This is a genomic window from Bradyrhizobium sp. CCBAU 53351 (genome assembly GCF_015291745.1).
GTDB lineage: Bacteria > Pseudomonadota > Alphaproteobacteria > Rhizobiales > Xanthobacteraceae > Bradyrhizobium.
In genome coordinates this window covers 3,293,219-3,405,329 of the sequence record NZ_CP030059.1, presented here as the reverse complement: position 1 = coordinate 3,405,329, position 112,111 = coordinate 3,293,219, and the positions used below count along the sequence as shown (strand labels likewise).

107 protein-coding genes and 3 tRNA genes (2 of these 110 cut by a window edge) are annotated in these 112,111 nt (G+C 64.7%); 40 read left to right on the top strand and 70 right to left on the bottom strand.

The features are described from left to right. The 10 genes from XH83_RS15945 to XH83_RS15900 all read right to left on the bottom strand — a co-directional run. Window positions 1–305, bottom strand: partial view of an ABC transporter ATP-binding protein gene (locus XH83_RS15945; RefSeq protein ID WP_194407873.1) — the 5' end (the start) only. It extends 409 nt beyond the left edge of the window; the window shows 305 of its 714 coding nt (coding positions 1–305); it begins with the start codon at window positions 303–305; the stop codon falls past the left edge of the window. Window positions 306–312: 7 nt separating this feature from the next. Beyond that, window positions 313–1,593, bottom strand: a complete 1,281-nt coding sequence (locus tag XH83_RS15940) for a lipoprotein-releasing ABC transporter permease subunit (RefSeq protein WP_194407872.1) — start codon at window positions 1,591–1,593, stop codon at window positions 313–315. A gap of 81 nt (window positions 1,594–1,674) precedes the next feature. Beyond that, complete coding sequence (gene proS / locus XH83_RS15935; RefSeq protein WP_194407871.1) at window positions 1,675–2,994, bottom strand: proline--tRNA ligase; 1,320 nt, start codon at window positions 2,992–2,994, stop codon at window positions 1,675–1,677. Window positions 2,995–3,137: 143 nt separating this feature from the next. After that, entirely contained in the window at window positions 3,138–4,700 is a 1,563-nt protein-coding gene (locus XH83_RS15930) for a CopD family protein (RefSeq protein WP_194407870.1), read from the bottom strand. Beyond that, window positions 4,700–5,239, bottom strand: coding sequence for a YcnI family protein (locus XH83_RS15925; protein WP_194407869.1), 540 nt, complete (start codon window positions 5,237–5,239; stop codon window positions 4,700–4,702). The genes XH83_RS15930 and XH83_RS15925 overlap by 1 nt, the downstream gene beginning before the upstream one ends. A gap of 29 nt (window positions 5,240–5,268) precedes the next feature. Then, the gene (locus tag XH83_RS15920) at window positions 5,269–5,805 is read right to left on the bottom strand and encodes a copper chaperone PCu(A)C (RefSeq protein WP_194407868.1); all 537 of its coding nucleotides are present in this window, start codon (window positions 5,803–5,805) and stop codon (window positions 5,269–5,271) included. Window positions 5,806–5,832: 27 nt separating this feature from the next. After that, window positions 5,833–6,330, bottom strand: a complete 498-nt coding sequence (locus XH83_RS15915) for a TlpA disulfide reductase family protein (RefSeq protein WP_194407867.1) — start codon at window positions 6,328–6,330, stop codon at window positions 5,833–5,835. Further along, complete coding sequence (locus XH83_RS15910) at window positions 6,327–7,538, bottom strand: sialidase family protein (RefSeq protein ID WP_194407866.1); 1,212 nt, start codon at window positions 7,536–7,538, stop codon at window positions 6,327–6,329. Before XH83_RS15910 ends, XH83_RS15915 begins: the two co-directional genes overlap by 4 nt. Before the next feature lie 26 nt (window positions 7,539–7,564). Next, complete coding sequence (locus XH83_RS15905; protein ID WP_194407865.1) at window positions 7,565–9,973, bottom strand: TonB-dependent receptor; 2,409 nt, start codon at window positions 9,971–9,973, stop codon at window positions 7,565–7,567. Window positions 9,974–10,067: 94 nt separating this feature from the next. Then, complete coding sequence (locus XH83_RS15900) at window positions 10,068–10,439, bottom strand: DUF2946 family protein (protein ID WP_194407864.1); 372 nt, start codon at window positions 10,437–10,439, stop codon at window positions 10,068–10,070. A gap of 498 nt (window positions 10,440–10,937) precedes the next feature. Between XH83_RS15900 and XH83_RS15895 the strand changes: the two genes are divergently transcribed. The 5 genes from XH83_RS15895 (at window position 10,938) to XH83_RS15875 (ending at window position 16,384) form a co-directional block, all read left to right on the top strand. Continuing rightward, window positions 10,938–11,342, top strand: coding sequence for a globin (locus XH83_RS15895; RefSeq protein WP_194407863.1), 405 nt, complete (start codon window positions 10,938–10,940; stop codon window positions 11,340–11,342). A 140-nt stretch (window positions 11,343–11,482) separates the two neighbouring features. Beyond that, a complete protein-coding gene (locus XH83_RS15890) occupies window positions 11,483–12,505 on the top strand; it encodes a sugar ABC transporter substrate-binding protein (protein ID WP_194407862.1) in 1,023 nt (340 codons plus the stop codon). A gap of 21 nt (window positions 12,506–12,526) precedes the next feature. Beyond that, a complete protein-coding gene (locus XH83_RS15885; protein ID WP_194407861.1) occupies window positions 12,527–14,029 on the top strand; it encodes a sugar ABC transporter ATP-binding protein in 1,503 nt (500 codons plus the stop codon). Window positions 14,030–14,040: 11 nt separating this feature from the next. Beyond that, window positions 14,041–15,066, top strand: a complete 1,026-nt coding sequence (locus XH83_RS15880; RefSeq protein ID WP_194407860.1) for an ABC transporter permease — start codon at window positions 14,041–14,043, stop codon at window positions 15,064–15,066. A 148-nt stretch (window positions 15,067–15,214) separates the two neighbouring features. Beyond that, window positions 15,215–16,384 carry a serine hydrolase gene (locus XH83_RS15875; protein WP_210347003.1) on the top strand — a complete coding sequence of 390 codons (1,170 nt, stop codon included), beginning with the start codon at window positions 15,215–15,217 and terminating at the stop codon, window positions 16,382–16,384. A 28-nt stretch (window positions 16,385–16,412) separates the two neighbouring features. Here the strand turns inward: XH83_RS15875 and XH83_RS15870 are convergent, their stop codons facing one another. The 29 genes from XH83_RS15870 to XH83_RS15730 form a co-directional block, all read right to left on the bottom strand. Then, complete coding sequence (locus tag XH83_RS15870; protein WP_194407859.1) at window positions 16,413–17,462, bottom strand: ABC transporter ATP-binding protein; 1,050 nt, start codon at window positions 17,460–17,462, stop codon at window positions 16,413–16,415. Next, window positions 17,455–18,435 carry an ABC transporter ATP-binding protein gene (locus XH83_RS15865; RefSeq protein WP_194407858.1) on the bottom strand — a complete coding sequence of 327 codons (981 nt, stop codon included), beginning with the start codon at window positions 18,433–18,435 and terminating at the stop codon, window positions 17,455–17,457. Before XH83_RS15865 ends, XH83_RS15870 begins: the two co-directional genes overlap by 8 nt. Continuing rightward, a complete protein-coding gene (locus tag XH83_RS15860) occupies window positions 18,432–19,253 on the bottom strand; it encodes an ABC transporter permease (protein ID WP_194407857.1) in 822 nt (273 codons plus the stop codon). Before XH83_RS15860 ends, XH83_RS15865 begins: the two co-directional genes overlap by 4 nt. Beyond that, the gene (locus tag XH83_RS15855) at window positions 19,250–20,173 is read right to left on the bottom strand and encodes an ABC transporter permease (RefSeq protein ID WP_194408284.1); all 924 of its coding nucleotides are present in this window, start codon (window positions 20,171–20,173) and stop codon (window positions 19,250–19,252) included. Before XH83_RS15855 ends, XH83_RS15860 begins: the two co-directional genes overlap by 4 nt. A gap of 60 nt (window positions 20,174–20,233) precedes the next feature. After that, window positions 20,234–21,823 carry an ABC transporter substrate-binding protein gene (locus XH83_RS15850; protein ID WP_194407856.1) on the bottom strand — a complete coding sequence of 530 codons (1,590 nt, stop codon included), beginning with the start codon at window positions 21,821–21,823 and terminating at the stop codon, window positions 20,234–20,236. A gap of 284 nt (window positions 21,824–22,107) precedes the next feature. After that, window positions 22,108–23,394 (bottom strand): S-methyl-5-thioribose kinase, encoded by a 1,287-nt coding sequence (mtnK, locus tag XH83_RS15845; protein WP_194407855.1) that lies wholly within the window; start codon window positions 23,392–23,394, stop codon window positions 22,108–22,110. Between the two features lie 88 nt (window positions 23,395–23,482). Further along, a complete protein-coding gene (locus XH83_RS15840; protein ID WP_194407854.1) occupies window positions 23,483–23,830 on the bottom strand; it encodes a hypothetical protein in 348 nt (115 codons plus the stop codon). A 33-nt stretch (window positions 23,831–23,863) separates the two neighbouring features. Beyond that, window positions 23,864–24,139 carry a DUF1467 family protein gene (locus XH83_RS15835; RefSeq protein WP_194407853.1) on the bottom strand — a complete coding sequence of 92 codons (276 nt, stop codon included), beginning with the start codon at window positions 24,137–24,139 and terminating at the stop codon, window positions 23,864–23,866. Window positions 24,140–24,148: 9 nt separating this feature from the next. Then, window positions 24,149–24,553, bottom strand: coding sequence for a methylmalonyl-CoA epimerase (gene mce / locus XH83_RS15830; protein ID WP_135164390.1), 405 nt, complete (start codon window positions 24,551–24,553; stop codon window positions 24,149–24,151). Window positions 24,554–24,565: 12 nt separating this feature from the next. Further along, complete coding sequence (locus XH83_RS15825; protein WP_194407852.1) at window positions 24,566–26,236, bottom strand: ribonuclease J; 1,671 nt, start codon at window positions 26,234–26,236, stop codon at window positions 24,566–24,568. After that, on the bottom strand, window positions 26,236–27,042 hold the full coding sequence (locus tag XH83_RS15820; protein WP_194407851.1) for a biotin--[acetyl-CoA-carboxylase] ligase: 807 nt from the start codon (window positions 27,040–27,042) through the stop codon (window positions 26,236–26,238). Before XH83_RS15820 ends, XH83_RS15825 begins: the two co-directional genes overlap by 1 nt. A 1-nt stretch (window position 27,043) precedes the next feature. Continuing rightward, on the bottom strand, window positions 27,044–28,480 hold the full coding sequence (nuoN, locus tag XH83_RS15815) for an NADH-quinone oxidoreductase subunit NuoN (protein ID WP_194407850.1): 1,437 nt from the start codon (window positions 28,478–28,480) through the stop codon (window positions 27,044–27,046). A 22-nt stretch (window positions 28,481–28,502) separates the two neighbouring features. After that, window positions 28,503–30,011 (bottom strand): NADH-quinone oxidoreductase subunit M, encoded by a 1,509-nt coding sequence (locus tag XH83_RS15810; protein ID WP_194407849.1) that lies wholly within the window; start codon window positions 30,009–30,011, stop codon window positions 28,503–28,505. Next, a complete protein-coding gene (gene nuoL, locus XH83_RS15805; protein ID WP_194407848.1) occupies window positions 30,012–32,096 on the bottom strand; it encodes an NADH-quinone oxidoreductase subunit L in 2,085 nt (694 codons plus the stop codon). A gap of 8 nt (window positions 32,097–32,104) precedes the next feature. Next, window positions 32,105–32,413 carry an NADH-quinone oxidoreductase subunit NuoK gene (gene nuoK / locus XH83_RS15800; protein WP_008547737.1) on the bottom strand — a complete coding sequence of 103 codons (309 nt, stop codon included), beginning with the start codon at window positions 32,411–32,413 and terminating at the stop codon, window positions 32,105–32,107. Then, complete coding sequence (locus tag XH83_RS15795; RefSeq protein WP_194407847.1) at window positions 32,410–33,048, bottom strand: NADH-quinone oxidoreductase subunit J; 639 nt, start codon at window positions 33,046–33,048, stop codon at window positions 32,410–32,412. The genes nuoK and XH83_RS15795 overlap by 4 nt, the downstream gene beginning before the upstream one ends. 9 nt (window positions 33,049–33,057) lie before the next feature. After that, window positions 33,058–33,552, bottom strand: coding sequence for an NADH-quinone oxidoreductase subunit NuoI (nuoI, locus tag XH83_RS15790; protein ID WP_014494864.1), 495 nt, complete (start codon window positions 33,550–33,552; stop codon window positions 33,058–33,060). Window positions 33,553–33,560: 8 nt separating this feature from the next. Further along, complete coding sequence (gene nuoH, locus XH83_RS15785; RefSeq protein ID WP_194407846.1) at window positions 33,561–34,628, bottom strand: NADH-quinone oxidoreductase subunit NuoH; 1,068 nt, start codon at window positions 34,626–34,628, stop codon at window positions 33,561–33,563. A gap of 10 nt (window positions 34,629–34,638) precedes the next feature. Further along, window positions 34,639–36,714, bottom strand: coding sequence for an NADH-quinone oxidoreductase subunit NuoG (gene nuoG / locus XH83_RS15780; protein WP_194407845.1), 2,076 nt, complete (start codon window positions 36,712–36,714; stop codon window positions 34,639–34,641). Between the two features lie 5 nt (window positions 36,715–36,719). Continuing rightward, the gene (nuoF, locus tag XH83_RS15775; protein WP_028141460.1) at window positions 36,720–38,045 is read right to left on the bottom strand and encodes an NADH-quinone oxidoreductase subunit NuoF; all 1,326 of its coding nucleotides are present in this window, start codon (window positions 38,043–38,045) and stop codon (window positions 36,720–36,722) included. Window positions 38,046–38,060: 15 nt separating this feature from the next. Further along, window positions 38,061–38,267 carry a hypothetical protein gene (locus tag XH83_RS15770; protein ID WP_194407844.1) on the bottom strand — a complete coding sequence of 69 codons (207 nt, stop codon included), beginning with the start codon at window positions 38,265–38,267 and terminating at the stop codon, window positions 38,061–38,063. Further along, window positions 38,267–38,878, bottom strand: coding sequence for an NADH-quinone oxidoreductase subunit NuoE (gene nuoE, locus XH83_RS15765; RefSeq protein WP_011087680.1), 612 nt, complete (start codon window positions 38,876–38,878; stop codon window positions 38,267–38,269). The genes XH83_RS15770 and nuoE overlap by 1 nt, the downstream gene beginning before the upstream one ends. Before the next feature lie 12 nt (window positions 38,879–38,890). Continuing rightward, complete coding sequence (locus tag XH83_RS15760; protein WP_194408283.1) at window positions 38,891–39,856, bottom strand: FkbM family methyltransferase; 966 nt, start codon at window positions 39,854–39,856, stop codon at window positions 38,891–38,893. Further along, complete coding sequence (locus tag XH83_RS15755) at window positions 39,856–41,052, bottom strand: NADH-quinone oxidoreductase subunit D (RefSeq protein ID WP_194407843.1); 1,197 nt, start codon at window positions 41,050–41,052, stop codon at window positions 39,856–39,858. Before XH83_RS15755 ends, XH83_RS15760 begins: the two co-directional genes overlap by 1 nt. A gap of 2 nt (window positions 41,053–41,054) precedes the next feature. Then, the gene (locus tag XH83_RS15750) at window positions 41,055–41,669 is read right to left on the bottom strand and encodes an NADH-quinone oxidoreductase subunit C (protein WP_194407842.1); all 615 of its coding nucleotides are present in this window, start codon (window positions 41,667–41,669) and stop codon (window positions 41,055–41,057) included. 11 nt (window positions 41,670–41,680) lie between these two features. Next, window positions 41,681–42,268 (bottom strand): NADH-quinone oxidoreductase subunit B family protein, encoded by a 588-nt coding sequence (locus XH83_RS15745; protein WP_194407841.1) that lies wholly within the window; start codon window positions 42,266–42,268, stop codon window positions 41,681–41,683. Next, a complete protein-coding gene (locus XH83_RS15740; protein WP_008136158.1) occupies window positions 42,259–42,624 on the bottom strand; it encodes an NADH-quinone oxidoreductase subunit A in 366 nt (121 codons plus the stop codon). Before XH83_RS15740 ends, XH83_RS15745 begins: the two co-directional genes overlap by 10 nt. Before the next feature lie 734 nt (window positions 42,625–43,358). Then, on the bottom strand, window positions 43,359–45,611 hold the full coding sequence (locus tag XH83_RS15735) for a TonB-dependent siderophore receptor (RefSeq protein ID WP_194407840.1): 2,253 nt from the start codon (window positions 45,609–45,611) through the stop codon (window positions 43,359–43,361). A gap of 177 nt (window positions 45,612–45,788) precedes the next feature. Continuing rightward, the gene (locus XH83_RS15730) at window positions 45,789–46,304 is read right to left on the bottom strand and encodes a MarR family winged helix-turn-helix transcriptional regulator (RefSeq protein ID WP_194407839.1); all 516 of its coding nucleotides are present in this window, start codon (window positions 46,302–46,304) and stop codon (window positions 45,789–45,791) included. Window positions 46,305–46,470: 166 nt separating this feature from the next. Here XH83_RS15730 and XH83_RS15725 point away from each other — a divergent pair, with 166 nt between their 5' ends. The 6 genes from XH83_RS15725 to pepT all read left to right on the top strand — a co-directional run bounded on the left by XH83_RS15725 (window position 46,471) and on the right by pepT (window position 51,475). Continuing rightward, the gene (locus XH83_RS15725) at window positions 46,471–47,661 is read left to right on the top strand and encodes an aromatic ring-hydroxylating dioxygenase subunit alpha (RefSeq protein ID WP_194407838.1); all 1,191 of its coding nucleotides are present in this window, start codon (window positions 46,471–46,473) and stop codon (window positions 47,659–47,661) included. Between the two features lie 61 nt (window positions 47,662–47,722). Continuing rightward, entirely contained in the window at window positions 47,723–49,018 is a 1,296-nt protein-coding gene (locus XH83_RS15720) for an MFS transporter (RefSeq protein ID WP_194408282.1), read from the top strand. A 130-nt stretch (window positions 49,019–49,148) separates the two neighbouring features. Beyond that, window positions 49,149–49,352 (top strand): hypothetical protein, encoded by a 204-nt coding sequence (locus XH83_RS15715; RefSeq protein ID WP_063194782.1) that lies wholly within the window; start codon window positions 49,149–49,151, stop codon window positions 49,350–49,352. A gap of 161 nt (window positions 49,353–49,513) precedes the next feature. Then, window positions 49,514–49,590, top strand: a tRNA-Asp gene (locus XH83_RS15710). Between the two features lie 187 nt (window positions 49,591–49,777). Next, the gene (locus XH83_RS15705) at window positions 49,778–50,122 is read left to right on the top strand and encodes an HU family DNA-binding protein (protein WP_194407837.1); all 345 of its coding nucleotides are present in this window, start codon (window positions 49,778–49,780) and stop codon (window positions 50,120–50,122) included. Window positions 50,123–50,224: 102 nt separating this feature from the next. Beyond that, window positions 50,225–51,475: a peptidase T gene (pepT, locus tag XH83_RS15700; protein WP_194407836.1), complete on the top strand. Its 1,251-nt coding sequence runs from the start codon at window positions 50,225–50,227 to the stop codon at window positions 51,473–51,475. 55 nt (window positions 51,476–51,530) lie between these two features. On the opposite strand, the gene XH83_RS15695 is transcribed toward pepT, so the two are convergent. Beyond that, entirely contained in the window at window positions 51,531–52,394 is an 864-nt protein-coding gene (locus tag XH83_RS15695; RefSeq protein ID WP_246776478.1) for a hypothetical protein, read from the bottom strand. On the opposite strand from XH83_RS15695, the gene XH83_RS39725 reads away from it, so the two are divergent. Next, complete coding sequence (locus XH83_RS39725; protein WP_246776477.1) at window positions 52,393–52,866, top strand: hypothetical protein; 474 nt, start codon at window positions 52,393–52,395, stop codon at window positions 52,864–52,866. The genes XH83_RS15695 and XH83_RS39725 overlap by 2 nt on opposite strands. On the opposite strand, the gene XH83_RS15690 is transcribed toward XH83_RS39725, so the two are convergent. Beyond that, window positions 52,765–53,064, bottom strand: coding sequence for a hypothetical protein (locus XH83_RS15690; RefSeq protein ID WP_194408516.1), 300 nt, complete (start codon window positions 53,062–53,064; stop codon window positions 52,765–52,767). The two genes, XH83_RS39725 and XH83_RS15690, sit on opposite strands and share 102 nt — an antisense overlap. On the opposite strand from XH83_RS15690, the gene XH83_RS15685 reads away from it, so the two are divergent. Genes XH83_RS15685 through XH83_RS15665 form a run of 5 tightly spaced genes read left to right on the top strand, consistent with a single transcriptional unit; the run spans window position 52,985 to window position 59,845 of the window. Continuing rightward, a complete protein-coding gene (locus XH83_RS15685) occupies window positions 52,985–53,347 on the top strand; it encodes a hypothetical protein (RefSeq protein ID WP_194408281.1) in 363 nt (120 codons plus the stop codon). The two genes, XH83_RS15690 and XH83_RS15685, sit on opposite strands and share 80 nt — an antisense overlap. 55 nt (window positions 53,348–53,402) lie before the next feature. Next, window positions 53,403–54,677, top strand: coding sequence for a divalent metal ion exporter subunit IhpA (ihpA, locus tag XH83_RS15680; protein ID WP_194407834.1), 1,275 nt, complete (start codon window positions 53,403–53,405; stop codon window positions 54,675–54,677). Beyond that, on the top strand, window positions 54,674–55,651 hold the full coding sequence (gene ihpB, locus XH83_RS15675) for a divalent metal ion exporter adaptor subunit IhpB (RefSeq protein ID WP_194407833.1): 978 nt from the start codon (window positions 54,674–54,676) through the stop codon (window positions 55,649–55,651). The genes ihpA and ihpB overlap by 4 nt, the downstream gene beginning before the upstream one ends. Continuing rightward, window positions 55,644–58,862, top strand: a complete 3,219-nt coding sequence (locus XH83_RS15670) for an efflux RND transporter permease subunit (protein WP_194407832.1) — start codon at window positions 55,644–55,646, stop codon at window positions 58,860–58,862. Before ihpB ends, XH83_RS15670 begins: the two co-directional genes overlap by 8 nt. Before the next feature lie 2 nt (window positions 58,863–58,864). Beyond that, window positions 58,865–59,845: a cation diffusion facilitator family transporter gene (locus XH83_RS15665; RefSeq protein WP_194407831.1), complete on the top strand. Its 981-nt coding sequence runs from the start codon at window positions 58,865–58,867 to the stop codon at window positions 59,843–59,845. 34 nt (window positions 59,846–59,879) lie between these two features. Here the strand turns inward: XH83_RS15665 and XH83_RS15660 are convergent, their stop codons facing one another. Next, window positions 59,880–60,740 carry a class I SAM-dependent methyltransferase gene (locus tag XH83_RS15660; RefSeq protein ID WP_194407830.1) on the bottom strand — a complete coding sequence of 287 codons (861 nt, stop codon included), beginning with the start codon at window positions 60,738–60,740 and terminating at the stop codon, window positions 59,880–59,882. Window positions 60,741–60,908: 168 nt separating this feature from the next. Here XH83_RS15660 and XH83_RS15655 point away from each other — a divergent pair, with 168 nt between their 5' ends. The 3 genes from XH83_RS15655 (at window position 60,909) to XH83_RS15645 (ending at window position 62,799) form a co-directional block, all read left to right on the top strand. Next, window positions 60,909–61,997, top strand: coding sequence for an acyltransferase (locus XH83_RS15655; protein WP_194407829.1), 1,089 nt, complete (start codon window positions 60,909–60,911; stop codon window positions 61,995–61,997). Between the two features lie 142 nt (window positions 61,998–62,139). Continuing rightward, window positions 62,140–62,502 (top strand): hypothetical protein, encoded by a 363-nt coding sequence (locus tag XH83_RS15650; protein ID WP_194407828.1) that lies wholly within the window; start codon window positions 62,140–62,142, stop codon window positions 62,500–62,502. A gap of 220 nt (window positions 62,503–62,722) precedes the next feature. Then, window positions 62,723–62,799, top strand: a tRNA-Val gene (locus tag XH83_RS15645). 51 nt (window positions 62,800–62,850) lie between these two features. Here XH83_RS15645 and XH83_RS15640 read toward each other — a convergent pair. The 6 genes from XH83_RS15640 to XH83_RS15615 all read right to left on the bottom strand — a co-directional run bounded on the left by XH83_RS15640 (window position 62,851) and on the right by XH83_RS15615 (window position 70,370). Then, window positions 62,851–63,255, bottom strand: coding sequence for a GFA family protein (locus tag XH83_RS15640; protein ID WP_194407827.1), 405 nt, complete (start codon window positions 63,253–63,255; stop codon window positions 62,851–62,853). A 101-nt stretch (window positions 63,256–63,356) separates the two neighbouring features. Continuing rightward, the gene (gene lon, locus XH83_RS15635) at window positions 63,357–65,780 is read right to left on the bottom strand and encodes an endopeptidase La (protein WP_194407826.1); all 2,424 of its coding nucleotides are present in this window, start codon (window positions 65,778–65,780) and stop codon (window positions 63,357–63,359) included. Window positions 65,781–66,103: 323 nt separating this feature from the next. Continuing rightward, window positions 66,104–67,375 (bottom strand): ATP-dependent Clp protease ATP-binding subunit ClpX, encoded by a 1,272-nt coding sequence (gene clpX / locus XH83_RS15630; protein ID WP_018320118.1) that lies wholly within the window; start codon window positions 67,373–67,375, stop codon window positions 66,104–66,106. A gap of 457 nt (window positions 67,376–67,832) precedes the next feature. Then, on the bottom strand, window positions 67,833–68,468 hold the full coding sequence (locus tag XH83_RS15625; protein ID WP_063194797.1) for an ATP-dependent Clp protease proteolytic subunit: 636 nt from the start codon (window positions 68,466–68,468) through the stop codon (window positions 67,833–67,835). Window positions 68,469–68,748: 280 nt separating this feature from the next. Next, window positions 68,749–70,110, bottom strand: a complete 1,362-nt coding sequence (gene tig, locus XH83_RS15620) for a trigger factor (protein WP_194407825.1) — start codon at window positions 70,108–70,110, stop codon at window positions 68,749–68,751. A 175-nt stretch (window positions 70,111–70,285) separates the two neighbouring features. Further along, window positions 70,286–70,370 (bottom strand) — tRNA-Leu (locus XH83_RS15615). Between the two features lie 154 nt (window positions 70,371–70,524). Here XH83_RS15615 and XH83_RS15610 point away from each other — a divergent pair. Continuing rightward, entirely contained in the window at window positions 70,525–71,841 is a 1,317-nt protein-coding gene (locus tag XH83_RS15610) for a multicopper oxidase domain-containing protein (protein ID WP_194407824.1), read from the top strand. A 4-nt stretch (window positions 71,842–71,845) separates the two neighbouring features. Here the strand turns inward: XH83_RS15610 and XH83_RS15605 are convergent, their stop codons facing one another. Then, on the bottom strand, window positions 71,846–73,345 hold the full coding sequence (locus tag XH83_RS15605; protein ID WP_194407823.1) for an NAD(P)H-hydrate dehydratase: 1,500 nt from the start codon (window positions 73,343–73,345) through the stop codon (window positions 71,846–71,848). 381 nt (window positions 73,346–73,726) lie between these two features. Between XH83_RS15605 and XH83_RS15600 the strand changes: the two genes are divergently transcribed. Next, window positions 73,727–74,065: a P-II family nitrogen regulator gene (locus XH83_RS15600; RefSeq protein ID WP_007603495.1), complete on the top strand. Its 339-nt coding sequence runs from the start codon at window positions 73,727–73,729 to the stop codon at window positions 74,063–74,065. Window positions 74,066–74,216: 151 nt separating this feature from the next. Continuing rightward, on the top strand, window positions 74,217–75,626 hold the full coding sequence (gene glnA / locus XH83_RS15595) for a type I glutamate--ammonia ligase (protein ID WP_100179304.1): 1,410 nt from the start codon (window positions 74,217–74,219) through the stop codon (window positions 75,624–75,626). Between the two features lie 137 nt (window positions 75,627–75,763). Here the strand turns inward: glnA and XH83_RS15590 are convergent, their stop codons facing one another. Continuing rightward, complete coding sequence (locus XH83_RS15590; protein ID WP_194407822.1) at window positions 75,764–76,903, bottom strand: asparaginase; 1,140 nt, start codon at window positions 76,901–76,903, stop codon at window positions 75,764–75,766. A gap of 152 nt (window positions 76,904–77,055) precedes the next feature. Continuing rightward, on the bottom strand, window positions 77,056–77,319 hold the full coding sequence (locus XH83_RS15585) for a tautomerase family protein (RefSeq protein ID WP_063194804.1): 264 nt from the start codon (window positions 77,317–77,319) through the stop codon (window positions 77,056–77,058). A 151-nt stretch (window positions 77,320–77,470) separates the two neighbouring features. Between XH83_RS15585 and XH83_RS15580 the strand changes: the two genes are divergently transcribed. Further along, the gene (locus XH83_RS15580; protein ID WP_194407821.1) at window positions 77,471–78,448 is read left to right on the top strand and encodes a GlxA family transcriptional regulator; all 978 of its coding nucleotides are present in this window, start codon (window positions 77,471–77,473) and stop codon (window positions 78,446–78,448) included. Between the two features lie 190 nt (window positions 78,449–78,638). On the opposite strand, the gene XH83_RS15575 is transcribed toward XH83_RS15580, so the two are convergent. Next, entirely contained in the window at window positions 78,639–79,250 is a 612-nt protein-coding gene (locus XH83_RS15575) for a hypothetical protein (protein ID WP_194407820.1), read from the bottom strand. 206 nt (window positions 79,251–79,456) lie between these two features. On the opposite strand from XH83_RS15575, the gene XH83_RS15570 reads away from it, so the two are divergent. Beyond that, window positions 79,457–80,260 (top strand): adenylate/guanylate cyclase domain-containing protein, encoded by an 804-nt coding sequence (locus XH83_RS15570; RefSeq protein ID WP_194407819.1) that lies wholly within the window; start codon window positions 79,457–79,459, stop codon window positions 80,258–80,260. Window positions 80,261–80,775: 515 nt separating this feature from the next. On the opposite strand, the gene XH83_RS15565 is transcribed toward XH83_RS15570, so the two are convergent. Both XH83_RS15565 and XH83_RS15560 read right to left on the bottom strand, forming a co-directional pair. Beyond that, window positions 80,776–81,549, bottom strand: coding sequence for a gamma-glutamyl-gamma-aminobutyrate hydrolase family protein (locus tag XH83_RS15565; protein ID WP_194407818.1), 774 nt, complete (start codon window positions 81,547–81,549; stop codon window positions 80,776–80,778). 90 nt (window positions 81,550–81,639) lie between these two features. Continuing rightward, window positions 81,640–82,455, bottom strand: a complete 816-nt coding sequence (locus tag XH83_RS15560; RefSeq protein ID WP_246776476.1) for a hypothetical protein — start codon at window positions 82,453–82,455, stop codon at window positions 81,640–81,642. A 20-nt stretch (window positions 82,456–82,475) separates the two neighbouring features. Between XH83_RS15560 and XH83_RS15555 the strand changes: the two genes are divergently transcribed. After that, window positions 82,476–83,621: an AI-2E family transporter gene (locus XH83_RS15555; RefSeq protein WP_194407817.1), complete on the top strand. Its 1,146-nt coding sequence runs from the start codon at window positions 82,476–82,478 to the stop codon at window positions 83,619–83,621. 65 nt (window positions 83,622–83,686) lie between these two features. On the opposite strand, the gene XH83_RS15550 is transcribed toward XH83_RS15555, so the two are convergent. From XH83_RS15550 to XH83_RS15525, 6 genes are all read right to left on the bottom strand, one after another. Then, window positions 83,687–83,983, bottom strand: a complete 297-nt coding sequence (locus XH83_RS15550; RefSeq protein ID WP_025036647.1) for an antibiotic biosynthesis monooxygenase — start codon at window positions 83,981–83,983, stop codon at window positions 83,687–83,689. Between the two features lie 102 nt (window positions 83,984–84,085). Further along, complete coding sequence (locus XH83_RS15545) at window positions 84,086–84,325, bottom strand: hypothetical protein (RefSeq protein WP_194407816.1); 240 nt, start codon at window positions 84,323–84,325, stop codon at window positions 84,086–84,088. 61 nt (window positions 84,326–84,386) lie between these two features. Continuing rightward, window positions 84,387–85,607 (bottom strand): GGDEF domain-containing protein, encoded by a 1,221-nt coding sequence (locus tag XH83_RS15540; protein WP_194407815.1) that lies wholly within the window; start codon window positions 85,605–85,607, stop codon window positions 84,387–84,389. A 229-nt stretch (window positions 85,608–85,836) separates the two neighbouring features. After that, window positions 85,837–86,316, bottom strand: coding sequence for a 30S ribosomal protein S9 (gene rpsI, locus XH83_RS15535; protein ID WP_018320095.1), 480 nt, complete (start codon window positions 86,314–86,316; stop codon window positions 85,837–85,839). A gap of 1 nt (window position 86,317) precedes the next feature. Beyond that, entirely contained in the window at window positions 86,318–86,782 is a 465-nt protein-coding gene (rplM, locus tag XH83_RS15530) for a 50S ribosomal protein L13 (RefSeq protein WP_011087726.1), read from the bottom strand. 158 nt (window positions 86,783–86,940) lie between these two features. Continuing rightward, window positions 86,941–87,369 (bottom strand): PaaI family thioesterase, encoded by a 429-nt coding sequence (locus XH83_RS15525; RefSeq protein ID WP_194407814.1) that lies wholly within the window; start codon window positions 87,367–87,369, stop codon window positions 86,941–86,943. A gap of 86 nt (window positions 87,370–87,455) precedes the next feature. On the opposite strand from XH83_RS15525, the gene XH83_RS15520 reads away from it, so the two are divergent. From XH83_RS15520 to XH83_RS15505, 4 genes are all read left to right on the top strand, one after another. Continuing rightward, window positions 87,456–88,280, top strand: a complete 825-nt coding sequence (locus XH83_RS15520) for an enoyl-CoA hydratase (RefSeq protein ID WP_194407813.1) — start codon at window positions 87,456–87,458, stop codon at window positions 88,278–88,280. A 19-nt stretch (window positions 88,281–88,299) separates the two neighbouring features. Next, window positions 88,300–88,884: a CoA-binding protein gene (locus tag XH83_RS15515; protein WP_194407812.1), complete on the top strand. Its 585-nt coding sequence runs from the start codon at window positions 88,300–88,302 to the stop codon at window positions 88,882–88,884. A 139-nt stretch (window positions 88,885–89,023) separates the two neighbouring features. Continuing rightward, complete coding sequence (locus XH83_RS15510; protein ID WP_194407811.1) at window positions 89,024–90,304, top strand: O-acetylhomoserine aminocarboxypropyltransferase; 1,281 nt, start codon at window positions 89,024–89,026, stop codon at window positions 90,302–90,304. A gap of 161 nt (window positions 90,305–90,465) precedes the next feature. Further along, window positions 90,466–90,807, top strand: coding sequence for a hypothetical protein (locus tag XH83_RS15505; protein ID WP_194407810.1), 342 nt, complete (start codon window positions 90,466–90,468; stop codon window positions 90,805–90,807). A 5-nt stretch (window positions 90,808–90,812) separates the two neighbouring features. On the opposite strand, the gene XH83_RS15500 is transcribed toward XH83_RS15505, so the two are convergent. Beyond that, window positions 90,813–91,895, bottom strand: a complete 1,083-nt coding sequence (locus tag XH83_RS15500; protein WP_194407809.1) for a COX15/CtaA family protein — start codon at window positions 91,893–91,895, stop codon at window positions 90,813–90,815. Window positions 91,896–92,006: 111 nt separating this feature from the next. On the opposite strand from XH83_RS15500, the gene XH83_RS15495 reads away from it, so the two are divergent. Beyond that, window positions 92,007–92,228: a DUF2842 domain-containing protein gene (locus tag XH83_RS15495; protein WP_063194821.1), complete on the top strand. Its 222-nt coding sequence runs from the start codon at window positions 92,007–92,009 to the stop codon at window positions 92,226–92,228. On the opposite strand, the gene XH83_RS15490 is transcribed toward XH83_RS15495, so the two are convergent. Then, the gene (locus tag XH83_RS15490) at window positions 92,212–93,261 is read right to left on the bottom strand and encodes a polysaccharide deacetylase family protein (protein ID WP_194407808.1); all 1,050 of its coding nucleotides are present in this window, start codon (window positions 93,259–93,261) and stop codon (window positions 92,212–92,214) included. The genes XH83_RS15495 and XH83_RS15490 overlap by 17 nt on opposite strands. A 130-nt stretch (window positions 93,262–93,391) precedes the next feature. On the opposite strand from XH83_RS15490, the gene XH83_RS15485 reads away from it, so the two are divergent. After that, entirely contained in the window at window positions 93,392–94,573 is a 1,182-nt protein-coding gene (locus tag XH83_RS15485) for a GNAT family N-acetyltransferase (protein WP_194407807.1), read from the top strand. Window positions 94,574–94,627: 54 nt separating this feature from the next. On the opposite strand, the gene XH83_RS15480 is transcribed toward XH83_RS15485, so the two are convergent. Next, window positions 94,628–96,916 carry an exopolysaccharide transport family protein gene (locus XH83_RS15480; protein WP_194407806.1) on the bottom strand — a complete coding sequence of 763 codons (2,289 nt, stop codon included), beginning with the start codon at window positions 96,914–96,916 and terminating at the stop codon, window positions 94,628–94,630. 205 nt (window positions 96,917–97,121) lie between these two features. Here XH83_RS15480 and XH83_RS15475 point away from each other — a divergent pair, with 205 nt between their 5' ends. From XH83_RS15475 to XH83_RS15465, 3 genes are all read left to right on the top strand, one after another. After that, complete coding sequence (locus XH83_RS15475) at window positions 97,122–98,255, top strand: glycosyltransferase family 4 protein (protein WP_194407805.1); 1,134 nt, start codon at window positions 97,122–97,124, stop codon at window positions 98,253–98,255. Between the two features lie 117 nt (window positions 98,256–98,372). After that, a complete protein-coding gene (locus tag XH83_RS15470; protein ID WP_194407804.1) occupies window positions 98,373–99,920 on the top strand; it encodes an undecaprenyl-phosphate glucose phosphotransferase in 1,548 nt (515 codons plus the stop codon). A gap of 84 nt (window positions 99,921–100,004) precedes the next feature. Then, on the top strand, window positions 100,005–101,261 hold the full coding sequence (locus tag XH83_RS15465; protein WP_194407803.1) for an O-antigen ligase: 1,257 nt from the start codon (window positions 100,005–100,007) through the stop codon (window positions 101,259–101,261). On the opposite strand, the gene XH83_RS15460 is transcribed toward XH83_RS15465, so the two are convergent. Next, a complete protein-coding gene (locus XH83_RS15460) occupies window positions 101,230–101,706 on the bottom strand; it encodes a MarR family transcriptional regulator (RefSeq protein ID WP_194407802.1) in 477 nt (158 codons plus the stop codon). The two genes, XH83_RS15465 and XH83_RS15460, sit on opposite strands and share 32 nt — an antisense overlap. Window positions 101,707–101,853: 147 nt before the next feature. Between XH83_RS15460 and XH83_RS15455 the strand changes: the two genes are divergently transcribed. Beyond that, window positions 101,854–103,050 carry an FAD-dependent monooxygenase gene (locus XH83_RS15455; RefSeq protein WP_194407801.1) on the top strand — a complete coding sequence of 399 codons (1,197 nt, stop codon included), beginning with the start codon at window positions 101,854–101,856 and terminating at the stop codon, window positions 103,048–103,050. A 105-nt stretch (window positions 103,051–103,155) separates the two neighbouring features. Here XH83_RS15455 and XH83_RS15450 read toward each other — a convergent pair whose 3' ends face one another. The 4 genes from XH83_RS15450 to XH83_RS15435 are packed head-to-tail and all read right to left on the bottom strand — an operon-like array spanning window position 103,156 to window position 107,112. Continuing rightward, complete coding sequence (locus tag XH83_RS15450) at window positions 103,156–104,337, bottom strand: trans-acting enoyl reductase family protein (protein ID WP_194407800.1); 1,182 nt, start codon at window positions 104,335–104,337, stop codon at window positions 103,156–103,158. 30 nt (window positions 104,338–104,367) lie between these two features. After that, window positions 104,368–105,546, bottom strand: a complete 1,179-nt coding sequence (locus XH83_RS15445; protein WP_194407799.1) for a trans-acting enoyl reductase family protein — start codon at window positions 105,544–105,546, stop codon at window positions 104,368–104,370. A gap of 9 nt (window positions 105,547–105,555) precedes the next feature. Continuing rightward, a complete protein-coding gene (locus XH83_RS15440) occupies window positions 105,556–106,338 on the bottom strand; it encodes a DUF169 domain-containing protein (protein WP_194407798.1) in 783 nt (260 codons plus the stop codon). Window positions 106,339–106,395: 57 nt separating this feature from the next. Then, entirely contained in the window at window positions 106,396–107,112 is a 717-nt protein-coding gene (locus tag XH83_RS15435) for a YdcF family protein (protein ID WP_246776475.1), read from the bottom strand. 218 nt (window positions 107,113–107,330) lie between these two features. Between XH83_RS15435 and XH83_RS15430 the strand changes: the two genes are divergently transcribed. From XH83_RS15430 to XH83_RS15420, 3 genes are all read left to right on the top strand, one after another. Next, entirely contained in the window at window positions 107,331–108,272 is a 942-nt protein-coding gene (locus XH83_RS15430) for an acetamidase/formamidase family protein (protein ID WP_194407797.1), read from the top strand. Between the two features lie 199 nt (window positions 108,273–108,471). Next, on the top strand, window positions 108,472–108,669 hold the full coding sequence (locus tag XH83_RS15425; RefSeq protein ID WP_007603456.1) for a hypothetical protein: 198 nt from the start codon (window positions 108,472–108,474) through the stop codon (window positions 108,667–108,669). Window positions 108,670–108,741: 72 nt separating this feature from the next. Next, window positions 108,742–109,212, top strand: coding sequence for a GcrA family cell cycle regulator (locus XH83_RS15420; protein WP_194407796.1), 471 nt, complete (start codon window positions 108,742–108,744; stop codon window positions 109,210–109,212). A 263-nt stretch (window positions 109,213–109,475) separates the two neighbouring features. Here XH83_RS15420 and XH83_RS15415 read toward each other — a convergent pair whose 3' ends face one another. Next, window positions 109,476–111,032 (bottom strand): porin, encoded by a 1,557-nt coding sequence (locus XH83_RS15415; protein WP_194407795.1) that lies wholly within the window; start codon window positions 111,030–111,032, stop codon window positions 109,476–109,478. Window positions 111,033–111,432: 400 nt separating this feature from the next. On the opposite strand from XH83_RS15415, the gene XH83_RS15410 reads away from it, so the two are divergent. Next, window positions 111,433–111,939, top strand: a complete 507-nt coding sequence (locus tag XH83_RS15410; RefSeq protein WP_194407794.1) for a MarR family winged helix-turn-helix transcriptional regulator — start codon at window positions 111,433–111,435, stop codon at window positions 111,937–111,939. Between the two features lie 65 nt (window positions 111,940–112,004). On the opposite strand, the gene XH83_RS15405 is transcribed toward XH83_RS15410, so the two are convergent. After that, on the bottom strand, window positions 112,005–112,111 hold the 3' end of the coding sequence (locus XH83_RS15405; protein WP_194407793.1) for an alpha/beta hydrolase. The gene runs 1,009 nt beyond the window's last position; 107 of the gene's 1,116 nt are visible here — the last part of the coding sequence; its start codon lies off the right edge, out of view; it ends in the stop codon at window positions 112,005–112,007.

The following is a 112,111-nucleotide window of genomic DNA, read 5'->3' as shown; positions in this document are numbered from 1 at the left end:
ACGAAACCGATATCGGTGCGGCGCAGCTGGGTGCGCTCGATGTCAGGCAGCTGCGAGGTCGGCGCGCCGTTGACATAGACCTCGCCGGAATCGGGCGCCTCGAGCAGCCCCGCGATGTGCAGCAGCGTCGACTTGCCGGAGCCTGATGGTGCGACCAGCGCGACCGACTGGCCGGCCCACAGCGCCAGCTTGGCGCCGTCCAAAATCGTCAGCGGCACCTCACCCTGCAAGTACTGCCGCTTTATCTCGTGGAGATAAATGACCGGTACATCGTCAGCCCCCTGCTCAGCCCCTTGGCTCTCCATCAGCCCCTCACTCGTACCGGAGCGCTTCGACGGGATCGAGGCGCGCGGCGCGCCACGACGGATACAACGTCGCCAGGAACGACAGTGTCAGCGCCATGACGACGACCGCCGTGGTCTCGCCGATGTCGATCTCGGCGGGCAGCTTCGACAGGAAGTAAAGCTCCGGCGAGAACAGCTCGGTCGAGGTCAGCCAGGACAGGAATTGCCGGATCGATTCGATGTTGAGGCAGATCACGAGGCCGACGAAGAAGCCGACCATCGTCCCGACCACACCGATCGAGGCGCCCGTGATCAGGAAGACCCGCATGATCGATCCCTGCGAGGCGCCCATGGTGCGCAGAATCGCGATGTCGCTACCCTTGTCCTTCACCAGCATGATCAGGCCGGACACGATGTTCAGCGCCGCGACCAGCACGATCATGGTCAGGATCAGGAACATCACATTGCGCTCGACCTGGAGCGCATTGAAGAAGGTCGAGTTGCGCTGCCGCCAGTCGACCAGGAACACCGGACGTCCCGCGGCCTCCGTCACCGCCTTGCGGAAGGCATCGATCTTGTCGGGATTGGTGGTGAACACCTCGATCGAGGTGACGTCGTTGCTGCGGTTGAAATAGGCTTGCGCTTCGGCGAGCGGCATGAACACGAAGCCGAGATCGTATTCGGACATGCCGATCTCGAACACCGCGACGATCTTGTACGGCTTGATGCGCGGCGTCGTGCCCATCGGGGTCACCGCCCCCTTCGGCGCCACCAGCGTGATGCTGTCGCCGGCATGCAGCGAGAGCTGGTCGGCGAGGCGCCGGCCAATCGCGACGCCCTGCCCCTCGTCAAACCCTTCGAGCGAGCCCTGCTTGATGTTCTTGGCGATCGAGGTGAGGTTGTTGAGGTCGTCGGAGCGGATGCCGCGCACCAGGACGCCCGAGGCGTTCCATGGCGATGACGCCAGCGCCTGGCCGTCCACCACGGGCGCGGCGAGCCGGATGCCCCCGACCTGGCTGAGGCGGTCGGCGACGTCCTTCCAGTCGGTCAGCGGCGATTCCAGCGGCTGCACCAGGATGTGGCCGTTGAGGCCGAGGATCTTGTCGAGCAGCTCTTTGCGGAAGCCGTTCATCACGGCCATGACGATGATCAGCGTCGCCACACCCAGCATGATGCCGAGAAAGGAGAACCCGGCGATGACCGAGATGAATCCCTCCTTGCGGCGCGCCCGCAGGTAGCGCGCCGACAGCATCCATTCGAATGGCGCAAAAGGCGCGGTTTGCACGGTTTCGGTCATGGTCTCATCCATCGCTCGATAATCCCATGATTCGGGGTCAATTGTGGCCGGATTGGCGGCCGCGATATCGCGCGATGAACAATATTCAGCCGATCAGCCCACAAGCCTTGCGACCGCGTCCGCAGGCGACATGGTCTCGCGGGAGCCGTCACTTCGGCGCTTGATCTCGACCTTGCCGTCGGCGAGCCCCTTCGGGCCGATCATGATCTGCCAGGGAATACCGATCAGGTCGGCCGCGGCGAATTTGGCGCCGGCGCGCTGGTCGGTGTCGTCATAGAGCACATCGACGCCCTTGGCCGCCAGCTCGGTATAGAGCTTCTCGCAGGCGGCATCGACGGCCGCATCGCCCTGCTTGAGGTTCAGGATTGACACGCGGAACGGCGCCACCGCCTCCGGCCATTTGATGCCGGCATCGTCATGGCAGGCCTCGATGATGGCCCCCAACAGGCGCGAGACGCCGACGCCGTAGGAACCGCCATGGATCGGCACGTCGACGCCATCGGGCCCTGCCACCAGCGCACTCATCGCGTCGGAATATTTGGTGCCGAAATAGAAGATTTGCCCGACCTCGATGCCGCGGGTGTTGACCCGCTTCTCCGCGGGCACTTCCTGCTCGAAGCGCGCGGCATCGTGGACGTCCTCTGTCGCGGCGTAGAGCGAGGTCCACTGCTTGATGATCGGCGTCAGGTCGCTCTCATAATTCACGTCCTCGCCAGGCACCGGCAGGTCCAGCACGTCGCGATTGATGAAGACGCCGGATTCGCCGGTTTCGGCCAGCACGATGAACTCATGGCTGAGGTCGCCGCCGATCGGGCCGGTCTCGGCACGCATCGGGATCGCCTTCAGCCCCATCCGCGCGAAGGTGCGCAAATAGGCCACGAACATCTTGTTGTAGGCGACGCGCGCCGCGGCCTCGTTGAGGTCGAAGGAATAGGCGTCCTTCATCAGGAACTCGCGGCCGCGCATCACGCCAAAACGCGGGCGCTGCTCGTCGCGGAATTTCCATTGGATATGATAGAGATTCAGCGGCAGGTTCTTGTAGGACTTCACATAGGCGCGGAAGATCTCGGTGATCATTTCCTCGTTGGTCGGCCCGTACAGGAGCTCGCGCTTGTGGCGATCGGCGATGCGCAGCATCTCCGGGCCATAGGCGTCATAACGGCCGCTCTCGCGCCAGAGGTCGGCGAGCTGCAGCGTCGGCATCAACAGTTCCAGCGCGCCGGAGCGGTCCTGCTCCTCGCGCACGATCTGCTCGATCTTCTTCAGCACGCGGAAGCCGAGCGGCAGCCAGGCATAGATGCCGGCCGCCTCCTGCCGGATCATGCCGGCGCGCAGCATCAGCCGATGCGAGACGATCTCCGCCTCTTTCGGATTTTCCTTCAGGATGGGCAGAAAGAACCGCGACAACCGCATGGCAATACTCGTGGAATCAGTGACCGGGTGCAGTGAAACCGGATTGGGAGCGAAAATACAAGACCGGGAATGAGGAAAAGCCGCTAAGCAGCGGAATTCCTGTCATTTTTCCTTCGGACTTCAGGTTCAGCTTGAGCTGCAGGTTACGGCGGCGTGACGTCGAGTTCATCTTCGAGCGTGATTTGCTCGAAGTCGGTCACCAGCGCATCGATCCGCACGTGCCAGAGGCCGGCGAAGGGAAGCTCGACCTTGCGCAAATGCCAGTAGCCGTCTGGCCCCAGCGAGGCCTTGCGCTCCATCGGCTCGATGCCGCGTTCCGGCAGGCTCAACGCCAACATTGCCTCCTTGGCGGCCAGCGGCGTGCCCTCGCCGGTCATGAGCTGCAGCACGACATCGTTGGCCCCGGGCCTGCCGGGCGACACCAGGACCTGGAACATCGCCTTGTCGCTGTGGATGTGGATCGCCAATGGCGTCTCGGGACCGATGGTCCGCGGCGGCGGCGTGAAGCGCCAGCCGGCGACCACGGCGAGGATCGCGAGTGCGATCGCACCTTCCAGCAGGATCGAGCGCTTGAGCGCGGGCGTCCCCGTCTCGCTCCGGGCCAGAGCCGGGGTCAGCCGGAACCGATTGAGCGCGGCCAGCGCCAGCAAGCCCGTGACCAAGACAAGCTTGATCGAGAGGATCAGCCCGTAGCGGGTCTCGATCAGCGCTCCCGGCTTTTCGAGCTGCACGATCGCAAGTGCAAGGCCGGTCAAGGCCAACACGCCGACGGCGAGCGCAGCGATACGGGAAAAGCGGTTCACGATCGGCAGCGTCGCAATCGTCGGCCGCGACAGCAGCGCGACGAGCGGCGCGAGAGCGCCGATCCAGATGGTGACCCCGACGCCATGGAGGAAGATCGCCGGACGCGTCAGCGCCTCCGGCGGCGCCGTTGCAGCGTGCCCGGTCATGGCGAGCGACAGACCGACGCCGACCAACGCGATGACCGCGAGAGCGCGCGCGTACCACGCGCTACGCAGCGCCATCCATGCGAACAGCATTGCTGCGGAGGCAACCAGCAACGCAGGGCCGGTACTCGTCGCAAATGCGACTTTCCAGGGATCAGACGTCGCAAGAGCAGCCGGGGCCAGCCCGAGCAGATCGAGGCCCAAGACACCAACGGACGCCACTGCGCTCGGAAGGCCGAGGGCGAGCGCCATGCGCGGGACGGCCATGCCGATCGTCGACCACGCAATCCAGCGCGCGAAGAACACGCCGCCGACGCCCACGAACAGCCCGATATAGAGGCCGATCCGCGCCAGCCAGATCAACGCGGTCAACCCGCGGTCCACGGCGGCCGGAGCCTTCGTCGCCGTCGGCGCGCCGATCGAGAAGACCACAGATCCCGTGACGGGATGACCGTCTTGCGAGATCACGCGATAGCTGATGACCGCGGTTCCCTCCGGCAGATCCATCGGCATCGCGACAGAGATCGTCTCCCCGGATGAACTGATGCGTGCATCGTCCCGCGCCCTGCCCGCACCGTCGATCAGCCGGATCGCGCCCGGCGTCACCGGCTCGTTGAAGCGCAGTTGCACCGCCCTGGGCGCAGCCGCGAGCAGGCTCCCGCTCGCCGGCTCGACCGACATCAGCGCGGCGTGCGCCCATGCCGCGCTCGCGAAGCCGATCGCGAAGAGCAGCGTCGCGAGCGCAGCGAAGAGGCGCATCAGGGTTTTGGCAACAACTTCACACCCGGCGCTGGCGAATTGCCCTCAGACTTGCCTCCAGATTTGCCGCCATGCGAATGCCCTGCCCCCTCGGCGGGAATTTCGATCCAGCGGCTGACGCCGGTCTCGCATTCCTGAACGACCGGGAAGTACAGCATGGTGTTGGGCTTGAGGTTGTCGGTCAGGACCGTCTGCATGACGAACTCGTCATAGTTCTTGTCCGGCAGCTTGCCGCCGGACCACGCCACCTCCTTGACGCCGGAGGAGAGCTTGTTGCCGTGATAGTCGTATTCCCCGGCATATTTGCCCTCGACGACATCGACAGTCCAGCCCGCTTTCGGCATCGGCTTCACCGCGATCACCCCTTCCGGGACCTGAACGCGGATCTTCACCGTCGGCGAGCCCGCGCAGCCATGCGGCACGGTGAACACGGCCTTGTAGGACGCCCCGACTGTGGCTTGCTTGGTCTCGAGCGAGACATGCGCCGCGGCCGGCGAGGCCGCGAGCGCGGCAATCAGGAACAGACAGGATCGTTTCATGTGCGGTCTCCCGAAAGCCCGGATCGGACTCATTTCATCTTCATTCCCGAATGGTCCGGCATCTTCTTCACGTCCATGTGACCGGAATGCCCGGCATCGCCGGGGGCCTGCGCGCCGACGCCCTGGACGTCGAGGGAGACGGCGACCTTGCCGGCCTTCTCGAATTGCAGCGTCACCGGAACCTTGTCGCCCTGCTTGAACGGGCCCTTCAGCTCCTGCAGCATCAGATGATTGCCGCCGGGCGCGAGCTTCACCGTCTTGCCGGGATCGACGGCGAGCCCCTTGTCGAGCGGACGCATCTTCATGACGCCATTGTCCATCGCCATCTCGTGAATCTCGGTCTTACCGGCGATATCGGCGGACGCACCGACCAGCCTGTCCGGCACTGTTCCCTTGTTCTCGATGACGAGGTAGCCGCCGGCAACCTTTGCGCCGCCCGGTGTCGCACGGCTCCACGCCTGCGAGATGACGAGATCGCCGGCCTTGATATCGTCGGCGAGCGCCGGCGCCGCGCAGACCGCAAGAGCGAACGCAGCCAGCAGCACGTTTTTCGAGATGGTCTTCATATCGGTATTCCCTTTGCAGACTGAACTTCAGTGTTTGGAGCGCTGTTGCTCCGACCATTTTTCGAGATCGGCCATTTCGGCCGAGCCTTCGATCGTCGTGACGGTCCCTTCCCGGGAAATGAGCATGGTCCTCGGGATGTCGCCCTGCCAAGCCGGGTCGATCTCGAACCGCAAACGCTCGACGAAGCCGTCGTTGAAGATGAAGTTCTCGGTCGACGACAGGCCCGCCTTGTCGAGCATCGCTTGCGTCGCCCCCGGCAGGTTCGGCACGAGATCGGCGCTGACCGTGACGATGTCGACGTCGGGATGATCCTTGGCAAACTGTCCGAGCAACGGCAGCTCGACCTTGCAGGGTCCGCAGGTCACGCCCCAGAAATGCACGAGCACGGGGCGGCCGGCGTGCCCTTTGAGGACGCCTTGCCAGGTGCCGCGTTCAAATGGCTTCAGCGCGGGAGACGCGCCGAGCGCAGCCACCGAAGCGATCAGAACGATGAGAGCGGCGATGCCGGCAAATCGAAATCTCATGGCTGGTCCTCGATAGGTGTGAGCCGATAGCCGTCCGCCTTAGTCATCCACGACAAATAGATCCGCTTGCCGTTGGAGACCAGCAATGGGTGATCGGAGGTGTCGCTCGTGCTCGATATGGTCTTCGGCGGCGACCAGGTTTCGCCATCATCACGGGAGATCGCCATCTGGACCGAGGTCTTCTCGCCGTCGAACTCCTTCCAGACCATCACGGTCCCCGCGGAGCCGGCAAGCACGAAGGGGCGCGTCGGGTTACGGCCCGGCTGCCCCAGCGCCAGGGGTGCGGAGAAGGTGCGGCCTTCGTCGCGGGAGTGCGCGTAGAACAATCCCTTTCGCGCCTTCCCGTTCGTGTACCAGGCGACGTGATAGGTCCCGTTCGGCGCAACGGTGATGCTCGGGCCGTGATGCGGACACGCATTGATCTGCCAGTCATCATTGCTGACCCGGCGGACCTCACCCGGCGTCGCGACATCAGTGAACGTCATGACCGCATGGTCGCGCACGCCGCCCGCAAATATGTTCCTGAAGATCGCGACGGGCCGCCCGGGCGCAGCGAAGGCCAGCCCCAACCGGCAGCATTCGCAGGTGCCCTCGCGCGCCAGCTTCGCTTCTGCGTAGGTGGCCCCACCGTCGCTGGACGAGGTGAAAAACAGCCCGGCTCCCTCGTACTTCTGTCCCGCCTCCTTCGCAAAAATGCGATTGCGCTTGTCCAGCCACGCCGCAAAGACAGTTCCATCCTGATCAAGCGCCAGCGCCTCGAAGCGTTGGCTCTCGTTGCTGGCGGTGATCGGCTTCAGCTCGGCAAAGCTCTTCCCGCCGTCGGCCGAGCGCGTAGTGAGCACCTGGCCATTGAAGGCCTCGTCCCTGAAGGTCGAGAACGCGAGCGCGATGCCGCCCTTGCGGTCGACCACGATCTTCGGCCGCGCATCGGGCCCCCAATCGAGGTTGAGCTTCTTCGTCGTGACCTCTGTGGGCGCCGAAAAATGGCGCCCCTCATCCTGCGAATTGGCGACCGAGACCTGCCCTCCCGCCATCCAGACCAGCCACAGCGTCCCGTCCGGACCGAACGCAGGCGTCGCCTTGGTCGCGCAGCGCAGCGTCGGCTCGTCGCAGGCTGCTTCAGATGCAGGTGGGGCGCGCATCTGCGCGAGCGCCGGACCATGCGCGAATGCGAGCGCGACGATCGCGAGCACGCCAGTTCGGATCATGGTCCCGCTCCCTTCGAGAGTCCGGATCATTTGAATGCCACCTTCATACCCGCAACGAATGTGCGTGGCGACCCAGCGTAGATCGACCCTGTCGTGTTTGCGAGCGTGCTCGCAGCATCTGGAGTGCCAGTCGCCGAAACCGAATTTCCGACGTTGTTTGCCGACGCGACGTAGGTGCGATCGAACACGTTTCTCACCTCGAGGAACAGGTTCAGGGATCTGAAGGTGTCGGACACGAGGTCAGTCTTGTAGTGAACGTTGACGTTGACCAGCTCGTAGCCCGGCGCCTTCAGCAGATTGGCATTGTCCATGTAGAAGGAATCCTTCCATTGGACCTCGACGAAGCCTCCCAGGCCCGCCAGCGGCCCAGCGAACTCGTCGTAACCAATTCGGGCTGTCAGCTCATTGGGCGAGATACCGGGAATTTTGTTGCCGGCACGGTTGAAACTGAACACAGCCCCCTTGGTGATGTTCTCGACATATTCGGTATAGACCTCGTCGAGATAGGTATAGGCGATCATGAACCGCCAGCCCGGATAGAACTTCCAGTCCGCGGCAAGCTCAATGCCACGATGCTCCGACCGCGGCGCGTTGAACATATAGGTCGCATTGCTCGCGTTCGGATTGCTCGCGGCCTGACTGACAAGCTCATTCCGGAAGAACTCATAGAACGCGGTGGCACTCAACTTGACCGCATTGCTCGGCGTCCAATCGAACCCGAGATCGTAACCGACATTGGTCTGCGTCTGGAGCTGGGTGTTGTTGCCGAAATCGCCGTTCGGAAGAACGAACAGGTTCGACACCTGCGGCGTTCCGTATCCGGTCGCAACCCGTCCGCGAAACTGCCATTCTTGATTGAGCCTGTAGAGCAGCGCCAATTCGGGAGCCGTGTTCTCGATCCTGCGGTTGACGGTGGTCGGCGCAGGTATCGTGGCGACCGGAACGTTGATCGTATTGTAAGTGTAGCGGGTATTGACGCCCTTCAGAATGGTGGTTTCCCACCCAATTCCGGCGATCGCGGTCAGGTCAGGCGTGAGCTTCAGCTCCTCCCTTGCCCGTATCCCGTAATTGGACGTATCGCTGTAAGTGTTGGCCGAGATCAATCCCAGCGTCGCGTTGCCGCCCGGCATGACGTTGCGCGTATCGCTCGACGCCGCCAGCGTATTGTACCAGGCGCCGACAAACGTGGTCGACTCCATGCCGAAGATTTCGCCGCGCTTGGTGATGTCGCTCATATAGTTGTACGAGGGGAAATCGCCGATCGCGCTGGTCGCACCGGTCGGCTGGCTGATGTTTCTGTCGTCGAAGACGAATTGGTTTCGCCAAGTCATCGTGTTGTCGAAGTCGTGCTCCCATCGTCCTCCGACAATGGTTCGCCGATCGGTTCGCCCAAGACCTGCTTGCGTCGCCGTCTCGGTGTCCTTGCCACCGTTAAAGCCGTTCTTGAAAAGCGACACAGTGGGACATCCGGCAGCCAGCGCCGCGCCCGTCGTGCAGCCCTGCTGGAAGGGATTGGTGTAGAACTGGTTCAGCGACTGCCGGAGCGGCAGCCGCGCGCTGAGATCGTTGTTGATAATCTTGACCGTGAAGCGATCGTCCGGCGTCGCCTGGAGCGTACCGAGGAAGTTGACGGTCTGGGTGTTGAACCAGCTGTTGCCGATATAGCCGTCGCCCCTCGTGTCGCTGGCGAACAGCGAGGCCTCGAAATTCCCGACCTTCTTGCCGGCCGCCAGGTAATTGTTGACATAGCCGTAACTGCCGCCGTCGACGCCATATTCGACACCGTCGATCGTTCCGCCGGGCCGTGTCCGGAAATTGAGCGCGCCGCCGGTCGCGTAGTTCCCGTACAGCGCCGACGAGGGACCGCGGATCACCTCGATCGCCCCATAGGCGTGGGGATCGATCAGGTCGCTGCGCGACAGGCCGTCCGGCTGCGTCACCGGGAAGCCGTCCTCGAAGATCACGAGATTGCGGATGGCGAAGCCGTTCCTCGCGTTGGAGCCACGAATCGAGATGCCGAAATCCCGGGGACCATTGCCCTGCTTGATCGAAATGCCCGGGCTGTCGCGCAGGACGTCGCTGACCGAGAACGACGGGCGATTGTCGAACTGGCTGCGATCGATGGTGGTGGCGGTCTGGCCGGCCGGCGACTGGTTGAGGCCGGCCCGCACTTCGCCGGCGCTTCTCGTGTTGTTTTGTCCCCCAGCGCCGTCGGTCGCGTTCGGCGCGACCGGCCGCGCCGCGCTGGCCGTCGAGGCGGCGCGCAGTCGCGAGGACCGTGTGACGGGTTTGGGACGGGACCTCTGCGGCGCTTCGACCGTGACCGCGGGGATCGCTTCCGAGGCAGTCTGGGCGAGCGCGTCTGAACCGATCGGGGACACCAGTCCGAGGAGCACGGGCAAGCCCGCGCGCCCCATCGCACGAATGCATGACATTTCCTAGATTCCTGACATCCGGCACGTCGGCCGGTCATTGAGCACGCCGTCAGCACGACAACAGCGCGCGCCGACGGTTCGGTTCGTCGTGACGTCAGGAAAATTGAGGCGGGGCGCGCGCCCGGGCGCTCGAGCCCGTGTGAACGGCAATGGCGGCGTCATCCGCCGGATGCCAGACGACCCGCTCGGCATGGCGGAAGGGACTCGGGAGTGCCGCGGGCGTCGGCGAATCGAGCGACGCGTTGGCCTGGGCCAGGCAGCACATCGCGCAAGCGCCCGCATGCGCGATCGGCACGCCAGTCTGGTCGTTGCCGCCCGGCTCGCTGGGACTGTGGCAGATGACGCCGGCAGACAGCGGATCGGCAACTGCAAGGCCCGTCCCCCAGCAGGCGGCAATCGGCGCCAGCACCTGCATCGCCAAAGCGAGCAGGACCAGAGGCAGGAATTTTTGTAGCCGTGCGCGCATCCACCGAACCCGTTCGTTCGTCCACTAACTAAACACCGTGCCTCGCCCCAAGTCGAGATCAGTTCCGCCGCCTTCTTGGCCCAGCGCAAATTTGACGAAAACCGTGGCGACGGTAACTCAGCACGGGACCGGGATGGGGCATTTGAGGCATCTCAAACGGCCCAGCCATCCGAAAATTTCTTATATTTGTCATATACTTGCGGGACACGCCGCCCGATCATTTCGTCTACTGATCGAATTTTGAACATTCGTTGCTGAAAATGATGACAAGTGAGAAAAGTTGATCTAGCATCCGCCTCGCTCAGACTGGCCGCGAGGTCGAAGTCTGGTGGTCCAAGTCTCGGGAGGAGCCCCTGACGCGCAAAATGCAGCGTCGCCCCGCCAATCAAGAGCAAATCTTAGAATCGGGGATAATAGGGTCGACACAATTTTTGAGCGGGGCCAGGGCCCCGCTCTTTTTTTGTCTGCAAGTTTCGTCGGCAGGGGGCTGAAGCACCGATGAATGCTTCGTCCAATCCCATCGAAATCAGCTTCGAGCTCGCCGCCTCACGTTGCGCGGATCTGACACCCCTCGTCTACCAACGCCTGTTCGATGCGCATCCCGAAACGCAAGCGATGTTCCGCTCGGATGGCCGCGACCTCGTGAAGGGCTCGATGCTCGCGCTCGCGATCGAGGCCATCCTCGATTTCGCCAGTCAGCGCCGCGGACATTTCCGGCTGATCGCTTGCGAAGTCGTCTCGCACGATGGCTACGGCACTCCGCGCGAGCTGTTCATCGCGTTCTTCGCCATCATCAGGGATTGCCTGCGCGACCTGCTCGGCGATCAATGGTCAATCGAGATCACAAGCGCCTGGGACCAGTTGCTCGTCGAAATCGACGCATTCGCCGGCGCAGCGGTCTGACACTTTGCGCTGCACCAACGCGACCTGTCCTGATTGCGCGAGTGATTGCAGATTGAGTGGCGCCAACTCTTGTGAGACACTTTCGCCATCGGTCGCGCAACCAATGACGCGCCGACGATAAAATTTTATGGGAGCGAGCGATGTCCGGGACGAAAGATTTCTCGACGACGAGGCGCGATCTTCTTCAGGCGGCCGCGACCGCCGGCGCCGGAGCTGCCCTGCTCGGCAGCATGGGGATAAACCCCGCATTGGCCGCCGAGGTCGGGCGCAGCGAGAAGCCGCTGAAGGCGGCATTCTCCAATGCGGGCCTGCAGGCCACCTGGTGCGCGCAAGGAAAGCAGGCCGCCGAATTCTGGGGCAAGCTGTTCAACGTCGAGGTCACCTGGTTCGACGGCCAGCTCGACGCCGTCAAGCAGCGCGCCGCGATCGATAACATGGCCTCGCAGAAATGGGACTTCGTCGCGATCCAGGCTTTCGGCATCGGCACCCTCACCCAGCCCGTACAGAAGATGATCGACGCCGGCACGCCCGTGATCGACATGGACACGCTGATCGCGCCGCTCGACCAGATCAACGTGCACTCCTTCCTCGCTCCCGACAACGAGTTCATGGGCGCCTCGGTGACGCAGGCGCTGTGCAACGCGATGGGCGGCAAGGGCAAGATCATCATGACGCAGGGCGCGCTCGGCCACACCGGCGCGCAAGGACGGGCCAAGGGCTTCACCAACACGGTGAAGCAATTCCCGGGGATCGAGGTGCTCGACACCCAGCCCGCCGACTGGGACGTGTCGAAGACCGCCCGGCTCTGGGAGACCTACCTCACGAAGTATCCCCAGATCGACGCGGCCTTCTTCCACAATGACGACATGGCGCTCGCCGCCGCCAACATCATGAAGGCCCGCGGCCGCACCAACATCCTGATCGGCGGCGTCGATGCCATGCCGCCGGCGATCCAGGCGGTGAGCGAAGGCCGCATGTTCGCAACCGTCCGCAATCCCTCCTGCCGCATCCATGGCGGCGCCGTCATCGCCGGCGTCTCGGCCGTGGTCGGCGGCGAGAAGAGCGGACAGGGCATTCCCAAGAACGTCGTCACCGACGGTCCGGTCGTGACCAAGGCCAACGCCGCCGGGATGCAATGGATGCAGGATCACTTCCTGATCTGAGCCTCCAAGACCTGAACTTTCATGTCAGAGGGTCGTTCGCCCATCCTTGAACTGCAGGGCATCACGAAGAGCTTCGGCGGCGTCGAAGCCCTTCGTGGTGTCGATTTTGCGCTCCATCCCGGCGAGATCCACGGTCTCGTCGGCGAGAACGGCGCTGGAAAAAGCACGCTGATGAAGATCATCGCCGGCGTGCATACCGAGTTCTCCGGCCGCTTCTTGATCGACGGGGCGGAGACGCATTTCCGCTCGGCGCGCGATGCGCACGCCGCCGGCATCGCCATGGTGCACCAGGAGCTCAGCGTCGCGCCCGATCTCACGGTCGCCGAGAACGTCTTCCTGGGCAACCAGCCGACCAATGCGCTCGGCCTCGTGCAATGGCGGCGGATGGCCCGCGAGGCCGGCGAGCAGCTCGCCCGCTTCGGCATCGACGTCGATCCGATGTCGCGGCTGGGCGATCTGCCCATCGGGCTGCAGCAGCTGATCGAGATCGCGCGCGTGCTGTTCTCCGGTGCCCGCATCGTCATCCTGGACGAGCCGACCTCCGCGCTTTCCCCGCCCGAGGTCGAGCGTCTCTTCGCGACGCTCCGTCGGCTGCGCGAGCAAGGCACCAGCATCGTTTTCATCTCGCATTTCATCGAGGACATCCTGCTGGTCTCCGATACGGTCACCGTGTTCCGGAACGGGCGGAAGGTCGCGGAGACCGCCAGCGCCGCGACCAGCAAGGGCGCGTTGATCGAGGCCATGATCGGCCGCGGCGGCGAGGCGCTCGAGCACAGCTACACCGACGATCTGATGCTGCCGCAGCCGCGTGACAGCCAGATCGTTCTCAAGGTCGATCAGCTCTCGCTGTCCCGCAGTCTGAAGGACATCTCCTTCGAGGCGCGCGCCGGCGAGGTGCTCGGCATCTACGGCTTCATGGGCTGCGGCCAGCAGGAGCTGTCGCGCATCCTGTTCGGCAAGCTGAAGCCGGACAGCGGCACGCTTCTTGTCGAGGGTCAGCCCAAGACCTTCGCCAGCACGGCTGCGGCGCGGCGCGCCGGCGTGGCGTTGGTGCCGGAGAGCCGGCGCGACATGCTGTTTCACCAGGAGCCGGTCTACAAGAACATCTCGATCAGCATCCTCGATCGCATCTCGTCGCTGCTGCTCAAGCCCGCGCAGGAGCGCGACATCGCGCAGCGTCAGGTCGAGCAGCTCCAAATCAGGCCGCCCGTGGTCGGCCTCGATCTCGGCATGCTCTCCGGCGGCAACCAGCAGAAGGTTGCGCTGGCGAAATGGCTGACCTATCCGCCCAAGCTTCTGGTGCTATGCGAGCCGACCCGCGGCATGGATGTCGGCGCCAAGAACGACGTCATCAACATCGTCCGCGACCTCCGCACCAAGGGGCTTGCGATCATCGTGCTGTCGACCGAGCCGGAAACGGTGCTGTCGCTGGCCGACCGCATCCTCGTGCTCAAGCGCGGCGCGTTGGTGCGGGAATTCAAGAACGAGCCGGTCAGCAAGGACCGCCTGCTGGAAGCGGCGTGACGGAGAAGCACATGAGCAGTGACACGGCTTTGGCGGCGGGGCAGCGAGCGCGGGGCCTTGCGCCCTTCCTGCGCTCGCAGATGCGCAACATCGCCCCGTTCCTCACCCTGATCTTCCTGTCCGCCTTCTTCGCCTTCGCCAGCCCCTCTTTCGCGACGCTCGACAATCTCGGCAACATCCTGACCCAGGTGTCGGTGACCGGCATCATCGCGGTCGGCCTCACCTTCGTGATCCTCTGCGCCGAGATCGACCTGTCGATCGCCAGCATCGCCAACGTCACCGGCATCGCGGTCGCCTATTTCACGCTGCAGGAATCCTACGTCAACATCGCCAACATCCCGCTGCCCGGCGCCGTTGCGATCATCCTGTCGATCCTGCTCTGCGCCCTGCTCGGTCTCGTCAATGCGCTGGGGCTGACCGTGATCGGCATCCCCTCCTTCATCATGACGCTGGCGATGATGCAGATCGCCGCCGGCATCTCGGCGCTGCTGGTGCGCGGCCAGATCGCCTACAAGGTGCCGAGCCTGATCACGACGCTCGGCTCCGGTTCGGTCGGCGGCATTCCCTGGATCGTCATCGTCGCCGCCATAATGCTGCTCGGCGGCCACCTGGTGCTGACCTACACGCGCTTCGGCCGCTACGTCTACATGGTCGGCGGCAACCGCGAGGCCGCCGAATATTCCGGCCTCAACGTCAAGCTCATCCTCGGCGCCGTCATGGTGATCTCGGCGGTGTGCTCCGGCATCGGCGGCATGCTCGGCGTCGCCCATTTCGGCAGCGCGCAGCAGAACGAGTTCGACACTTACCTCCTCGACTCCATCGCCGCCGTCGTCGTCGGCGGCACCAGCCTGTTCGGCGGCCGCGGCGGCATCGGCAACACGATCGTCGGGCTGTTCGTGCTCGGTGTCCTCAACAACGGCCTCGACCACGTCAACATCGACAGCTTCCTGAAGATCCTGATCCGCGGCCTGATCCTGCTGGCGGCGCTGGTCATCAACGTCTATGCGCAGCGCTTGAGGGAAAAAACGGCGGAGTAGACGGCCGCCAAAACAAAAACCGCGAAAACAACCCCATGCACAGTACAAATCATTAAGGAATTTGGCGCGGGGTGGCGCGAGGCGGCGCCACAGGGGCGTTTGGCACGTCGGGCAAAACAGGAGCACGCTGTCGTCGTGGCGGCTGTCCGTGACGCATCGTCGGCCATCCAATCGATTTGAGAAATTCGCGATGTCTATAATCAATCGCCGTGCCGCGCTCCTTGGTGGAGGTGCGCTTCTCACGACGGCCAGCCCGCTTCTCTCCGCTCCGTTCCAATGGCAATCGACAACGCCGCCCGATGCGGGCTTCGCCTCCGACCTCGATGAGCGGCTCGACAGATTGATCGCGGACAAGCGGGCCTGGGGCCTGCACGGCGTCGTGGTCACGCGCGAGGGCAAGCTCGTGCTCGAACGCTATTTTGCCGGCGAGGACGAAGCCTGGGGCACTCCTCTCGGCCACGTCGCGTTCGGCCCCGACACGCTGCACGATTTGCGCTCGGTCACCAAGAGCATCCTCGGCCTGCTCTACGGGATCGCGCTCGATCTCGGCAAGGTACCCGCGCCCAACCAGAAGCTGATCGCGCAATTCCCCGACTATGCCGACGCCTCGACCGATCCCCGCCTGCAGCGCCTGACCGTCGCGCATGCGCTCACCATGACGCTGGGGTTCGACTGGAACGAGGACATTCCCTACCAAGACCCCAACAACAGCGAAATCCGGATGGAGCGCGCGCCCGATCGTCTGCGCTACATCTTCAGCCGGCCTTTCATTTCAGATCCCGGCACCCGCTGGATCTACGGCGCCGCCGGCACCGAGCTGATCGGGCAATTGCTGGTGAAAAGCGTCGGCCAGTCGCTGCCGGATTTTGCCCGCGCGCACCTGTTCGATCCCCTCGGGATCGGCCCGACCGAATGGACCAAGGGCTTCAACGGAAAGCCGGCGCCCGCCTCCGGCCTGCGCATGACGCCGCGCGACCTTGCACGCATCGGGCAATTGATCCTCAACCGCGGGCAATGGGACGGACGTCAGATCGTCTCAGCGGACTGGCTCGCGAAATCGTTCCAGCCCTACGTCCCTTGCGACGAGCAGCGCCGATACGGCTATTTCTGGTACAGCGGCGATTTGCAATACGGCCAACCGCCGAACCGCCCGATCACGCACTGGATCGGCGGCTTCGGCTATGGCGGCCAGCGGCTGTTCGCGATGCCCGATCTCGGCGTGGTGGTCGCCATCATCTGCGGAAATTACGCCGACAAGACGCAATGGATGCCGCCGATCCGGGTGATCCGTGACGTGGTGTTGGCCGGGTTGAAATGAGCACGCGCTTTGAATATCCCAAGTCATGTCAGAGTGACGGGGCTGGCGCAGCGTTCGCTGCTTTGCTCGCAATCTCTTCAGCCCGCCAGCACCGCACCGCGTGCCCGTCGGGGCGCGTCTCCAGCACCGGCCCCGGCTCGTGCCGGCACACTGCTTCCGCGTGACGACAGCGCGGGCTGAAGGCGCAGCCGTTGGGTGGATTGAGCGGGTTGGGAAGGTCGCCGCCGGTCGTCGCCAGCGGGGCGTGGTGCAAGGGATCGGGGATCGCGGCGATCAGGGCCTGCGTGTAGGGGTGCGCGGGCCGTTCGAAGATCTCGCGCCAGTGGCCGTTCTCGACGATACGGCCGAGATACATCACGGCGACACGGTCGCTCATGTGCTCGACCACGCCGAGGTCGTGGCTGATCATGATGTAGGAGAGCCCAAGCGTCTCCTTCAATTCCAGCAGCAGATTGATGATCTGGGCGCGGATCGAAACGTCGAGCGCAGAGACCGGCTCGTCGCAGATGACGATCTTGGGATTGAGGATCAGGGCCCGGGCAATGCCGATGCGCTGGCGCTGGCCGCCGGAGAATTCGTGCGGATAGCGGCCCGCCTGTTCAGGCCGCAGGCCGACGTGCCGCAGCATGGCGGCGACGCGGTCCTCGATCTCGCTCTTCGCCGTGACCCCGTGCACCCGCAGGGGATCCTCCAACGTGCGGCGAACCGTTTGGCGGGGATTGAGCGAGGCGTAGGGGTCCTGAAACACCATTTGCACGGTGCGCGCCAACGCCTTGCGGTCGCCGGATTGCCTGGTCTTCACGACCTCCCCGTCCAGCACGATACGGCCGCGCGTCGGCGTCAGCAGGCCAAGGATCGACAAGGCGACCGTCGACTTGCCCGAGCCGGATTCGCCGACGAGGCCGAGGCATTCGCCTCGCTTCAGCTTGAGGTCAACGCCATCCACGGCACGCAACAGCCGCCGGCCGCGGCCCAGCAGGCCGCCGCCCAGTGGGAAATGAACCGCGAGATCCTCGACGCTGACAATGAGATCGTCGTCGGCCCTGCGCTCACCCGGCATGTTTTGCGGCTCATGCATGGTGATGACACCTCACCAGACCGCCCGCCTCCAGCACATCGGTCTCCGGTACGACCGTCCGGCAAATCTCCGTCGCCTGCGTGCAGCGCGGATTGAACCGGCAGCCATCGGGGAAATTCGTGATGGCGGGCACGACGCCCGCGATCTCCCGGAGCCTGGCCCGCCCGAGCGCGGCGCGGCTGCCGAGCCGCGGCAGCGAGGCCACCAGGCCTTGGGTATAGGGATGCGAAGGCGCGCGGAAAATATCGGCCGAACCGCGCTCCTCGACGATGCGGCCGGCATACATCACCGCGACGCGGCGGCAGACATTGGCGACGAGGCCGAGATCGTGGCTGATCATCAGGATCGCCGTTCCGCGCTCGGCGCAGAGATTGCGCATCAGCTCGATGATCTCCGCCTGCACGGTCACGTCGAGCGCGGTGGTCGGCTCGTCGGCGATCAACAGATCCGGGCCGCAGGCCAGCGCGATGGCGATCATCACGCGCTGGCGCATGCCGCCGGACAATTGGTGCGGATAGTCCTTCACCCGCCGCTCCGGCGCGGGCACGCGGACGCTTGCCAGTGCCTCGACCGCCAGCCGGTTGGCTTCCCGCCAGCTCTTGCCCTTGTGCAGCACGAACATCTCGGCGATCTGGCGGCCCACGGGCGAGACCGGGTTCAGCGCCGTCATCGGCTCCTGGAAAATCATCGAGATCCGGTTGCCGCGCAACTCGCGCTGTCTGGCTGCCGAAAGATGCTGGATCTCTTTCCCGTCGAACCGGATCACACCGCCACCGATCGACAGGGGATGCCGCAGCAGGCCGATCAAAGCGAGCGCCGTGATGCTCTTGCCGCAGCCGGATTCGCCGACGAGGCCGAAGGTCTCGCCGCGGTCGATGCGGAACGAGACGCCCTCCGCCGCGGGCATCCTCCTCGATCCGTCATCGAGATCGATACGCAGGTCCTCGACTTCGATCAGCGGCGTGCCGGTCATGTGCGCCGGCTCCGCGATTGCGGATCGAGAATGTCACGCAGGCCGTCACCGAGCAAATTGAGGCCGAGCACCGTCAGGAAGATGGCAAGGCCGGGAAATACCGAGAGCCACGGCGCCGTCGTGATCTGGTCACGGGCGTCCGACAGCATGCTGCCCCAGCTTGGAAAGGGGGGCCGGACGCCGAGGCCTAGGAACGACAATGCGGCTTCGGACAACACCGCGCTGCCCATGCCGAGCGTGCCGATCACGATGAGCGGTCCGAGCATGTTCGGCAGGAGCTGGGTGATCATGATGCGCAGATCGCCATAGCCAAGCACGGTCGCCGCCTGCACATAGCCTTGGCTCCGCAGCGACAGCGCCGAGGCCCGCGCGATCCGGCAGGTGAAGGACCAGTTGGTCAGCCCGAGCGCGATCAACAGGCTGGTCAGGCCGGGGCCGAGCACCGCCATGATGGCCAGCGCGAAGATCAGCGACGGGATCGCGAGCATGAGGTTGGTCAGGGCGTTGACGACATCGTCCCACCAGCCGCCGAAATAGCCGGCGCTGAGCCCCAAGGCCACGCCGATCACGCTGTTGATGAGCTGCGAGATGATGCCGACCGTCAGCGAGACCCGCGCGCCGTACACGACGCGGGAATAGATGTCGCGGCCCTGATCGTCAGTGCCGAACCACCAGGTCCAGCTCGGCGGCTCTTCCGCATTCATCAGGTTGGCGTCCATGACGGGATCGGTGTGCGCGATCCACGGCGCCAGCAGGCCGACCACGATCGCCAGCGCGAACAAGACGCCACCGATGACGAGATTGGCGCGGAGCTTCATGCGTATCTGATCCTGGGATCGATCACGCCGTAGAGCACGTCGATCAGCAGATTGATCGCGAGAAAGGCCAGTACCACCACGAGAATGGAGCCCTGGACAGCCGGAATGTCGCGCTGCAGGACACTGTCGACCAGCAGCGAGCCGATGCCGGGCCAGGAGAACAGTTTCTCGACGACGACCGCCTGCCCCATCAACCCGCCGAATTGCAGGCCGACGGTCGTGAGGATGATGACGAGTGCATTGCGCATCACATGCCACTTCACGACCCTGATTTCGCTCATGCCCTTGGAGCGCGCCGTGCGGACGAAATCAGCCGTCATGATCTCTAGGACCGCGGCCCGCGTCGTCCGGGCAAACAGCGCCATCGGCGAGACGCCGAGGGTGATGGCCGGCAGCAGCAGATATTTCAATCCGCCGTCGCCATAGCCGAAGCTCGGCAGCCAGCCGAGCTTCAACGCGAACAGATACATCAGGACGAGGCCAAGCCAGAATTTGGCGATGGACAGGCCCGACACCGCCACGACCATCGCCACCGTATCGACGATGCCGCCGGGCTTCAGCGCCGCGATGAACCCCAGGGGGACGCCGATCACAATCGCAAACGCCATGGCCGCGAAGATCAGCTGCAGCGTCGGCCATGCCCGCTTGGCGATCATGGTCGTGACTTGTTCCCGCGTCCGGAACGAGGTGCCGAAATCGCCGATCGCGAGCTGGGCGATGTAGGTTCCGAAACGCACATAGACGGGCTGGTCAAGACCGAGCTGCTTCTTCATGCGCAGCTCGACCTGCGGATCGCTGTCGTCGCTCATGGAGGAAACGATGCTGCCGGGAACGACGCTGAACAGCACGAAGACCAGCAACACGACGGCCAGCACGGTCGGGATGGTCTGCAGCAAGCGACGGATCAGGAAGGAGAGCATCGGCACCGTTCCTCTCTCCCTCCATCGTTCGAGGCGATGGAGGGAGCGCGAGAGCGCAGGTCACTTCGCGGGCGAGGTCTCGTCGACCCAGAGGTCTTCGACGTTCTGATGGGTCAGCTCCGTCGCGTTCAGCTGAATCCCCTTGAGCCACGGCTGCACCGCCATGACCGCCTTGTTGTAGTTGAAGAACCAGACCGGGGCCTCTTCATAGAGCAGCGCGTTGGCCTTCTGCAGCAATTGGGTGCGCTTGGCGGGATCGTCGGCCTGCCCGGCTTCGTCGATGATCTTGTCGAAATCAGCGTTCTTGAAGGTCATGTAGTTGCACGCCGGCTGCGGCGTCGACGAGTGGAAGCATTTGAGGGCAGCCAGCGGGTCCGGGCCGCTCGCCTGGGAATAGATGAAGGCCTGGTAGTCGCCGGTGCGAACCACCTCCGCCAGCACCGCGGTCTCGACCTGCTTGACCTTCGCCTTGATGCCGACCTTGTCCAGCATCGGGATGACGGCCGAGACGATCGGCAGGCCCCAGCTCTCGTTCTGGCTGGTGGTCCATTCGAATTCGAAGCCTTGGGGATAGCCGGCTTCAGTGAGCAGCTGCTTGGCCTTGGCGGGATCGTAGGGGTACGGCTTCATGGCCTTGTCGTAGGCCGGAGCGGTCAGCGGCAGCCAGCTGGTGGCGCGATAGGCTTTGCCCTTGACCAGCTTGTTGATGATCAAATCGGTATCGATCGCGTAGTTGATCGCTTGCCGGACGCGCTTGTCGGCAAACGGCTTGAACGTTGGATTCATGCCCATATAGCGCGTGAAGACCTCGGCGACCTCGACGATGGTGCCCTTGAGGGCGGCATCGGACTGATAGGCGACATATTGCGCAGGTCCCAGCACCGAGGTGTCGATCTCCTTGTTGCGGAAAGCGACGTCGCGGGCCGCGGCCTCGCCCATGACCGCCACGATGATCTTGTCGGCGTAGGGCTTGCCGGGCTTGTAGAACCGGTCCCACCGCTCCAGCACGATGCGCGATCCCGGCACATGCTCGACGAACTTGAACGGTCCGAGCCCGATCGGCTTCTGGATGAAGCTCTCCTTGGCGCCCTCGTCGGCCGGATAGATCGAGGTCAGCGCGGTGAAGAAATAGAAGCCCGGATCGACCTTCTCGGTCAGCTTCATCTCGATGGTGAAATCGTCGATCTTCTTCAGGCCGGAGATCTCCTTGGCCTGGCCCTTTTCGACCGCGGCCGCGCCCTCGATCACGCGGACGTATCGCGCGCCGGGAAACGCCTTGGTGCCGTCCATGATGCGGTTGTAGGACCAGATGATATCGTCGGCCGTCATCTTGCGGCCGTTGTGGAAATAGGCGTCGTCGCGCAGCTTGAAGGTGTGAACGAGGCCGCCGCCGGAGACCACGTCCTCCTTGGCGAGTTCCAGGACCGGTTTGCCTTCCGCGGAATTCCAGATGTAGAGCGAGCGATGCAGCGCTTTGGCGTAGATCTCGTCCTGGGCGCGCTGCGTGGTGTGAATGTCGAGGCTGGTGAAGCTCGATCCGTAGGGCGCCGTCATGCGGATGGTTCCGCCCTTGCGCGGCGTCTGGGCCTCCGCCGCGCCGGCGAGCGCCAGCCCCAACCCCGCGACGATCGCAATCATCCTGAACATCATGTGTCCCCCAACAACGCAGGTGCATGTCGATCAGAGATTTGATCATTCGCAGCCCATCGAATGCAAGCTTCGTTTTTGCTGGAGACCAATGTCTGTTCCGGGAGGCCGGCCCTTCGAGAGAACTCCGGAGGGGCAGGTTGCATCCACCCAGCGATGCAAGCCGCTGATTGACGCGGTGCGTCATCGGACGAGCGCCGATGGACCCCCTTCCCCCCCAGCGATTCCGAATTGCTTCGCTGCGTTCGCAATGACGGAGCGTGGAGCGCGCTCCTCGCGCGACGTCTTCAGCCGGACAATTCCGGCTGCCAGTCCCTCAGCTTTCGCGCAGCACCCGTAACATCGGCGATCGTCCGAAACGCCGCGGCCTCCACCATCATCCCGCGCGCGAGCCGCACGGCGCGCGCCTCGCTCTCCGCCCGCTTCTTCGCATCCTCGATCAGCTCGAAGTCGATATTGTGGGCGAGGCCGAAGATGCGGCGGATGATCTTCGCCGCGGCGAAGCCGATGGTGTCAGCGAACAGGCGCTGCATGTAGGATTGCCGCTCGGCCTCCAGCCGCGCGGCGCCCTTCTCGCCGGCGAAGAGCGAGGCGGGATAGGCATCGCCTGCGGCGCCGGCGCGCCAGAGCTCGAGGAATGTGCGCGCAAACTCGCTCCACACCGCTTCCACGGTCTTCAGAACCCAGGCCTCGAACGCGGCCCGCTCGCCCGGCGTGCGCTCGTGGCCGGCGGAGGCGAAATAGGCCATCAGGAGGTTGGCGAGCACGGCGCCGACGTCGAACCCCATCGGGCCGTAGAACGCGAATTCGGGATCGATCACCCGCGTCTGGCTCTCCGTGACCATGATCGACCCGGTGTGGAGATCGCCGTGCAGCAGCGCCTCGGGGCTTGCCATGAACTTCAGCTTGAGCCGGGAGATCGCGACGTGCAGCTCCATGTCCTCGCGCAGGCTTGCCGCGTGCGCATCGAGATACGGCGCGGTCCAGCGGTTTTGTTCGGCGATACGGTACGGATCGGTGAAGATCAGATCCTCGGTGATCTTGCAGAGCGCGTGGTTGCCGGCGAAAGCCGCGATGCCCTCTTTCTTTTCGGCTGCGGACAGCGCGAGGTCGGAGGTGAAGAACAGCGTCCGCGCCATGAACGTGGTGATGTCGCCGACGAAGCCGGGATACTGCGTTCCCGCAACCAGCCCCTTGCGCATGATGATGTGGGGCTCGAGCAGCTCCATCACCGTCAGCGCCAGATTCTCGTTGTGATGCAGCAAAGCCGGCACGAGGCCGGGTGCGAGCTGGGCCTGCTTCGACAGCGCCAGATATTCGTAATGAGCCCGCGACAGCGGCAGCGGCCAGCTTTCGCCGACGAGGCGGACGTAAGGAAGCGCCTGCTTCACGGCGACGCCGCCCCGCGCGCCCTTGACGATGAAGACGAGGTTGAGATTGCCGTCGCCGACCTCGGTGATTGTCCAGCCGGCGGGATCGCCGCCGAGGAGCGCCTCGAGGTCCGGCAGGCCCGCGAGATAGTCCCGCAAGGCCGCCTCATGCAGAATCCGGTAGTCCCCCTGCCCCTGCGCCATGACGATCCCACCCCATTCCTATTTGAGCATGATCTTCTCGGAAAAAGCGCGTCACACCTTTCCGGATCATGCTCCATGGGCCGGACCGTTACTCCCGCTCCAGGAAGCTCGAGCCGATCTCGGCCTTTCTTTTGATGGGATCGTAATCACAATAAACGAGATCCGCCACCAGCGTGTAGCTGGCGCTGACATTGTATTTGTCTGTTTTGACCGAGTTCAGCCCGATCACCGAGGTGCTCTTGCCGCCGTTCCATTTGAACGGCGTCGAGCTCTTGGCCTGCTCGCAGGCCATCACGGCTTCGTTGAAGACATAGCCCTCGACGAACGCCTTCAGCGTTCGCACCTGCACCGCCATCTTCCACTCGACATAGCCGATGGCGCCGAGGCCGGCGACGATCAGCACCAGAAGCGCGATGACGATCCGCTGAAAAGTCATTCGTTCCCCCCGAAACAATATAGATGGAAAAATCTAGAACGGCATGCCCATCAGCTTCGACAGGCGCTCGATCGAGAGATAGCCCGCGTGATAGGCGACCATGGCGATCCCGTAGATGATGGCCGAGATGATCGTGGTCCAGATCAGCTTGCCGCCCATCCGGGTCAGGATCGGGGCACCGGGGTCGGTGCCGGGCGCGCCGACGCCGTCCTCGTGCTGGCTGCGCACGCCGAACGGCAGCGTCACGAACAACGCGACCCACCAGATGACGAAGTAGATCGCGATCGCGGTTGATATCTGGATCGCCATGGGACGGCCTTACGCCTGCTCGATTTCGACCAGCGCGCCGGAAAAGTCCTTCGGGTGCAGGAACAGCACCGGCTTGCCATGGGCGCCGATCTTCGGCACGCCGTCGCCGAGCACCCGCGCGCCCTCCTTCACCAGCGTATCGCGCGAGGCAATGATGTCGACGACCTCGTAGCAGACATGGTGGATGCCGCCGTCCGGGTTGCGCTCGACGAATTTTGCGATCGGCGAGGCCTCGCCAAGCGGCTCGATGAACTCGATCTTGGTGTTGGGGAGCGTGGCGAACACCGTGATGACGCCGTGCTCGGGCAGCGGCACGGCGTCGGAGATCTGCGCGCCGAACGCGGCGCCGTAGATCTTCGCGGCCTTGACGGCATCCTTGGTCGCGATCGCGACATGATTGAGCCGGCCCAGCATGGTTCTCTCCCGTTAGACTGTCAGTACGTGTACCAGACAGGGGGGCTTTTTGCCCCAATGTTCGTTGATGACGGCCCGGACAGCGCGTCGCACCGATTCAGCCAGCGCATCCGCATCGCGGCGGCGCGCCTTCGGCAGGCCCTCGACGGTCGAGACCACGGCATCGAAGACGATGTCGTCGAAGGGCTCGCCGGCCCGGTTCTTCTCGGGGATGCCGACCAGATCGACCTCGGGATCGTCGGCGAGCTCGCCCTGCTCGGTCATGGCGATGGCGACGAAGGCGCAGCCGGAAAACGCCATGCGGCGCCGCTCGACCACGGCGCGGGACTTGGAATCCTCCAAAATCGTGCCGTCCTTGTAGAGACGGCCCGACGGGACCTCGCCGACGATACCGGGATCGCCGGGGCCGAGCTTGACGAGGTCGCCGTTGCGGCAGACCAGCACACGCGGCACGCCGGCGGCGCGCGCGAGCTTGGCGTGCTCGTGCAGATGCAGGGCCTCGCCATGGACGGGGATCAGCAGCTGCGGCCGGGTCCAGGCGATCAGGTCGCGCAATTCGTCGCGGCGGGGATGGCCGGAAACGTGGACCAGCGCGTCGCGGTCGGTGATGATCTCGACGCCCTGCAGCACGAGGTTGTTGATGATCGAGCCGACGGCCTTCTCGTTGCCGGGAATGGTGCGCGAGGAGAAGATCACGCTGTCGCCGCGGTTGAGCGTGATCTCGGGATGGTCGTCATTGGCGATGCGCGCGAGCGCGGCGCGCGGCTCGCCCTGGCTGCCGGTGCACAGCGCCAGCACCTTGTCCTGCGGCAGGTGGCCGTAGACCTCGGGCGAGCGGAAATTCTGCACGCCGTCGAGATAGCCGGTCTCGCGCGCGACCTGCACCACGCGCTCCATGGCGCGGCCGACCACGACGACCTCGCGGTCGGCGGCTTTCGCGGCGGCGGCGACAGCCTTGATGCGCGCGACGTTGGAGGCGAAGGTCGTGACAGCGACGCGGCCCTTGGCCGATTTCACAAGGTCGATGATGGTGCGGGCGACCTCGGCTTCCGAGGGCGAGCGGCCGTCGCGCACCGCGTTGGTGGAATCGCCGATCAGGGCGAGCAGCCCCTCGTCGCCGAGCTCGCGCAGCCGCTTCTCGTCGGTCGGACGCCCCAAGGTCGGGGTCGGGTCGATCTTCCAGTCGCCGGTGTGCAGCACCGTGCCGGCCGAGGTGTGGATCGCCAGCGCGTGCGCTTCCGGAATGGAATGCGCGACGGGGATGAACTCGACGTCGAACGGGCCGACGTCGATGCGCCCACCCGACGGCACCACCGTCACCGGGATCTTCGGCGCGTTGCGCTCGGCGGCGCATTTGGCCTCGAACAAGGCGGCGCTGAACTGCGTCGCGTAGATCGGGCATTTCAGCTTCGGCCAGAGATCGATGATGGCGCCGAAATGGTCCTCATGGGCGTGGGTCAGCACGAGGCCCATCAGGTTCTTGCGCTCCTTCTCCAGGAAGGAGATGTCGGGCATGATCAGGTCGATGCCCGGCAGATGCTCCTCGTCGCCAAAGGAGACGCCGAGATCGACCGCCATCCACGCGCGCTGCTGGCGGTTGCCCAGGCCGTAGATCGACAGGTTCATGCCGATCTCGCCGACGCCGCCGAGCGGCGCAAATACCAGTTCCTCGGGCTTCGCCATCACGCAGCTCCCACCGAGCGGACCGGACCGAAGAACACCTCGCCTGCGGCCACTGGCACGCGGCGGCCCTCCGGGGTGCGGACGATCAGGCAGCCGGTGTCATCGATGGTGTCAAAAATGCCTTCCAGCGTCATCGTCCCCGTATGAATTGCGACCTTCTCGCCGAGGCCGGCGGCGCGCGCCAGCCACAGCTTGCGTATCTCGGCAAAGCCGCGGCCGTTGTCCCAGATGCCGCGGAACTCGACCCAGGCGTCGGACAGCGCCGCGAACAGCTCTTCCGCGCTGATCTGGACGCCGAGCGCGGCGAGCGACACCGCCGGCGTCGGGGTACCCTCGGGCGCGGCGACGACATTGGTGCCGATGCCGACGACGATGGCAAGGCGATCGCCGATGGCCTCCGCCTCCAGGCCGATGCCAACCAGCTTTTTGCCGTTGGCCAGGACGTCATTGGGCCATTTCAGGGCGTAGCGGGGACGGCCCTCGCCGAGGCGGAGCGCAGCCTCGAGGCTGACCTTCTCGAGCGCGGCTTCTTCGGCGAGACCGGCGGCAAAGCCGATGGTGGCGGCAATTGCCGGCGCCACGTCCAGGACTTCGAGAACGCTGGCGGCGAGATTGCCACGCGGCGCGATCCAGGGACGCTGACGGCGGCCGCGGCCGGCGGTCTGCTCCGACGTGACGAACCACATCGGGCCGCGCTCCCCGGCCCTGGCGCGCTCGATCGCCTCGGTATTGGTCGAGCCGGTCCGCTCGAAAGCTGCGAGCCTGTAGCCCGCCGACAATGCGCGAGGACCGAGCGCGAAAGCCATCCTAAAACAGCGACTTTGCCGCGGCGGAGGCGACGCTCACCACGGGACCTGCGAACAGCGCGAACAGGATGTTGAACAGGCCGAAAACCGCCAGCACCGTCTTCACCTCGACGCGCACCGGATCGACCTGGCCGGCCGGCTCGTCGAAATACATCGTCTTGACGATGGCGAGATAGTAGTAGGCGCCGACCACGCTGGTGAGCACGCCGACGACGGCGAGCGTGAACAAATTCGCCTTGATGGCCGCGACGAACACGTACCATTTGGCGAAGAAGCCGGCGAGCGGCGGAATGCCGGCGAGCGAGAACAGCAGCATCGCGAACATGAAGGCGAGCAGCGGATTGGTTCGCGACAGACCTGCGAAATCGCGGATCTCTTCGACAGCCTGGCCGTTGCGGCGCATGGCGAGGATGATCGAGAACGAGCCCAGCGTCATCGCGACGTAGATCACGATGTACATCAGGACGCCCTGCGCGCCCTCGACCGTGCCCGAAGCGAGGCCGACCAAGGCAAAACCCATGTGGCCGATCGAGGAATAGGCCATCAGGCGCTTGATGTTGGTCTGGCCGATCGCGGCGAAGGAGCCGAGCGCCATCGAGGCGATCGACACGAACACCAGGATCTGCTGCCACTGCGAGACGATGCCCGGGAATGCGGTCAGCGTGACGCGGGTGAACACGGCGAGCGCGGCGACCTTCGGCGCCGAGGCGAAGAAGGCGGTGACCGGGGTCGGCGCGCCCTCGTAGACGTCGGGCGTCCACATGTGGAACGGCACCGCGGAGACCTTGAAGCAGAGGCCGACGAGCAGGAAGACCAAGCCAAACACCAGGCCGACATTCGAGACCGTCGCCGCCGCGGCGATGCCGGTGAAGCTGACCGTGCCGGTGAAGCCGTAGATCAGCGAGGCGCCGTAGAGCAGCATGCCCGAGGACAGCGCGCCGAGGACGAAATACTTCAAGCCGGCTTCGGTGGACTTGGCGTTGTCGCGGTTGGAGGCGGCGACGACGTAGAGCGCCAGCGACATCAGCTCGAGGCCGAGATAGAGCGAGATCAGATCGCCGGCCGAGATCAGCACCATCATGCCGAGCGTCGAAAGCAGCACCAGGATGGAATATTCGAAGATGCGGCGCGACGGATCCGACAGGAACTCGGTCGACAGCACCAGCGTCACCGCCGAGCCGATCAGGGCCAGGATCTTCATGAAGCGCGCGAAATCGTCGACGATGAAGCTGCCGCCGAAGGTCACCTGCTTGCCCGCGGGCAGCATGTATTCGAGCACGCCGACCACGACCAGGAGCACCACGGCCAGCGAGGTGATCGCGCCGGTCGTCCCCTGCCCGCGATAGGCGCCCAGCATCAGCAGAGCCATGGCGCCGATCGCCAGCACGATCTCGGGCAGCACCGGCGCCAGTTGATAACCTGCAGTCTCAAAGCTCATGGCGATATCCTGACCTGCCCGATCACTGGAGCAGTGCGGCGGCCTTCACGGCCGTCACAGCGGTGTTGTAATTGTTGACGAGTTGCTGGACCGAGGCGGCCGACATGTCGAGCACCGGCTTGGGATAGACGCCGAACAGGATCGTCAGCGCGATCATCGGGAACAGGATCACGCACTCCCGCAAGGTGAGATCCTTCATGCTCGCCAGCGACGGCTTGACCATCGCGCCGAACACGACCTTGCGATAGAGCCACAGCGCATAGGCCGCCGAAAGGATCACGCCGAAGCTGGCGAAGAACGCCGTCGGGATCGAGACCTTGAAGGTGCCGAGCAGCGTCATGAACTCGCCGACGAAGCCGCTCGTGCCGGGCAGACCTACATTGGCCATGGTGAAGACCATGAAGGTCATCGCGTAGAGCGGCATCCGGTTGACGAGGCCGCCATAGGCCGCGATCTCGCGGGTGTGCAGACGGTCGTAGACGACGCCGACGCAGAGGAACAGCGCGCCGGAGACGATGCCGTGCGAGATCATCTGGAACACGCCGCCGGCGACGCCCTGCATGGTGCCGGCGAAGATGCCCATGGTGACGAAGCCCATATGCGCGACCGAGGAGTACGCGATCAGCTTCTTCATGTCCTCCTGCATCAACGCCACCAGCGAGGTGTAGATGATGGCGATGGCCGAGAGCGTGAACACGAACGGCGCGAAATCGTGCGAGGCCAGCGGGAACATCGGCAGCGAGAAGCGCAGGAAGCCGTAGCCGCCCATCTTCAGGAGGATCGCGGCCAGGACCACCGAGCCCGCCGTCGGCGCTTCGACGTGCGCGTCCGGCAGCCAGGTGTGCACCGGCCACATCGGCATCTTCACCGCGAAGGAGGCGAAGAACGCCAGCCAAGCCCAGGTCTGCAACGACCGCGGCACGGCGGTGTGCATCAGGGTCGGGATATCAGTGGTGCCGCCGTTCCAGTACAGCGCCATGATGGCGAGCAGCATCAGGACCGAGCCGAGCAGCGTGTAGAGGAAGAACTTGAACGATGCATAGACCCGGCGCGGGCCGCCCCAGACGCCGATGATCAGGAACATCGGGATCAGGCCGCCTTCGAAGAACAAATAGAACAGCACGAGATCGAGCGCCGAGAAGGTGCCGATCATCAGCGTTTCCAGAATCAGGAACGCCATCATGTATTCGCGGACGCGGATGCTGATCGCCTTCCAGCTCGCGATGATGCAGAACGGCATCACGGCGGTGGTGAGGATCACCAGCGGCAGCGAGATGCCGTCGACGCCCATGTGGTAGGTGATCCCGGTCGCGAGCCAGTTCGCCTTCTCGACGAACTGGAAGTCGGGATTGCTGGGGTCGAAGCGCATGACCAGGATCACCGACACCGCGAAGGTGATCAGCGTGGTCCAGAGCGCGATCCAGCGCGAGTTGCGCTTGGCCGCCTCGTCATCGCCGCGGCTCAAGTAGACGATCAGCGCGCCGACCAGCGGCAGGAACGTGGTGACCGATAGGATGGGCCAGGTCGTCATTTACTGGCCTCCAAAGCCGAACATGAACCAGGTGATCAGGCCGGCGGCACCGATCAGCATGGCGAATGCGTAGTGATAGAGATAACCGGTCTGGATCTTCACGACGTTGCGGGTGACGTCCAGCACGCGGGCCGAGACGCCGTCGGGGCCGAGGCCGTCGATGATGAAGCCGTCGCCCTTCTTCCAGAGCTGATAGCCGATCCACTTCGCCGGACGGACGAAGATGATGTCGTAGAGCTCGTCGAAGTACCATTTGTTGAGCAGGAACTGGTACAGCATCGGCTGCGTGTTCGCGAGCTCGACCGGCAGATAGGGCCGCCGGATGTAGAACAGGTACGAGACGAGGAAGCCCAGCACCATCATCACCGTCGGCAGGAACGCGATGGTCTCGGGGATGTGGTGCATCTCCTCGATGATATGCGGGTTCATCTTCACGGACTCGCGGAAGAATTCCTCGACGCCGTGACCGGCGAACAGCTCCTTGAACGGCAAGCCGGCAACGAACGAGCCGACCGCGAGCACGCCGATCGGGATCAGGATCCAGAGCGGGGCCTCATGCGCGGCCTCGTAGTGATGCTCGTCATGCGGTTCACCGTGGAATGTCTTGAAGATCAGGCGCCAGGAGTAGAACGAGGTCAGGCCGGCGGCGACGATCGTCATCAGGAAGCCGTACACCCCGAACGGATTATGCGAGGCGTAGGCCGCTTCGATGATGGCGTCCTTGGAGAAATAGCCGGCCGTGAGCGGGAAGCCGGTCAGCGCAAGGGTGCCGACCACCATCACCGCATAGGTGTAGGGGATCTTCTTCCAGAGGCCGCCCATGTTGCGGATGTCCTGCTCGTGGTGCATCGCGTAGATCACCGAGCCGGAACCCAGGAAGAGCAGCGCCTTGAAGAAGGCGTGCGTGAACAGATGGAACATGCCGACCGAATAGGCCCCTGCTCCCATCGCCACGAACATGTAGCCGAGCTGCGAACAGGTCGAGTAGGCGACGATGCGCTTGATGTCGTTCTGGACGAGGCCGATGGTCGCGGCGAAGAACGCCGTGGTCGCGCCGAAGAACATCACCACGGCCTGGGCTGTCGGGGCGAGCTCGAACAGCGGCGACAGGCGCGCCACCATGAAGACGCCCGCGGTGACCATGGTCGCGGCGTGGATCAGCGCCGACACAGGGGTCGGGCCTTCCATCGCGTCCGGCAACCAGGTGTGCAGCAGGAACTGCGCCGACTTGCCCATCGCGCCCATGAACAGCAGGAGGCAGGTCAGGGTCAGCGCGTCAACGTGCCAGCCGAGGAAGTCGATGGTCTTGCCGGTGAGGCCGGGCGCGGCATGGAAGATCGTCTCGAAATCGGTCGAGCCGACCAGCATGAAGACCGCGAAGATGCCGAGCGCAAAACCGAAGTCGCCGACGCGGTTGACGACGAAAGCCTTGATCGCCGCGGCATTCGCCGACGGCTTCTGGTACCAGAAGCCGATCAGGAGGTAGCTGGCGAGACCCACGCCTTCCCAGCCGAAGAACAGCTGCACGAGGTTGTCCGCGGTCACCAGCATCAGCATGGCGAAGGTGAACAGGCTGAGATAGCCGAAGAAGCGCGGCCGGTTCGGATCCTCGTCCATGTAGCCGATGGAATAGAGGTGCACGAGCGAGGACACGGTCGTGACCACCACCAGCATCACGGCGGTGAGCGTGTCGACCCGTAGCGTCCACCAGACCTGGAGGTCGCCGGAGAAGATCCAGGGCAGCAGCTGGATGCGGGCGTCGTGGTGCATGAAGCCGACATCGACCAGCGTCATCCATGACAGCGCGGCCGAGACGAACAGCAGCCCGGTGGTGATCAGCTCGGCAGCGCGCGAGCCGGCCGCGGCCGGCTCGGCCGGGCCGTGGCCGTGGCCGTGGCCGTCATGGCCGTGATCGTCGTGTCCGTGTGAATCATGGGCGGCCGAAGCGTGCGCATCGCCGTGACCATGGTCGCCATGATGATCGAGCTCGTCGCCCGAGGGGTTGCGGGCATGCGCGCCGGCCAGGGCGATGAGCCCTGCCAGAATGGCGCCCAGCAGAGGCAGGAAAACGATTGCCTGAACCATTTGAGAGCTCAGCCCTTCATCAGATTGACGTCCTCAACCGCGATCGAGCCGCGGTTGCGGAAATAGACCACCAGGATGGCGAGACCGATCGCGGCTTCAGCGGCTGCGACGGTGAGCACCAGCAGCGCGAAGACCTGGCCGACGATGTCGCCGAGGAAGGTCGAGAATGCCACGAGGTTGATGTTGACCGAGAGCAGGATCAGCTCGATCGACATCAGGATGACGATGATGTTCTTGCGGTTCAGGAAGATGCCTAGGATCCCGAGCGTGAACAGGATCGCGCCGACCGCCAGGTAATGTCCGAGCCCGATCGTCATTTTACCCACTCCGCCGCATCGGCATCCGAGAGCCCCTGCCCCGGCGCCACCTTGCGCATCGCCATCGCCATCTCGGGCGTGCGCGCGTTCTGAACGTTGATGTCCTGCCGCTTCACGCTCGCCTTGTGGCGCAGCGTCAGCACGATGGCGCCGATCATGGCGACCAGCAGCACCATGCCCGAAAGCTGGAAGTAGTGGATGTACTTCGTATAGAGGACCAAGCCCAGCGCCTCGGTGTTGGAGACGTTGGTCGGGATCGGCGCCGTAATCGTCTTGCTCAGGGTCGGGTTGATGATCCAGGCACCGACGGTCAGCAGCAATTCGAACAGGAAGATGCCGCCGATCACGAGGCCCACCGGCAGATACTGGATGAAACCTTCGCGCAGCTCGACGAAATCCACGTCGAGCATCATGATCACGAACAGGAACAGCACTGCGACCGCGCCGACATAGACGACGATCAGCATCATGCCGAGGAACTCGGCGCCCATCAGCACGAACAGGCCCGATGCGTTGACGAAGGCCAGGATCAGGTACAGCACGGAGTGCACGGGATTGCGCGAGACAATCACCATCACCGCCGAGGCGACGCAGACGCCGGCGAAGAGATAGAAGAACAGCGCGGGAAGGATCATGCCCTCACCTCACCGGTACGGCGCGTCGAGTTCGATCGCTTTCGCGATCTCGCGTTCCCAGCGGTCGCCGTTGGCGAGCAGCTTGGCCTTGTCATAGAACAGTTCCTCGCGGGTCTCGGTCGCGAACTCGAAGTTCGGGCCTTCGACGATGGCGTCCACAGGACATGCCTCCTGGCAGAGGCCGCAATAGATGCACTTCACCATGTCGATGTCGTAGCGCACGGTGCGGCGGGTGCCGTCGTTGCGGCGCGGGCCGGCCTCGATGGTGATGGCCTGCGCCGGGCAGATCGCCTCGCACAGCTTGCAGGCGATGCAGCGCTCTTCGCCGTTCGGATAGCGGCGCAGCGCATGCTCGCCGCGGAAGCGCGGCGAGATCGGGCCTTTCTCGAACGGATAGTTCAGTGTCGGCTTCGGCTGGAAGAAATAGCGCATGGCGAGGAAGAACGCCGAGACGAATTCCGACAGCAGAAGCGAGCGTGCAGTGGCGTTGACGTTGATACCCATGACGGCCCTCACTTCGGCGCGATGCCGGCGAACTGCAACACGCCCGCCACTATGACCACCATCGCCAGCGACAGCGGCAGGAACACCTTCCAGCCGAGGCGCATCAGTTGGTCGTAGCGGTAGCGCGGCACGATCGCCTTTGCCATCGCGAACAGGAAGAACATGAAGAACAGTTTCAGCGAGAACCAGATGATGCCCGGCACCCAGTTGAAGGGCGGCAGATCCACCGGCGGCAGCCAGCCCCCGAGGAACAGGATCGTCGCCATCGCGCACATCGTGACGATCGCGACGTATTCGCCGAGCATGAACAGCAGATACGGGGTCGAGCCGTATTCGACCATGAAGCCGGCGACCAGCTCGGATTCCGCTTCGACGAGGTCGAAAGGCGGACGGTTGGTTTCCGCCAGCGCCGAGACGTAGAACACCACGAACATCGGGAACAGCGGCCAGACGTACCAGTTCAGGATGGTGAGCTGCGGCAGCCCGATCAGGCTGGCAAGGCCGCGGACGTGCTGGGCCTCGACGACGGCCGACAGGTTCAGCGTGCCGGCGCAGAGCAGCACCGTGATGATGACGAAGCCGATCGAGACTTCGTAGGACACCATCTGCGCCGCCGAGCGCAGCGCGGCCAGGAACGGATACTTCGAGTTCGACGACCAGCCGGCCATGATGATGCCGTAGATCGACAGCGACGAGATCGCGAAGATGAAGAGGATGCCGACATTGATGTCGGAGATCACCCAGCCGAGATTGGTCGGGATCACCGCCCAGGCCGCGAGCGCCAGCACGCACGACACCAGCGGCGCCAGCAGGAAGACGCCCTTGTTGGCGCCGGCCGGGATGATCGGTTCCTTCAGCACGAACTTCAGAAGGTCAGCGAAGGACTGGAACAGGCCCCAGGGGCCGACCACGTTCGGGCCGCGCCGGATCTGCACCGCCGCCCAGATCTTGCGGTCGGCCAGCAGGATGTAGGCGATCGCCACCAGAAGGACGACGAGCACCAAGACGCTCTCCGCGATCATGATGATCAGCGGCCAGAGGAAACCGGTCCAGAATGCGCTTTCGAAGAATTCCATCAGATCACGCTCACTCCGCTGCGGTCAGCATGTGCCCGGAGGCGAGGCGCGAGCATTCCGCCATCACGGCGGACGCACGCGCGATTGGGTTGGTCAAATAGAAGTCCTCGACCAGCGGCTTGAACGGCGCCTTCTCCGGCGAGCCGCCCTTCCCCGCCAGCTTCTTGATCTGGTCGGCCGAGCCAGCCTCGATCTGGTCGAGACGGATCAAATGCGGCACGGCCTTGAAGATCGCCTGGCGCAGCTGCGCCAGCGAGTCGTAGCCGAGCTTCTTGCCGAGCGCCTCGGACAGCGCGCGGACGATCGCCCAGTCCTCGCGGGCTTCGCCCGGCGGGAACGCGGCGCGGCCCGTCATCTGCACGCGACCTTCGGTGTTGACGTAGATCGCGGACTTCTCGGTATAGGCGGCCGCCGGCAGGATCACGTCGGCGCGGTGCGCGCCGCGGTCACCATGGGTGCCGATATAGACGACGAAGGTGCCATCCGGCGCGTTGATCTCGTCGGCCCCCAGCAGGAACAAGAGGTCGAGCGTGCCGAACGTCGTCATCTGCGCGGCATTGAGGCCGCCGCCCGTTGCGGAGAAGCCGATGTCGAGCGCACCGACGCGGGAGGCGCTCTCGTGCAGCACGCCAAAGCCGTTCCAGCCGTCCTTGAGCGCGCCGACATCGAGCGCGAGCTTGGCGCTAGCTGCGAGGATGGCCGCGCCGTCGTGACGGGCGGCCGCGCCCGCGCCGACCAGGATGATCGGATTCTTGGCGTTCTTCAGCACGTCCATGAAGGAGTGCTTGCCGGCCGCGAGCTCACCGAGCGTCTCGGTGCCCGCGCCGAGGTGATCGTAATCGTAGGTCAGATCGGGCTTGGCACCGATCACGCCGACCTTGAAGCCGCCGGCACGCCAGCGCTTGCGGATGCGCGCGTTGAACACGGCCGCTTCTTTCCGCGGGTTCGCGCCGATGATGAGCAGCGCATCCGCCTGCTCGACGCCCGCCAGCGTCGGGTTGAAGATGTAGGAGCCGCGGCCGAGCGCGGGGTCGAAGGCGTCGCCGCCCTGCACCGCCAGATTGCCAGAACCGAACTTGGCGAGCAGATCCTTCAGCGCGAACATTTCCTCGACACCGGCGAGATCGCCGGCGATCGCGCCGATGCGCTTGCCGTCGGTACGCGCCGCCTTGGCGGCGATCGCGGCAAAGGCCTCCGTCCAGCTCGCCGCGCGCAGCTTGCCGGCCTCACGGACATAGGGCCGGTCGAGCCGCTGGGTGCGCAGGCCGTCGACGACGTGGCGGGTCTTGTCCGAGATCCATTCCTCGTTCACGGCCTCGTTGATGCGCGGCAGCACGCGCATCACCTCACGGCCGCGGGTGTCGACGCGGATCGCCGAGCCCACGCCGTCCATGACGTCGATCGACTGCGTCTTGCCGAGCTCCCAGGGGCGTGCCGCGAAAGCATAGGGCTTCGAGGTCAGCGCGCCGACCGGGCAGATGTCGACGAGATTGCCCTGCAATTCCGAGGTCAGCGCGTGCTCGAGATAGGTCGTGATCTCCATGTCCTCGCCGCGCCCCGTGGCGCCCATCTCCGGGGCGCCTGCGACTTCCGCCGAGAAGCGGACGCAGCGCGTGCACTGGATGCAGCGGTTCATCGAGGTCTTGACCAGCGCGCCGAGATATTTGTCCTCGACGGCGCGCTTGTTCTCGGCGAAGCGGCTGGTGTCGACACCATAGCCCATCGCCTGGTCCTGCAGATCGCACTCACCGCCCTGGTCGCAGATCGGGCAGTCCAGCGGATGGTTGATCAGAAGGAATTCCATCACGCCTTCGCGCGCCTTCTTCACCATCGGCGAACGCGTGGAGATTTCCGGCGGCTCACCCTTGGGCCCCGGACGGCAGTCGCGCACGCCCCAGGCGCAGCTCGCGACCGGCTTCGGGCCGCCCTTCACCTCGACGAGGCACATCCGGCAATTGCCGGCGATCGACAGCCGCTCGTGATAGCAGAAGCGCGGAATCTCGGCGCCGGCCGCCTCGCACGCCTGAAGCAGCGTGTATTCGGCGGGGACATCGATCTCTTTGCCGTCGATGATGAGCTTGGTCATGTCTCTTACTCCGCCGCGACCATGTTCACGGGATCGCGGACGCCGATATCGTCAATGTCTGCCCTGTGCGAATACTGGTCGATGCGCGCTTCGATCTCGTGACGGAAATGCGCGATCAGGCCCTGGATCGGCCATGCGGCTGCGTCGCCGAGCGCGCAGATGGTGTGGCCTTCGACCTGTTTGGTGACTTCGAGCAGCATGTCGATCTCGCGCTTGTGGGCGCGGCCCTCGGCCATGCGGGTGAGCACGCGCCACATCCAGCCCGTGCCCTCGCGGCACGGCGTGCACTGGCCGCAGCTCTCATGCTTGTAGAAATAGGAGATACGGGCGATGGCGCGGATCAGGTCGGTCGACTTGTCCATCACGATCACGGCCGCAGTGCCGAGACCCGAGCGCAGCTTGCTCAAGGAGTCGAAATCCATGGGCGTGTCGATGATCTGCTCGGCCGGCACCATGCGCACCGACGAGCCGCCGGGGATCACGGCCTTGAGATTGTCCCAGCCGCCGCGGATGCCGCCGCAATGCTTGTCGATCAGCTCGCGGAACGGGATGCCCATGGCCTCTTCGACGTTGCAGGGCCGCTCGACATGGCCGGAGATGCAGAACAGCTTGGTGCCGACATTGTTCGGACGGCCGATGCCGGCGAACCAGGCGGCGCCACGGCGCAGGATGTCGGGCGCAACCGCGATGGACTCGACGTTGTTGACGGTGGTCGGGCAGCCGAACAGGCCGACATTGGCCGGGAACGGCGGCTTCAGCCGCGGCTGGCCCTTCTTGCCTTCGAGGCTTTCGAGCAGCGCGGTTTCCTCGCCGCAGATATAGGCGCCGGCGCCGTGCGCCACGTAGATGTCGAACGGCCAGCCGTTGACGTTGTCCTTGCCGACCAGCTTGGCCTCATAGGCCTGGTCGATCGCGGCCTGCAGATGCTCGCGCTCCCGGATGAACTCGCCGCGGACATAGATGTAGCAGGCATGCGCGTTCATCGCGCAGCTCGCGATCAGGCAGCCTTCGATCAGGAGATGCGGATCGTGCCGCATGATCTCGCGATCCTTGCAGGTGCCGGGCTCGGATTCGTCGGCATTGACGACGAGATAGCTCGGACGGCCGTCGGTCGATTCCTTCGGCATGAAGGACCATTTCAGACCGGTCGGGAAGCCGGCGCCGCCGCGGCCGCGCAGGCCCGACGCCTTCATCTCGTTGATGATCCAGTCGCGGCCCTTGTCGATGATGTTCTTCGTGCCATCCCAGGCACCGCGGCGCCGCGCACCCTCGAGCCCCCAGTCGTGGAGGCCGTAGAGGTTCTTGAAGATGCGGTCCTTGTCCTCGAGCATATCAGTGCTTTCCGATCAACGAATGGTCTGCTTGTAGGCAAGTCCGGCGGCGCAGACGGCAAAGGTCAGCGCCCAGAGCAGACTGGATTCCAGCGACGCGTTCAGGCTGAAACGCTGCAGCAGGAAAATGAAGGCGGCCGCAACCGCCGCATGCATCGCGATGAAGCCCCACTTCTTCACGGCACCGCTCCCCTGCATGGCCTGCGACGAGAGATCACGCATCAGGTGATCTCCTTCAGCGTGGTCGGCCCGGTGATCGGCGCCGAGAACTGGCGGCCGTTCTGCGGACCGGGCTTGGGCGGATTGCCCGAAGCGAAGCCGTCGAGCACCTTGCCGAAGCTTTCCTTGGTCAGGTCCTCATAGGTGTCCTTGCCGATCAGCACCATCGGCGCGTTCACGCAGGCGCCCAGGCACTCCACCTCTTCCCAGCTGAAATTGCCGTCCTTGGACAGATGGAAGGGCTCGTGATGGATGCGGTGCTCGCAGACGTGGATCAGATCCTCGGCGCCGCGCAGCCGGCACGGCGTGGTGCCGCAGACCTGGACGTGCGCCTTCTTGCCGACCGGGGCGAGCTGGAACATCGTGTAGAAGGTCGCAACCTCCAGCACGCGGATATAGGGCATGTCGAGCATGTCGGCGATGACGCGGATCGCGGCTTCCGAGACCCAGCCGTCGTGCTGCTCCTGCGCACGCCAGAGAATGGCGATGACCGCGGAGGCCTGACGTCCCGCCGGATATTTCGCGATCTGCTGCTTGGCGAACGCGAGGTTCTCCTCCGTGAACGCGAAGCTCGCGGGCTGGACTTCCTTCGGTGCTAATCGACGAACGGACATCTCTTCAATCTCTCACTGCATGCGGCGCGCGGTTTTGGCATTCAGGGCTTCGATCCTGTCCTGCCAGAATGCGCTTGCGGTGCCGAAAACGTTGTAGCCGACGTGGGTCGAGACCTTGATGCGGTCGAGGATCGACAGTTCGGTCACGGTCTCCATCCGGTTGCTGCGCGGATCGAACACGATCAGCTTCAGCGGGGTCTGTTCGAGGATGAAGCGCGACACGGAGTGATTGCGGTCGCTGCCGTGCTCCTCGCACATGATGACGCTGTCGGCCTGGAGCAGCCGTGCGCCGCCCTTGATCGCCTCGATCTCGACGCCCTCGACGTCGAGCTTGATCAGGTACTTGCCGCTGGCAGGAACCTTGCCGTCGTCGATGAGGTTGTCGAGCGAGATGACCGGCACCTCCTCGCCGCCCGCCGACGGATTGCCCGCGATGCTGAAGGCCTCGTGCTTTGTGCCCGACAGCCGCGCGGTGCCACGGACGGCGCCGATCGCGCATTTCATGGTGTCGAAGCGATTGCCGTTGACGCGCGCGTTGTTGACGAGCTTCGGGTAGTTCTGCCCCGACGGCTCGATCGCGATCGCCTTGTGCGAGCCGAACGGCTTGCTCGAGACCAGCACCGACCAGTAGCCGTAGTTCGCGCCGCAATCGAGCAAGGTGTAGTCGACGTCGATGGAGTCGGCGAACAAGAGCTCGAGTTCGTCCTCGTAATTGTAGGAACGGTTGAGCAGCTTGCTCCAATAGCCGTCGCCATAGGGGAATTCGAACACGGCGTCGGGATTGAGCCTGATCGCGATGTTGCGCTCGGGCAGCGTCTTCCGCAGCAGATTCGCGCAGGCGATGTAGCCCATATGCGAGAAGTGCGAGGAGATCTTCGATCCCGTCACCAGCGCCAAGGCAGCCGTCCGCTCCCACAGGTTGGCCCCTTCCAGGGCCCCCGAGGCGCGGTCAAACTGGATTGGCGCCTGCTGCCCCATCACCGATCGACCTCTCCGAACACGATGTCGAGCGAGCCGAGGATCGCCGAGACGTCGGCGAGCAGATGGCCGCGGCAGATGTGGTCCATGGCCTGCAGATGCGCAAAGCCCGGCGCGCGGATCTTGCACTTGTACGGCTTGTTGGTGCCGTCGGAGATCAGATAGACGCCGAACTCGCCCTTCGGCGCCTCGACCGCGGCGTAGACCTCGCCGGCCGGCACGTGGACGCCTTCAGTGTAGAGCTTGAAGTGGTGGATCAGCGCTTCCATCGAGCGCTTCATCTCGCCACGGCGCGGCGGCGCGACCTTGTTGTCTTCGACGACAACCGGCCCCTTGCCTTCAGGCGCGTTCAGCTTCTGGATGCACTGCTTCATGATGCGCACGGACTGGCGCATCTCTTCCATGCGGATCAGATAGCGGTCGTAGCAGTCGCCGTTCTTGCCGATCGGAATGTCGAAATCCATCTCGGCGTAGCACTCGTAGGGCTGCGACTTGCGCAAATCCCAGGCTGCGCCCGAGCCGCGCACCATCACGCCCGAGAAGCCCCACTCCCAGGCCTCCTTCAGCGGCACCACGCCGATGTCGACGTTGCGCTGCTTGAAGATGCGGTTGGCGGTGAGCAGCCGGTCGAGATCGTCCACGACTTTCAGGAACGGATCGCACCAGGCCTCGATGTCGTCGACCAGCTTCTGCGGCAGATCCTGATGCACGCCGCCGACGCGGAAGTAAGCCGCGTGCATACGGCTGCCCGAGGCGCGCTCGTAGAACACCATCAGCTTCTCGCGCTCTTCGAAGCCCCACAGCGGCGGGGTCAGCGCGCCGACGTCCATCGCCTGCGTGGTGACGTTGAGAAGATGAGACAGGATGCGGCCGATCTCGCAATAGAGCACGCGGATCAGCTGGCCGCGGCGCGGCACCTCGATGCCGAGCAGCTTCTCGGCGGCGAGGCAGAAGGCGTGCTCCTGGTTCATCGGCGCGACGTAGTCGAGCCGGTCGAAATACGGGATCGCCTGCAGATAGGTCTTCTGCTCGATCAGCTTCTCGGTGCCGCGATGCAAGAGACCGATGTGCGGATCGACGCGCGCGACGACTTCGCCGTCAAGCTCCAGCACCAGGCGCAACACGCCGTGCGCCGCCGGATGCTGCGGTCCGAAATTGATGGTGAAATTGCGAAGCTGTTCGGGTTGCTCGTTCATGATCAGACCTTCGGCCCCGCTTTTTCATCCCCCGGGAGGACCGGATAGTCCGCGCCTTCCCATGGCGAGAGGAAATCGAACTTGCGGAATTCCTGGTTCAGACGCACGGGCTCGTACACCACCCGCTTCTCCTGGTCGTCGTAGCGGACCTCGACGAAACCGGTGGTCGGAAAGTCCTTGCGCAGCGGATGACCCTCGAAGCCGTAATCGGTGAGGATGCGGCGCATGTCGGGATGGCCGACGAAGAACACGCCGTAGAGGTCGTAGGCCTCGCGCTCGAACCAGTCGGCGCCGGGGAAGATTTCGATCAGCGACGGCACCTGCGTGGTCTCGTCGGCCTGGGCCTTGAGGCGGATGCGCGCGTTCAAGGTCGGTGACAGGAAGTGATAGATCACGTCGAAGCGCTTTTCGCGCGACGGATAGTCGGCGGCCGTGATGTCGGTGAAGTTGACGAAGCGGCAGTTCGGATCGTCGCGGAGGTACTTGACCACCTCGACGATCTTGCTGGCCTCGACATCAACCGTCAGCTGGTTGAAGGCCACCGAATGACCGGTGGCGGCGCCCGGAAGCGCGCTAACGATCGTCTGCCCCAGGGCGTCGAGCTTGGCGTCGTCCATGACGTAAAACCTTAGCGTTCGATGGTGCCGGTGCGCCGGATCTTCTTCTGCAGCAGCAGCACGCCGTAGAGCAGCGCTTCCGCCGTGGGCGGGCAGCCCGGCACGTAGATGTCGATCGGAACGATGCGGTCGCAGCCGCGCACGACCGAGTAGGAATAGTGATAATAGCCGCCGCCATTGGCGCAGGAGCCCATCGAGATGACGTAGCGCGGCTCGGGCATCTGGTCGTAGACCTTGCGCAGCGCCGGCGCCATCTTGTTGGTCAGCGTACCCGCGACGATCATCACGTCGGACTGGCGCGGCGAGGCACGCGGCGCGAAACCGAAGCGCTCGACGTCGTAGCGCGGCATCGACACCTGCATCATCTCGACCGCGCAGCAGGCGAGACCGAAGGTCATCCACATCAGCGAGCCGGTGCGAGCCCAGGTGATGAGGTCGTCGGTCGCGGCTACGAAGAAGCCCTTGTCGGACAGCTCGGAGTTGACCTCGAGGAAGAACGGATCATTGGCCCCGACCGGCCTGCCGGTCGAGGGATCCAGGATGCCCTTGGCGGCCGGCGCGACGACCGGACCCGCGGACGATGCAGGGTTCAATCCCATTCGAGTGCTCCCTTCTTCCATTCATAGGCGAACCCGACCGTCAGCACGGCGAGAAACACCACCATGGACCAGAAGCCGGTCGCGCCAAGCTTGCCGAACGCCACCGCCCACGGAAACAGGAACGCCACCTCGAGGTCGAAGATGATGAAGAGGATGGCGACCAGGTAGAAGCGGACGTCGAACTTCATGCGCGCGTCGTCGAAGGCGTTGAAACCGCATTCATACGCCGACAGCTTTTCCGGATCCGGCTGCTGGAACGCCACGATGAAGGGCGCGATCAGCAGCACGAGGCCGATAAGGCCCGCGACACCTATGAAGACGACGAGTGGAAGATAGTTCTGCAGAATGCCGCTCATTGGCGAGCCCTTTTTCCCGCAGCCTCGGGACAGCCACGGATTCGTCCGATTTGGAATTGTTCTGAGCCTTAGCGCAGTGCACCAATGGGCGCAAGACACGCTCTTTTCAGGCCCTTTGCCGCCCCCAGCACGGTGAAAATCCCGGAATCACCCCGCGCTGGTATGGAGCAGATCGGCAGGGCCAGCAAGGGCGGCCGCCGGTTTTCAAAGGACAGCGGTCCGGAGATTGCGGCGCACGGGCTGCGGCAGCGATTTGCCATGGATCGCCCGAGAAAAACGCCGGGTTTTCGGGTGCGGCGGCGCACCCAACCGGGGATAAGGCCGACCTCAGGAACCCCGACTGTCACCCCGTCGACATAGTGGCTGGCCGTCTGCGGCAGCAACGACGCCCGGGAGCCGGTGATTGTCGCAGCCGTGAGCCACGTTGGGTTGCAGCAAGTCACCTATCCACAGGCGCAAGTGATCAGACGAGCCATGCATCAGGGCAGGATCGGTCCTGCCTCCGGCGAGAACCACATCGTCTGCGTTATAGTGCAGTACGGCCGACCGCGAGCGCGGCGGCGACTTGCTGGGTCGTTGCACGCGCCGCGCTCGCATGAGCTTCCGGCCGGGGGGCATTGCCTGGAGCTCATCGATCTCCCCAACGGAAGATCCGCGGTCGTCCGGTCGGCAGGGCAGGAGGAGGACGCGATCAGGCAGGCACGAGACTGCCCTTCCCTGTCCTCACCCTCCCTTCACCATTTGTAGGAAACGCTGGCGGTGACCCGCCGGCGGTCGCCGTAGAAGCAGGACGTGGCCGACGCGCAGCTCGCGACGTAGATCTTGTCGGTCAGGTTGATGACGTTGAAGGCGGTACGCCAGTTCTGCCATTCGTAGTGGAGCGCGAGGTCGCCGAGCACCACTGCAGGGACCTCGAGGGTGTTGGCCGTATCGGCCCACGACGAGCCGATGTAGCGGACGCCGCCGCCGAAGCCGAAGCCCTCGAGCGGTCCGTCCTTGAAGGTGTAGTCCGCCCAGCCGGAGACCAGCAGCTCGGGCGTGTTGGTCGGTGTCTTGCCGACCAGGGACGGATCGAGATCCCGGCTGTTGAACAGATGATAGGCCGTGAAGGCGCCGACCAGCTTCAGCTCCTTCGTGGGGTTCGCAACAGCCTCGAGCTCGATGCCCCGCGACGTGACCTCACCGGTCTGGTTCTGCAGGACAGGAACACTGCCCGGCAGCGTCGTCGCGACATTCTGACGGACCAGGTCGAAGGCCGAGACCGTGAAATAGCCGTCGAACCCCTTTGGTGCGACCTTCACACCGATCTCGGCCTGTTTGCCCGCCTCCGGCAGGAACAATTTGTTCTGCGCGTTGAGTCCGATGATCGGATTGTAGCTGGTCGAGTAGGAGACGTAGGGCGCAATGCCGTTGTCGAAATTGTAGATCAGTCCCGCGCGACCGCTGAACCTGCTGTCGTTGCGGCTGTCGACACTGGCGCCCGTGTCGCGGGCGTCCTGCGTCGTCTCGACCCAATCATTCCGCCCGCTCAGGACCAGCGTGAAATCGCCGAGCTTCATCTGGTCCTGGAGATAGGTGCCGGCCTGCTTCTGCGTAATCAGGAAGTTGCGGAACGGCGTGGTCGGCAGCGGCGTTTCGGCTCCGCCGTAGACGGGATTGAAGATGCTGATCGAGGGCACGCCGAACCCGAAGGCCTGGTAATCGTCGATCTGATAGCCCTTCAGATCGACACCGAAAAGCATGGTGTGCCTCACCGGGCCGGTGTTGAAGCGATATTCGAGCTGGTTGTCGAGATCGGCCTGATTGGCCGTGTTCTTCGCATACCAATTGTAGCGATTGAATGTGGCGGTCGCCTGATTGGCATCGTTGCCGACATAGCCGCGATAGGTCAGGTCGATATGCGCAAACCGCGCGTTCTGCCGGAACGTGAGGTCATCGGTGAGATGGCGCTCGAACTGGTAGCCGAGCATCTCCTGCTCGCGCGTGAACTTGTCGACGCTGGGATCGCCGCCGAAGAAGCTGGTCGGAATCCTGCCATAGGAGGCATTCGTCACCGTACCGACATAGGGCAGGAAGTTGATGCCGCGGGTGTCCTGCTTCGAAGCCGAGGCCAGCACCGTGAACGTTGTGTCGGCATCCGGCTTCCAGGTCACAGACGGTGCGATGAAGTAGTTGTTGTCGGCCGTGAAGTTGACCTGCGTCGGGCCGTTCTGCACCTGGCCGACGACGCGGTAGAACAGCTTGCCATCCTGAGGCTGCGTCGCGACCGGCCCACCGAAATCGAACCCGACATAGGCATTGCCGAAATTGTTGACGCCGGTCTCGACGTAGCGGATCGGATCGGCCGGCGGCATCTTGCTGATGACGTTGACGATGCCGCTCGGGCTCGATCCGCCATAGAGCACCGCCGACGGACCGCGCAGCACCTCGACGCGCTCCATGTTGGACGGCTGGAGCTTCCAGCTCGCATAAGACGTGTAGAACAGCTGCATGCCGTCAAGGAACAGCCCGACATCGTCGGACTTGAAGCCACGGATCAGCCACCAGTCGTTGCGCGTATCCGCGCCAAAGGTCCCGGCCCGCACACCGGCGGTGTAGCGCAGCACCTCGTCGAGCTTGTTCGGCTTCTGGTCGCGGATCTGCTCCGCGCCGATGACCGACACCGATTGCGGTGTCTCGATGATCGGCGTGTTGGTCTTGGTGCCGGACGAGCTGCGGCCGGCGGCGTAGCCGTTCACCGGACCGCGCGGCGTCTCGACGAAGCCGACATCGCGCTGCGGCTGGGGCTTGTTCCTGTTGGCGGCCTGCACCGAGGAGCGCGGCACGCGGCGCTGGGGAGTTGCGGCCGCGCGGCGGCGGGCCTCCGGCGCGGTGACGGTCACCGCCGGCAGGCTCGTTGCGCCACTCTGCGCGGAAGATTGTGCAAGCGATGCCTGCGGCATCAAAACCAAAGCGGACGCGGTCGCCAACACGGCCGACCGCAGCATTCCCAGACTGTTCAACGCGCCACCCCAAACTGCATGTTCGATGCGTGATGCCGCCTGTCCCCGGACGGCATGCGCTTCGACGTGACGCTTATGGGAGCGCGCGAAAATCCCCTAATTGAAAAGGTCTTAGAAGGACTCTTAGAAGCGATCCAGGAAGTCCGGAGATGGCCGCGAAAATCAGCGCGCGCTCTTCTCGCTCTCGAGCATCTCGGCGGCGATCGCCGTGAGCTGGTCGACCTGCGCCAGCAGCGTGTTGAACTCGGCTTCGCTCAGTTGCTCGAGCAAGCGGCGGTTACGTTCCTGCGCGCCTTCGACGATCGCATCATGCGCGGCGAGACCCGCAGGGGTGAGCGAGATCAGCACCTCGCGGCTGTCTTTTGGATTTGCGGTCTTCGCGATCAGCTTGCGCGAGAGCAGATTGGCGAGCGCACGGCTGATCTGTCCCTTGTCCTGGCCGACGGCCTCGGCGAGCCGCGCCACGCTCATCGGCGGCCGGCGGCCGAGCGAGGCGACGAGACCGAACTCGACCGAGGACAATCCGGTGAGGCGCTTGTAGCGCAGGATCGCGCCGCGCTTGAGCAGATTGGCAAGCACCATCAGTCGCGACGACAGCATCACGGTGATCGGGGCCGACGGTTCGCTCTCGTCCAATGCGGGCGACGTCGCCCCGCCCCTGCCTTCGGTCTGACTCATGACCCACCTCTGCCAAGAAAGCCGAGACCTGCCAAGCGCCGGTCGGCTCATCAAATGCCTCTAAGAGGCATTTAGAAGATCGTTGACATTGTCATCGAACTATTTTTCACTCCAGGCAGGGCGCAAGAATGCGCACGGCCCCATGGGCCGGAGCGGGAGGACCAGCATGACCATCACTCAGCGGGATCGCGATCTCGGCACGGCCTATGCGATGAAGCCGGCGCACAGCCGCACCGAGCTGACCTCGGTCGTGCGCGGCACGCCGATGGGCGAGCTGCTGCGCCGCTACTGGCACCCGGTCGGACTGATCAGCGATGCCACCGACACGCCGAAAAAGGTGCGCACGCTGGGCGAGGATCTGGTGCTGTTTCGCGACAAGCACGGGCGCGCCGGGCTCTTGCACGCCCGCTGCTGTCACCGCGGCACCACGCTCTATTACGGCAAGGTCGAGGAGGACGGCATCCGCTGCTGCTATCACGGCTGGAAATTCGATACCGAAGGCCATTGCCTGGAGCAGCCCTGCGAGCCCGATGGCGCTCCGTACAAGGACAAGGTACGCCAGCCCTGGTATCCGGTCGAGGAGCGCTACGGCCTGATCTTCGCCTATATGGGGCCGGCCGAGAAACGTCCCGTGCTGCCGGCTTACGAATGTCTCGAGCAGATGGACGATGGCGAGTTCGTCGAGGCCGACGATTCCTCGATCGGCGGCGGCGGCCCCGCCATCATCCCCTGCAACTGGCTGCAGCATTTCGAGAACGTGGTCGATCCCTATCATGTCCCGGTGCTGCACGGCTCGTTCTCGGGGCCGCAATTCACCAACATGATGGCCTCGATCCCGGAGGTGAAGTTCGACAAGACGCCGCGCGGCATCGCCGTGCGCTCGATCCGCAAGCAGGACGACGGCAAGGTTTTCTATCGCGTCACCGAAGCCGCGCTGCCGACCTTGCGCGTGGTGCCGAACCCGCGCGTCGCGCAGTTCGCCCGCGTCGAATCGATCGGCTGGGTGCTTCCGATCGATGACACCTCGTTCCGGATCTATGTCGCCGGCCGCGTCAAGAACTCCGGCGACATCAGCCGCATGCGCTCGAAGTTCAACGGCAAGTTCTGGTGGGACATGACCGAGCAAGAGCACCAGCAATTTCCGGGCGACTACGAGGCCCAGGTCGGCCAGGGCGAGGTCACCGTTCATTCGGAAGAGCATTTCGGCCAGAGCGACCGCGGCATCCTCATGATCCGGCGCATGCTGTGCGACCAGCTCGAAGCGATGGAAGCCGGCCGCGATCCGATCGGCGTCTCGTTCGATCAAAGCGCGCCGCCGGTCGCATTCGAAGCGGGGAACTACATCCGCGAAGGCTGAGCAACCGGCTCAAGACAAGAGCTGGATCGACAACGATAACAAAGACAAATTGGTGGACGCGATGGTCGATGTGACATCACAGATGTCGGTGCAAACGGCTGCTGCGGCCACGCCCTCGCCGCGGCGCTATTACGTGCTGGGCCTGCTCACCATCATCTATGCGCTGAACTTCCTCGACCGCACGATCTTCAACGTCCTGATCGAGCCGATCAAGAAGGAGTTCCAGCTCAGCGACACCATGATGGGCCTGCTCGCCGGCTTCGGCTTCGCGCTGTTCTATTCCCTGCTCGGCATTCCCATCGCGCGCGTCGCCGACCGGCTCAACCGGCGCAACATCGTGGCTGTCGCCTTTGCGTTCTGGAGCGCGATGACGGCGCTGTGCGGCGCGGCCACCAGCCTGACGTCGCTGGCGCTGGCGCGCATCGGCGTCGGCATCGGCGAGTCCGCCGGCTCCCCCGCCTCGCAGTCGATCGTCGCCGATCTCTTTGCCAAGAACGAGCGTCCGCGCGCGCTCGGCATCTACGCCATCGGCACCTATCTCGGTGTCTTCCTCGGCTATTTCGTCGGCGGCTACGTCAACCAGCACTATGGCTGGCGGATGGCGTTCTATGTCGCCGGCCTGCCCGGCATCCTGCTCGCATTGGTCCTGTGGCTGACGATCTCCGAGCCGAAGCGCGGGGCGATGCAGGAAAGCTTCGTGCCCGAGCCGCTGGGGCCGACGCTGCGCTTCCTCGCCTCGCAGCGCAGCTTCATCATCGTGTTGATCGGCTTCTGCCTGACCACCTACACGAACTATGCGACCGCGGCCTGGATCCCGCCATTCCTCGCACGCGTGCACCATCTGTCGAGCGCCGAGATCGGCACCTATGCCGGCACCTTCAAGGGGCTCGCCGGCATGGCCGGCACCCTGCTCGGCGGCTTCGTGGTCGCCCAAATCAGCCGGCGCGACGATCGCTGGAAGCTGTGGGCGCCCGCGGTCACCTCCGGCCTGGCCGGCCCGGTGTTCGCGCTGAGCATGCTGACGCAGAACTTTGCGATGATGGTGGCCATGCTGGCGCTGACCTCGTTCCTGGTCGGCTTCCATCTCGGGCCGATCTTCGCGATCGCGCAGACCGTGGCCAAGCCCAGCATGCGGGCACTCGCCTCCGCGCTGATCGCGCTCACCGCCACCTGCTTCGGCCAGGGCGTCGGCCCGCTCGCGGTCGGCATGGTCAACGATGCCTTGAAGGGCAGCTATGGCGCCGAGGCCGTGCGCTATTCCCTGCTCTCCGCGGCGGTCACGACCACGCTCGGCGCCCTGCTCTTCATCTGGGCGGCGCGGTCGATCCGGGCCGATATCGAGAGGGCGGCGGCCTGAGACCTTATCCACCGCAAGCCTGGCGAACGCATTAATGAAACCATTTTGCGGAACCCGCGAAACCATCCGGAAACAGACGGTCTTTAAGACAGGAGCCATAGACGGCGGCAAAGCCCGTCGGGAGGCTCAGATGAACCACTCAATTCACTCTGCTGATCGTGCGACCCACCTGAAGATCGTGGTGGTGGCGCTGGTGGCCGGCATCATGGTGGCCGGCTTCGGGATCGCAGCCCGTACCAATGCCGATTATAGCCAGACCGCTCAGTCCACCCACGTGATCAAAGCCGGCAAGCCGGTGGTGGTGACGAGCGCCGGGACCTCGGAGATTCGCTGATACGCCCTCTTCCGGGCTGACCCATGGCCGCCTTCGGGCGGCCTTTTTCGTTTTCCAGAGCAATGCTTAAGCGGAGATGCACCGGCGAAGCGCAACGTCCTTGACTTCACCCAGCCCCGCCTTTAATTCCCCCCTCGTTCCGCGCGCATCGAGCGAACCACGCGGGAGTAGCTCAGTTGGTTAGAGCGCCGGCCTGTCACGCCGGAGGTCGCGGGTTCGAGCCCCGTCTCTCGCGCCATTTTGGCAATCCCTTCATAGTGTTACCTCAAACCTTTCGCCCCCTTTCGCGGCTTTGCCCGCAAAGGCCGGGAACCTCTGGCCATAGTCAGCCCGTGCCCGAATCGTCTACGCCTTCCAGGACTTAGAGGGATCCCCATACGTTTTCCGGTTTTTCCGGGGCTTCCCTGTCATTGAGGAGGCCAGTCATGGCTAAGAAGGATTTGGCTAAGAAGGATTTGGCTAAGAAGGATTCGGCGAAAAAGGCCGCCGCTCCCGCCACCATCACGCTCAAGCATCTCGCCGCCGATATCGCCGAGAGCCAGGACCTGTCGAAAAAGCACGCCGAGGCGGTCCTGACCGACATGGTCGATTTGATCGCCAAGCACCTGAAGAAGGGCGACCGCGTCCGCATCGTCGGGCTCGGCATCCTCCAGGTCCGCAAGCGCGCCGCCCGCACCGGGCGCAATCCCGCCACCGGCGAGCCGATCCACATCAAGGCCAGCAAGAAGGTCACCTTCCGCCCCGTGAAGGAACTGAAAGAGGCGATCTGAGGCAACGTTTCGTTAGGCCTGATCTCATCTCGTTCCGGCCGCAACGCGGCCCGCTTTCTGGTATACCGCCTCTCTTCCCCTGACCCGGCGGTTTGACCAGAAATGTCCTCCCTCACCTTTTCGCATACCGTGACCGAGCGCTTCCTGCGCTACGTCACCATCGACACCCAGTCCGATCCGGCCTCCCCGCGCTCGCCCTCGACCGAGAAGCAGAAGGAGCTCGGCCGCGTCCTCGCGGCCGAGCTCAAGGCCATGGGCGTCGCCGACGCGCATCTGGACGAATACGGCTACGTCTATGGAACGATCCCGGCGAACACCGACAAGAAGGTGCCGGTGATCTGCTTCTGCTCGCACATGGACACCTCGCCCGACGTGACCGGCAAGGACGTGAAGCCGCAAGTTCTGAAGAACTATCGCGGCGGCGACATCGCCCTGCCGGGCGACACCAGCCAGGTGATCCGCTTCACGGAACATCCGGCGCTGAAGAACCAGATCGGCAACGACATCATCACCACCGACGGCACGACGCTCTTGGGCGCCGACAACAAGGCCGGGGTCGCCGAGATCATGGATGCCGCGCAGTTCTTCATCAACAATCCCGACGTCAAGCACGGCACCATCAAGATCCTGTTCACGCCGGACGAGGAGATCGGCCGCGGCGTCGACAATGTCGACCTGAAGAAGCTGGGGGCCGATTTCGCCTACACCATGGACGGTGAAAGCGCCGGCTGCGTCGAGGACGAGACTTTCTCGGCCGACGGCGCCACCATCACCATATCAGGCGTCAGCGCTCATCCCGGCTATGCCAAGGGCAAGATGGAGCACGCGATCAAGATCGCGGCTGCCATCGTCGAGCGGCTGCCCAAAGAAGGCTGCTCGCCGGAGACCACTTCGGGCAAGCAGGGCTTTCTGCATCCGATCGGCATCGAGGGTGCGCTGGAGCAGGCGACGCTGTCCTTCATCGTCCGCGACTTCACCGAGGAAGGGCTGAAGGAGAAAGAGGATCTGCTCGAGACCATCGTCAAGGACGTGATGAAGGACTATCCGCGCTCGACCTACAAGCTCGAAGTCCGCGAGCAATACCGCAACATGAAGCAGGTGATCGACCGTCACCCGCACGTACTCGAATACGCCATCGAGGCGATCCGCCGTGCCGGCCTGCGCCCGATGCGCACCGCGATCCGTGGCGGCACCGACGGCTCGCGCCTGTCATTCATGGGCCTGCCCTGCCCCAACATCTTTGCCGGGGAGCACGCCTTTCACTCCCGGCTGGAATGGGTCAGCCGGCAGGACATGGAAAAGGCGGTGCAGACCATCGTCCATCTGGCGATGATCTGGGAAGAGAAGGCCTGACGTGTCTTACAGGCGCGCATATGGCCGGGCTTGCGCCCGGCCATATGTTTAGAATTTATGGCACCGGCATCGCGCGCGGATTGCGATGGAAGCGGTTCGAGCTCGCCATCCAGTTCGGCAATGGCTCACCGTCGCGGTGTCGTCCGCCGGCCACCGCCGCAGCCCACGCCACCGCGGCGCCGATCAGGGTCGCGGCTGCGACCGAGAACGCCACGATGATCGAGTTGCGCCGCGCACGGTTGATGGCGGTCTTTGAATCCGCAATCAGCGCATCGACGCGCCGTTCGGCGTCGGGGGCCTGCAGCCCCGTCAGACCAGCAACCTGCTGCACCAGATAGGTCCGGTCATCGGTGCTGACGCCGCTGTGGCTGGACGACGTCATCAGAATGCGTCCGGCCTCAGCACGCGCTTCCCTCAGATCGATGTTCGGCGCGCGGCGAGGTGCGCGGAACAGCCTGTCCAGCTCATAGCTTAGCAGAGGCTCGGCTGCGGACGTATTGCTGGCTGAGCTGCGCATCGGCGAACGGTCGATCGCGGCAGCGCCCAGCAGCGCGAGCAGAGCCGCGCCGGCCAGCACGGCCAAGGCCCAGGCGGTCAGCCCGTGCAGGCCGTCCCGCCGCTCGCCGTCATCTTCGATCGTCGCCAGCGCGGGCGCCGGTCGCGTCGTCCGTCCGGCGATGTAGCCGCCGAAGCCGAAGCTGATGATCGCCTGGATGATCAGGTACAGCCCGGACAGCAGCGCCAGCGCCGCCGAGGCATCGCGCCAGGTCGGCGAGGCCGAGCTGACTCCGAGGCCAACCGCGACGCCAAAGCCGATTAGGATGAACGACATTGCGCCAGCGGCGAGAGCGCCTGCGAACACCGAGCTCCACTGGATGGCCCGGCGTCCATCGGCGGCCGTCACGCCGCCCTCCATCATGTCTTCCCGTACGAGCGTTTCCATTGTCGTCCTCTCAGCGCAGGCCGAAGAACGACAGCACCGCCATGATCACGACGATCAAGCCGATCAGGTAAATCAGTCCGTCCATAGTCCCATCCTCCTCAACACGTTTCTGCTCGCTAATCAGAAGACAGGAGGAACGTTCCTAAATTCGGCATCCGTTGCGGAACGAACCGGCCGGATGCGCGTTGATTGTTCGAGTCCGAAGGATGAGATTGTGAGCACAAGGCCTCAGCCGGTCAGTTGCCGGCTGGGGCCTTCGCGTTTGCGATGGGGCAATCTCTCCCCTCGCCCGTCTTATGAAGCCATCAAATGGCTGGAGCGGGCGATGGAGAGCAGTCGCGCCACCTTAACCGTAAAGGCCGACCATGGCAGACACGTTGCCGAACCGATCCGCACTGCCATCATTGAAACCACTGCCTCGCACCGACGCATTATCGCCCGCCAGTGAGTGATCGCGCCGGCCGCGCTGCTGCGGCAATTGTTCCCCGGACGTAACAATGTTGCGGGTCGACACTGTTCCTGCCGCCATGCTAGGCCGAACATCGACCGCAACCAGAAGTGACGTCGTGCCTGCGAACCGCCAGCTTTCCGGAACATGCCGTCCGCGCAATTGGCGCGGGCTGCTGTCTGTGCTGATCGCGGTCATCTATCTGCTCGCGGGCGCGCTGCACGGATCGCACGATATCGACGTCACCACGCCCGGCGGTGGCTCGGAGATCGCCGCCGTCGTCGACGGCACCACGGGCCATGGCGATCACAAGGCCATCGGCGGGCATCATTGCCATGGCTGCTTCTCGCTGACGGTCACGCAGCCGGCGCCATCGGCCGTGTCGGTCGCGCCGGTGCCGGCAACGCACCCGCAACATGCCTCCCGGCTCGCCGGAATCATCACCGATACCGACTCTCCCCCTCCCAAGCATATTGCCTGAACGGATTGGTCGGGCGTTCCGCGCCCATTAGGTTCATCCTTCACAGGTCGATTTCATGTTTCGCAGGGGAATGGCCGCGCGCCTGGCGTGCGCGGCGGCGTGTCTGATTGCAGGATCGGCGCTTGCACCGTCGCACGCCCAGACTTTGACGATGCGAAGCGCGCTGTCGCGCGCGCTGGCCGCGAGCCCGCGCCTGACGGCGGCGGAACGCGATGTCGGCATCGCCACGGGCCAGCGTATCCAGGCCGGCGCGCTGCTCAATCCGGAACTGACCTACGAGCAGGACGATTCATTCGGCTCCGGCAAATATCGCGGGACGCGATCGGCCGAGACCACCCTCCAGATCAGCCAGGCCTTCGAGCTGTTCGGCAAGCGCGACGCGCGGATCGCGGCCGGAGCGGCCGGTGTCGAAGTCGCCGCGATCCAGCGCAAGGCCGTCAGGCTGGAGGTGCTGTCGGAGACCGCGATCGCCTTCCTCAGTGTGCTCGGCGCGCAGCGCCGCATCCAGATCCTCGATGAGCAGATCACCGCCATCGACCGCCTGACGCCGCTCTTGCGCCGCCGCGTCGAGGCCGGCGCCTCCTCCCCGGCCGAGACCGGCCGCGCCGAGGTCGCCTCCGCCCTGGTGAAGGCCGACCGCGAACGCTTCAAGGCGACCCTGGCGAGCGCCCGGCGCGAGCTGGCCGTGCTGATGGGCGATCCGTCCGCGAAATTCGGCGAGGTCTCCGGCCGGCTCGACACCATGGGCAAGCCGCCGACGTTCCAGTCCGTCGTCGCCGCCATCGACGCCAATCCGCAGCTGGTGCGCTGGACCGCGGTCTTTGCCCAGCGCAATGCCGAGCTGCTGCTGGCGCGGCTCAAGCCCTATCCGGACGTGCGGATCGCGGCCGGCTGGCGCCATTTCAACGAGACCAATGACGACGCGGCGCGCCTCACCGTCTCGGTGCCGATCCCCGTGTTCGACCAGAACCAGGGCAATATCCTCTCGGCGCAGGAAAGCCTCGCCAAGACCAAAGCCGAGCGCGATGCCAACCGCAACACGCTGATTGTGATTGCCGGCCGCGCCTACGACTCCCTGCAGGGATCGCTGCGCGAGCTCGCGGTGCTGCGTGAGACCGCGATCCCCAAGGCCGTCGAGGCGTCCGAGGCCATCTCGCAAGGCTACGGCCAGGGCCGCTTCACTCTGCTCGAGGTGCTCGATGCCCAGGCCAGCGTCACCCAGGCGCGGTTGCGCGAGCAGGAGGCCCTGCAGAATTTCCATGCCGGCGTTGCGACCATCGAAGGCCTCGTCGGCAATCCCTTCACGCTGGCGCGGGAGAGCGCACGATGAAGAATTCCTCCACCATTCTCGTGGCCATCATTGCCGCCGCGCTCGGTGCTTACGGCACCTCCCTGCTGGCGCCGGACAGGCCTGCGCACAGCGAGCATTCCGAGCATTCCGAACCGAAGAAGCCGAACGACCATGTCGAGCAGGACGAGCACGGCGCCGACCGCATCCGCATCTCCGACGTCAAGCTGGCAGCCGCGGGCGTGGTGCTGGCGGAGGCTGCGAGCGCCACGCTGACCGACACGCTCGCCTTCAACGGCATTCTGCGCGCCAACCAGGAGGCCGTGGTGCAGGTGACGCCGCGCTTTCCGGGCCTTGCCAAATCGATCCAGAAGCGCATCGGCGACAAGGTCGCCAAGGACGATCTGTTGGCCGCGATCGAGAGCAACCAGAGCCTCACGGTCTACGAGCTGAAGGCGCCCATTGCCGGCACCATCATCGAGCGGCAGATCTCGCTCGGCGAATACGCCTCCGAACAGAAGCCGGCCTTCGTCGTCGCCGATCTCTCCACCATCTGGGTCGATCTGTCGATCTATCGGCAGGATCTCAGGCGCGTGCGCCTCAACGACGAGGTGCTGATCGATCCCGACGACGGCCGCGGCGAGATCAAGGGCACCATCTCCTACATGGCGCCGATCGGCTCGAGCGAGACCCAGACCGCATTGGCGCGTGTGGTGCTGCAAAATCCGGACGGGCGGCTGCGGCCCGGCCTGTTCGTCACCGCGCGGTTGATCCTCGCCGCCCGCAACGTCGCGGTCGCCGTGCGCCGAAGCGCGATCCAGACGCTGGAGAACCGGACCATCGTGTTCGTCCGCGAGGACGGCGACAAGATCGAGGCGCGCCCGGTGGAGCTTGGCGATTCCGATCCGCGCCATGTCGAGATCAAGGCAGGTCTTTCCGCCGGCGAGCATTACGTCGCCGAGAACAGCTTTGTCGTGAAGGCGGAGATGGGTAAGGGCGAGGCCGAGCATGATTGAGCGCCTCATCGCCGTCTCGCTTGCCCAGCGCTGGCTGGTCCTCCTGCTCGCGCTTGGCGCCATTGCCTTCGGAGCCTGGAACTTCCAGCGCCTGCCGATCGATGCGGTGCCTGACATCACCAACATCCAGGTCCAGATCAACACCCGCGCGCCCGGCTATTCGCCGCTGGAGACCGAGCAGCGCATCACCTTCCCGGTCGAAACCGCGATGGGCGGCCTGCCGAAACTCGACTACAGCCGCTCGCTGTCCCGCTACGGCCTCAGCCAGGTAACGGTCGTCTTCAAGGACGGCACTGACATCTTTTTCGCCCGCCAGCTGGTCGGCGAACGCATCCAGCAGGTGAAGGACCAGCTCCCTGCCGGCGTCGAGGTCGCGATGGGCCCGGTCTCGACCGGGCTCGGCGAGATCTTCATGTACACCGTCGAGGCCAAGGCGGGCGCGAAGACGCAGAGCGGCCACGACTATTCGCTGACCGATCTGCGCACCGTGCAGGACTGGATCATCAAGCCGCAGCTTCGCAACGTTCCCGGCGTGATCGAGATCAACACCATCGGCGGCTTCGAGCGGCAATTCCACGTGCTCCCCGATCCCGGCAAGCTGATGGCCTACCGCCTCGGCTTCCGCGACGTGATGACGGCGCTCGCCGCCAACAACGCCAATGTCGGCGCCGGCTATATCGAGCGCAACGGCGAGCAATATCTCGTCCGCTCGCCGGGCCAGGTCGGCAATCTCAGTGAAATCCGGGACGTCGTGATCGGCTCGCGCGGCGGCAATCCCGTCAGGATCAGGGACGTCGCTGTAGTCACCGAGGGTCGCGATTTGCGCACGGGCGCTGCGACATACGATGGCGAGGAGACCGTGCTCGGAACCGCCATGCTGCTGATCGGCGAAAACAGCCGCACCGTGGCGCGCCGCGTCGCGGCCCGGCTCGAGGACATCGCCAAATCGCTGCCCGAAGGCGTCGTGACGCGGACCGTCTACGACCGCACGGACCTCGTCGAAGCCACCATCCGTACCGTCAAGAACAACCTGCTGGAAGGCGCGGCCCTGGTGGTGGCCGTGCTGTTCCTGATCCTCGGCAACATCCGCGCGGCGCTGGTGGTGGCCTGCGTCATTCCGCTGTCCATGGCGATGACCATCACCGGCATGGTCGAGACAAAAGTCAGCGCGAACCTGATGAGCCTGGGCGCGATCGATTTCGGCATCATCGTCGACGGCGCGGTGATCATCGTCGAGAATTGCCTGCGCATGCTGGCGGCGGCGCAACGCGAGAAAGGCGGCCTGCTCACGACAAACGAGCGGCTGCGCGCGATCCTGCGCGGCTCGCGCGAGGTGATCAAGCCGAGCCTGTTCGGCACGCTGATCATCGCGGTGGTCTATCTGCCCGTGCTGACGCTGACCGGCGTCGAGGGCAAGATGTTCACGCCGATGGCGCTGACCGTGCTGATGGCGCTCGGCGCTGCCGTGCTGTTCTCCATTACCTTCGTGCCGGCCGCCGTCGCCATCTTCGTCACCGGCAAAGTGTCCGAGCACGAAAACCTGTTCATGCGGATGGCGAAGCGCGCCTATCTGCCGCTGCTCCGTTTTGCCATCGACAACCGGGGCGCGGTGGCCATCATGGCGGTCCTCATCGTGATCGCAAGCGGCGTTGCCGCCGCACGGATGGGCGGCGAATTCATTCCGAGCCTGGACGAAGGCGACGTCGCCCTGGCCTCGATCCGGATTCCCGGCACCAGCCTCACGCAATCGCTCGATCTGCAGAAGGCGCTGGAAAAGCGCATCATGCAGGTCCCGGAGGTCAAGGAGTTCTTCACCCGCATCGGCACTGCCGAGATCGCGACCGACCCAATGTCGCCGGCGCAGACCGACGGCTACATCATGCTGAAGCCGCGCAGCGAATGGCCCGATCCGCACAAGCCGAAATCGGAGGTGATCGAGGCCATCGACAAGGCCGCCGACGACATTCCCGGCAGCGCCTACGAACTCTCCCAGCCGATCCAGTTTCGCGTCAACGAGCTGATCTCGGGTGTGCGTAGCGATGTCGGCGTCAAGGTCTTCGGCGATGACCTCGACATCCTGCAAGGCGCCGCCAAGCAGGTCGAGGCCGCGATCCGCGGCATCCGCGGCGCCAGCGACGTCAAGATCGAGCAGGTCGCGGGGCTCCCGATCCTCACCGTCCGCCTCGACCGTCAGGCGCTCGCCCGCTACGGCCTCAGTGTCGCCGAGGTGCAAGGCATCGTCGAGATCGCCGTCGGCGGCAAGTCGGCCGGAAAGCTGTTCGAGGGCGACCGCCGCTTCGATATCGTGGTGCGCCTGCCGGAGCACCTGCGCGGCAATCTCGAGGCTATCAGGGCGATTCCGATCCCGCTGCCGCCCGGCGAGGACGCCGCCACTGGCACGCCGATCCGGACGGCCCTGCCCGCCTCGCCTCTCGCCCAGATGCGTTATGTGCCGCTGTCGTCGGTCGCCACCGTCGATGCGACGCCCGGTCCCAACCAGATCAGCCGCGAGAACGGCAAGCGGCGCATCGTCGTCACCGCCAATGTCCGCGCGCGCGACCTCGGCTCCTTCGTGGCCGAGGCCGAGGCCGCGGTGGCCGAGAAGGTCAAGCTGCCGCCGGGCTATTGGATCGGTTGGGGCGGCCAGTTCGAGCAGCTGGTCTCGGCGACCAAGCGGCTGACCATCGTGGTGCCGGTGGTACTGCTGCTGGTGTTCCTGCTGCTGTTCATGGGCATGGGATCGACGGCGGATGCGGCGCTGGTGTTCTCCGGCGTGCCGCTGGCGCTGACCGGCGGCGTCGCGGCGCTGCTGCTGCGCGGCATTCCGCTCTCCATCAGCGCAGGCGTCGGCTTCATCGCGCTGTCGGGCGTCGCCGTGCTCAACGGCCTCGTCATCATCGCCTTCATCGAGCGGCTGCGCAGCGAGGGGCGCCCCCTCGTGGAGGCCGTGCGCGAGGGCGCGCTGACGCGGCTGCGCCCAGTGCTGATGACGGCGCTGGTCGCCTCGCTCGGCTTCGTGCCGATGGCGCTTGCCACCGGCGCGGGCGCCGAGGTGCAGCGGCCGCTGGCGACCGTGGTGATCGGCGGCATCATCTCCTCGACGGTGCTGACATTGCTGGTGCTGCCGGCGCTCTACGTGCTGTTCCGTCGTGACGGGACGAGCGAAACGCCTACAATGGCGCCTGATTTGGCGACTTCCGGGGAGCGCTAGAATTGGGCGGCCACGACCATCACGGTCATCATCACCATGATCATGCCGGCCATTCGCATGATCATGGCCACGACCATGGTCATGGGCACGGCCACGCACATGTCCATGCCCCCGCCAATTTCGGCAAGGCGTTCGCGGTCGGCATCACGCTCAACACCGCGCTGGTCGTGGCCGAGGCAATTTACGGCTATCTCGGCAACTCCACCGCCCTACTTGCCGATGCCGGCCATAATTTGTCCGACGTGCTCGGCCTGGTCGTGGCCTGGGGCGCCTCGATCGCGGCGCAGCGCGCGCCGAGCGGCCGCTTCACCTACGGTTTTCGCGCCTCCACCATCCTGGCGGCGCTGGCCAACGCGGTGTTCCTGCTGGTCGCGACCGGTGCCATCGGCTGGGAGGCGATCCTGCGCCTGCGCCAGCCGGAGCCGGTCGCAGGCGTCACCGTGATGGTGGTCGCCGGCATCGGCATCCTCATCAACGGCTTCACCGCGATGCTGTTCGCGCGCGGGCGCAAGGACGACATCAATATCGAGGGCGCCTGTCTGCACATGGCTGCTGACGCCGCGGTATCGCTCGGCGTCGTCGTCTCGGCCGCGCTGATCATCTGGACCGGCTGGCTCTGGCTCGATCCCGTCACCAGCCTCGTCATCTGCTTAACCATCCTCTGGAGCACCACCAGCCTCTTGCGCGGCTCCATCGACATGTCGATGGCGGCCGCGCCCAAAGGGACGGACCTTGCCGCGATCAGGGCATTTTTGCTGGCGCGGCCCGGCGTATCCGCCATCCACGATCTCCACGTCTGGCCGATCTCCACCACCGAGACGGCGCTGACCTGCCACCTCGTGATGCCCGCCGGCACCGCCGACGCATTCCTGATGGAGACGGCGCAGCTCCTGAAGACATCCTTCCGCATCGGCCACACCACGCTCCAGATCGAGACGCATCCGGACAATGGCTGTGCACTGGCCCCCGATGATGTGGTGTGAGGGCCCGTTGCTGCACCAGCCTCGCGAAGCAGCCCTACCCCGCCTTCGCCGTCACGATCCAGATCGCACCCTGCAACGCCACGCTCTGCCCCTTCAGAAACGGCGTGAGCATGTCGCGGATTGAGGCTTTGGCCGCCGCGTAGGTTTCCGGCGGATGGCCCTGCAGCGCACGGCTGGCCGGGCCGATCTGGAGCGCGCCGTCCACCGCGGCATCGAGACCGCCGCCGATGGCGACGTCCATCGCAAGATTGTGCGGCTCCATCGCTACGGCGGTGAAGCCGGCTCCCTCGAGGATGCGCATCACGCGCTCCTCCGAGGCGAAGGCGAACGGACCCGGCTCCTCCGGCCCGACCGGCGGCATCTTGGGCACGTGTTTGTACACCGCCATCAGCGGCGCCATCATCCACGGATTCTCTTTCGGCTCGCGCCAGCACGCGAAGGTGAGCCGTCCTGACGGCTTCAGCGCACGGCGGAGATTGGTGAAGGACGCGACGGGATCGGCGAAGAACATCACGCCGAAGCGCGAGGCGAGCAGATCGAAGCTTGCCGGCTCGAACGGATGGACCGTCGCGTCCGCCAGCACGAAATCGAGCGGCAGGCCTTTTGGCGCGAACGCGCGCGCCTGGGACAGCATCGGCTCGGACACGTCGAGGCCGAGCGCAAAACCGTCGGGCGCCACCGCCTTCGCGAACGCAAACGTCGTCGCGCCGGAGCCGCAGCCGACGTCGAGAACACGCTCGCCGGGCTTCAACCTGGCGCGGTCGATCAGCACGTCGGCGATGGGGCCGAGCAGGCTCTCCTGGGCCGCGTGGCGATCCGCCCAGCGTTGTCCGCTCGGCCCGTTCCAATAGGCGATCTGATCGGCGTTCTGCTCGTGTCCGCTGGGTTGTTGCATCAAGCTCTCCGCAAAAGTACCGATCCCGTTCTGCCCAAAAGGCTTATCCGCATGTCGTTGCCCGCCGCAAGGCCGATTTCAGCCGGGCGCCGGAACGGCCGCCCGATGCGCGCCAAGTTGACACAACCGTAAGGCGCTGTGTTAAGTCGCCCGGAGAGGAGAAAGGCGTTGAAATCGGAACGATCGGTCGGCGTCGATTGCCTGCGCGCCATCTCCATCATCTGGGTGCTGCTGTACCACTTCGTCCCGATGCAGGCTTTCAACCGGGGCACGTTCGGCGTCCTGCTGTTCTTCATCATCAGCGGCTATTGCATCGCGTTCAGCGTCGAGACGTCGCAAACGGCGTGGCATTTCTACGCCAAGAGGCTTGGCCGCCTGCTGCCCGCGCTGATCGTCTGCGGCTTCCTGACGACGCTGTTCAAGATTCTCGCGCCCGAGTTGGTCGAGCCCGGCCGCGGGCTGAAATGGGTCCATTACGTCTACACGCTGATCGCGCTTCCGACGCTCAACGTCCTGCAGGTGAACTATAACCTGCCTGACGGCGCCTATTGGTCATTGCAGATCGAATTTCAGTTCTACGTCTTCTGCTTTCTGATGATGGCATTGGGCCTCAAGCATCGCCTGCTGGCATTGCTGTGTGCAGTGACCATCTTCCGGACCCTGACGACCAGCACCGAATATTACACCTCCAACGATTTCTTCCCGTTCTTCATCGCCGGCATGAGCGTCGCGGCCCTCGTCAGGGGACGCACTGGCGAGGCGATCGCGGGAATTCTCGTGGCATTCTCCGTCGAGCTCTATCACCTGAAATTCAACGTCAAGCAGCCGTCCGTCCCGATCGAGATGTACCGGTCGCTGCTGCTGTGGTCCGGCACGGCCGCCGTCTATCTTGCCGTGCGCTACGACCACGTCTTGCCGCGCGCCTGTCGCGCCCTCGCCTTCATCGGCGTCATCAGCTATCCGCTCTATTTGATCCATCAGGACGTCGGGATGATGATCCTGCGTTGGGCGCATGTGGGCCGTGACTCCACGGGCGACATGCTGATCCGCGCGTTCGTCCTTCCCGCGTTTCTCGCTGCGATCGCCTGGATGGTCTACGTGCTGGTCGAAAAACCCACCATCAAGCCGCTGACCCGCTTCCTGACCAATCCGCTCGCCTGGCTTGGTCAATCTAAGCCAGCGGTCCAACATCCCGCCGGCGCTGCCCCGGGCGAGGTCGCCCGGCAGGACCTTCAGCAGGACTTGGCAGCACGATAGCTTTGGCGCCGGCAAGCGGCGACGCAGCGCGGCTCGCCTCTGCGCATTGCGGCCGCATTGGTTTCACCGAACGGCCACATCGGAATCAGATGCCAACCAGATTTCGCCGATAGGTTTTGCCATTCCTCAAACTGGAAAAGGCATGCCCATGCGCAGATTTACCGCATCCGTCGTCGTTGCAGCTCTCTCGCTCGGAACACCTGCTCTCGTGCAGGCACAGGGAGCATCGCCGCAAGCCGGCACGGAACAGCCCTCCGCTCAGTCCAGCACGGTGATCCGAAGCATCGAGGTCGTCGACGTCAAGGAATTGCAGCCGGCGGTGCGCGCGAAAGTCGATGAGCTGGTAGCGCACACGAGCGACAAGGACATCCAGTCGCTTCGGCAGTCCATCGACGCCACGCCGCAGGCAGCCTCGGTCCTCAAGGCCAAGGGCCTGAGCTCGTCTCAAGTCGTCGCGATTAACATCGCCGACGGCGTCCTGACGATGTTCACCAAGACAGCCTGACAATCAGGCGGGGTTCCCGGCCGAGAGGTCGCAGCGCCCGCGAGCACGGCAGATGGACCACCGGCCGGATCCGGGATTCACGCGATGACCGAGCGTGCCCTGCAGCGGAGCCCGTTGCAGGGCTGCTCGTGCCTGGCGAAAAACCTCGGACCAAACTGCGATTTGGGGCGGCGCTCGGCCCTTGCTCCGGCACCCACCAAGGCGGTAAAGAGGCGCCGTGGGGCGGTTAGCTCAGCTGGTTAGAGCATCTCGTTTACACCGAGAGGGTCCGCGGTTCGAATCCGTGACCGCCCACCAGCCTTCGCTCGCTTCGCGGGCTACGGCTCGGCAGGCCAGGCCCGCGCCATCTCAATCCCCTGGCCTTCCCGGCAGCAGCGGCACCGCGTCGATCCACACCGCCGCCGACCGGCACCAGATCTGCCTGACAGGCCGCAGCTTGTCGCGCTGGCGGATGGAGCCCCAGCGGATGCCCCAATCATCGGCCGCCTCGCCCTCGCCGCTGGTGAACAGCGGGGAACCGCAGTCGGCGCAGAAGTGCTGGAAGCGCATCCGGCCGTTGTCGCCGCGCTTGCCGTAGATTTTTGGCGTGCCGGCAGTGAGCTTGACGTCCGCCGCGCCGCAGATCGCGGTCACCCGGAACGGCGAGCCGGTCAGGGTCTGGCAGTCAGTGCAGTGGCACACCGACACGGCCTCGGGGTCGACCTCGGCCTGATAGGTGATCTTGCCGCAATGGCATTGCCCGTCGATCTGCATCGCCCTCTCCCCCTCCACCGCCATGCCTTCTCCACCGGCATGCCTTGCCCCAAAACAAAAACGGCGCCCGAAGGCGCCGTCTTATCATCTTTTGCGATGGCCTAGTGAGCGGTCAGGCCGCCGGCGGCTTCGTCGCCGTCAGGCTTCACCGTCACCTTGGTGTCCTCTTCCCAGACGATCGGCGTCGGCTTCTTGACCAGCGCCTTGACGACGACGTCGTCGAGGCGGGAGACCGGAATGATCTCCATGCCGCCCTTGATCGCATCGGAAATCTCCGTGAGATCCTTGGCGTTGTCCTCGGGGATCAGCACCGTCTTGATGCCGCCGCGGGCCGCAGCCAGCAGCTTCTCCTTCAGGCCGCCGATCGGCAGCACGCGGCCGCGCAGCGTGATCTCGCCGGTCATCGCGACATCGTGGCGGACCGGGATGCCGGTCATGACCGAGATGATCGCGGTGGCCATCGCGACGCCCGCCGACGGACCGTCCTTCGGCGTCGCACCTTCCGGCACGTGCACGTGGATATCGCGGCGGTCGAACATCGGCGGCTCGATGCCGTAGTTGATCGCGCGCGAGCGGACATAGGACGCCGCCGCGGAGATCGACTCCTTCATCACGTCGCGCAGATTGCCCGTGACCGTCATCTTGCCCTTGCCGGGCATCATGACGCCTTCGATCGTCAGCAGCTCGCCGCCGACATCGGTCCAGGCCAGGCCGGTGACGATGCCAACCTGCGGCTCGCTCTCGATCTCGCCGAAGCGGTACTTCGGCACGCCGAGCAGCTCTTCCAGAGTCTTCTCGGTGACCTTGACCGACTTCTTCTTGGAGATCATCAGCTCCTTCACCGCCTTGCGGGCGAGTGTGGAGAGCTCACGCTCCAGGTTACGCACGCCCGCTTCGCGGGTGTAGCGGCGGATCAGAAGCAGCAGCGCGTCGTCGTCGATCGAGAACTCCTTGGAGTCCAGGCCATGCTTGGACACCGCGTTCGGGATCAGGTGCTTGCGCGCGATCTCGACCTTCTCGTTCTCGGTGTAGCCCGCGATCCGGATGATCTCCATGCGGTCCATCAACGGGCCCGGAATATTGAGCGTATTCGCGGTCGTGATGAACATCACGTTGGACAGATCGTAGTCGACCTCGAGATAGTGGTCGTTGAACGTCCCGTTCTGCTCGGGGTCGAGAACCTCGAGCAAGGCGGAGGACGGGTCGCCGCGGAAATCGGCGCCCATCTTGTCGATCTCGTCGAGCAGGAACAGGGGGTTGGACGACTTCGCCTTCCGCATCGACTGGATGATCTTGCCCGGCATCGAGCCGATATAGGTGCGGCGGTGACCGCGGATCTCGGCCTCGTCACGCACGCCGCCGAGCGAGACGCGCACGAACTCGCGCCCCGTCGCCTTCGCGATGGACTTGCCGAGCGAGGTCTTGCCGACGCCGGGAGGCCCGACGAGGCACAGGATCGGGCCCGTCAGCTTGTTGGCGCGCGACTGCACCGCGAGATACTCGACGATGCGCTCCTTGACCTTCTCCAGCCCATAGTGATCGGAATCCAGGATGGCTTGCGCCTGCTCCAGATCCTTCTTCACCTTGGACTTCTTGTTCCACGGGATCGACAGCAGCCAATCCAGATAGTTGCGCACGACGGTCGCTTCCGCGGACATCGGCGACATCTGGCGCAGCTTCTTCAATTCATGCTGCGCCTTCTCGCGCGCTTCCTTGGAGAGCTTGGTCTTGGAGATCTTCTCTTCGAGATCGGCGAGCTCGTCGCGACCGTCGTCGTCGCCGAGTTCCTTCTGGATCGCCTTCATCTGCTCGTTGAGATAATACTCGCGCTGGGTCTTCTCCATCTGGCGCTTGACGCGCGAGCGTATGCGCTTCTCGACCTGCAGCACCGAGATCTCGCTCTCCATCAGGCCCAGCACCTTCTCCAGGCGCGTGGTGACCGACAGCGTCTCCAGGATGCCCTGGCGGTCCGCGATCTTGACGGCGAGATGCGAGGCAACGGTGTCGGCGAGCTTGGCGAAATCGGTGATCGCCTGCACGACGCCGACGACCTCGGCCGAGATCTTCTTGTTGAGCTTCACATAGCTCTCGAAATCGGACACGACCGAGCGCGCCATGGCCTCGGCCTCGACCGACTTCGCGTCGGTGTCGGCGAGCGCAATCGCGGTCGCTTCGTAATAGTCGGCGCGATCGGTGTATTTCTGCACGCGCGCACGCTCGAGCCCTTCGACCAGCACCTTCACGGTGCCGTCAGGGAGCTTCAAGAGCTGCAGCACGCTGGCGAGCGTACCGGTCTCGTAAATGGCATCGGGCGCCGGATCGTCGTCGGACGCGTTCTTCTGCGTCGCGAGCATGATCAGCGCATCGTTCTTCATCACCTCTTCGAGCGCACGGATCGACTTCTCGCGGCCGACGAAGAGCGGAACGATCATGTGCGGGAAGACGACGATGTCGCGCAGCGGCAACACGGGATAGGCGTGCGTTTCGCCATGGACGATGGTTGGCCTGGGTTTTGGATTAGTCATGGCCTTTTCCTTTTGCTTTGCCCCCCTGCACGCAGTCCGCTCCGCTCACGCGCAACCGCCACAAGGTGCCGAGGTGATCCGCAAGACCGATCGGTCCCTTTCGAGTTGGACCGGCTCGCCGGATCGGAACTGAGGCGAATCTGGAAGAGAATTTTCGCTCGCCGCCGACATTAGGTGGCTATCGACCCGGGGGGTGTCAAGTCATTGAAAGACGCGCGCCATCAGGCGCTTACGCAACGCGGTAAGCGACGCAACACCGGCTGCGGAGATATGATCCGCAGCCCAATTTGCAGGTACGATTGGAGCGTTCCAGCGCCGCCGGATCAGGCGCTGGCGTTCTCGACGGCGCGATCGGACCGATCGGCGTAGATGTAGAGCGGACGTGCCGTTCCTTCCACGACTTCGCGGGAAATCACGACTTCTTCCACACCTTCCAGGCCCGGCAGGTCGAACATGGTCTCGAGCAGGATGGCTTCGAGGATCGAGCGCAGTCCGCGCGCACCAGTCTTGCGCTCGATCGCCTTGCGGGCGACCGCGCCAAGCGCCTCGTCGGCGAACGTCAGCTCGATGTTCTCCATCTCGAACAGCCGCTGGTACTGTTTCACCAGCGCGTTCTTCGGCTCGGTCAGGATCTTCTTCAGCGAGGTCTCGTCGAGGTCCTCCAGCGTCGCCACGACGGGCAGACGGCCGACGAACTCGGGGATGAGGCCGTACTTCAGGAGGTCCTCAGGCTCGACGTGACGGAAGATCTCGCCGGTCCGGCGGTCTTCCGGCGCCATCACCTGGGCGGCGAAACCGATCGAGGTCGACCGTCCGCGCGCGGAGATGATCTTCTCGAGGCCGGCGAACGCGCCGCCGCAGATGAACAGGATGTTGGTGGTGTCCACCTGCAGGAATTCCTGCTGCGGATGCTTGCGGCCGCCCTGCGGCGGGACCGAAGCCACCGTGCCTTCCATGATCTTGAGCAGCGCCTGCTGCACGCCCTCACCCGACACGTCGCGCGTGATCGAGGGATTGTCGGACTTGCGGCTGATCTTGTCGATTTCGTCGATGTAGACGATGCCGCGCTGGGCCCGCTCGACATTGTAGTCGGCGGCCTGGAGCAGTTTCAGGATGATGTTCTCGACGTCCTCACCGACATAGCCAGCCTCGGTCAGCGTCGTCGCATCCGCCATGGTGAACGGCACGTCCAGGATGCGGGCGAGCGTCTGCGCGAGCAGCGTCTTGCCCGAGCCGGTCGGACCGATCAGCAGGATGTTCGACTTCGCGAGCTCGACGTCGTTGTGCTTGGTCTGGTGGTTGAGGCGCTTGTAGTGATTGTGCACCGCGACCGACAGGACCTTCTTCGCATGGCTCTGGCCGATGACGTAATCGTCCAGGACCTTGCATATTTCCTTCGGCGTCGGAATGCCGTCGCGCGACTTGACCAGCGAGGACTTGTTCTCCTCGCGGATGATGTCCATGCAGAGCTCGACGCACTCGTCGCAGATGAAGACCGTGGGACCCGCGATCAGTTTGCGGACTTCGTGCTGGCTCTTGCCGCAGAACGAGCAATATAGCGTGTTCTTGGAGTCGCTCGTGCCGACCTTACTCATTCATGTCTCCGTCCGCGGTTCGATCCCGTTCCGCTCGATCGCTCCATTCCGACACGATGGCCGGCATGAAGCTTAAGTAGAGCAAATTCCGTACCAAAAAAGACCCTACGCATTACATCCCGTGCGAATCACGGTCGCTCGATTCTCCGCGATCATAGCCGATCATTCGTAGCCAACCATGCTGTCACCCGACTATCAAGAATTCGCTAATCGGGGGTCGCCGGCTACCCGTGACAATACCGTGATTTCCGGTCTTGGCACGGGCGAAGTGACCGAAATCACCGCGGCGTTGCTGGATTGCCACGAAAAACAAGCACGAAAGCGGAACTTTCTGCCTGTCGCAGGGCGCAAAACTGCGTTTTGCGATGCGCACACGCGTCCATAGCGTGAACGCAACCTGAAAGGTAACCGGCGGTCCCAGGGCCTTGCCGAGAGATCGCCGTCCACCCCAGTAGTGTTACTGGGTCTTCGCGGCTGCCGGCTCCTCAGCACGCTTGTCGATGACCTTGTCGACCAGGCCGAACTCCTTGGCGTCGTTCGCAGTCAGGAACTTGTCGCGCTCCAGCGCGTCCTCGATCGCCTTGTAGGTCTGGCCGGTGTGCTTGACGTAGATCTCGTTGAGCCGCTTCTTCAGGTTCAGGATTTCCTGGGCGTGCAGCATGATGTCGGTGGCCTGGCCCTGGAAGCCGCCGGAGGGCTGGTGCACCATGATGCGCGCGTTCGGCAGCGAGAAGCGCATGTCTTTCTCGCCGGCGGCGAGCAGCAGCGAGCCCATCGAGGCGGCCTGCCCCGTGCACAGCGTCGAGACCGGCGGACGAATGAACTGCATGGTGTCGTAGATCGCAAGCCCCGACGTCACCACGCCACCCGGCGAGTTGATGTACATCGAGATTTCCTTCTTCGGATTTTCCGCCTCGAGGAACAAGAGCTGGGCGACGACCAGCGTCGACATGCCGTCCTCGACCGGCCCGGTCAGGAAGATGATGCGTTCCTTCAGGAGGCGCGAGAAGATGTCGTAGGCGCGCTCGCCACGGTTGGTCTGCTCGACCACCATGGGCACGAGGTTCATGTAGGTTTCAACCGGATCGCGCATGAGTCACCTAGGGTTTTCGGAGACGGACATCGCCGGGAAGGCTTGCCAGCTTGGCTGGATTTGCCGGAAGGGCGAGTGGACGTCGTGTGATGCAGGAACTTGGGTAGAGGTAGAAGGCGTATCGACAGATATAGCCCAATTCGCTTCTGACAAGTGCGGAGCGCATTAAGGCTTAATCCGTCGGGCAGTTGAAGCTGATTCGCACAAAGAGGCCCAGCCGGCCATCTGGCTAGCTGGGCCTCTTCGCAGATCATTCTTAATGGATGGCTGACTCAACCTCTTAGGCTGCGGTCTTTTCCGCCTCGTCGTCCTTGTAGAGGTCCTCGCGGGAGACCTTCTTCTCGGTCACGTTGGCGAGTTCGAGGATGAAGTCGACGACCTTGTCCTCATAGATCGGTGCACGGAGCTGGGCCAACGCCTGGGCATTGCTGCGGTAATAGTCCCAGACCTCCTTCTCGCGGCCCGGCATCGAGCGCGCGCGCTCGATCACGGCGCGGCCGACCTCATCGTCGGTCACCGTGATCTTGTTCTTCTCGCCGATCTCGGACAGCACGAGGCCAAGCCGCACGCGGCGGTCGGCGATCTTGCGGTACTCTTCCTTGGCCTTGTCCTCGGTGGTGTCCTCGTCGGCGAAGGTCTTGCCGGCGGAATCCATCTCGGCCTTGACCGAGTTCCACATCAGATTGAACTCTTCGTCGACCAGCGAGGGCGGTGCCTCGAAGCGATGCGCTTCGTCGAGGCGGTCGAGCAAGGCGCGCTTGACGCGCTGGCGTGTCGCACCGGCAAACTCGGCGACCAGACGCTCGCGCGCGGCTTCCTTCAGCTTGTCCAGCGATTCGAGGCCAAGCGTCTTGGCGAACTCGTCGTCGATCGCGAGGTCCTGCGGCGCCTCGATCAGCGTCGCGGTGGTCTCGAACTCGGCCGGCTGGCCGGCGAGCTTCTCGTTCATGTAGTTCTTCGGGAACGACACTTTCAGCGTGCGGGTCTCGCCCGCGCCGATGCCGATCAGCTGCTCCTCGAAGCCGGGAATGAAGGTGTTGGAGCCGATGGCGACCTGGATGCCCTCGCCGGTGCCGCCCTCGAAGACCTCGCCGTTGATGCTGCCCTTGAAGTTGATGGTGACGCGGTCACCCGAGGCGGCCTTGGCGCCCTCGCCCTTGTCGGCAAAGGTGCGGTTGGTATCGGCGATGCGCTTGATGGCCTCGTCGACGTCGGCGTCGGTGACGTCGGCGACGGGCTTCTCGACCTCGAAGGTCTTGAAGTCGGCGAGCGCGATCGACGGCACGACCTCGATCGCGACCGTGTAGGTCAGGTCGGTCTTGCCGCTGAGGAGCTCCTCGACCTCGGCCTGCTCGCTCGGCATGGTGATCTTCGGCTCGGTCGCAAGGCGGAAGCCGCGCTCGGAGAACAGCTGCGTATTGGTGTCGCGGATGGTCTGGTCGATGGTCTCGGCCATCACCGAGCGGCCGTAGACCTTCTTCAGGTGAGCGACCGGCACCTTGCCGGGACGGAAGCCGTTGATACGGACCTTGTCCTTGAGGTCGACGAGCTTGGCGCCGGCCTTGGCGTCGAGATCAGACGCGGGAACGCTGATCTTGAACTCGTGCTTCAAACCTTCCGAGAGGGTCTCTGTGACCTGCATGGCGTCCAATCTTCTTCTCGTTCGGTCCCGGCGCGCATGCGTCGGGACGCTGTCATTAATCGATACGGCGCAAGGCAAACGCCTCAACGCCGGTGCTTCAATCGGACCGGCTCCCAGCGGACAGACATCCGCGCGAAAGCAGGCCCTCGTAATCCGTGCAAACGCGATAAGCGCTTGGTGCGGGCGGAGGGACTCGAACCCCCACAACTTTCGTCACTGGAACCTAAATCCAGCGCGTCTACCAGTTCCGCCACGCCCGCGTGAAGTTGCATCAAGACCGGCCGCGATGCCGCGGGCGGCCGGGCTTATAGCATGTGCCTGACTGTTCGCAGCAAAAAAATGGCCTGATGGAGGCAGGCTTGAAGTAGGCACGGCGGCTGGACTTATCCAGCGCGGCGTGGTCCGGATTGCCTCATGAAACCGCGGATCTTTCACCCCGATCGGCGCGAGGTTCTGGCCGGACTTCTGGCCGGGCTTGGAGCGTCCGCAGCCGGTGCGATGGTGGGCGGGGCAACCCCGCCCGTGACCGCCCAGCTCGCCCTTCAGGCAAGGGCGTCCACCCTGTCTCTCAAACCAGGACAGCCGGCTACACCGATCTGGGAGCTGGCCGCCGCAAGCCATCTCCGGGACGTCCGTCTGAGGCGTGGCGACCGTTGCGAAGTGGTGTTTCAGAACGACCTTCCTGTGCCACTTGCGCCAGTCTGGTACGGCCTCAACGGCCCCGTGACGACCGACCCGCTGCGGGGGCGCGCGCCCGCCCCACCGAATGCGGTCGAAACGTCAATTATTTCAGTGCCTAACGCCGGAACCTTGCTGGCCGACTTCCGCCTGTTCGAGGATGGCCTGAAGCATCCCGCGCGCCCGCTTCCGGTCATCGCAGCCGAGACCAGCCCGGTTGCCGCCGACCGCGACGAAGTGCTTTTGATCGAGGAATGGCGCCTGAGGCCGGATGGCACCGCTGTCCCACCGGGCCAGGACCCGAAGGACGCGACACCGCTCTATACGGTCAACGGGCAGACTTCATTCGAACTCTCAGCCTCGGGCCATCAACGGCTGCGGCTGCGCTTTATCAACGGCTCTCAACGCACTGTTCTCGCTATCAAATTGGAAGGCTACGACGTCCGCGTGCTGGCCCTGGACGGACAGCCGGCCGAGCCGTTTTCGGCGCGCAATGGCGCCCTGGTGCTGGCGCCCGGCGCACGCGCCGACGCCGTCGTGGATGCGGCGGCATCAGCCCAGTTCGTGCTGCATGACGGCAAGGCGGCGCAACCGATCGGCAGCCTCAAGATCTCGGACCAGCTGGAGCGGCGCGTTCCGCTGGCGCCGCCGCAGCCGCTCCCGTCGAACGACCTTCCCGAGAGGCTCGACTTGAGAGGCGCCCTGCGGTTCGATGTCGCGCTCGGGCCCCCCGACGCCGGCTGGGCGCGGCCTGTGAATTTCTCCACCGCTTCCGCCCCCGTCTTCCGGGCCAGGACTGGCCGCACCGTCGTGCTCGCCCTGAAGAACCCCGCCCCCGTCACGACCGTCTTTCATCTGCACGGTCTCCCCTTCCGGCTGCTCGACAAGCTCGACGACGGCTGGAAGCCCTACTGGCTCGACACGCTCGCGATCGAACCCGGCCAGACCCACCGCATCGCCTTCGCGGCGACCGCGCCCGGCCGCTGGCTGCTCGAATCCGTCGCCACCGACTGGGCCGCACCACGGCTGGTGCGGTGGTACGCGGTGGAGTGAGTGCTCAGTACTCCACCCCCAGCGCGTCATAGATCCGCCGGTGCACGGCTGGCAGCGTCTCGGTGAGGTCCTCCGCAATCAGTCCCGGCCCGGCTTCGCGTGCCGCCTCGCCGTGCATCCAGACGCCGATGCTGGCGGCTTCGAACGCCGGCACGCCCTGCGCGAGCAGGCCGGCAATGATGCCGCAGAGGACGTCGCCGGCGCCGGCGGTGGCGAGCCAGGGCGGCGCGTTGGCGGCAATGGTGGCGCGGCCATCGGGGGCGGCGATCGTGGTGTCCGGCCCCTTCAGGAGCACGACGGCGCCGGAGCGCTCGGCGGCAGCGCGCACACGCTCCAGCTTGGAACGGCCCGGAAATTTGTTGCTGAGGTCGGAGAACAGGCGCGGAAACTCGCCTTCATGCGGCGTCAGCACCACCGCGTTGTCACCTGAGGACTTGATCGATTCGAACACGCGCTCGGGGGTTGCAGCAAAGCTCGTCAGCGCATCGGCATCGAGCACCAGGTGGCGCTGCGCGCTCAGCGCGGTGTGGACGAGATCGCAAGTGCGCTCACCGATGCCCGCGCCGGGGCCAATGATGCAGGTGCCGTAGCGCTTGTCGCCGAGCAGCTCGCCGAACTCGACCACGGTGTCGACGGGGCGAACCATCACCGCCGTCAGCGCAGCCGCGTTGATCGCGAGTGCATCGCGCGGGCTCGCCAGCGTCACGAGGCCCGCCCCTGCCCGCAGCGCGCCGCGCGCGGCGAGCCGCGCCGCCCCGGTTGCCGCGGCATCGCCCGAGATGGCCAGCACGTGCCCTCGCGCGTATTTGTGGCCATCGATGCGCGGTATCGGAAAGGCGGCGCCCCAGACCTCCGGATCGTTCTCGAAGGTCTGCGGCGCGATCTCGTCCAGCACCTGCGCGTCGATGCCGATGTCTGCGACGCGCACGCGGCCGCAATGCATCCGGCCCGGCAGCAGCAAGTGCGCCGGCTTCTTGCGAAAGAAGGTGACGGTCTCGGCGGCATTCACCGCCGCGCCCATCACGGCCGCGCTGGTGCCGTTGATGCCGCTCGGCAGGTCGATGGCGAGCACCACGGCGCCGTTGGCGTTGATCGCCTCGATCATCGCGCGCGCCTCGCCCTCGACGGGCCGGCTGAGGCCCGCGCCGAACAGCGCGTCGATGATCAGCGCAGGCTTTCCGATCGCCTGCGGATTGAACGGGAGCAGCGGGTGCTTCCAGCCGCGCGCGGCGGAGGCCGCATCTCCCTGGAGCTGCTCGCGCTCGCACATGGCGATCACCGAGACCTCCCGTCCCTGGGCGGCGAGCTCGGCGGCTGCGACAAAACCGTCACCGCCATTGTTGCCGGAACCGGCCACGATCAGGATCGGCCCCTCCTCCACCAGCGCCTGGGCGGCCTCCGCGACCGCCTGGCCCGCGCTCAGCATCAGCTTGAAGCCGGGGGTGCCGGCCGCGATGGCGAGCTGGTCCGCGCGCTGCATTTCGGCGTTGGTCAGAACTTCCATGCCACTTCCCTAGTACAATCGCCTTTTCAACAGGCATCTTCCGCGCCGATCCGACGCGGGGAACAAGGATCTGCACACATATTGAACCGTTTGCCTATTTCGTAGTCTTCGGTATTTTGTGCAGATCGGCGTCACCATTCAGAGATGCTCGTTAAAAGGCTGATAACGCTCCAATAATCAGGGCATTTGCAACTTGGCATAGACCCTGCTTTCGAGGAAGCCGCTTCGGTTTGTCGTGCTCACTGGCGTTTATCAGGGTGTCGCCGGCCGTTGTTGCCGGACAGGTCAGGACTCCCGGCATAGCGAAGACAAGATCGTGCGTTAGAGAAGCGCATCCTGACGAAGACGTTGCTATTTGATCGAAAGGCCGGGAGGCGCGCAGTGAAGAAAATCGAAGCCATCATCAAGCCATTCAAGCTCGACGAGGTGAAGGAAGCGCTTCAGGAAGTCGGCCTTCAGGGCATCACCGTCACCGAAGCCAAGGGCTTTGGCCGGCAGAAGGGCCACGCCGAGCTCTACCGCGGCGCCGAATACATCGTCGACTTCCTGCCCAAGGTGAAGATCGAGATCGTGATCGGCGACGATCTGGTCGAGCGCGCCATCGACGCGATCCGCCGCGCCGCGCAGACCGGCCGCATCGGCGACGGTAAGATCTTCGTCTCCAACATCGAAGAGGCGATCCGCATCCGAACCGGCGAATCCGGGCTGGACGCTATCTGAGCCGGGTGCTATCCCGAATTTTGCGACACTCCGACTAGAATGAAGGCTGCTTCGGCGGCCTGATTTCGTTTGTGCGGTCGCGCAAAACTCGCCCGAGCGAGAATAATTTTGCTCATCTGGAAACCGACCCGCAGAGCCAAAAGGGGTATGCATGAAGACCGCCAAAGACGTCCTGAAATCGATCAAGGACAACGACGTCAAGTACGTCGACCTGCGCTTCACCGATCCGCGCGGCAAGTGGCAGCATGTGACGTTCGACGTCAGCATGATCGATGAAGACATCTTCGCCGAAGGAACGATGTTCGACGGCTCCTCGATCGCCGGCTGGAAGGCGATCAACGAGTCCGACATGTGCCTGATGCCCGATCCGGTCACCGCGACGATCGACCCGTTCTTCGCCGAGACCACGATGGTCATCACCTGCGACGTGCTCGAGCCGACCACCGGCGAGCCCTACAACCGCGACCCCCGCGGCATCGCCAAGAAGGCCGAGGCCATGGTGAAGTCGATGGGCGTGGGCGACAGCGTGTTCGTCGGCCCCGAGGCCGAGTTCTTCGTGTTCGACGACGTGCGCTATTCGGCCGAGCCCTACAAGACCGGTTTCCGTCTCGACTCCTCGGAGCTGCCCACCAACTCCGACACCGAATATGAAGGCGGCAATCTCGGCCACCGCATCCGCACCAAGGGCGGCTACTTCCCCGTTCCCCCGCAGGATTCGGTGCAGGACATGCGCTCCGAAATGTTAGGGGCCATGGCCAAGATGGGCGTCAAGGTCGAGAAGCACCACCACGAGGTCGCCTCCGCCCAGCACGAGCTCGGCATGAAGTTCGACACGCTGACGCTGATGGCCGACCACATGCAGATCTACAAATACTGCATCCACCAGGTCGCGCACATCTACGGCAAGACCGCCACCTTCATGCCGAAGCCGATCTTCGGCGACAACGGCTCGGGCATGCACGTGCATCAGTCGATCTGGAAGGACGGCAAGCCGGTGTTCGCCGGCAACAAATACGCCGACCTGTCGGAGACCTGCCTGCACTACATCGGCGGCATCATCAAGCACGCCAAGGCAATCAACGCCTTCACCAACCCGTCGACCAACTCCTACAAGCGTCTGGTCCCGGGCTACGAGGCCCCCGTGCTGCTCGCCTACTCCGCGCGCAACCGCTCGGCCTCCTGCCGCATTCCCTACACCGCTTCGCCGAAGGCCAAGCGTGTCGAGGTGCGCTTCCCCGATCCGATGGCCAACCCCTATCTCGGCTTCGCCGCGATGCTGATGGCCGGTCTCGACGGCATCAAGAACAAGATCGATCCGGGTCCGGCGATGGACAAGGACCTCTACGACCTGCCGAAGGAAGAGCTGAAGCAGATCCCGACCGTCTGCGGCAGCTTGCGCGAGGCACTCGAAAACCTCGACAAGGACCGCGGCTTCCTCAAGGCCGGCGGCGTGTTCGACGACGACTTCATCGACGCCTATATCGAGCTGAAGATGACCGAAGTCGCCCGCTTCGAAATGACCCCGCACCCGGTCGAGTTCGAGATGTACTATTCGGGCTAAGCGGCCCGGACTTTCTGCGACAAGCAAAAGGCGCTCTGAAAGGAGCGCCTTTTCGTTTGGGCACCTCTTCTGTCTTTTCGGATGCGAGCAATGGTGGGTTACGCCTTCGGCCAACCCACCCTACGCGTTACGTCCCCTCACCACGTCGCCGTGAACGCTTTCTGCAGCTCGGCCGGCGCGGTGACGCCGCCCGCGATCAGCAATTGAGTGAGTACGCGGGCCTTCTGCGGATTGAGGTCCTCGGACACCACAAAACCGTTCTTGTCGTCGTCGACCTCGACATTCCTCGTGACGAAGCCGGAACGAACCCGCGTGGAGCGAACCACGATGATGCCCTTCTTCGCCGCCGCCTCGAGCGCATCGAGCGCCGGCTTCGAGGTGTTGCCGTCGCCGACACCGGCCAGCACGATGCCCTTGGCGCCGTGCGCAATGGCGTCCTCGATCGGGACGGCGTCCATGTTGGCGTGCGAGTAGACGATTGCGACGCGCGGCAATTGCTCGCCAGCCGGCAGCGGATAGGTCGCGCGCCTGAGGCTCGCGGCCTGGGTCATGAACCGGATGCCGCCGGCGGTGTCGACATAGCCGACAGGGCCGTCATTGGCGGAGCTGAACGTCTCGATGCTGGTGGTGTTGGTCTTGGTGACCGAGCGCGCGCCCTGAATCTTGTCGTTCAGCACAGCCATGACGCCGCGCCCGCGCGAGCGCGGATCGGCGGCGACCTGCACGGCTTCGTAGAGATTGCCGGGGCCGTCGGCGCTGACTGCCGTGGCCGGCCGCATCGAGCCGACGATCACCACCGGCTTGTCGCCGCGCACCACATTGTCGAGGAAGAACGCGGTCTCCTCCAGCGTGTCGGTGCCATGGGTGATGACGATGCCGTCCGCTTCGTTCTTATCGAAAGCATCCTGGATGCGGCGGGCCAGCGCGAACCATACCTCGTCGTTCATGTCCTGGGACCCGATCGACGAGATCTGCTCGGCGTTGAGCTTCGCCAGCTTGTCCAGGCCCGGCACCGATTGCATCAGCTGCTCGCCCGTGATCTGGCCGGATTTGTAGGCGCCGGTCGCGCGCGCGTCGGCCTGGCCTGCGATGGTGCCGCCCGTCGCAAGCACGAGAATGCGCGGCAGGCCGCCAGCCGGAGCATCCTTGCCCGGCTCGGCGGCCAGCGCTGCCGCGCCGATGCAGCCGGACCAGAGCGCGAAGGCCAGCAGTGGAATGGCAAGTCCCGATATCCGGCCAGGCCGGTGAGGGGCTGATGTGGCGGCGTCGCTGATCATCGAATATCCTCCTGCTGTCCCCGGCAGGCTATTCGAAACCGCGCAATGGGGCCGAAGATGGGCGGCACACGTAGGGCGGGTAAGGTACTGCCAGACATCATCTCGCCGGTCGTGTCGAGATGCGTCCCGCTCCGCCCTACCCGCCCAGGCAATTACGGCTTCGGCCGCGCAAGCCGCAGTCCGTCCGCGCCGATCGCACCGAACGTGCCGGCAATGATCTCGGCGGTCGGCTGCATGCCGCCAAGCGACCAGTGCGTGGGCTCCTGCTCCTCGATCCGGACCCAGACGTTGCGGCGGAAGTCCGCACTGCCCTGCCCCTCGACCTCGACCAGGAGGTCGGTGACGCGTTCGAGCAGCTGCTTCTTCTGCGCGGCGTCCAGGATGCCGCGGACGGTGGAAATGGTGACGTAAGGCATGTCTTTCTCCAATCATGTCGCGTGACGACGACGGCAGAGTGACCCGAACGCGACCGCCAAGGCAGTGGCGGATAAGACAGAGATCGGGCAATTCCCGCCACATCGCGGCGCGCAGATCGGATAGGATCGAGCCGTCCCATCTGGAGGTCTCATGAAGCTTGCAATTCTGGCCGTGGAAGGCTGCATGCATTCGGCGATCGCCGGCGTCGCCGACATACTGTCGCTCGCCAATCACGTCATGCAGCAGAGCGGCGCAAAACCCCGCTTCAGCTGGCAGACGCTCTCGCTCGACGGCAGAGCGGTGCGCGCCGGCGGCGGCCAGATGATCGCGGTCGACGGCGCGATCGGACAGCGCACGCGCTTCGATGCAATCCTCGTCCCCGGCAATCTCGTCGATCACGTCACGGCGGCGCGGCTGCAACCGCAATATGCCCGGGCCGGCGCCTGGCTCCGGCAGCAGCACGCCAACGGCCGGCTGATCGGCGCATTCTGCAGCGGCGTATTCCTGCTGGCCGGCGCCGGCCTGCTCGACCACCGCCGCGCCACCATCACCTGGTGGCTGCAAGGCGAATTGCGGCAGCGACATCCCAGCATCGACCTCGCCGCCGACGCCGTCATCACCGTGGCTGACCGCATCGTCTGCGCGGCCGGCCCGATGTCGTGGGTCGATCTCCTGCTCAGGCTGATCGCGATGGTCGAAGGCAAGGAGATCGCAAAACTATGCGCGGACTACGTCGTGATCGACACGGCCCAGCGCACCCAGTCGATCTTCATGCCGGTCGGCTATCTGCTCTCGCAGGACCCGCTGCTGACCAGGGCGGACCTCCTGGTTCGCCGCACCGGCAAGGCTCCGATGACCGTCAAGCGCCTTGCCGGCGCGCTCGGCCTCAGCGAGCGCACGCTGAACCGGAAGTTTCAGGAGCTCACGCACGAGCCGCCGCAAGCCTTCATCATGCGCCGCCGCGTCGAGCACGCGCGCACGCTGCTGGAGACGACGACGCAGCCGGTCAAGACCATCGCGCGCACGACGGGCTACGAGGACGAAAGCAGCTTTCGCAAGGCGTTCCGGAAATTGACCCTGATGTCACCGCAGGCCTATCGCGCGCGGCGAATGGAGCGGACGGCGTAGGACAGATCTTGCGAGTCGGATCCGTCAGCTTTCGTTCCGCATCTGACTCCACTTCGTTCTCAAAGAACAAATCAGAGTCGCAAAAATCAGGCCGGACCAATTCCTACTGATTGGTTTACGCCAAATGCACGGCGTTCGACCCAAGACGGCGGATTACGCCTTCGGCTCATCCGCCCTACGCGCTCACATCCTACTTGTCCGGAAAATTCACGCCGATCTCGGTCACGACGGGGGCCCATTTCACCAGCGCCGCGTTGTCGGATGCTGCCTTCACGCCGTCGCCGGACAGCGACCTCGGCGCGCCGCTCTTGCCGCCGAAGCGGATCGTCACCCGACAGCCGCCTTGCATCGGACGCGCAAGCGCGCCGCCTTTCCAGTCGGTGACGAAGCCGCCATAGTCCCATTCGAAGCCACTGACGAGGAATGGCTTGCCGTTGGCCTTCTGCACGTCGGCAAGGCTCGATCCGATCGTGATGCCGGCGATGGTCCACAGGCTGGTCTTGCCTGCGTCGCGCAAGGTCAAGCCGGAGGCGCGGCCGGCTTTGTCGTCGGTGAAGGCGACCTCGATGCGGCGGTCCCGCGCCTTCGGGAACAGCACGACGCCTTTGTAGGTCTCGCCTTCGGCGCCGGGCAGCTGCTGCACCACGGCGTCCTTGCCGTAGCGCTGTTTCAGGCTCCGTTCGGTGTCCTCGGGTGCCACGGGCGTGACACAGGTGATGGCGCCTTCCTGCGGCGGCGCGGTTTGGGCATGTACGGGACAGACGAGCAGAAAGGAGGTCGTGGCAATCAGGCTCCGTATCATCTGGATGCAATTCCGAACTTGAGAACCATGCGAAAAGGTAGCTACTCGGTCGGTTCGGTACAACTGAACATCATCGCAGCCCGCTGAGGCAATCGCAGATCGCGAGCAACTGAGCCACCGCGATGGCGCACAAGGCTCGTTGCCGGCTTGCCGCCCACGGACTAGGATGGAACAGACTAACTTCGGGCGATCGAACGAGAAGTTAGATGTCGGACCCCAGGGACGAACGAGATCGCAACGCGTTCTGGCAGCAGATGCTGGCCGGCGAGCACCCCTCGCTCCGCCGCGGCCGCGCGGTGATGCGCATGCTGTCGCCGACCGCGGACAACCGCTGCCGGCTCTGCTGCGTCGGTTTCGACGGCTTCACGGCGCCGGCGTTGCGGCTTGCCGGCTTTCGGCCGTGGCGGCGCAATCCGCACATCTGCGAGCAGTGCGAGACAGTGCTCGCCAAGGAGCGCGGCGGCGCCGAGATCGAGATCGCAATGCTTTATGCCGACGTGCGCGGATCGACCGAGCTTGCTGCCCGCATCGGCCCAACTGAATTTGCCGCGCTGATGCAACGTTTCTTCCGCGTGGCGACCCACGTCTTCGCGGCGACCGATGCCGTGGTCGACAAGATGGTCGGCGACGAGGTGATCGGAATTTTTCCACCCGGTATTTCGGGCAGTGACTACCGCCGGCTCGCGGTCAAGGCCGGGCTCGCGCTTCTGCGCGCGACCGGCCATGACGATCCCGCCGGCCCCTGGCTGTCCATCGGCGTTGGCGTACATACGGGCAGGACCTTTGTCGGCTCGATCGGTGTGGAGGACGGCAACTACCAGTTTGCCGCGCTCGGAGACCCCATGAATTTCTGCGCACGTCTGGTGGCAGCGGCAAAAGGCGGCGAGATGGTCATCAGCTCGGCGGTCTGGGGCGACGCATCGACCGGCATGGCGGCCGAGCGGCGCAGTCTGCGTCTCAAGGGTTATGCCGACCTTATCGACGCCTATGTCGTAAAGCTCGCGGGGTGATGTTTAGGCAGACATTTCTCAATTTTTCTGCGGACCGAAATCGAGCCCCCGCGAGGCGTCAGGAAAAAACACCGGGTCAAGCCTCTCCATAAAAAGATTACCGGCACCCGGCCTTCCCTGCGTCCTCTGATCTTTCGAGGACGCCGAACGACAGCAAGCCTCGGGCGATACGCGCCGCGAGAAGGCGAGTCTGCTATTGAGCCGAGAGTTGGAGGATGCGGACAGTGCACCTTGCTCCGGCATTGCGAGGAGCCCGCGACAAAGCAATCCAGGCTGCCTCCGCCGAGAGATTCAGGGATTGCTTCGCTGCGCTCGCAATGACGTGGAGCGAGCGTCCCACCCGCACTCTCGTGCCCCGGACGCAGCGCAGCGGCCCGGCCGATGCGGAGCTCGTCCGGGGTGGTGTGCTGCAGAGCCGGGGCCGACCTATCAGCGAGTGCGCCTCCGCTGGGCCGGCTCTGCGCAGAAGCGCAAGAGCGCTGCAGCGCGTCCGGGACATGCGAGCGAGAGATGCGTTACGCCGCCGCCTTCTGCCGCGCGAGCAGCGCTTCGCCGAACGCCTCGAACAGCTTGCGGTTGATCGGATTGTGCTGGGGATCGTATTCGGCGTGCCATTGCACGCCGAGCGCAAAGGTCGGGGCTTCCGCGATCCGGATCGCCTCGATGGTGCCGTCCTCGGCGATGCCCTCGATCAGCACGCGCTTGCCGGGCTCGAGAATGCCCTGCCCATGCAGCGAATTGACCCTAATCTTCTCGCAGCCGAGAAGCCTCGCGAACGCCCCGCCCGGCGTCAGGTCGACGTCGTGGCGGTCGGCGAACACGACGGTCGGGTCGGGATGGATCTCGCCATTCTCGAGCCTGGGCATGCGGTGGTTCATGCGGCCGGGAATTTCGCGGATCTCGGGATGCAGCGAGCCGCCGAAGGCGACGTTCATCTCCTGCAGGCCGCGGCAGATGCCGAACAGCGGAATGCCGCGGGCAACGCAGGCGACCGAGAGCGCCAGCGCCACCTCGTCGCGGTGGATGTCGTAGGGCTCGTGCTTCTCGCAGGGGTCGACGTTGAAACGGGTCGGGTGCACGTTGGCCCGCGCGCCGGTGAGGATAATGCCGTCCACGGTGTCGAGCAGGGCCGCGATATCGGTGATATCGGGGGCTCCAGCGAACATCACCGGTAAGCCGCCGGAGACCTCGGCCACGGCGCGCAAATTGCGCTCGCCCACCATCTGGACCTGAAATCGATTTTCGACGCGATGGGAATTCCCGATCACGCCGACGACCGGCTTTCTCATCTGTCGTTCCGCGCCTCTCCGAAAGAAGATTCCCCAAACATGCCCCTCGAAGGGAACAAATTCAACAGAAGGGATCGCGGGACGGCAATGCTATTTTCGCGTAAATGCCTCCCTGGCCTCGCCTCCCGCGGGCAGGCCGGCGGCCTTCAGGGCGGTTGCCGCGCCGTCGCCAGGCGCGGCCAGCCAGGGCAGCTTGGCGTCGATGCCGCGCGTCACGGGCTCCCCGAGCGGCCCACCGAAATCAATCGGCCAAAATCCGTTGGGCACGATCTCGGCGTTAAGACCACGGATCGCATAGCCCTCGCCCAGAACCGCCTTCGCATGGTCGCCGGCAACGGGACGCGCGGTCGTGGGATCGCTGGGATCGCCAAAACTCACGAGCACCGGAACGAGGTCGCCCTGCACCGAAACGATTCCGGTCTGCCGGTGGATATCGCTGAACGAGACGCGGTTGCCACGCGCGGCGCCGTAGGCACGGAGCGCGACATAGTTGATGTCGTCGAAATCCAGCCTGGCGTCCTGCCGATGCGCCAGCAAGGCCACCAGATTTCTGCCTTTGCCGCCGAGATCGACGAACACCGCCTCCCCGCGCATCGTGGTACGGCCACCGCGGTTATAGTTGCGGTCGGGCACGACGGCGAGAATGCCGGACCCGGTCTTGATGCCCTCAGGCGTCGTCACCTCGACCGTGAGGCGATATTTGTGGCCGGGCCGGTTGATCCGGATCTGGTCGCCGATCACGATCACGGCCAGAAGCCCGAGCAGACCCGCCCATTTGCTGATGAAGCTCAAACCGCCCCCATTGTTGCCCTCACCGCTCTGCACCGTCAGCGCGCCGCCGTCAAACCAGCGCGTTGACGCGGTCTTGATCGCAGCTGCGTTTATCGAGAGAGTGCGGCGCGCCATGCGCTGAAAAGGATCCCGAAGTGACCATGTCCCAAGATGAACGCTCCCGGACCCGCGGCGACCTTGCTCGAGATCAGGCTTGGGCGATTTCGGTCGGGGGCATCGGCGTCGTGCTGTTCACCGCGCTGCTCGCCTTCACCTGGTATTTCGCCGCCACCCTGCTGCTGATCTTCACTGGCATGCTGCTGGGTCTCGGCCTCAACGCGCTGACGATCGCGCTCGGCCGCCGCGTGCCCCTGCCCCATGCGGTGCGGCTCGCGATCGTCTGCGTCGCGCTCGCTTTGATGCTCGCCGGCATCGCCTATCTCGGCGGCGCCACCATTGCCGAGCAGGCCTCGCTGCTGAGCAAGACCCTCAAGTCGCAGCTGGCCAATGTCAGGTCCTTCCTCGACAGCCACGGCATCGACACCAGCTTCTTCGATCTCGGTAACGGCGCAGCCGATTCCGCGACCACGGCGCCGGCGGAGACGACGCCCGCGCCGGCGACGCCCTCGCGCGGTGCCCTGCCCGGCGCGGGCGCGCTGGCCTCCAGCGGCGGTGCGATCGTGAGCCAGACCTTCAAGCTGCTGCTCGGCACCATCCACGGTGTCGGCAACATCTTCATCGTGCTGTTCCTGGGCTTCGCCTTCGCCGCCCAGCCCGCCGTCTATCACGACGGCCTCTTGTTCCTGGCGCCGGCCAGGCACCGCACCCGCGTCACCCTCATCATCGACCGCATCGCCGAGACGCTCGAGCGCTGGCTGATCGCGCAGATCATCGTCATGCTCGCGGTCGGCGTGGTGACCTGGATCGGGCTTGCCCTCATCGGCATTCCCGGCTCGTTCATCCTGGGAATTCAGGCCGGCCTGCTCGCCTTCATCCCGACCGTGGGGGCCATCATCGCCGGCGTCATCGTGGTGCTGGCGAGCCTCGCCTCGGGCTGGATCCCGGCGCTGTCGGCCTTCCTGCTCTTTATGGGCGTGCACGCCATGGAGAGCTACGTGCTGACGCCGATCCTGCAGCGGCAGGCGCTGGACATCCCGCCGGCCACGCTGTTCGCGTTCCAGATCGTGCTCGGCGTCGTGTTCGGCATCTGGGGCCTGGCGCTGGCGCTGCCGCTGGTCGCCATCGCCAAGGTCATGATCGACCATTTCAAGACATATGAGGCGCCGCCGCTCGCAGCATGATCCGGAAAAGTGTGCAGCGGTTTTCCGAGAAGATCATGCTCAAACAACAAGACGCGGCGTAATCCTCAAGTCGTCAGAACGGTCTCGGTGTGCTCGACCTCCGGGGGCGCGGCGAAATACTGGCCGACGAGACCGCGCCATTCGGTGAAATTCTCCGAGCCGCGGAAATCGACGGTGTGGTTTTCCAGCGTCGCCCATTTCACCATCAGCCGGTAGCGCTGCGGCTTCTCGATCGATTTGTGCAATTCGAAGCCGTGAAACCCCTTGGAGCGGCCGAAGGCGGCCTTGGCCTTGGCGACGGCGGCCTCAAAGTCCTTTTCGCTGCCCGGCTTGACGTCGATTTGCGCGATCTCGGTGATCATCGGTTTCCACCCATTTTTGTTCGATGGGCGTGTCTAGCGCAGCCGGCGACAAAGAAAAAGGCGCCGAAACGGCGCCCTGGTCGGCTCAAAAACGCAGCTCTCTCAGACCAGCAGCAGGACCGTGCCCGCCACGATGAGGGCGCAACCGACGAACAGCGCAAGCGGCCAATAGCTGCGGCGGCTCTGCGCGTAGCGTCCCTGCGCGCGGCGCTCGGTGATCAGCGCGCTCTCATATTCATCCGCGGTCGAGAACAGGCAGGCGAAACCGCTGCGTGCCGAGGCCGCAGCGGCTTCGAGCGACATCAGGGCGGCTTGCGGGTTCTCTCGACGGATCGATTCCATGACCGCAATGGTAGGGATCGAATGGTAAACAGAGCATTACCGCGGGTGCCGCCTCTGTGCCTCAGGCGGTGGCCGGCCGCGCCTGTGGCGCAGCGGTCCGCGCGGCGCTCTGGCGGCGCCAGTTCTCCAGCGACAACGGCAGCTCCTCCGCCGCCTCGACCCGGTTACGGCCGCCGCGCTTGGCCTGGTAGAGCGCGGTGTCGGCCGAGGCCAGCAGCACCTCGAGCTCGGTGCCGGCCGGCCCACCGGCGACGCCGATGCTGACCGTGGTGTCGACCGGACCTTCGTCGACCACGACGCCGGAGGTCTCGAACGCCTCGCGCACGCGCTCGGCGACCAGCACGCCCTCCTCCAGCGAGCACGGCAGGAGCGCTGCGAATTCCTCGCCGCCGATGCGGCCCGACAGGTCGGTGATGCGCAAATTGCTGACGACGACGGTCGAGAACAGCTTCAGCATCTCGTCGCCGGCGGGATGGCCGAAGCGATCGTTGATCGACTTGAAATGATCGATGTCGAAGATCATGACGGTCACGGGACGTCCGGCCTTGGCCTCGCGCTCGATGACGCGGCCGCAGGCTTCCGAGAAGCCGCGGCGGTTGAGCATGCCGGTCAGCGGATCGGTCGACGCGGCGGTCCGGTGCGCAGTCACCGTGCGTTCGGACACCAGCATGAAGATCACGAAGACGGTGCCGACGGCGTAAAGGATGAGCTCGACCGCGAACACGGTGACCCAGATGCTCGAGGAGAAGCCTGCATCGTGCGGGCGCAGGAAGCTGCCGATCAGGATCGGCAGCATCAACACGCAGCCGTGCATCACCGGCACGACGAAGGCCGCCCAGCGGCGCTGCTGGCTCTTGCGCCGCTCGGTCCAGAGCTCACTGGCGGTCAGCGCCGCATAGACCGAGACGATGCCGGCACCGGCGATCATCCGCAGCATGGACGCCGCGGGATCGAGCAGCGTGACGGTGGCGACCCAGGCCAGTGCGCCGAGCACGAGGCCCGGCCAATTCGGCTTGCGGCCGTGAAAGACGCGCGCCGCATTCCACACCATGCCGCAGGCTACGAAGCCGACCGCATTTAACGCGAGATAGAGATGCGGGCCCAGCTTGTCGCCGGCCGCAGTCCATAACGCGACGGAGGCGGCACCGAGCAAATAGGCGGTGCCCCACCATTTCAGCGCGGGGCTGTTCTCCTGCTTGCCGAAAAACACCATCATGGCGCCGAGCAGTGCGGCGACCATGGTGGCGACCAAATAGAGCGTGATGCTATCGAGCGACATCATGTCGGCCCCCTCTAGAACATAGCAGTTACGCGATCGGCACATCCGATTTGCGCGCCCTTCCGAAGGCAACGCTAGGTGCGGCGAGTTCCATTCAGGTTTTCGCGGACGCCTAAGTTTTCCGGAAACACGCCATCAATTTGCGTACAAACGAACAACAAAAAGGGCGCTGAAATCAGCGCCCTTTTGCATCTCATTGAAGCCGCTTTCGCGGCGAATGTGACCGAAGCGATTAACGCTTCGAGAACTGGAAGGACCGGCGGGCCTTGGCCTTGCCGTACTTCTTGCGCTCGACCACGCGCGAGTCGCGGGTCAGGAAGCCGCCCTTCTTGAGCACGGAGCGCAGCTCCGGCTCGAAGTAAGTGAGCGCCTTGGAGATGCCGTGACGGACTGCGCCGGCCTGGCCGGACAGGCCGCCGCCGGCAACCGTGCAGATCACGTCGTACTGGCCCGAACGCTGGGCCACCGAGAACGGCTGCTCGATCATCATGCGCAGCACGGGACGGGCGAAATAGACCTCGACCTCGCGCGAGTTGACGGTGACCTTGCCGGCGCCCGGCTTGATCCACACGCGGGCGACCGCGTCCTTGCGCTTGCCGGTGGCATAGGCGCGATTGAACTTGTCGACCTTCTTCTCGTGCTTGGGCGCGTCGGGCGCCGCCGCCGTCTTGAGCTGCGAGAGCTGGTCGAGCGACTGGATGGATTCGGCCATGTTATGCGGCCCTCGTGTTCTTGCGGTTCAACTTGGCGATGTCGATCTTCTCGGGCTGCTGCGCCTCGTGCGGATGATCGGCCCCGCCGTAGACACGGAGGTTGCCCATCTGCACGCGACCGAGCGGGCCACGCGGGATCATGCGCTCGACGGCCTTCTCGAGCACGCGCTCGGGATGCTTGCCCTCGAGGATCTGGCGCGCGGTGCGCTCCTTGACGTGGCCTACATAGCCAGTGTGCTTGTAATAGGTCTTCTGCTCGCGCTTGCGACCGGTGAGGACCGCATGCTGCGCGTTGATGATGATGACGTTGTCGCCGCAATCAACGTGCGGGGTGTAGGTCGGGAGGTGCTTGCCGCGCAGGCGCATGGCAACGATGGTGGCGAGGCGGCCGACGACCAGACCCTTGGCGTCGATCAGCACCCACTTCTTCGTCACCTCAGCCGGCTTTGCCGAAAAGGTTTTCATGTCAGAGTTTCCGTGGACGGGGAGCATCGGCGCGAACACCGCGCCGGACTGCGCCGTTTTCTAGAGAAGAGACGCGCAACGGTCAATGCCCGTAGACGGAAATTAATACCGCAATATCAATAGGTTAAAAATATGGTGCTATATTACCTGCGAAAAGCTCAAATAGTTGGAATGGAATAGGTCGAGGTGACATGCGCGATCGGATCGGGCGAGGTGCCGGACAGCAGCTTCACCTCTCCGACCGCCAGCCGCTTGCCGAGCTTGAGCAGGCGCGCCTCGGCCAGCACGTCCTGGCCGGGCTGGCCCTTGCGCAGGAAGTTGATGTTGAGATTGGTGGTCACGGCGAGCCCGACCGGCCCGATCGCGGACAGCAGCACCACGTACATGGCGAAATCGGCCAGCGCCATCAGCGTCGGGCCGGACACGGTGCCGCCCGGCCGCAGCATCCTTTCGCTGTAGCGCTGCCGCAAGAGGCAGGTCTGGCCGTCGGCGCTTTCGATCGTGATGTCGTCGCCGCTGAAGGCCTGAGGGAATTCGTGACGGAGGAACTGCTCGACCTCTGCCACGCTCATTTTCGCTGACGCCATGCCGTTTCCCACCCTCGCTTCGCTTGCCCTGTTACATTAAGTTATCTGCGTCATCCAATTGCAATCATTTAGCGGAAATCGCGTCAATGTCCGTCAAGGCTGCCCGCGCCCCCTCCCCGCAACCGCCGATCCTGCTGCGCGAGACCGTAGGTCCCATCGCGGTCCTGACGCTGAACCGGCCCGCCGCGCGCAACAGCCTGTCGGCGGCGATGATCGCCAGCCTGCATGCAGAGCTCGACGAGATCCGCAACGACAAGGCGGTCCGCGGCGTCGTGATCGCGGCCAACGGCCCAGCTTTCTCGGCCGGCCACGACATGAAGGAACTCACCGCGCGCCGCACCGATCCCGATCGCGGCCGCGCCTTCTTCGCCGAGATGATGAATGCCTGCAGCGCGATGATGCAGGCGATCGTGCATCTGCCGAAACCCGTCGTCGCCTCCGTCCAGGGCATCGCGACCGCGGCCGGCTGCCAGCTCGTCGCCAGCTGCGATCTTGCGATCGCGTCGGAGGACGCGAAGTTCGCCACGCCGGGCGTCGACATCGGCCTGTTCTGCTCGACCCCGATGGTGGCGCTGTCGCGCAACGTCCCGCGCAAGCAGGCCATGGAGATGCTGCTGACGGGAGAGCCTGTAACGGCCGAGCGCGCCCGCGAGATCGGCCTCGTCAACCGCGTGGTGCCGGCCGGTACCGAGCTTGGTGCCGCGATCGAGCTCGCGCAGCAGGTCGCGCTGAAATCCGCCTACACCGTCAAGCTCGGCAAGGAGGCGTTCTACCGCCAGGTCGAGATGAGCCTTGCGGACGCCTATCGCTATGCGGCAGAGGTAATGACCGAGAACATGATGGCGCGCGACGCCGAGGAAGGCATCGGCGCGTTCATCGAGAAGCGCACGCCGACATGGCGGGATGAGTGACAAAAAGAAAAAGACGAAAATGAACCACGACGCCTATCCCGACAATTACATCCGCAGCATCCTCAACAGCGTGAAGTCGATCGCGATGGTCGGCGCCTCGCCCGTCAACGTGCGGCCGAGCTATTTCGCGTTCAAATATCTGGCGCAGCGCGGCTACGACATGATCCCGATCAATCCTGGCCATGTCGGCAAGGAGCTGCTCGGAAAGCCCTTCGTCGCCTCGTTGTCGGACATCGGCCGCCCCGTCGACATGATCGACATCTTCCGCAATTCCAGCCACATCATGCCCGTGGTCGAAGAGGCGCTCACGCTCGATCCGCTGCCCAAGGTGATCTGGATGCAGCTCGGCGCGCGTGACGACGCCGCGGCGGCGAAGGCGGAATCCGTCGGTATCAAGGTGGTGATGAACCGCTGCCCCAAGATCGAATATGGCCGCCTGTCTTCCGAGATCTCCTGGATGGGCGTGAATTCGCGCACGCTCAGCTCCAAGCGCGCGCCGGCACCAACGCAAGGCATGCGGCTATCCCTCAATCGGATGAGTGTCGGCGGCGGCGACACCGCGGCCTCCGATCGGGCCGCCAAAAACAAGAGCGAGCAAAGCTGACGCAATCGCGAAGGATTCATTTCGCGAACGCGACAATGCGTAGCAAGATCATTCCGATCTGACGTCGTGCCTTGACGGCGAGCGCGGCGCCGATCAGCATGCCGCGCGATTTTCAGGCCACAAGAACAGGACGCCCTCAATGAGCGATCGCCTTCCGGGATTTTCAACCCTCGCCGTGCATGCCGGTGCACAGCCCGACCCCACCACCGGCGCGCGCGCGACTCCGATCTATCAAACAACCTCGTTCGTCTTCAACGACGCCGACCACGCCGCCTCGCTGTTCGGCCTGCAGGCATTCGGCAACATCTATACCCGCATCGGCAACCCGACCAACGCGGTGCTGGAAGAGCGCGTCGCGGCCCTCGAAGGCGGCACGGCCGCGCTGGCGGTGGCCTCGGGCCATGCTGCCCAGGTCGTGGTGCTCCAGCAATTGCTGCAGCCCGGCGACGAGTTCATCGCCGCACGAAAGCTCTATGGCGGCTCGATCAACCAGTTCACGCACGCTTTCAAGAGCTTCGGCTGGAACGTGGTGTGGGCCGATCCCGATGACATCGCGAGCTTCGAGCGTGCGGTGACGCCGCGCACGAAAGCCATCTTCATCGAGTCAATCGCCAATCCCGCCGGTAGCATCACCGACATCGAGGCGATCTCGACGGTCGCGCGGAAAGCGGGTGTGCCGCTGATCGTGGACAACACGCTGGCCTCGCCCTATCTGATCCGCCCGATCGACCACGGCGCCGACATCGTCGTGCACTCGCTGACGAAATTCCTGGGCGGTCACGGCAATTCGCTCGGCGGCATCATCGTCGATGCCGGCACCTTCGACTGGTCGACGGGTGGCAAATATCCGATGCTGTCGGAGCCGCGGCCCGAATATCACGGCATCCGCCTGCAGGAGACCTTTGGCAATTTCGCCTTCGCGATTGCCTGCCGCGTGCTGGGCCTGCGCGATCTCGGCCCCGCGCTGTCGCCCTTCAACGCCTTCATGATCCTGACCGGCATCGAGACGCTGCCGCTGCGCATGCAGAAGCATTGCGACAATGCGAAAGCGGTCGCCGAATTTCTCGCGGGACATCCGGCGGTGGCCTCGGTGAGCTATGCGGGCCTGCCAAGCGACAAGTACAACCAGCTCGCCCGCAAATACGCGCCGAAGGGTGCGGGCGCCGTGTTCACCTTCAGCCTGAAGGGCGGCTATGACGCCGGCGTCAATTTGGTGTCGAAGCTGCAGCTGTTCTCGCACCTCGCCAATGTCGGCGATACCCGCTCGCTGGTGATCCACCCGGCCTCGACCACGCACAGCCAGCTCGACGACGCCGCCAAGGTGAAGTCCGGCGCCGGTCCTGACGTGGTGCGGCTCTCGATCGGCATCGAGGACAAGGAAGACCTGATCGCGGACCTGGAACAGGCGCTGGGGGCTTAGGTTCCTCTCGTAGCCCGGATGAAGCGAAGCGCAATCCGGGCTACGGAATTCCGTTGCTCACGCGCGCCCGACGGCCGCTTCGGCGACCGTCAGTTAACGATCATTAACCATATCTGCCCCATACATCGTCGTTGGATCGCCCCTTTGATTCGGAGCCGACGATGCTGCGCTGGATGGTGCCTGCCCTTGCCGCGATGCTGACGGTTTCAAGCGCGATCGCTGCGGACTTGCCGGCCACGCCGAAGCGGCGGGCCGCCGCGCAGCAAGAGCCGCCCAAGGTTTGGGTCGAGACCGATCCGGATGCGCTGATCTCACCGGCCTATGGCGTCGGCAGCTACATCCGCAACCTGCCGGGCACCCCGCTGCTGCCGGGGTCGCACACGCTGCCGGGCTATTACGGCCGCCCCTGGGATTACGACTATCAGGGCGCGTATTACGGCGGGAAGCAGGTCGATTATTTCTGGCGGCTGCCCTACGCGTGCGGCATCTACGGCTATTGCTGACCTGATCAGCCGGCCTGGCTAACCGGAACCGCGCGCGGCTGCGCCTGCGCGGACTGCCGCGACGCAAGCCGTTCCACCTGCATCACAGCAAGCGTCAGCACGGCGATCGCGACCGCCTGGTGCGACAGCGCGAGATCGATCGGCACCTGATTGAGCAGCGTGAGGATGCCGAGCACCGCCTGCACGCTCACCGCAGCGAACAGCCACAGCGCCCCGCCCGCGGCCGCGCCTGCGCGCGAGCGCACCGCGTCGATCGCGTGCAGCAGCGCCAGCACGAACAGTGCATAGGCCGTCATGCGGTGCTCGAACTGCACCGTCAGGACATTGTCGAACATGTTGCGCCACCACGGCGTCTCGAACCACAGCCGCTCGGCCGAGGGAATGAATGCGCCGTCGATCTGCGGCCAGGTGTTGTAGGCGCGGCCGGCGCGCAGGCCTGCGACCAGCGCGCCGAAATAGATCTGCACCAGCGTCACGACCAGAAGCAGCGCGCTCGTGAAGCGCAGCCGAACCGGGGCTGCGATCTGCGGCCGTTCCTTGAGCCGCCGCACGGTCCAGACGATGCCGGCGAAGATCAGGAGCGCGAGCAAGAGATGCGTCGCCAGCCGATATTGCGACACCTCGACCCGTTCCGTCAGGCCCGAGGCGACCATCCACCAGCCCACTGCGCCCTGCAGGCCGCCAAGCGCGAACAGCAACCAGAGCCGGCGCTTCAACTCACCGGAGAGACCGCCTCGCCAGAGGAAGAACAGGAACGGCAGGAGATAGGCGACGCCGATGAAGCGGCCGAGCAAACGGTGGCTCCATTCCCACCAGAAGATCTCCTTGAACTCCGACAGGCTCATGCCGGCATTGAGCTCGCGATATTGCGGGATCTTCTTGTAGGCCTCGAACGCCTCGGTCCACTGCGCCTCCGACAGCGGCGGCACGCTGCCCGTGACCGGCTTCCATTCGACGATCGACAGGCCGGATTCCGTCAGCCGGGTCGCGCCGCCGACCAGCACCATCAACGCAATCAACGCGGCGACCGAGATCAGCCACCAGCGCACGGCGCGATGCGGGTTGGTCGGAACGGAATTCGTCGTCATTTCAGGGGCTAAAACCAGGGCTTGAACTTAAGAGGCTTGAACCGGACTGCGTGCCCCTTATAGTCCCCCGCTCCCGCAGCGCAAGTTACGCGAAAGCCGCCCACGTTCGCCATGAATATCCGCACCCGCAAGTTCCTCGGCGCCATCCTGCTCCTGGTGCTGGCCACGGTCTGGGCCCTGCTCGGCATGGCCGCGGCACAGATGCCGTGGATTGCCGAGTCCGGCTGGCGGCAGGCGATCTACTACGTGGTCGTGGGCATGGGCTGGGTGCTGCCGGCAATGCCGATCGTGAGCTGGATGCAGCGGCCGGATCGCGTCAAGTCCGGTCGCTAGCGCTGCCGGTCGGCTTCACCGGCGCAAAGGCGACGCCCGACACCAGCACGCGCAGCATGCGCAGCGAGCGTACACGACCGTCCAAGGAGATCCGCGGCAGCGCGCGCAGATTGGTCCGCCCCTCCGCATCCACGATGCCCGGGATGGTCGACACCGCGCTGGCAAAGCCGGCCTCTTCCGCCATGATGACATGGCTGCGCCGGAACGAGGTGCGATCGCCGAACGGAAAGGCGAAATGCCCGACATCGCGGCGGAAGGCGGCTTCCGCCACCGCCTTGCCCATATTCATCTCGCGCAGCGCGGCAGCGTCCTTCATGTTGGCGAGGACGGGGTAGTTCACGGTCGCGCTGCCGATCGTAACGAGCGGATCGGCAGCGAGCTTCGCCAGATCCTCCCAGTCCATCGCCGCTTCGCGCGAGAGCGCGGCGAGGTCGACCCGGTAGCGCGTGCAGAGATCGGCGATCGCCGCCGACAGATCCGCCGGCGACAGCGAGCGCAACCAGCTCTCCAGATGCGAAAACAGCGCCTGCTTTTCGGCGCGATCAGCCACGTTGAAGCGCTGCTCCTTCTCGCCCATCATCAGGCTGATGCGGCTCTCGCGCGCGATCACCTGTTCGAGCCCGAGCCACCAGGCCTGTCCGACGCCGTCGGGAAACGCGGTGGGCACGTAGATCGTGAAGGGCACCGCGTGATGCGCCAGCACCGGACAGGCGAAGTCGACGAGATCCTTATGCGCACCGTCGAAGGTGAGCGCCACGAAACGCCGCTGCTCCGGCAATGTCACCGCGCGCCGGCAGACTTCATCCATGCCGATGAAATCGTAGCCCCAGCGCTTCAACGCGTGAATGGCGCGGTCGAGGAATTGCGGCGTGATCTCGTGCGCGCGCAGCGGCTGAAACCCGCCGTGCCGCCGCGGCCGCACCCGTTCGAGGCGCAGGATGGCGCCCGCACCGCGGCTGCCCAGCGCTGCCCGGCCGGTGAACCAGGCCAGCTCGAGGCGCAGCCGTTCCAGCCATCTGTCGTCGGAAGCCAATATCCCCACCCTTGCGCCCGCGGGCGCCCGTTCCCGCTCCCATTGTCCTTACCCTTTGTTGACATTTCTTTGCAAAGGTCGGCCACAGGCCGAATTACGCATATTTCTGATTTCTCGACAGGTTTCGCGAATGACCATGGCTGCGGCGATGCAAAGCCGGACGGCAGAAGCGCCAGCGCGGTCGAAAGCGAGCCGTATCGCGCAGGTCGACATCGTCGCCGATCTCGACGCCACTGAAGCGGCCTGGCGCAGCCTCGAGGAGCCCGGCCACCTCTTCACGCCCTATCAGCGGTTTGATCTGCTGAGCCCCTGGCAGCGCCTGGTCGGCGCGCGCGAAGGCGCCCGCCCCTTCGTTGTGATCGCCCGCGACGCCGATCACAAGCCGCTGCTGCTGCTGCCGCTCTCGCTGCGCCAAAGCCACGGCGTGCGCACGGCCTGCTTCATGGGCGGTAAGCACACGACCTTCAACATGGGTCTGTGGGACGCCGCGTGCGCCGCGCAGACCGCCATCGCCGATCTCGAGGCGCTGCTGGCCCCGCTGCGCGAACATGTCGACGTGCTCGCGCTGACGCAGCAGCCGCTGCGCTGGCACGACCAGCAGAACCCGTTCGCGCTGTGGCCGCGACAGAGCGCGATCAACGGCTGTCCGCAGCTGGTGATGGAGCCGGGCGGACCGCCGGCCTCGCGCATCAGCAATTCCCTTCGCCGCCGCCTCAAGAGCAAGGAAAAGAAGCTCCAGACCCTCGCCGGCTATCGCTATCACCTCGCCACCACCGACGCCGACATCACCCGCCTGCTCGACTGGTTCTTCCGCGTCAAGCCGGCGCGGATGGCGGAGCAGAAGCTCCCGAACGTCTTTGCCGAGCCCGGCGTCGAACAGTTCATCCGCAGCGCCTGCCTGGCGCCGCGCGGCGAAGGCCGCGTCATCGACATCCACGCGCTCGAGTGCGACGAGGAGGTCATCGCGATCTACGCCGGGGTCGCCGACGGCCAGCGCTTCTCGATGATGTTCAACACCTACACGATGTCCGAGCACGCCCGCTACAGCCCCGGCCTGATCCTGATGCGCTACATCATCGATCGCTACGGCGAGCGCGGCTACCGCTCGCTCGACCTCGGCATCGGCTCGGACGATTACAAGCGGATGTTCTGCAAGAACGACGAAGAGATCTTCGACAGCTTTGTGCCTCTGACCTCGCGCGGCAAGCTCGCCGCGATGGCGATGTCATCGCTGAGCCACGGCAAGCGGCTGGTGAAGCAGAACCAGATGCTGTTCGATCTGGCCCGGCGCGTGCGGCAGGCGTTCGGGTAATCTATCCTCTCGCGAGATGCCATCCTCTCCCACAAGGGGAGAGGGCAAGAGGGATCACGCCGCCACCACGCGCGGCGCTTCTGCCGCATTCGACGCCTGCACCGGCTTGCTCAGCATCGTCACCTCGCTGAAGCCGACCGCTCGCAGCTGCTCGCACATCAGCGTGCGCGCATCCTGTGCCATCGCAGCATCGGGCACCACGACGGCGCGGGCATGCGCCGTCAGCAGCTCGGCCGGAAGGTCTGAGGCACTGCCGGCATCGATCAACACGTGATCGTAGGCGCGCAGCAGTGCGTCGATCGCGAGCGTCACCCGCGGCGATTGCAGCAGGCTGCGGTCGAAGCCGGGACGGCCGGCCATGACCAGATGCAGCCGCGACAGCTTGTCCCGGGTGATGACTTGCGCGAACGAGGCTTCGCCCTGCATCAGCTCGGCAAGTCCGGGTGCCGAAGCGTCGACGGACACCGCGGCGATCGTCGGCGAGGACGCGGCGAGATCGACCACGACGACACGCGCCTCGCGCGCCAGATGCCGTGCAAGCGTCAGCGTCGACAGCGTGATGGCTTCGCCCGAGGCAGTGCCGAGCACGGTGACCTTCTTCGCGGCAGCGCCGGCGGCGCCCAATCTGTCGGCCAGTTGCTCGATCTCGGTGAATTCGGTGAATCCGGCATCATCAGCCATCTCAGGCTGCAGCGGCGCGGGCTCTGCCATGACGGGATCGGTGAACGGCTCTGCCTCGGGCTGGACGATCGCTTCCCGGCGAATCGCCGCCGGCGCTTGCACCGGGCTGAACGCGGCCACCGCGCGCGGCGCGGTCTGGCGCAACAGCTCGCCGGTGACGACGACGCCGGACGACAGCAGCAGCGTCGCGATCGTCGCGATCAGCACGATCGGCAGCTTCTTCGGATAGGCCGGCGTGTTGGAGACGATGGCGCGCGAGATGATGCGGCCGTCGGTTGGCGCCGTGTCGATGGTCTCGCGGGTGTTGGCCTCGCGGTATTTGGCGAGATAAGTCTCGAGCAGATCGCGCTGCGCCTTGGCCTCGCGCTCGAGCGCGCGGAGCTGGACGTCCTGGCCGTTGGTCGATGTCGCCTGCTTCTTGAGCTGCTCGAGGCTGGTGATCAAGCCGTCGACCCGGCCGCTGGCGATCCGCGCGTCGCTTTCCAGCGAGCGCGAGATCTTGGCCGCCTCGTCGCGAATCTGGTTGTCGAGGTCGCCGAGCTGCGCCTTCAGCTCCTTGATCCGCGGGTGATTGCCGAGCAGCGTCGACGATTGTTCGGCGAGCTGCGCGCGCAGCGTCACCCTTTGCTCCGACAGCCGCCGCATCAATTCGGAGTTCACGACCTCGGATGCCTCGATCGGCTTGCCGCTCTGGAGCATCTCCTTGATCAGCCGCGCCTTTGATTCCGCATCCGCCTTCATAGAGCGCGCGTTGTTGAGCTGGGTGTTGACCTCGCCCATCTGCTGGTTCGAGAGCGTGGTGTTGTTGGTGCCGACGAACAGGCTCGACTTGGAGCGGAAGTCCTCGACCCTGGCCTCGGCCTCGGAGACCTTCTTGCGCAAGCTCTCGATCTCGCCGGCCAGCCACTGGCTGGCGTTCTTGGCCTGCTCCTGGCGAACGCCCTGCTGCAGCACGAGATAGCCGTCGGCGATCGAATTGGCGACGCGGGCCGCAAGGTCGGGATCGGCGGACTGGAATTCGACCACGATGACGCGCGACTTGTCGACGGCATAGGCCTGCAGGCGATCGTAATAGGCATCGAGCACGCGCTCTTCCGGCGTCATCGAGAACGGGTCGCGGCCGATCCCGATCATCGCGGCCAGCGACTTCAGCGGCGAGACGCCCTGCAGCACCGGATCGAATTCGGGACGTTCGGCGAGCTTGTTCTTCTTGATGATCTCGCGCGCGAGATCGCGCGACAGCACGAGCTGCACCTGGCTGGTGACGGCTTCGGCGTCGAGCGCCTGGCGCTCCTCGGCGCGATCGCTGCTCGGGCGCAGGAATACGTTCTCGCGGCCATCGATCAGGATGCGCGATTCGGACTTGTAGCGCGGCGTGACGAGATTGACGATTGCAATGGAGCCGACGAGCGCCAGCACCGTCGGCACGACGATCCAGCCGCGCTTGCGCGCCAATGCCGCGCCGAGCGCGTGCAGATCGATATCGCCGGATTCGGTTTGCGGCTGCTTGGTGACAACAGGCGCAGGCCTCGCTTCAATCTTGGGCTCGATCTTGGGCTCGACCTCGACTTCGGCTTTGGGCGCAACTTCGGCTTTGGGCTTTGCAACGGCCCGCGCCACCACCGCCTTGTCCTTGCCGGCACGCCAAAACGCTAAACGCATCGAACACTCCCGCAGGGGCAACGCCACCAAGCTACCTCAACGCCGGCGATTACACTCCATTAAGGTTGCCGCTGGGTTAATCGCGGGCATCCGGCGCACCTCGCGCGCATGCCCGTCACCGTTTGTTAACCACGAGGGCTCTTAATCCGTCTCGATATTTCCGAGGAATTGTTCGGCAATCGCCGTCGAGCGCTGGTTTTGATTCATGCCCCCCTCTCCTGACCGGCCGCTTCGTATCCTGCACGCCGTGCGTGCTCCGGTCGGCGGCATCTTCCGCCACATCCTCGACGTCGCCAACGGCCAGGTCGACCGCGGCCATCATGTCGGCATCCTCGCCGACAGCCTCACCGGCGGCGAGCGCGCCGACAAGGCGCTTGCCGAGCTCGCGCCGCGCCTGAAGCTCGGCGTGCACCGGCTCGCGATTCGCCGCGAACCCTCGCCGGACGACGTGCTGGTGTGGCTTCGCATGCGGCGGCTGATCGCGAAGCTCAAGCCCGACGTCATGCACGGCCATGGCGCCAAGGCCGGCGCCTTCATCCGGATGCGGCGGCGCTCCGACGACACCATCCGCATCTACACGCCGCATGGCGGCTCGCTGCACTACCCGCTCAACACCTTCAAGGGCGAGTTCTACGCGCGGCTCGAGCGAACGCTGATGGATTCGACCGACCTGTTCCTGTTCGAGAGCGCGTTCGCCCGCGACACCTATCAACGCATCGTCGGCACGCCCAAGGGCGTGGTGCATTGCGTCTTCAACGGCGTCACGCCCGAGGAATTCGAGCCTGTCGTGACCGCCGACGATGCCACCGACATCTGCTATGTCGGCGAGTTCAGGCACATCAAGGGCGCGGATCTCCTGGTCGATGCCGTGGCGCGCCTGCACGAGGGCGGCAAGAAGGTCACGCTGACGCTCGGCGGCGACGGCGAGGAAACGGCGGCACTGAAGGCACAGGTCGAAAAGCTCGCCCTGTCAGGCGCGATCCGCTTCATCGGCCACGTCAAGGCGCGCTACGGCTTCTCCAAGGGGCGGCTGCTCGTCGTTCCCTCGCGCGGCGATTCCATGCCCTATGTCGTGATCGAGGCCGGCGCGGCCGGCATTCCCATGATCGCGTCGCGCATTGGCGGCATTCCCGAGATCTTCGGGGACGAAAGCCCGGCCCTGTTCGCGCCGAGCAATTCCGAGGCCATGGCCGAGGCGATCGCCGCCGCGCTCGACGATCCGCAAGTCACCGCCCAGCGCGCGATCTCCTTGCGCGAACGCATCTCCGCGCATTTCTCGCAGGCCGCGATGGTCGACGGCGTGATCGCCGGCTATCGCGACGCATTTGCCAATCATTAACCATCCTTAAGCCCGCTTTAGAGAATCTTCCGATTTGTTCGATAATCGAAGCTCCAGGGGATGCTCGCCCGGGCGCTCAAGGCCGTGCCGCGGGCTTTGGAATGGACGTGGACGCCCGTGGAACCGCTCAACGCACGCTCGATGCTCGACGCCGCGACCAGCGCTGCGGCGAAGCCCGCTGACCAACCCTTCGTCGAGCGCCGTCGCCGGCTGACGCCCGCAGCGCTCGAAGTCGTCAACCAGAAGGTCGCCCGCGCCTATTCGCCGATCGTGATCGCCGGCTTCGTGCGCCTCGCCGACTTCACGCTGCTGAGCCTCGTCGGCATCGCGCTCTATGCCGGCTATGTGATGCCCCACGCCGGCTTCAACTGGCTCTACCCTGCAGAGATCATCGCGGTGGCGGTCGCCGCCGTGATCTGCTTCCAGGCCGCCGACATCTATCAGGTGCAGTTGTTCCGCGGGCAGCTCCGGCAGATGACGCGGATGATCTCGTCCTGGTCGTTCGTCTTCCTGCTGTTCATCGGCATCTCCTTTTTCGCCAAATACGGCAGCGAAATCTCGCGGCTTTGGCTGGTCGGCTTCTACGCCCTCGGGCTCGCCACACTGATGGCCGAGCGCCTGGTGCTGCGCTCGCTGGTGCGCGGCTGGGCGCGCCAGGGCCGGCTCGACCGCCGCACCATCATCGTTGGCTCCGACAGCAACGGCGAGCAGCTGGTCGAGGCGCTGAAGGCGCAGGAGGATTCCGACATCCACGTGCTCGGCGTGTTCGACGACCGCAACGACAGCCGGGCGCTCGACACCTGCGCCGGCGCGCGCAAGCTCGGCAAGGTCGACGACATCGTCGAATTCGCCCGCCGCACCCGCGTCGATCTCGTGCTGTTCGCGCTGCCGATCTCGGCGGAGACGCGCATCCTCGAGATGCTGAAGAAGCTCTGGGTGCTACCGGTCGACATCCGCCTCTCCGCGCACACCAACAAGCTGCGCTTCCGGCCCCGCTCCTATTCCTATCTCGGCGAGGTGCCGACACTCGACGTGTTCGAGGCGCCGATCACCGACTGGGATCTGGTGATGAAATGGCTGTTCGACCGCGTCGTCGGCAGCCTCGCGCTGCTCGCAGCGCTTCCGGTGATGGGATTGGTGGCGCTGGCAGTCAAGTTGACCAGCCCCGGACCGGTGCTGTTCCGCCAGAAGCGCTTCGGCTTCAACAACGAGCGCATCGACGTCTACAAGTTCCGCTCGATGTATCATCATCAGGCCGATCCGACGGCGTCGAAGGTCGTGACCAAGAACGATCCGCGCGTCACCCCCGTCGGCCGCTTCATCCGCAAGACCAGCCTCGACGAGCTGCCGCAGCTCTTCAACGTGGTCTTCTCCGGCAATCTCTCCCTGGTCGGCCCGCGCCCGCATGCGGTGCAGGGCAAGCTGCAGAGCCGGCTGTTCGACGAGGCCGTCGACGGCTATTTCGCCCGCCACCGGGTCAAGCCCGGCATCACCGGCTGGGCCCAGATCAACGGTTGGCGCGGCGAGATCGACAACGAAGAGAAGATCCAGAAGCGCGTCGAGTTCGACCTCTATTACATCGAGAACTGGTCGGTGCTGTTCGACCTCTACATTCTCCTGAAGACGCCGATCTCGCTGCTGACCAAGAACGAGAACGCGTATTGAATTGAGTTTCTGGATCGCCCGGTCAAGCCGGGCGATGACAGCGGAAGTTGTGGCGTGAGAGTTGCGTAAGCGTATGAGCGTGTGATGGCGTATGCGGCGACAGCCGGGGAGATGAATGCAGCGGTCCGTGCCGCGCCCGGCGTGCTGGCGCTGCAGCGCGCGCTGGTGTGGCTGGTCGGCGCCGCCGGCGCGGTCGTCTTCATCGAGCCGAGCCCCTACGAGATCATGACGCTGCTCGCGGCGGTCACGTTCTTCGCCACCGGCCTTCGCTTGCGGCTCGCGTTGATGCCGCTGCTCGCGCTGCTGGTCCTGCTCAATGTCGGCTACACGATCAGCGCGATTCCGCTGTTCGAGCAATCCGAGGTGGTGAGCTGGATCGCGACCTCCTGGTACATGGCGGTGACAGTGGTGTTCTTCGCCATGGTGATGTCCGAGGATACGCTGGCCCGGCTCGACATGCTCCGCCGCGGGCTCGTGGTCGGCGCGATGGTCGCCTCGGTGCTGGCGGTCGCCGGCTACTTCCACCTGGTACCCGGCGGCAACGACCTCCTCACGCTCTACGGACGCGCGCGCGGCACGTTCAAGGACCCGAACGTGCTCGGCGCCTTCCTGATCCTGCCGGCGCTGTTCTCGCTCCAGAGCGTGGTTTCGGACAAGCTCGGAAAGGCCTTCCGCAACGTCTTCGCCTTCGCCATCATGTCGCTGGCGATCCTGCTCGCGTTCTCGCGTGCCGCCTGGGGCGGCCTCGTGCTGACCTCCGCCTTCATGCTGGCGTTGATGGTGCTGACCGGCCGCACCAACGCGCAACGCTCGCGCATCGTCATCATGGCGATCGTGGCCGCCGTGCTGGGGCTGGCGCTGATCGCCGTGCTGCTGTCGTTCGATTCCACCGCCGAGATGTTCAAGCAGCGCGCGAGTTTCGACCAGAGCTACGACGAAGGCCGCTTCGGCCGGTTCGGTCGCCACATCCTGGGTGCGGAGATGGCGCTCGACATGCCGTTCGGCATCGGCCCCCTGCAATTCCACCGCTTCTTTCCCGAGGACACCCACAACTCCTACCTCAACGCGTTCATGTCCGGCGGCTGGCTGTCCGGCGTGTGCTATCCGGCGCTGGTCTTCACCACCGTGATCATGGGCTTCAGGCACGTCTTCGTTCCCGTGCCCTGGCAGCGCGCTTATCTGGCCGTGTTCTCCGCCTTCGTCGGCACCGTCGGCGAAAGCCTCGTGATCGACACCGACCACTGGCGGCACTTCTGGATGATGCTGGGCGCGATGTGGGGCATGATCGCCGCCGCGCAGATCTACAAGGTCAGGGCTGACGAGGACGCGTCTTCAGCTTGAGGGCCGGACGCTTTTCCGGCGGCGTGTCGAGCAGGCTCTTCAGCGCTTCGGTTGCCGCGAGCACGCCCTTGTAGCCCTCATTGGCGAAGCGCAGCAGCAGACGCAGCTCCTCGTCGGAATAGCCGTTGCAGACCTTCTCCATGGCCTGCTGCATCGGCACGTAGAACTGGCTGAGCTTGTCGATCGCCTCGGGCACGACGGCGATGAAGACCTTGCGGCGGTCGGCCTCGTCCCGCTCGCGGCGCACCAGCCCCGCCGTCTCGAGCCGGTCGACCACGCCGGTGATGGCGCCCGTCGTGAGGCCCGTGACCTCGGCGAGCCTGCCTGCTGTGACGCGGCCCTCGAGATAGAGGATGTCCATGCATTCGAGGTCGGAATTGGCAATTCCGGCAACGTTCGCAACGGTCTGACCATAGAGCACGCCCTGCGCGGATGACCTGCGCATCGCCTCCTCCAATTCCCCGAGCAACACCGCGCGCGCCTTCGTCCTTGACAAGGCCGACCTCTTCTCTTACTCGATATATATCTTAGTCACTAAGATATTTAGCGACCGTAATTTCTCCTAGCACCACGGAAACGTCGGGAGCAAGCTATGTCCACTCGTCCCCGCAAGGCCCTGATCATCGGCGCCGGCATCGCCGGCCCCGTGGCCGCGATCCTGCTGCGCCGCGCCGGCATCGAATCCGCGATCTACGAGGCCTGGCCCTATTCGAAGGGCATCGGCGGCGGCCTTCAGATCGCGCCGAACGGCATGCATGTGATGGACGAAATCGGCCTTGCAAACGAGCTGATCAGCCGCGGCTCGGTCGCGGAGGCCTTCGACTTCTATTCGCAAGGAGGCGCCAAGCTCGGCTCGATCAACCGCGACATGGCACGGCGCTTCGGCCAGCCGGCCGTCAATGTCTGCCGTGCCACGCTGAACGAGATGCTGATTGACAAGGCCTGGTGCGCCTGCGTCTCGCTCTATTTCGAGAAGCGGCTGATCAAGGTCGAGGACCGCGGCGACCAGCCTGTCATTGCCTATTTCGCCGACGGCACCACCGCCGAGGGCGATTTCCTGATCGGTGCCGACGGCGTCCACTCCGTGACGCGCCGTCAGGTGGTGCCGGACGGACCGCAGCCTTTCGATACCGGACTGATCGGCTTCGGCGGCTTCGCGCCGCACGCCGTCCTCGACGGCAGGTCGATCAGCCGGCACGTCGAGACCACGTTCGGCCAGAGCGGTTTCTTCGGATACGGCTATTGCAGCCCGGATCCGAACGACGGCGTGATGTGGTGGAGCACGCAGCCTGCGCACGGCATGGACGCGGCGATGTTTCGCGCGCTCGACCACGCGACACTGAAGCAGCATCTGCGCGGCTTCCACCGCGGCTGGCACGATCCGATCCCTGGCATCATCGAGGCCGCCGAGAATATCGTGGTCACCGACACGCTCGACGTCGCGACCCTGCCGGCCTGGTCGCGCAAGCGTTCGCTGCTGATCGGGGACGCCGCGCACGCGACGAGCCCCCATGCCGGCCAGGGCGCCTCGCTGGCGCTCGAGGATGCGATGCGGCTCGCGCGCCTGATGCAGGAGGGCCAGGAACTCGGCGCCACGTTCCAGGCCTTCGAGGCCGAGCGTCGCCCGCGCACCGAGAAGATCGTCGCCATCGCCCGCCGCAACGGCAACAGCAAGCGCGAATTCAGCGCCGGCGGCGCGTGGGTTCGCAATCAGATGATGAAGTGGCTATTGCCGCTCGGCGCCAAGGGCATGGACTTCATGTACGCATATGACGCTCGGGCGGTGTAGCGGCGAGCTGCCGGGTGGGCAAAGGCGCAATGTGCCGTGCCCACCATGTTTCCAGGCATTCGACAGAAGACGTGGGCACGCTTCGCTTTGCCCACCCTAGGGAAGCTACGCCCGGGCTTCCACCTCGAACCTCAAGCCGGCGTGATCGACCAGCCGCTTGATCAGTCTGTGCTGCATCGCGGCGCCCGGCGTCCAGAGACCGGCCGGAACATCCGGCGTGTCTCGTAGCAGGCAGATGGCGCATTCGGAGATGATCTTCGCCGTTGACGCATAGCCCGGATCGAGATCGCCCTTCACCGCCGCGCGGACCTGACGGCCATCGGGCGCGGTCGCGACATAGAGCAGGTCGTAACGACCATTGTCGCGCTCTTCCTTCGACGGTCCGTCGCCCGGCTTGAGCGCTTCAGGGCCGGTCTTTTCGCTGTTGGCGGCCATGACGAGCTTCGCGTTGGCCTGCCCCTCATCGCCTGCACCGGTCAGCACCATCTCGTCGTAGACGAACTCCCTGCCATACGGAAATCCCATCAGCATGTTGGAGCGATGGACGTTGCGCGTATTGAGGATCGCCATCGCGAACGGGGCGGACCAGGATTGCAAATCCTCCTCGAAGACAGGCTTGTTGCCGCGCGGCTGTTTGGGCCCCTCGAAGCCGGGCGTGAATGCGAAGGGGTCCTTGAGGATCGGCACCAGGCTGAGGTCCCGCGCCACCGCTTCGAAAGTGACCCTTGCGCTTGCCGAGGTGCCGCCGGAGAACTTCCAGCTGAGGTCGCGGACGCGTCCCTTGACGCGCGGAGCCGGCGCACCGAACACGCGCCTTGCCTCCTCCTGCACGAAGAACGCACCGAGCTCGAACGGCACGGAATCGAAACCGCAGGAGAACATGATGCGCGCGCCGCTCGCCTTGGCGGCCGCCTCGTGCCTGTCGATCATCTGCTTCAGCCAGATCGGCTCGCCGCACAGATCCATATAGTCCGTGCCCGATGCGGCGCAGGCCGCAACCAGATCAGAGCCATAGATCTGGTACGGGCCGACGGTGGTGATGACCAGCTTCGCCTGATCGACCATCGCCCGCAGCGACGCGGGATCGGCTGCGTCCGCGACGATGAGCGGCGTGTCCTGAGGCGCGCCGATCGCGTCGCGAACGGAGGCGAGCTTATCCTTGCTGCGCCCCGCCATCGCCCATGTCGGCGCGCCGTCGCCGACATAGTGCGCGGCGAGATATTCGGCGACGAGCTGGCCGGTATATCCGGTTGCGCCATAGAGGACGATGTCGAACGTCGCGGGCACGGATCACGCCTCCTGCAGCACCGTGGACTCCTAAGCTTCCACCCTGAACGTCAGCCCCGCATTGTCCTGCAGCCGCTTGATCAGCTTGTGCTGCATCGCCGCGCCTGGTGTCCAGAAGCCGGCCGGAACATCCGTCGCGTCGCGCAGCAGGCACATCGCGCATTCGGAGATCATCTTCGAGGTCGAGCCGTAGCCGGGATCGCGGTCGCCGGTGACACCGGCGCGGACCGTGCGGCCATCGGGCGCGATCGCGACATAGAGCAGATTGAAGAGCCCCTTCTCGCGTTCCTCCTTCGACGGCCCCTCGCCCGGCTTCGGCGCGTTCGGACCGGTCTTCTCGGCGTTGGCCGCCATCACGCGCTTGGCGTTGGCCTCGCCCTTCTCGCCGGGGCCGGTCAAGACCATCTCGTCGTAGACGAAGTCCTGGCCATAGGGGAAACCCATCAGCATGTTGGAGCGATGGACGTTGCGCGTGTTGATCAGCGCCATCATGAACGGCGCGGCCCAGGAATTCAGGTCCTCCTCGAAGGCCGCCTTGTTGCCCTTTGGCTGCTTCGGGCCGCTGAACCCCGGCGTCAACGCAAAATGATCGTTGAGAATGGCGACGAGGCTGAGATCCTTGGCGACCGCGTCGAACGTCGCTTTCGCACTCGCCGCGGTGCCGCCCGACAATGTGCCGCGCATGTCGCGCACGCGTCCCTTCACGCGAGGAGCCGGCGCACCGAACACGCGCTTGGCCTCCTCCTGCACGAAGAACGTCCCGAGCTCGAACGGCACGGAATCATAGCCGCACGAGAACACGATGCGCGCGCCGCTCTCTTTTGCAGCCGCCTCGTACTTGTCGATCATCTGCCGCATCCAGACCGGCTCGCCGCAGAGATCCAGATAATCCGTGCCGGTGGCGACGCAGGCCGCGAGCAATTCCTCGCCATAGAGCTGGTACGGACCGACCGTCGTGATCACCGACATCGTCTGCTCCGCCATCGCCCTCAGCGAGGCCGCGTCCGACGCATCCGCAACGATCAGCGCCGTATTCCCGGGCGCGCCGATCGCATCGCGTACCGATTTCAGCTTGCCGAGGCTGCGGCCTGCCATCGCCCATTTGAGCGAATTGTCGGTCTTGTATTGCCTCGTCAGATATTCGGCGACGAGCTGGCCGGTGAAACCGGTCGCGCCATAGACGACGATGTCGAATTTCGCAGAGCTCATGCTCGTCCCTTACTTTTTCGCGTAACTCACGCCCATGCCGGCACGAACGTCGCTTTGAATGCCATAGGGCGGAATCGGATAGCGCAGGCCGTTCTTGGCCAGTGCCTTCATGCCCTCGATTGCCTTGGCGAGATGCACGGGCTTCAAGGCCATCAGCATCTCCTCGTCCGGCACGCCGCCATAGCGCCGTTCGGCATAGCATGGCAAGGACAGGCTGGGCTCCCCGGTCTTGAGCGCCCGCCCCCACGAATCCGCGCAAGCGGTCTCGCCGACCACGCCCCATTCGAACTTCTTGTAGCCGGTATATTGCAGCCCGTTGATCAGGATGATCATCTGCCCGGGCGTCGCATAGACGAGGCAGATATCGGGCGGATCGAGCCGGCCGCTCGCGAGCGGACTGACGGCGAGCGCCTGATACTGTCCGAATGGAACCACGTCCAGCGCCTCCTGGCGCTTGCGCGCGTCCTCCGCCGTGCCGTGCCAGACCCCGACATAGTTTTCACCGGCGAGCCATTTGTCGTCCTGGGGGCTCAGCCCGATCACCGCGCGGCACTGCGCGCCGACGAGGTCATCCGCGGTAATGCCGACGGTCCAGCCGAGCCGCGAGGCCATGCTGACGATCTGATCGGTGGTGTGGATCGCATTCGGCCGCCGGATCTTCGGGATCGCTTCCATATCCGCGGTACGCGCGAACAGCTTCATGCCGATCACATTCGTCTTCAGCCGCAGCAGGCTGTTGAGATCGGCAACGAGGCCGGCAAGATCGATGCTGTCTGCGCTGTGCTGTTGCATGACTTCCTCCGGACGCAGCGATCGTGCGCCGCGTATTCTTGTTTTGCGGCTCTCGTTCTAGTCCTTGCCGGGTCGGGGAAGCAACTCGCCGGTCCGGCCCATCAGGCGGTAAACCACGAGGCCGATCCACTCGCGCACGGCAACTTCGGTTCGGCCGAGGCCATCCATGCCCATGTTGGTGAAGGACAGGAGATCGTCACGTCCGCCCATCCGCCAGTCGACCGGATAGGCCTCGACCTCAAATCCGGCCTGGCGGAAGATTCCCATCGAGCGCGGCATGTGGAAGGCCGAGGTCACCAGAAGCCAGCGCTCGCCCGGCTTCGGCGTCACCAGCTCTTTGGTGAAGATCGCGTTCTCCCACGTGTTGCGCGAATTGCGCTCGAAGATCAGACGCTCCTTCGGGATGCCCAGACTTTCCAGGATCGGCGCGGAGTAGTCGGCTTCCCGGGCGTCGTTGGAGACGATGTTGGCGCTGCCCCCGGTGAACACGATGCGCGCATTGGGATAGCGGCGCGCGAGCTCGGCCGGCGCAAACAGGCGATCGGCGGCGTGCGCGACGACGGGCGTGCGATGCGCCGCCGACAGATCGGTGTCGACCGAACCGCCGAGCACGATGATGCCGTCGGGCGCGCCGCGCGCGGCGTCCCACGCCGGAAAGCGCGTTTCGAGCGGATAGATCAGCAGATTGCCGAGCGGCGAGAACGCCGCCAGCGCCAGCAGCACCAGCGTGGTCACGGCAAGCTTGCGGCCGAGCGCGGCAAAGCGCGTCGCCATCAGCACCAGCGAGACGATACCGAGCTCGACCAGAAGATTGATCGGCAGCAGCGCAGCGCCAAGGGTCTTGGACAGAACGAAATACAGGGGAGCCTCGCGGGAATGATCTTGCCAGTCTGCGCGGGGCTTGACCTGCCCGGCGATCTTCAGACAGCTTCTTGAAAGATGATCGATCGCCGGGTCAAGCCCGGCCTGATGAAAGCGACCGGACGCGGCAAATGACCCATCACCACCTGCATTCCAGCCCCGAAACCTGCCATTGGGGCTTCTTCGAAGCCGCGCTGAAGCCCGTCCTCACCATCGCCAGCGGTGATGAGGTGACGGTCGACACCATCAGCGGCGGGCCGGACATGCTGCCCGACCGCGACAAGTTTCACATTCCGCCGGAGATGCACGAGGTTCACGCCAGGAACGAGCGCATGCTGCCCGGCCACATCCTCACCGGCCCGATCGCGGTCGAGGGCGCCGAGCCCGGGGACGTGCTCGCGGTCGAGATCCTCGACGTTCAGCTCCGGCAGGATTGGGGCTGGAACATGATCAAGCCGCTATCCGGGACCCTGCCCGACGATTTCCACGAGACGCGCATCCTGAACATCCCGCTCGACCGGACACGGATGACCGGCCGCATGCCGTGGGGCCTCGACCTGCCGCTCAAGCCGTTCTTCGGCGTGATGGGCGTATCGCCGCCGCCAGCCTGGGGCCGCATCTCCTCGCTGGTCCCGCGCGCGATGGGCGGCAATCTCGACAACAAGGAGCTTGGCGCGGGCGCGACGCTCTATCTGCCAGTGTTCGTGCCGGGCGCGATGTTCTCCTGCGGCGACGGCCACGGCGTGCAGGGCGATGGCGAGGTCTGCGTCACTGCGATCGAGACCGCGCTGCAGGGCCGCTTCCGCCTGACGCTGCGCAAGGACCTCAAGTTCGACTATCCCCGCGCCGAGACGGCGACCCACTACATGACCATGGCGATGGATCCCGACCTCGACCAATGCGTGGTGCGCGCGCTGCGCGACATGATCGCGCTGCTCGGCGAGACGCGAAACCTGTCGCGCGAGGACGCCTACACGCTGTGCAGCCTGGCCGCCGATCTCAGGGTGACCCAGACCGTCAACGGCTCCAAAGGCATCCATTGCATGATCGAAAAGGCCATCGTGCACGGCTGAGCGGACCGCCCTTCCCGACCTGCTGACCCCACGCCGCCGCCCATATCCCCGCGCGGTGCGCTGAGTCGTGTCTGATTTCCCGTGCGATTCCAACATGCTGAGCGTCAAGCGCAGCCTGCATTTGACTTCCGGCCCTGAACCTAAATAGAGTCTTAATCGTTACTTTTATGTACCCGAGTAAGAGGCTAGCGTTCGGGCCATGGCCACCGAAAAAGCCGAGACTGACCGTATTCCCGTAACCTTGGCGCTCTCGACCATCACCTATTTGGAGAAGCTGGTGAGACAGGGCACCCACGGCACCAGCGTTCCCGGCGTCGCACGTACCTTGATCGAGGAAGGCATCCGTCTCGCCATCAAGGACGGGCTTTTGTCGATCCGCGACAATGGCAGGACGTGAGCGCGCGCCGAACGTGAGGCGGACGGATCTCGAGGCGGATGGCCGACAGCTGCAACCTGGGACCGTTGACAAATGCCTGTTCTCTCACCGACCTGGACCGACGAACGAATTGAGCTCCTGAAGCGGCACTTCGAGGCCGGCCTTTCCTGCCGCGAGATCGCCGCCGACATCGGCGTCAGCCGCAACGCCGTGATCGGCAAGCTGTCCCGCCTCAACCTGACGCGTGGCCGCACCGGCGATGAGCGCAAGATTCAGGACAGAGGCCCGGCGCGCGCGAAGGCGGTCCCGCGGCTGCAATTCGAGATGCTCGCCACGATCTATGGCGACACCGACGCCCGCGTGGTGACAGGCCCGATCGACGAGGCCAATCGCTGCTCGCTGCTGGAGCTCTCGGAGAACCGCTGCCGCTGGCCGATCTCGACGCCCGGCGCCGAGGACTTCTGCTTCTGCGGCAATTCCGCGCCCGACGGTCAGCCCTATTGCGCCGGCCACAGCCGCCTCGCCTACCGGCCAACCGCCCGCGTTCGCGTGATGCGGGGCTGAACTCCACTTGCGGACATAAAAAACCTCCGGCGGGGCATCGCCGGAGGCTTCTGGAGGCTTAGCGTGAAGCTAAGAGCCGCAACTTTCGTATCTGGCTTTCAGCTATATAGCTTAGTAACTCATGTAAGTAAATTAATCTGGGACGCTTGAATCGCATGGCTCGTCTTCGTCCGCCGCACGGCGATGAGGCGTGCGAGCGCCTGCAAAGAAAAAGCCCCGGCGGTTGTCCGCCGGGGCTGTGTCGGATCGAAGAACCTAGAAGCTTACCAGTTGCGCTGGGCGCGCAGCAGCAGGCTGTAGGTGTCCTGGTCCTTCAGCTCGTAGGTCGCTGCCGGCTTGGCGACGCCCGTCAGCGCGGCGGTCGTGATCGCGCCCGAGTACTTCTGATCGAGGTGGCTGTAGGTGAAGTCAGCCGAGAAGGTCAGGTTCTTCACCGGCGTCCAGCGGGTGATGACACCGACCTGGCCGATGTTGAAGTCCGGGTTGCAGGTGCCGGTCAGGGTGGCGAACGCGGCGCTGCCGCAGATCAGGCCCTTCGCGGTGCCGTTGTAGTTGACCGCGGCCCACGCGCCGTAGAGCGCCGTATTCCAGTACGGGCTCCAGTTGTGGGTGAAGGCACCCCGGAAGCCGTAGGTCTTGGTCAGCTCGAGCTGGCCGCCCGGGGCGAACACCGCGTCAGACACGCCGGCGAAGCCGATGCTCTGATAGGCGGCGTTCGAGCTGCCGAACATCGAGTAGCTGGTCGCGGCCAGCTCCTGGAAGTTGTAGCGGCTCGCGCCCTCGGTGTAGACGCCCGAGATGTTGATCACGTCGCCGGCGCCGGTCGGGATGTTCTTGATGCCCAATGCGAGCTGAACGGCCCAGCCCCATTTGTCTTCGGGATGACCGGTGGCTTCGTTGGCGCCGTAATAGGCGACATGGTTGTCGTGGGCTGCGACCGACGCCTGGAAGATGCCCCAGGCCTGATCGACGCGAACCATCGCGACGAGATCGGGCGAGCGGCTGCCGCCGATGTCGTTCGAGCCGTACGCACCGCCGAGCACGCCGGTGGTCGACATGCCCGCGGTGTTCCAGAGGCTGGTCTGGTAGACCTGCGTCTGGTCCTGCGCCGAGAACGCCGCCGTGATGCCCTGGCCGAAATCGGCCGTGTAGGTGAACTGCGCCACGCCGTTGGTGGTGCCGCTGCCGCCGACGAGCTGGTCGAAGTTGTTGCCGGGATAGTTGATCCAGGGCGCGTCGAACTGCGACACCGCCTTACCCATGGTGAAGCCGGCGAACTGGATGAAGGCGTAGTACACGCCGAGCGCGCCGCCCGAGGTGTTGCCGTCGGTGCCGTTGATGGCGCCGCCGCTCGAACCGGTGAGGCCGGTGCCGGCCGCGTTGAGGCCGATCGTGCCGCTGTACTGGGTCGCGCCCGTGGCCGACCCCGTGCCGCCGTAACTGCCGGTCGTCCAGGTGAAAACCGCGTCGAAATAGGTGCGGACGACGCCGTACTCGGTCGCGGTGCGCGTGTCGATGTTGAGGTCTTCACGAGCACGCATCGAGTAGTAATTGGTCAGGCGGTTGTTGGCCGCGAACACGCCGTTGTACTGGGCGCTGTAATTGCCGCCCGCGTTCAGCGCCACTTCGGCACGCACATAGCCGCCGAGCTTGATGCAGGTATCGGTGCCCGGGATGTAGTAGTAGCCCGCACCGTAAAGCGAGCAGATCTTGACATACTCGACCGCCTTGGCCTTGACGGGAAGATCGGCCGCCTGGGCTCCACCGACGGCGATCAGACCCGCCGCAGTGCCGAGCAAAAGGCTCTTCACCACTTTCATTTAAAACCTCCAAGTTGCTCATTTTGCGGAGACGGACCGTGAGGCCCCCCAGATCCCCGCCTCTCAAATCCGCTCGGCCGCTTTCGGACACCCCCGCATCGCGACGCGAGGAACGTGAGCGAACCACCTGCAACGGGACGATCGAGTACCCCCCACCGTCGGGGAACAATATGCAGCGCGTCGTTCGCTAATCAAAATAGTTTATTAGATCAGCTTTATGGTTTCGCCCGACCTGTGCTCCGCGCGCAACACCGGAAGTCAACGGGCTAATGCTGAGCTGATCATCTTTGTAATTTTAGTGACGAAATTACCCTGCTCTGCACTTGCGTCAGAGCAGGCTTGCGTGGACTATGGCCCTCCACGAACACCGGCCTGAACCATCGTTCACTGGAGTGACGCTGTGTCCGCGACGAGGAAAGAAGGAGCGCGTATGCGCTCGGTCGGCAATCTGGATATCATCAGGCGCTTCACCTGGGAGATATCGTCGATCAACATGCATCTGGAGGAATTGCGTCAGTTGTGGGCGAAGACGCTCGGCATCAGCGGCCCGCAATGGCTGATCCTGATGGCCATCTCCGACCTCGACAAGGACGAGGGCATCCCGGTCAACGTCGTCTCCAAGCTGCTCCACGTGGATCCGTCCTTCATCACCACGCAGTCCAAGCTGCTGGAGAAGAAGGCCCTGTTGCGCCGTCGCCCCTCGCCGACCGACGCCCGCGTGGTGCGGTTGTCGCTGACCGACAAGACGCAGAAGCACATCGCGAGCCTCAACGAGCAGTACAAGACGATTCGCGAATTCGTCTTCCAGGAGTTCGACGAGGACGAACTGGCGGAATTCACTACCAAGCTCGCGACGCTGAAGACTCGCCTCGAGAAGGCCTGCGTCCGGATCTCGCTCGACTTCTAGGGCACATTGCGGAAAAGTGTGCCGCGGTTTTCCGACAAGATCATGCCCAAGCGATAAAGCCGGGTTCAGATCCGGCGGGCGGCGGCGCCGAGCCGCGATTCGAGCCAGTCGAAGATATATTCGTTGGCAAGGCTCGGATTGTCCGCGTGGGCCTGCGCCGCGCCGGTCTCGG

Excerpts from the sequence above, each read along its gene's own strand:
- XH83_RS15865 (WP_194407858.1), bottom strand. The coding sequence starts at position 18,435 with ATGACCGGCACGCCGCTGATCGAAGTCGAGGACCTGCGTATCGATCTC.
- XH83_RS15910 (WP_194407866.1), bottom strand. The coding sequence starts at position 7,538 with ATGATCCGAACTGGCGTGCTCGCGATCGTCGCGCTCGCATTCGCGCAT.
- XH83_RS15730 (WP_194407839.1), bottom strand. The coding sequence starts at position 46,304 with ATGAGTCAGACCGAAGGCAGGGGCGGGGCGACGTCGCCCGCATTGGAC.
- XH83_RS15520 (WP_194407813.1), top strand. The coding sequence starts at position 87,456 with ATGTCCGTCAAGGCTGCCCGCGCCCCCTCCCCGCAACCGCCGATCCTG.
- XH83_RS15740 (WP_008136158.1), bottom strand. The coding sequence starts at position 42,624 with ATGAGCGGCATTCTGCAGAACTATCTTCCACTCGTCGTCTTCATAGGT.
- XH83_RS15425 (WP_007603456.1), top strand. The coding sequence starts at position 108,472 with ATGGCCACCGAAAAAGCCGAGACTGACCGTATTCCCGTAACCTTGGCG.
- nuoF (WP_028141460.1), bottom strand. The coding sequence starts at position 38,045 with ATGCTCGAGGACAAGGACCGCATCTTCAAGAACCTCTACGGCCTCCAC.
- XH83_RS15755 (WP_194407843.1), bottom strand. The coding sequence starts at position 41,052 with ATGAACGAGCAACCCGAACAGCTTCGCAATTTCACCATCAATTTCGGA.
- ihpA (WP_194407834.1), top strand. The coding sequence starts at position 53,403 with ATGTTTCGCAGGGGAATGGCCGCGCGCCTGGCGTGCGCGGCGGCGTGT.
- XH83_RS15485 (WP_194407807.1), top strand. The coding sequence starts at position 93,392 with ATGACCATGGCTGCGGCGATGCAAAGCCGGACGGCAGAAGCGCCAGCG.
- XH83_RS15435 (WP_246776475.1), bottom strand. The coding sequence starts at position 107,112 with ATGGCGACGCGCTTTGCCGCGCTCGGCCGCAAGCTTGCCGTGACCACG.
- rpsI (WP_018320095.1), bottom strand. The coding sequence starts at position 86,316 with ATGGCCGAATCCATCCAGTCGCTCGACCAGCTCTCGCAGCTCAAGACG.
- XH83_RS15795 (WP_194407847.1), bottom strand. The coding sequence starts at position 33,048 with ATGATCCTTCCCGCGCTGTTCTTCTATCTCTTCGCCGGCGTCTGCGTC.
- XH83_RS15840 (WP_194407854.1), bottom strand. The coding sequence starts at position 23,830 with ATGACTTTTCAGCGGATCGTCATCGCGCTTCTGGTGCTGATCGTCGCC.
- nuoK (WP_008547737.1), bottom strand. The coding sequence starts at position 32,413 with ATGACGATCGGGCTCGGACATTACCTGGCGGTCGGCGCGATCCTGTTC.
- nuoH (WP_194407846.1), bottom strand. The coding sequence starts at position 34,628 with ATGGAATTCTTCGAAAGCGCATTCTGGACCGGTTTCCTCTGGCCGCTG.
- rplM (WP_011087726.1), bottom strand. The coding sequence starts at position 86,782 with ATGAAAACCTTTTCGGCAAAGCCGGCTGAGGTGACGAAGAAGTGGGTG.
- XH83_RS15885 (WP_194407861.1), top strand. The coding sequence starts at position 12,527 with ATGTCAGAGGGTCGTTCGCCCATCCTTGAACTGCAGGGCATCACGAAG.
- clpX (WP_018320118.1), bottom strand. The coding sequence starts at position 67,375 with ATGAGTAAGGTCGGCACGAGCGACTCCAAGAACACGCTATATTGCTCG.
- XH83_RS15495 (WP_063194821.1), top strand. The coding sequence starts at position 92,007 with ATGAATATCCGCACCCGCAAGTTCCTCGGCGCCATCCTGCTCCTGGTG.
- mce (WP_135164390.1), bottom strand. The coding sequence starts at position 24,553 with ATGCTGGGCCGGCTCAATCATGTCGCGATCGCGACCAAGGATGCCGTC.
- XH83_RS15905 (WP_194407865.1), bottom strand. The coding sequence starts at position 9,973 with ATGTCATGCATTCGTGCGATGGGGCGCGCGGGCTTGCCCGTGCTCCTC.
- XH83_RS15925 (WP_194407869.1), bottom strand. The coding sequence starts at position 5,239 with ATGAAACGATCCTGTCTGTTCCTGATTGCCGCGCTCGCGGCCTCGCCG.
- XH83_RS15585 (WP_063194804.1), bottom strand. The coding sequence starts at position 77,319 with ATGCCTTACGTCACCATTTCCACCGTCCGCGGCATCCTGGACGCCGCG.
- glnA (WP_100179304.1), top strand. The coding sequence starts at position 74,217 with ATGAAGACCGCCAAAGACGTCCTGAAATCGATCAAGGACAACGACGTC.
- XH83_RS15930 (WP_194407870.1), bottom strand. The coding sequence starts at position 4,700 with ATGCGCCTCTTCGCTGCGCTCGCGACGCTGCTCTTCGCGATCGGCTTC.
- XH83_RS15545 (WP_194407816.1), bottom strand. The coding sequence starts at position 84,325 with ATGGAATCGATCCGTCGAGAGAACCCGCAAGCCGCCCTGATGTCGCTC.
- XH83_RS15835 (WP_194407853.1), bottom strand. The coding sequence starts at position 24,139 with ATGGCGATCCAGATATCAACCGCGATCGCGATCTACTTCGTCATCTGG.
- XH83_RS15580 (WP_194407821.1), top strand. The coding sequence starts at position 77,471 with ATGAAGCTTGCAATTCTGGCCGTGGAAGGCTGCATGCATTCGGCGATC.
- XH83_RS15500 (WP_194407809.1), bottom strand. The coding sequence starts at position 91,895 with ATGACGACGAATTCCGTTCCGACCAACCCGCATCGCGCCGTGCGCTGG.
- XH83_RS15735 (WP_194407840.1), bottom strand. The coding sequence starts at position 45,611 with ATGCTGCGGTCGGCCGTGTTGGCGACCGCGTCCGCTTTGGTTTTGATG.
- XH83_RS15890 (WP_194407862.1), top strand. The coding sequence starts at position 11,483 with ATGTCCGGGACGAAAGATTTCTCGACGACGAGGCGCGATCTTCTTCAG.
- XH83_RS15420 (WP_194407796.1), top strand. The coding sequence starts at position 108,742 with ATGCCTGTTCTCTCACCGACCTGGACCGACGAACGAATTGAGCTCCTG.
- ihpB (WP_194407833.1), top strand. The coding sequence starts at position 54,674 with ATGAAGAATTCCTCCACCATTCTCGTGGCCATCATTGCCGCCGCGCTC.
- XH83_RS15810 (WP_194407849.1), bottom strand. The coding sequence starts at position 30,011 with ATGACGACCTGGCCCATCCTATCGGTCACCACGTTCCTGCCGCTGGTC.
- XH83_RS15650 (WP_194407828.1), top strand. The coding sequence starts at position 62,140 with ATGCCCATGCGCAGATTTACCGCATCCGTCGTCGTTGCAGCTCTCTCG.
- XH83_RS15540 (WP_194407815.1), bottom strand. The coding sequence starts at position 85,607 with ATGATGTCGCTCGATAGCATCACGCTCTATTTGGTCGCCACCATGGTC.
- XH83_RS15560 (WP_246776476.1), bottom strand. The coding sequence starts at position 82,455 with ATGGCGCGCCGCACTCTCTCGATAAACGCAGCTGCGATCAAGACCGCG.
- XH83_RS15820 (WP_194407851.1), bottom strand. The coding sequence starts at position 27,042 with ATGGCTTTCGCGCTCGGTCCTCGCGCATTGTCGGCGGGCTACAGGCTC.
- XH83_RS15570 (WP_194407819.1), top strand. The coding sequence starts at position 79,457 with ATGTCGGACCCCAGGGACGAACGAGATCGCAACGCGTTCTGGCAGCAG.
- nuoN (WP_194407850.1), bottom strand. The coding sequence starts at position 28,480 with ATGAGCTTTGAGACTGCAGGTTATCAACTGGCGCCGGTGCTGCCCGAG.
- XH83_RS15610 (WP_194407824.1), top strand. The coding sequence starts at position 70,525 with ATGAAACCGCGGATCTTTCACCCCGATCGGCGCGAGGTTCTGGCCGGA.
- XH83_RS15760 (WP_194408283.1), bottom strand. The coding sequence starts at position 39,856 with ATGGGGCAGCAGGCGCCAATCCAGTTTGACCGCGCCTCGGGGGCCCTG.
- XH83_RS15480 (WP_194407806.1), bottom strand. The coding sequence starts at position 96,916 with ATGCGTTTAGCGTTTTGGCGTGCCGGCAAGGACAAGGCGGTGGTGGCG.
- XH83_RS15770 (WP_194407844.1), bottom strand. The coding sequence starts at position 38,267 with ATGCGTGATCTCTCGTCGCAGGCCATGCAGGGGAGCGGTGCCGTGAAG.
- XH83_RS15550 (WP_025036647.1), bottom strand. The coding sequence starts at position 83,983 with ATGATCACCGAGATCGCGCAAATCGACGTCAAGCCGGGCAGCGAAAAG.
- XH83_RS15605 (WP_194407823.1), bottom strand. The coding sequence starts at position 73,345 with ATGGAAGTTCTGACCAACGCCGAAATGCAGCGCGCGGACCAGCTCGCC.
- XH83_RS15505 (WP_194407810.1), top strand. The coding sequence starts at position 90,466 with ATGCTGCGCTGGATGGTGCCTGCCCTTGCCGCGATGCTGACGGTTTCA.
- XH83_RS15745 (WP_194407841.1), bottom strand. The coding sequence starts at position 42,268 with ATGGGATTGAACCCTGCATCGTCCGCGGGTCCGGTCGTCGCGCCGGCC.
- XH83_RS15460 (WP_194407802.1), bottom strand. The coding sequence starts at position 101,706 with ATGCGCAGGTCATCCGCGCAGGGCGTGCTCTATGGTCAGACCGTTGCG.
- XH83_RS15430 (WP_194407797.1), top strand. The coding sequence starts at position 107,331 with ATGACCCATCACCACCTGCATTCCAGCCCCGAAACCTGCCATTGGGGC.
- nuoI (WP_014494864.1), bottom strand. The coding sequence starts at position 33,552 with ATGGGTATCAACGTCAACGCCACTGCACGCTCGCTTCTGCTGTCGGAA.
- XH83_RS15860 (WP_194407857.1), bottom strand. The coding sequence starts at position 19,253 with ATGAAGCTCCGCGCCAATCTCGTCATCGGTGGCGTCTTGTTCGCGCTG.
- XH83_RS15720 (WP_194408282.1), top strand. The coding sequence starts at position 47,723 with ATGGTCGATGTGACATCACAGATGTCGGTGCAAACGGCTGCTGCGGCC.
- XH83_RS15895 (WP_194407863.1), top strand. The coding sequence starts at position 10,938 with ATGAATGCTTCGTCCAATCCCATCGAAATCAGCTTCGAGCTCGCCGCC.
- XH83_RS15915 (WP_194407867.1), bottom strand. The coding sequence starts at position 6,330 with ATGAGATTTCGATTTGCCGGCATCGCCGCTCTCATCGTTCTGATCGCT.
- XH83_RS15940 (WP_194407872.1), bottom strand. The coding sequence starts at position 1,593 with ATGGATGAGACCATGACCGAAACCGTGCAAACCGCGCCTTTTGCGCCA.
- XH83_RS15515 (WP_194407812.1), top strand. The coding sequence starts at position 88,300 with ATGAACCACGACGCCTATCCCGACAATTACATCCGCAGCATCCTCAAC.
- XH83_RS15870 (WP_194407859.1), bottom strand. The coding sequence starts at position 17,462 with ATGCATGAGCCGCAAAACATGCCGGGTGAGCGCAGGGCCGACGACGAT.
- XH83_RS15415 (WP_194407795.1), bottom strand. The coding sequence starts at position 111,032 with ATGAAAGTGGTGAAGAGCCTTTTGCTCGGCACTGCGGCGGGTCTGATC.
- XH83_RS15575 (WP_194407820.1), bottom strand. The coding sequence starts at position 79,250 with ATGATACGGAGCCTGATTGCCACGACCTCCTTTCTGCTCGTCTGTCCC.
- XH83_RS15715 (WP_063194782.1), top strand. The coding sequence starts at position 49,149 with ATGAACCACTCAATTCACTCTGCTGATCGTGCGACCCACCTGAAGATC.
- tig (WP_194407825.1), bottom strand. The coding sequence starts at position 70,110 with ATGCAGGTCACAGAGACCCTCTCGGAAGGTTTGAAGCACGAGTTCAAG.
- XH83_RS15750 (WP_194407842.1), bottom strand. The coding sequence starts at position 41,669 with ATGGACGACGCCAAGCTCGACGCCCTGGGGCAGACGATCGTTAGCGCG.
- XH83_RS15850 (WP_194407856.1), bottom strand. The coding sequence starts at position 21,823 with ATGATGTTCAGGATGATTGCGATCGTCGCGGGGTTGGGGCTGGCGCTC.
- XH83_RS15465 (WP_194407803.1), top strand. The coding sequence starts at position 100,005 with ATGGCGTATGCGGCGACAGCCGGGGAGATGAATGCAGCGGTCCGTGCC.
- XH83_RS15670 (WP_194407832.1), top strand. The coding sequence starts at position 55,644 with ATGATTGAGCGCCTCATCGCCGTCTCGCTTGCCCAGCGCTGGCTGGTC.
- XH83_RS15880 (WP_194407860.1), top strand. The coding sequence starts at position 14,041 with ATGAGCAGTGACACGGCTTTGGCGGCGGGGCAGCGAGCGCGGGGCCTT.
- XH83_RS15440 (WP_194407798.1), bottom strand. The coding sequence starts at position 106,338 with ATGCAACAGCACAGCGCAGACAGCATCGATCTTGCCGGCCTCGTTGCC.
- XH83_RS15590 (WP_194407822.1), bottom strand. The coding sequence starts at position 76,903 with ATGATCAGCGACGCCGCCACATCAGCCCCTCACCGGCCTGGCCGGATA.
- XH83_RS15920 (WP_194407868.1), bottom strand. The coding sequence starts at position 5,805 with ATGAAGACCATCTCGAAAAACGTGCTGCTGGCTGCGTTCGCTCTTGCG.
- XH83_RS15690 (WP_194408516.1), bottom strand. The coding sequence starts at position 53,064 with ATGACCGCGATCAGCACAGACAGCAGCCCGCGCCAATTGCGCGGACGG.
- XH83_RS15525 (WP_194407814.1), bottom strand. The coding sequence starts at position 87,369 with ATGGCGTCAGCGAAAATGAGCGTGGCAGAGGTCGAGCAGTTCCTCCGT.
- XH83_RS15640 (WP_194407827.1), bottom strand. The coding sequence starts at position 63,255 with ATGCAGATCGACGGGCAATGCCATTGCGGCAAGATCACCTATCAGGCC.
- XH83_RS15455 (WP_194407801.1), top strand. The coding sequence starts at position 101,854 with ATGTCCACTCGTCCCCGCAAGGCCCTGATCATCGGCGCCGGCATCGCC.
- pepT (WP_194407836.1), top strand. The coding sequence starts at position 50,225 with ATGTCCTCCCTCACCTTTTCGCATACCGTGACCGAGCGCTTCCTGCGC.
- nuoG (WP_194407845.1), bottom strand. The coding sequence starts at position 36,714 with ATGACCAAGCTCATCATCGACGGCAAAGAGATCGATGTCCCCGCCGAA.
- XH83_RS15855 (WP_194408284.1), bottom strand. The coding sequence starts at position 20,173 with ATGCTCTCCTTCCTGATCCGTCGCTTGCTGCAGACCATCCCGACCGTG.
- XH83_RS15660 (WP_194407830.1), bottom strand. The coding sequence starts at position 60,740 with ATGCAACAACCCAGCGGACACGAGCAGAACGCCGATCAGATCGCCTAT.
- XH83_RS15510 (WP_194407811.1), top strand. The coding sequence starts at position 89,024 with ATGAGCGATCGCCTTCCGGGATTTTCAACCCTCGCCGTGCATGCCGGT.
- mtnK (WP_194407855.1), bottom strand. The coding sequence starts at position 23,394 with ATGGCGCAGGGGCAGGGGGACTACCGGATTCTGCATGAGGCGGCCTTG.
- XH83_RS15695 (WP_246776478.1), bottom strand. The coding sequence starts at position 52,394 with ATGATGGAGGGCGGCGTGACGGCCGCCGATGGACGCCGGGCCATCCAG.
- nuoE (WP_011087680.1), bottom strand. The coding sequence starts at position 38,878 with ATGTCCGTTCGTCGATTAGCACCGAAGGAAGTCCAGCCCGCGAGCTTC.
- XH83_RS15705 (WP_194407837.1), top strand. The coding sequence starts at position 49,778 with ATGGCTAAGAAGGATTTGGCTAAGAAGGATTTGGCTAAGAAGGATTCG.
- XH83_RS15475 (WP_194407805.1), top strand. The coding sequence starts at position 97,122 with ATGCCCCCCTCTCCTGACCGGCCGCTTCGTATCCTGCACGCCGTGCGT.
- XH83_RS15725 (WP_194407838.1), top strand. The coding sequence starts at position 46,471 with ATGACCATCACTCAGCGGGATCGCGATCTCGGCACGGCCTATGCGATG.
- nuoL (WP_194407848.1), bottom strand. The coding sequence starts at position 32,096 with ATGGTTCAGGCAATCGTTTTCCTGCCTCTGCTGGGCGCCATTCTGGCA.
- XH83_RS15445 (WP_194407799.1), bottom strand. The coding sequence starts at position 105,546 with ATGAGCTCTGCGAAATTCGACATCGTCGTCTATGGCGCGACCGGTTTC.
- XH83_RS15900 (WP_194407864.1), bottom strand. The coding sequence starts at position 10,439 with ATGCGCGCACGGCTACAAAAATTCCTGCCTCTGGTCCTGCTCGCTTTG.
- lon (WP_194407826.1), bottom strand. The coding sequence starts at position 65,780 with ATGACTAATCCAAAACCCAGGCCAACCATCGTCCATGGCGAAACGCAC.
- proS (WP_194407871.1), bottom strand. The coding sequence starts at position 2,994 with ATGCGGTTGTCGCGGTTCTTTCTGCCCATCCTGAAGGAAAATCCGAAA.
- XH83_RS15565 (WP_194407818.1), bottom strand. The coding sequence starts at position 81,549 with ATGAGAAAGCCGGTCGTCGGCGTGATCGGGAATTCCCATCGCGTCGAA.
- XH83_RS15825 (WP_194407852.1), bottom strand. The coding sequence starts at position 26,236 with ATGGCGAAGCCCGAGGAACTGGTATTTGCGCCGCTCGGCGGCGTCGGC.
- XH83_RS15625 (WP_063194797.1), bottom strand. The coding sequence starts at position 68,468 with ATGCGCGATCCGGTTGAAACCTACATGAACCTCGTGCCCATGGTGGTC.
- XH83_RS39725 (WP_246776477.1), top strand. The coding sequence starts at position 52,393 with ATGTCTTCCCGTACGAGCGTTTCCATTGTCGTCCTCTCAGCGCAGGCC.